The sequence below is a fragment of the Paenibacillus sp. AK002 genome (genome assembly GCF_053903045.1).
In genome coordinates this window covers 3,588,766-3,704,108 of record NZ_CP096377.1, presented here as the reverse complement: position 1 = coordinate 3,704,108, position 115,343 = coordinate 3,588,766, and the positions used below count along the sequence as shown (strand labels likewise).

Genomic DNA, 115,343 nt, shown 5'->3' with positions numbered 1-115,343 from the left:
CGAATATCGCGATCGCCGTGCTGACTCTTCATCAGGATTTTGAATACATCCAGGAAGCGCTTCGACTGGGTGCCATTGATTACATTGCCAAGGTAGAGCTTGAAAAAGAACAGTTCGAAGAAGTGTTTCAGCGCATTCACTCCCGCATTGTGGAAGTGAAGCAGAAGCACAAGAATGAGTCGGATTCGATAGTAGCGGCTTGTTCTTGCGATACGGCCTATGCGCTATTGACGTACCCGGATGAGCCATTAACAAGCAGAATGGTAGCGGATTGCGTTTCATTGGGCTGGATAGCCGAAGCGGATGGATCCGTTCTGATGTGGCTGACGGATCTTTCCAAGGAGGTTCAGTCTCATGGCAATGACGATGAAGACCCGTTGCCGCCGATTCCAGACGGAACGCGCAGCACCGGATGGCATATGGTACGACTACGGCATACAGCCGATTTATCTCCATCCGAGCTGCTTCAACGAATACGGGCCTACAGGAGCAGAGATTTTTTCTACGACTGTGACGGCAATGAGCCCTATCCGATCGAGAAGTCTGTCATGGAGCTGACGGCGGAACTTCCTGAACCGGGAGAAGAAGAGACCGCCACTGTGAAGGAATTACTGCACGCCTTCACCTGGGTCCATGACGATGAAGCCTTTGATAAGCTTTGTAGTCGATTGAAAAAACTGCGTATACCCGTCTCCAAGCTAATGCAATGGATCTATGGCTGTATGGTTGACTGGAACCGGCTTTATAGAGCGATACAACCTGATGATATCAAGATGCCTGATACATTTACGTGCTGGCGGGAGGTTGCGGACTGGCTGAAACAATTCAGGGAAAATGGGATAACGCTGTCAGGCAGCCTGCAGTTGAGCCCCGAAGTGAGCGGCAGCATTATGACGGCGGTCAAAATCGTGCACGACGAACTTGAGTTTCCGTTATTCGCTATCGATGTCGCGAAGCGGGTCAATCTGAGCCGAAGCTACTTCTATCAATGTTTCAAAGAAATCGTTGGCTATTCCTTCAATGAATATCTGCGCAAGGTACGGATCGATAAGGCGAGGGAATACCTGGAACAGACGGCCAGGCCAATTGTCTGGATTGCCAAGCAAACCGGATACGAGGATGAGAAATATTTCAGCAGAACTTTTCGAGAGCAGACAGGCATGCTGCCGAGCGAATATAGACAGCGGTATAAGGCGAGGTAGGCACTAGTTAAACTCCTGAAATACTAAAATTATTTTGTTACAAACAATAACTGTGATAAAATGTAATTATCAATAAATGGAAGGGATTGATATTATGAACTTATCAATCTTAGCTTTTATTTTTGTTGGGATCATCACTATCTATGCTATTGCATTTACAATGATAATTAAGCTACTTGGCCGGAAATTTAAAGACAAATCCAATATGTATTTTCTATATGCATCGATTATCTTGGTTATCCAATCATATCTTATAATTAAGGATTTTTTAGGAAAACAGCCTCTAAGTTCAGTCAATACTTTATTCTTCTTAATGGCGTTCATGCTGATTTTCCAAGGAATAAAAAGAAAAAAATCAAATATGTAGCAAGATCAATAAGCCACTTGGAAAGGAACCAGGTGGCTTATCTATGTCGTGTACAATTTTATCAAATATGATAAATATAATAGCCCCCCATTTTTACAAACGCTACAGCGATATCTTTGAAGGGGGAAGGGAATTCGTTGAAGGTTACTCCGGCAAAGGCTTCAGCAATGTTGAGGAAGGATTAGTAATCTATCGGATCAACATACACCCCAGCCTAGGAGAATATATAGGCTGGGCTTTTTATTTGCACTAGAGATTTTGAGGGATAGTTTATATAATATGTAATATATTAACATTCCATGTGTTAGAAAGGCGAAGCAGGTCCTAGATTTGCGAGAATGATAAAGAGATAAATTATTGAGCTGAAAGGTGGAAAAAGGTGATACTAAAAAAAAGAAGAGACCGGATGTTCTTTGTATTTATCAGTGTATTGTTTATCCTCATTACTGCAGGATGTTTTGCATCACAGGAGGCTCATCAGCTTGAGCAAGTGAAAGAGCAAGTGAAAGAGCAAGTGAAAGAGCAAGTGAAAGAGCAGAAGCAGGGGCAGGAGTACGACCAAGGAAGTGGAATGAAATTTTCCAGCCTTTCTGAACAGAAGATCGAGGATATCGCTAAGCTCAGTAAGGTATGGGGATTGGTGAAATATTACCATCCTAAGGTTGTATCTGGGGAAATAAATTGGGATTATGAGCTTTTTCGTGTGATGCCTTCTATTATAGATGAAAATTCGGATGTGAACTCAATCCTCTATGAGTGGGTTCATACGTTAGGTAATGAGAGCATTTCCGGGGATCTTGAACAGCAATACCAGTTTTCCGATGATTCCATACAAATCAGTCCAACCACAGATTGGTCCAAGGATGAGGAATATCTTGGAACAGATCTGAGTCTTGAATTATCAAAAATTTTAGATTCTAACATTTCAGAACGAAAAAATGCATACGTTAGCTTTAATGATGAATCACCCTTAGGGATTATGCATAATGAAAACGCTTATACTAATATGAAATTTGATGACACGGGCTACAGGTTGCTTGGTTTATTCCGCTATTGGAATATTATCGAATACTATTTTCCTTATAAAGATGTCATCGAAGAGGATTGGGATCAAGTGCTTATAGATTTTATTCCTAAAATGATAGATGGATCTGATTATCATTCCTATTTCATGACATTAGCAGAACTAACAACTAGAGTACACGATTCTCATGTTTATTTGAGTGGCAAAAATAGAGAGTCCATTACTGAGTATTTTGGAACGTATCGGCTTCCCGTAAACTTTGTTGAAATTAACAATCAGATTGTTATAAGTACAGTCCATAACAAATGTGGACTTGAGGTCGGAGACATTGTACTAAAAGTAGGTGATAATAATATTGATGAATTATTAGAAGATAGAAGAAAATACATCTCACAATCACGAGAAGACACGTCAGGACATGTCTATAATGCAATATTCCGAACTCATCAAAAGAATATGGACGTTACTGTCATTCGACAGGGAAAAACAATGAACATAAGTGCGACGAGCAGCCTAGAAGAGAATAATTACTTTGTTTATACGAAATCACAAGCAATGGAGAACGGAGAGATCTACTATATTAATGCCGGTCTGTTGGAAGATGGCGAGATTGATAGCATCATGAAAAAATGGTGGGACACTAAAGGTCTGATTGTTGATCTTAGAAACTACCCTTCTAGCTCAGTTGACTATAAATTGGCCCAATATCTGATCCCTTCTGAGGAAGAGTTTGCCAAAGTATCACTTCCTAATCGTGCAGTACCAGGTGAATATTATTTTGAACCTCTTACCTCAGGGAAGCCTCAACGGACAGATGACGAGGTTTTTAAAGGGAAAATTGTGATTCTAATCAATGAACATACGATTAGTAACGGTGAGTTTACAACGATGTTGCTTAGAAAAACAGAAAATTCAATAGTTCTTGGGAGGCCAACTGCTGGAGCGGATGGCAATGTATTTAATATTACTCTTCCAGGAAATATAAAAACTGGCATAAGTGGAATTGGTGTATTTTATCCAGATAAAAAACCAACGCAAAGAATAGGAGTGCAGCCTGATATTCGTCTTGATCCAACCATTGAAGGAATGATGGAAGGTGGGGACGAGTATGTTGAGAAAGCCGTAGAAATAATTAAAGATGGTGATTAAACTAAGGCGAGGCAAATGGCTACATGCATGGAGCCTAAAGGTAATGATTCATCCACGCAAACAGCGTGTACCGATAGGTACACGCTGTTTAGGCTAATCTCTAGCATCGATTTTCAGCTGTCCAATTGTTGATTTAAGATATTCAGCAGGTCCGCAGCCTGGAGCAGCAATGCCTCTTTGGCTGCCGGAACGATATAGGCATTCATTTTCGGATCCGCAAGATCTCGGGTGAATTTCTCAAGATGGTGGATGGCCTGAGTCGTGTGTTTTTTGAGCAATTGATGTTCGGTCTGCTTCAGGCTGTTCGCCAATTGATTCGCGAGCGGCTTAAGAATCTCGCCCGAAGCCAGTCGAAGATTGAATTCCTGTTGAAGTTTCTCTGATAATTGTTCCGCAGTTGCATTGACTTCAACCACTACCAAGTTGGAGAGCACGGTGATACCGTTCAAAACAACCGTGGCCTGTAGTTCTGCCCTCCCGGCACCGACAGCTTGTATGGTACCAGAATCGGAAACGGTGATGATGCCTTCGTCAGAGCTCTTGTAGTTGATCGAAGCTTGGGCCAAGTCTGCGGATTTTCCATTAAACAGGGTTCCGCTCAGCATAAGCTGTGCCTGATCTCCAACAGTGAGTAACGATTCATCCAAATTCAATGCGACTTCTTTTAAGGCAATTGGCAGCTTCTTGAGATGGGAGCCTTCCGCATAATAAATTCCGCCATCTTCTGCCAAGGTCATGAGGTTGACGCTGTCCGCTATTTTTTTGGAATCCATTGTTTCCGGATTGATCACCGTTAGAGTACGACCGACCGTGGTGTAGAGCAGACCATCGTCGCCAAAACGGAGAAAATAAGGTCTCCATGTACTTCCGGACGGGGTATTCGGATATAACAGCCTGCTCTTTTTGATCACCTGTGTTACTGCGTCCATGGCGAAGACCGAATATACGGTGGTTCCTGAAGCTGTTTTCCCCCAAGTCACACCCCATAAAAGCCCGTCTGGCCCTTCCTTCAGGTCACCGATCAGCTGGTGGGATGTCATGCCGGGGATCGCAGGAGAGAACTCCTTGACTTTGCTTTTGGTTTTGGGATCAAAAATAAACATTTTGGCTTCCGAAGCTGCGGGGGTCGAGCCTCCGCCACCATGGATCGTTGTTCCTCCATAGACCAGACCGTCTTTATAGGCAACGGACATCACGCTTTGATTCTCCACAATATCCGGAATGGTGGTCCAAGTATCGGTTGGTTCATCATACATGGTCAATGCCCCTTTAACGAGACCATAATCGGCGATCGTTCCGATGAACAGCTGATCGTCGCCTGATGCGAAAGCGAACGGCCTGCTCTGACCATCCTCAATATTGAATGCGAGCGAAGGATTGACGTCTTTCTTGTATGGCTGAGAGGGATCATATCTATAGATGACAGCGCCCCCATAAGTGCCGAAATATACTTTGTCGTTTAAAAAGCCGATCCCTTCGATTTGAGGAAAGACACGTTCCTGTAGTTCATACGCATTGGAAACTGGATTAAAGATGGATAAGGCTGTATGGAAGCCTCCCATATACAGTTTCCCTTCCGGCCCCATCTCCATGCTCTGAATATCAATGCCTTCCGCTTCAATTTCAGGCATAATGGTTTCGACAGACCGATCTTCAGGATCAAATAATACGTATTCCAGCTTTTCTGTTACCATGGCCAGCAAGGTTTTGCCGGCTTTATGCCCGGTTTGAGGAGTAACCCAATCATAGGCCCGCACCGTTGAATTTGGCAGAACGACACCCTCTAAAGGGATGATTTCATTGGTTGCCGTATTATAGGTGACTAGTTCACTGTTAACTACATTCCGGAAATACACCAGATCTCTGTCCAGTGGGGAAGGAGGGGAGATCATACTGTCAAAACGGGTTGGAGAAGGCCAAGGGAGAGATTGAAGCACTTCTTCGGTTTCTTCATCCAAAATAAACAGGGTAGTAGCACCGGACCGTACGAACAGCTTTCCATTATACGACCAGATGTCGGCGATCATGTCATTGGCTCCTGAGTTCGGGAGCTTGACTTCAGATTGTTCACCTGTATGACGATCAATCTTGTATAAATAAGCAGGGTTTCCCACCCCGACATAGATATACTGCTCGGTCACACCGATTCCTCGAGCGTACATGACGTCCTCACGAACACTTCCGAGATCACGGAATTGATTGGAGGCAATATCATACTCGAAGATTTTGGAGTTTGGGTACGTGGCTCCGTAAATTTTGCCGTCCGAGGTGGCTGCCAAATCCCAGACCAGCTTTTCAGATGGATTGACGCCTACAGACTCCAATGTTTTTGCGGCAGGGGAATAACGATACAGCATTCCGTTCTCCACGCCGGATATGTAAACATTGCCGTCGGAACCGGCTGCTACACCGTATACCGTGTTCACGCCATGGACCGGAGAGGAATAGATGACTTCGCCGGTTGCGGCATCCAGAGCATAGAAGGTCGAAGGCGTTCCATTCGTTGCAAAGTAAACCTCGCCATTCGCCATGGCGGCCCCGCTGGTTTTGACCGTTTTCGTCGCTGCCCCCAGATCAATCGGATCCCCGAAGGCAACGGGGATATCTGCTGCAGTGGATGCGGACACGGTCATATGGTCGAAATAGGCGGTACTGTAGCCGGCAGTACCGGAGTACAGCATAATCTTGGCTGTAACGGCACCGGCTGGCGCGACGCTTTCATGCGAAAAATCCAACCAATCGCTGCTTACGGAGGAGAGGGAGGAGCGGCTGTTGCTGATTTCCTTATTATCGGCATCGTAGTAATATACAATCATCGCCACCGAGCCCTGTTCCAGCCAGGTTTTCACGGAGGTGACATAACGGCTTCCTTCCGTGACCGGAAAAGAAGAACTGATTAACCCCAGTGACTTTGGCCCTCCATCGACCATCTTTAAAGCGTAGTTTCCCTCATAGCTTTTGGAATCTGTGATCGAGATGGAATATTCATCAGTCAGCGGTGACCAATAATAGGTCCAGCCCGGTATTTCAGTACCACTTCCCAAGGTTTCAAAGCCCGCGTTGTTAATGACGGGAGAGGAATTGGAGACCATCATGGTGGAGCTCTGGGCAGATCCAGAAGCGAGAGGTACAAGTGAACTTAAAGTTAAGGAATAAGTGAACAGGATGGCCGTTTTTTTAATCCAGGAATTCATGAATTTCCTCCTTTTATGTGGTGAATTTCGATAAGCTATTTGATTTTGTTGTTTGCTTTCTCCTTTCTGGTTCAATAGTGGTAAAAATGTAAATAGATTATATGAGGGGCCATATATAATGTCAATGTCTTTAAATTCTCTATAAATATGCTGTCCCTATACTCTCCCAACAGGGAGTGGCGGCTAAACACATCTGGATAAACTTCGTAAATGCGTAAAAAAAACGGGCTGAAAATGCAGGATTCAGCCCGTTTTCTGTTCGATTTGTATCAAAGTATGAGATCAGTTTATTTATCGGTTAAGCTCCTTCAATCATATCCCGTTTGCGATATCCCACAAAGCCCAAAACCATGAAGGCAATACCGATTGCTGTGATTGCAATAAACGTTGCAGCATCAAACGGATCTACCGGCATCCGTGGAATCCAGCTTTGAACGGCTGTTTTCGAGAACCATTCCGGCAACTCCAAAATGCCGCCAAAGTAGTTTAGAGCAAAGGAATAGCCGAGGTAAGCATATACGCCTTTGCCTAGTCTTGGTGTCCAACCTAAAGCCAAAGCGGCAAGTCCCGTAAAAAACAACACGGAGGGCAGGAAGTTATAACCAGCGACGAGAAAATCCCCCATATTCATGGGCGAGCCGTCACCCATGGCAGCAATGGCTGTCCCGCCAAGACCGCTTGAAGCGAGCAAAATACCCACGATTCCAGCAACGTTGGCCAATATGACAGTAATCCAATAGAGCTGAGCTCGCGTCACTTTTGTAGCATAAAGCTGGCTTAAATGCCGCCGCGTTTCTTCCGTGAATAATTTGTTTACGATCGCAATCGGCAAAATGGAAACCAATCCCATCATGACCATGATTATGGTCCCGGTAAAGGCTGCTTCTATGGAAACGCCGGATATAGCAAACATTTGATTCATGATTTCATTGCTTTCAAGGAATGTTCGCATATCTCCATAAATCGAACCATAGGCTGCTCCCATGATGACGAAAGCAATCAACCAGCTGATCATTACGCCTCTATTCAACTTCGTAAACAGGCCGGATACGGACAGCAACGATTTTTTTGCCGATTCCCGTCCTTCACGTTCGGGCAAATAACCGGCTCCCATATCTCGGCGGCCTTCAAGGGCAAAAGCGATGATCACGACTATGACGCTGAAGACTATCGCCACAATCAGGGGGAGCCAATGGTTTTCCGTAAAAGGATAGGTTAGATACGTCCAACCCATCGGATTGATCATGGAGAGATCAGGATTCGACACATCCGTACCGGCGCGAAAAATATAAAGCAAGCCTATAATTCCGAGTGATGAACCGGTTGCACCGGATGAAGTCGGCATTATTTGTGCCATGACTAAGGCAATCACGGCGCCCAAGATCCCGGCCATCCCGATGGATGCGCCAAACAAAAAGGCTCCTTCGGCCGAAATCGTATCTGCTCCATAGCTAGTCATCATTCCGCCAATCACAAGCGCTAATATCATATTGATCACTAGAACTTCGGCAATTACCGCAAGCGAGTTGGCTTGACGGCCCACTTGGAAGGAACGGACGAGTTCAGTAAGCCCAAGATCTTCTTCTTTGCGAGTATGGCTTACTACATGCAATGCAGCGATAATCATCGCAAACAAACCGCAGAATAACAACATTTCGTGCGCATACATCGCGCCCAAGGTATAATCTGCTGATATCTCAACCGGTGTCGGACCAACCATGGAAATCATGGCAGGATTTTGCAAGGTTTCATACATTCCTTGCAAACCTTGCCCCTTGCCGATTTCTTCAAAAGCAGGAACAAATCCGGCTGAAAACAAGCCTAAACCTAAAATCCAGATGATGATTTTTTTCCAATCACGTTTCAGAAATTGGACGAATAGTACATGCGATCGCGCAAATTTTTCTTGCATTATAATTTCCTCCGTTTCCGCCCTTAGACTTCATAATGACGCATGAATAAGTCTTCCAGCGTAGGCGGCACGGACTCAAACTTCTTGACGCCCAACTTTGCCGCTTCGGACAAAATTTCATTGATACATTCGTTATCCGCGGAAAATGTCGCTTGATTGCCGGATTGCTTGAAATCATGGACACCGTTAACGGATGCCATTATAGCCACATTGTCTTGCGTTACCATCGTTACCGTCGAACGGGTTAAGTGACGCAACTCATCCAATGTCCCGGTTTCAACCACTTTGCCTTGGCGAATGATGACCACTTTATCGGCCAACCGTTCCACTTCGCTCAAAATATGAGAGGACAGTAAGATGGCTTTTCCCGCAAGCTTGATTTTTTCGACCTCATCCTGGAAGACGGCTTCCATCAGCGGATCAAGACCGGAAGTCGGTTCGTCGAAAATATACAAATCGGAGTCAACGGCCAAAGCCGCAATCAGGCCGACTTTTTGCCGATTTCCCTTGGAATAGCCCTTGGCTTTCTTCTTCGGATCCAATTCAAACCGTTTAATCAAATAGTCGCGTTTATTTTTGTCTCCGCCGCCATGCAATTTCATAAATAAATCAATGATTTCGCCGCCAGTTAAGCTGCCCCAAAGCGCCACATCCCCAGGAACATAAGAAATTCGTTTATGAATCTCAAGGCTGTCTTTCCATACATCCTTGCCAAAGATCTTCGCTTCCCCGGCATCCCGACGGATAATCCCAAGTAACGTACGAATTGTTGTGGATTTCCCCGCGCCGTTCGGCCCGATAAATCCGACAACTTCCCCGGCATTTACCGTAAATGATACGTCTTGCAACGCTTTGAACTTCCCGAAGCTTTTTTGCAAGCCTTGCACCTTTACAATGTTTGTCATAGCACTAAAACTCCTTCTTAACCAGTTTTAGTAACGTGCTTTCCAGTTTAAAGCAAAGCTTCATCTTGATAAATAACGAACTAAATATTTAGATAAAGTTCATATATTCGCTGAAAATGCTTTGTTTTAAACCAAAGTTCATTTACAACTTCAGTTATACACCCGATTATGGTCATAGTCAACGCAAATAAAGCTAAATTTAGAACTCTGATACGTTTGATAATTCATAATTTCGATATATAATAAATAGGAAGGGAAAATACGAACTAAATTCCTCTTTAAAAATTTTTTTTAGTCATAATAGCCAGAAAGCAGGAATGAGGAATGAATGGTTTTGAAAAGCGGACGCAAGCGAAGAAAAATCAAGTCTTTGAGGCAACTTTTAACTTGTTGAATACCGAAGCCGGCATAGAAAATGTAACAGTGGATGAGATAGCTAGACATGCCAATGTCGGTAAAACGACGATATTTAAATATTTTGGGAGCAAGGAAAACCTGATCCATGAGGTGTTTAAATATTTTTTAACTCAAATGGGGGAAAATGCCCGAAAAATCATGGCCGATAATAAACCCTTCGAAGAAACGATCATTGCCATGAGTCAGATCAAAATTCATTTTCTGGAGAAGATCAACAAGCAGTTTTATTTCGATTTAATGGATTATTTTACGAAGAAGGACGATAACGGATTATCACTGATGATGCAGGAGTACGTCAACGAAAGCTACAGTCTTATGTTGGATTTATTTCATCGTGGGCGCAAAGAAGGCAAGGTTGATCTGAAATATTCGGATGAATTTCTTCTGATATATTTCCAGGCCCTGGTTGAAGGGATATCCAGCCCGCATATCTACCAAAGGATACTCCCTTATACCGCCCAGTGGACGGAATTGCTGGTAAAAGGGATTGCGCCAAGCAAATAAAGGTAGAAGAATGAGAGAGTAAGGGCAGGATCGTTTGAGATCATTAACGGTGGACCGTACCATCGATCGTGATAGAGCAAAGAATCGACCTGCAGGTCGATTCTCTGCTGCTATATTCACTACTGAAACATTGAATCCAGCTTCGGCAGATGCTGGTTTAAAAACGACCGATCACAATAAATACAGTTAACACAAAGAAGACAACGTTTACGCCTATTTCTCGATGCTCCTTGCGTGCAACATGGTATAAGGCGCCAAGAAGAACGATTGTGGCAAGACCTGCAGCGGCAATAGGCGTCAATATGGGCGCGATATACATCGCTAGTGGCAGAATGAGTCCGAAAGCTCCTACCAATTCTGCTACCCCAATAAAGACGACGAACGCTTTGGGAACGTCTTTCACCCATCCCCAAGACGCGTTGGCTTTTTCAAACTGAAACGCCTTTAACCATCCTGAGTAAACAAACCCCAGCGCAGCAAGCCCTTGAATGATCCATAATGCGATATTCATGAATGGTGCTAACCTCCTTATTACTTATTTGCGTTCTCTGAGGTTATAATAGTCTAGTAATTGGGTTCAATGAAGTAGGCACTTTATCTAAACATAGTGAATAAAAAGTTACCTAAGGTACAGGGAAGCGGGGAGTTCAATGAAAGAGTATTGCAAATTTGAATCAGCGCTTGATATTTTGGTGGGGAAATGGAAGCCCGTCATTTTACTTCAACTGATTTCCAACGGTACCATGAGATTCAGCGAGCTTCAAAAATCGATACCGGGTATAAACAAAAAAATGCTTACCCAACAGTTAAGAGAGCTTGAGTATAACGATATTGTACATCGAGAGGTTTATAACCAGGTCCCTCCAAAAGTAGAGTATTCAATTTCCGAGTATGGCAAAGGTTTAAGCACGGTGCTAAAGGCATTGAACAATTGGGGAGCGGCTCATATGGAGCATATGAATACGCTCTATGGAGTAGATCGTTTCAGGTATGAAACCGGGTCAACCGATTATAAATGAGGCGATGCAAGTCTTCTTATAATATTCCTATTTCCCGCTCCACCGGAAAAACCGTGTAGCAAGCACAACAGATACAATGGCAATGCCAATCAAAACAGCAGCTTCAAAGCCATACTCCGTAATTGGCGCTTCTGTCCACGTCCCCCGCAGCAACTGAATGACGTAATAGAGCGGTAGTATTTTCGCTGCATATTGAAGAACCGTCGGCATCATTTCCAGCGGGAATGTCGCTCCTGACAGGAACAGCATCAGGTTTAGAAATAATGAACTGATTGCGGAAGCAGCCTGAGTGTTTTTTGCTAATGAGGTCAAGAATAAAGCAAATGGGAAAAAGGCGAGGATGCTAATAAGCAATGAAAGCAGGGTGCTTCCGATGTAGGCCGGCAGGGTCAAATCGTAGAGCAGCATGCCAAAGACCATCAGGAGCATGGCGGATATAGCAAAGATGACGGTTCCTTGAAAGGTATGGGCGGCGAGGATTTTCCATGGCTGGAGCGGTGTTGATTGATATCTTCTTAATACGCCCGTTTCCCGGTAATTGGTTAAAACAGTTCCCAGTGTAAAAAAGGAAGTGGTTACGATATTGACGCCAATCCACGAAGGAACAAAATATTCCGCAAAAGCCCTTTTGCTCATGTTATCTCCAACAAACATGGATCCAAACAGTCCAATCATCACAACGGGAAAGAGGAATGTCCAAAACATGCTTAAACGGTCTCTAAAGAACATTTTCGTTTCTAAACTGGCGAGTTTTACGATTGCCTTCATCCGATTTTCTCCTTTTCCAGGTACTGGATAAATAAATCATCGAGAGAGCCTTTCTCAAACCTGAAGCTGGACAATGGGATGCCTTTTTCCTGACAGTAACTGAAAATGTGATAAGCCGTTGTCTGCTGGTCATCACAAAACACTTTGAATTCGTCTTGATTCTTTTCAACGCGCTCCACGCCGGGAAGCGAGCTTAGATATTCGGGGGCGAGTCCTTCACTGATAAAGGTAAGACAATTAGCAGCACCTTCGTTTAATAATTCACGAGGGGAGTTTAAAGCTTTTAATTGGCCGCTGTATATCATCGCGACCCTGTCGCACAGCTGCTCAGCTTCTTCCATATAGTGCGTGGTCACCACAATCGTACTTCCACGGTCCCGTAACAGCCGGATCAAAGACCACATTTCCCGCCTTGCCGATGGATCAAGACCCATGCTCGGCTCATCAAGAAATAAGATTTCAGGCTCATGGAGAGTGGCTAAAGCAAGAGTTACCCGCTGTTTCCATCCGCCGGATAAGTCATCAAATTTTACGTTCAGCTTTTCGTTTAAGCCAAGCAATTCTATGAAATGATCTTTCTGCGTAGCGTTATCGTAAAATGAAGAAAAGAGATCCAGCGCTTCTTTTACTTTCATTTTCTTCTGGATCGAAGTGGCTTGAAACTGGACACCAATTCTCTTATTTAACTCCCGAAGCTGCTTATTGGGGACAAGTCCAAGGACTTCAACCGCTCCCTCGCTTGGATCGGAGATTCCTTCCAGGATTTCGAGGGTGGTCGTTTTCCCTGCGCCGTTCGGTCCGATAATCCCGAAGATTTCACCTTTGTAAACATCAAAGGAAAGATTCTTTACTGCCTTGGTCACGCCAAAGTTTTTCGATAAATTGTGAACTGTAATGACACTCTCCATGCGTATCCTCCTTTTATTCAATGCTTTCTAAGATCGTTATTCAGCTTTTTTGATTCATTTTTAAAATAAAGATAAAACCCAATCCATCCGATGGCATAAACGAAAATAGAGATTGCCAGGTATATCAAAAAATTCTTTACATCAAACGGAATCCAGCCAACCCATAGGCTTAATATAAAGTAGAGTATGGTGACTGTTAGAAAGTGCAGAGCGGTCTGCATGGGCAGGGCAAGTGAGCGGATTTCAAAGTAGAGGGGGGTGACAGTAAACAGCCAGCCGCAGAATATATAACCCAATGCATTTTTAATAAAATGCATTCCGTCTATTGTCGATTGTCCGCCAAAATAAATAAGCGCACTTGTAGTCATTACAGCAATAAAGGCCCCGAAGAATATACCGATCATGCTTCTGAAAAAAAATGCATTCATTTCGTTTCCCCCCTGTTCATTCTTAAAACTTCTTTAATTCGGCCAATGTAATGTCGCGAAACATATTCTTTTTCACCTGATTTAAAGTGAACACAAAGGGTCCCGTTAAATGATGGTTCGAAATGGCTCATTGCATAGAGGTTTGCAATGACGGACTTTGAGATCCTGATAAACCGGTGGGAGGGAAGGGAGTTCTCGAGCTCATATAATTTTTCTTTTACTTTAAAGATTCCTTCTGAGGTGGCGGCTGTGACCACATCGCCTTCTGTACGAAAGTAGTGTATTTCCTCGTGCTTAATTAAGTGCTGGTTCTCTCCATCTTTTCCGACGATCAAATCCGTGTCATTCTTATTGAGGTACTCGAGGATCTCCTGGATGGCTGGGGTCAATTCTTTGCAGTGAATCGTCACCGTGGTTTCTTCGTTGCGCGGGTCGATGTCGAGTGAAATTTTCATGTATAGACGGCTCCTCCATTCCATACGCTTTATAGGTTTAGTATAGATGGCGATTTTTCAATTGTCATTAAAACAAAGGCGACACGCAGGACGCGGGCAGTAAGATGCATGTATCGGCGTCCGACCTGCAGCGAAGCAGATAAAATACTACACGAAAATGGCTTATACCTTCTAAAATGAGTTATCGAAATGAGTTCATCGGGCGTACAGAACACTTACCAAAGAGGATATTATCGGGGGTGTTACACAGATTTTATTTAAATGCTTGGAAAGTTAATGTTTGGGCAATTTCTCAAGAGAAGTTGGATAAAAAAGAAGGCAGCTGATCAGAGCGATCAGCTGCCTCTTATGTTAACGGACATATTAGTTTAATATGATACCGCATTATACTCGATTCATCCTAAATCATGTTAATGCTGCAATTTTCGGAAGACCCAATAGCTTCTTTGAGCGCATTCGGAGATGGCAATGGGGTGGAAGCCACTGACATCGGCATACAACGTATCGTTTAGCGGCGAGATCCACTTCTCAGGAAGTGCCGCCGCTCCAAGCGATGCGCCAAGAATGGAGCCGACGGTGGCGCCATTGCAATCGGTGTCCCAGCCTCCAAGCACGGCTGTCGTAATGCCTTTTTCAAAATCGCCTCCGGAATGAATGAGCGCAGCCGCGCATAATGCAGCATTATTGTTCGTATGAACCGGGTGATAGTGCTTAAACGCTTCCCATATTTTACTCACCAATTCTAATGTGTCTTCCGTTTCCTCAGCAATGTTGACCGCTAATGCGATATCTTCTGCAAGTCGGCTGCGTTTCGGAATTTCACTCAATCCGATCTCAACAATTCGCTTCATGTCACTTTCAACGAATGCGGCGGCAATCATTGCCGAGCAAAACATGGCGCCGTAAATCCCATTCTTCACGTGGGAGAAGGAAGCGTCACGCCAAGCAAGCTCAGCTGCAAGCTGGGGCTGGCCGGCAGCACCGTATGCATAGCCGTCTACACGGATTTGGGCGCCGATCCATTCGCGGTAGGGATTCAAATAAGAACGCCCCCAGAGGATATGTTTCTCCCAGTCATCTGGCCGATCGCCGCTAATATGTGAAGTGACACGAGCGAAATTAAGATAGGACTGAGCTTCTGCCGTGAATACCTGCCCGAATGACAAATGACGATGCCACAGCTTGCCTACATCCCAGGAGTTGAAATCAAATCCGCGTTCCTCAAGCATGAGCAGACCGAGAACGGTATATCGAACATCATCGTCCGTTTCCATAAAACGAATGTTATCCCGGCAGCTGGCCAAGCTGCTCCACCTTGCTATCTCGATACCGTACTCGGCTTCTGCAGTTGAATCGCCCGGTGTATAGTGGCGAATCGGCCATTGCCCTGCGCCTTCGAACCACAACTTAATATTGTGCCAGCCGGGTCTTCCGCCCGAGCCTTGCATGAATGCAGGAGCCTCGAGAGGTTTTCCGAGCGCGCAGCCAGCCGAACGGCCGAGCCACGCACCATGAAATTTATCCTGCCATTTAAGCTCATCCCAGTTTCCGGACAGGAGTCTCGGTCCATCCGGACGTTCGGCGCGAATGGCCTCCAATTCCGACGGCTCGAAATACTTGAAATCCGCATGCGGTTCAAGAGCCATTAAAGCCTGGTATACTTCCATAAGCTTTGCTTCGTTTGTGCCGGCTGCTTCCAGACGTTCGGTCATCCCCTCTACATGACAGCCTTCTTCTCCGCGCTGTTTTATTTCGTCGCGAACTATTTCCCTCAGTCCAATCCATTTCGTCATCACAGTTGCCCTCCTGAAATACATGAAATCAACATATGCCTTGATTATAACCAGCCATGCCGGCAATGACTTCTCAAATTAGGAAAGCATTATTCTCATTTTTTGCTCACTCCGTAATCCCCATAGATTGCCGATAATGGACCGGGGACAGACCGACATTCTCTTTAAATACGCGGTAAAAGGTCGGCAAGCTTTGAAAACCGCATTCGAATGCAATATCAGCAACAGCTTTGTCCGTTCCTGCCAATTCACGCTTGGCAGCCTGGACACGAAGCAAGGAAACATATTCCGAGAAACGATAACCGGTCGTTTCCAGAAATGCCCGGCTCGCGCGCGAGACGCTTAAACCAAGTTCATCAGCCAATTCCCCTAAGCTAACCGGCTCGTGGTAACGATGCTCGACCAAAGCGGCCAACGATTGCGCTTGGCGAACGGAATGTACCATATGATGACGCTCCTCATCGGTTAGCAAACCGTTGTAATGTCGAAGAAGACGGCCGCACAGCTGAATGAGCGCGCTTTTGGCCATGACCACATAACCCGGGGATTTCTCCCGCAGCTCTTCCGCTATAGCCAGCACCCAAGGCGTAAGCAGTGTGGCGAGGGGCGAGCCGCCCATAATATGATTGCAAAAATGAGTGGAGCGATAGGAGAATGGCAGCAGCAGACCGGGCTCTTCCGCTAGCAGCAGCGCGGGATCAAAGTTAATAAAAAGATAGCGGCTCGGGTCGTCGGGGGCAGATTGGGCAATATGCCGTTCTTCATTATTGACCAGAAATAAGTCGCCAGGTTTCGCTGCATATTGTTTGTTGCCAAAGTAAAAATAGCCTTTGCCTGTTAAACAGAGGCCGATCTCCAGACTTGCGTGCACATGAGGCGGCTGCCGATAAGTGGCAGGTGTCCATTCGAAAGCATTGATAGCAATGGGATGGTCATAGGCAATATGAAGTTTCATTATGATCCAACGCCTCCAGACAAACATGAATTTGTATGCTAAGTATATAGACAAGGCATGCCTTCAACCAGATACTGTTATTTACTTTCATACATACATTTTGAGGTGTTTCAATTGAAAAGTAAACGCCGCCGATGTATAAGTGAATCACGGTAATTATTTGCTTTTTGCCTGGTGTCAAGAGGTGTATACGAAAGTAAAGACTAGTATATAGAACAGCGGGGGGCTTCTTTCTATACTGGAATTATGAAAGACTGCAATACAATTTGCAGAAAACTAAACGAAATGTACCGGAGGGGTAAAATTTGAAGAGCAAAAAGGCACTTGCAATGATCTCCTTGACGCTTGCATTGGCGATTACAGGCTGCGGCTTCAAAACGTCGTCTGAGCCAAACCAACCACCTGGAAATTCCAAGGAACCAATCCAAACGCCAGGCACAGGAAACAGCAATGATATCGTTGAGGTTTCAACGGTTTCGCCAAGCGATCCTTACTTGAAATTTGACGAAGGTGAAGACTTCGACAAAAACTCAGTTTATGACGTTTATGAAAAAGATATCGGTGTCAAAATTACAAACAAGTGGATTGCCGATGTAAGCCAATTTAAAGAGAGAGTAAAAATTGCGATCGCATCCAACGATCTTCCGGATTTCTTGCTTGTAAACGCCGCACAGCTTAAAGAGCTTACTGAAGCGGATATGATTATGGATTTGACAGAGATTTATGATCAGCATGCTACGGAAGAGACGAAAAAGTTTCTGACCATGGACGGCGGCATGCAGATGAAAACTGCGATGATCGACGGGAAAATGATGGGGATTCCAAGCTCATACAACCCGTTCAACTATCAATACTTGTTCGTTCGTACAGACTGGCTGAAAGAACTTGGCTTGCCTGAGCCTAAAACAATGGATGATTTCATAAAAATCGCCGAAGCGTTCAAAACCAAGAATCCTGGCGGCACAAAACAAGCTTACGGTATTGCGGTCAGCAAAAATCCATTTAGTATCGAGACAGGCGTTACCGGTCTGAGAGCGTTCTTGAACGGCTATCACGCTTATGAAAACATTTGGATGGAAGATGGGAACGGCGGTTTGATGAACAGTGATATCCAGCCCGAGATGAAGCAGGCGCTTGCAGCGCTGCAAGACATGTTCAAAAAAGGGTTGATCGATCCTGAGTTTGCGGTTAAAGATACGGAAAAAGCCGCTGAGCTCATCTACGACGGCAGCATCGGCATGGTATTTGGTGCTTCCTGGACACCGGCGCAGCTTGTGCAGGGCGCTGTGAAAGACGGGAAGGTTGTTCAAGAATGGGGAGTGTTCCCTATCCCTTCCGTAGACAACAAGCCTACATTGAATCAAATTGGTCTTGGTGTTGACGAGTACTATGTGATCTCTAAACAAGCCAAGCATCCTGAAGGCGTTATCAAATTGCTGAACCAATGGATCGTCGTTGATAATACGATGAATCCGACAGATGAGCAAAAAATCTATCTGTATGGTAAAGACAAACAAGAAAAAGGCAACAACTACTGGCTGCTGAACCCGCTTCGCGTAGGCAAACAGATGGATAACAACGGCGAAATTCTGCCGAAAGCGATCGAAACGAAAGATCCTAGCATTCTTCAAACTGCAGACCAGAAGGGTCGTTATGAACGTGCGATGAAATTTATCGATGGTAGCGATATCAATATGTGGTGGGAAGTGCTGATTTCGGGGCCGAACGGAGCGGTATCGCATAACCCAAAAATCCAGCAAAACAAAGAATACCTGCAAAACAAATTCTACGGCGCACCTACGCCGACGATGGCAGACCGTCAAGAAATTTTAACGAAGAAACGTGATGAAATATTCATCAAAATCATAATGAACCAAGTATCCGTAGACGAATTCGATACATTCGTTGAAGAGTGGAAGAAGCTTGGCGGCGATGAAATCACGAAAGAAGTTAACGAGTGGTATCAATCGATGAAATAGGATCTGTAGCGCAAAGGAGGGATTGAATCTATGCAATCCCTCCTTTTTTCAAGAACAATCAGGTTCTTGAGCAAGGAATGCGCACAACATGAAAAGTGAATCAGCGAGGTGAAGATATGAATAGTCTGACGCGCATGTGGAAGAAGGAATGGCCGCTTCATTTGATGTTGCTGCCGGGTTTAGCTATGATTGTTATTTTTAGTTACATTCCTATGACAGGAATCATGATGGCTTTTCAAAAATATGTGCCGAATAAAGGGTTGTTCGGCTCCCCGATTATCGGATGGAGGAACTTCCAGCTGTTAATGGATTATCCGGATATCGGCCGCATCTTCTTTAATACGGTATACATTGCTGTAATGAAAATCGTTGCCGGTTTGTTCGTGCCAATCACGATAGCAATTTTGCTTAATGAATTGCGTAGAGAATGGATGAAAAGAACGTTCCAAACCCTGGTCTATCTGCCCCATTTCTTATCCTGGGTGCTGCTGAGCGGGATTTTGGTCGATATTTTGTCTCCTTCCTCCGGCATATTGAACCAGCTGCTTGGATGGTTCGGCATGAAGCCGATTTTCTTTCTTGGCGACAATAACTGGTTCCCTTATGTCATGGTCATCTCCGATGTATGGAAAGAATTTGGATTTGGTACCATTGTTTATTTGGCAGCACTGACAGGAATTAATCCTACGCTTTATGAAGCCGCTCAAATCGATGGTGCGGGCCGCTGGAAACAAACGCTTCACGTGACGCTGCCGGGCATGATGCCGATCATCGTTCTTATGCTGACGCTTAATATCGGCAATGTGCTGAATGCGGGATTTGATCAAATCTTTAACCTGTACAGCGCGCCGGTTTATGAAAGTGCCGATATCATTGATACTTTTGTCTACCGTATGGGGATCCAGCAAGCCCAGTTCGGATTTGCCACAGCTGTCGGCTTATTGAAATCCGTCGTATCCTTTATTTTCATTTCCGTATCCTACGTACTCGCATACCGACTAGCGAATTACCGTATTTTCTAATAGATGAAAAGTCGGTGATTCAGAAAGGAGACTGACCGTGGTTATTAAACCGTCATTCGGAAGAAGGGCTTTTCTAGTTTGCAACCTAGTCTTTCTAGCGTTTATATCTTTTTTATGCTTAATGCCGATCCTTCATATTTTGGCGATTTCGTTTAGCTCGGGTTCGGCGGCGGCAGCCGGCAAGGTTGCGCTGTGGCCTGTAGAGTTTACAACGGCGGCTTATGATAATGTGTTCGGCAAGCCTGAGTATGTAAGAGCCTTTGGCATTTCGATTCAACGGGTTGTTGTCGGGACGGTATTAAGTATGTTGTTAACGATTATTACAGCTTATCCTTTATCCAAGGATCGCAATACGTTTCGTCTAAGAACCGTCTATGCATGGATATTTGTTTTCACGATTTTGTTCAACGGCGGACTCATTCCTACCTATTTGACAATTAAAAGCTTGGGACTTATTGATACTCTCGGAGCGTTGGTGCTACCTATGGCAATTAACGTGTTCAACGTCATCCTGCTATTGAACTTTTACCGCAATCTGCCCAGGGAGCTTGAGGATGCTTCACGGATTGACGGAGCCGGGCATTTTGCAACGCTTTGGAAAATATATGTTCCGCTATCGTTGCCCGCACTGGCAACAACGGGGCTGTTTACGATGGTAGGGCATTGGAATAGCTGGTTCGATGGCATGCTTTATATGAATCATCCGGAAAATTACCCGCTGCAAACCTTCTTGCAAACCGTTATTATTAAGATGGATTTCCGATTTCTTAAATCAGAAAATGTGGAACTCATGCTGCAGCTGTCTGACCGTACAAGCAGGGCGGCACAAATCTTTGTTGCGGCTTTCCCGATTCTTATTGTCTATCCATTCTTGCAGCGGTTTTTCATCAAGGGCATTGTGATGGGAAGTGTAAAAGAATAGACAAGGAAAGTCGTAGATCTCGGGCACAGGAGAACAAACGATGAAAAGTATATTCTTATTACAGGATTCCTCCATATTCAAAAAAATAATGGCTGCCTTTTTGGCAGCCTTACTGCCGCTTATGGCAATTACCTGGATGATGAATGAGCAAGGGGCCGATCATATCCGCAGTGAAATATCCGATTCGATTTTGAATACGACAAGGTTTTATTTAGAATCCCTGGATCAGGAAGCAGACCGGATCAGCCGATATTTGCCTAACTACGTCATGGACAGGGATTTGATGGAAGTGGCGGCGACAGGCGAGCAGATGAACTCCTATGAGCGGTCGTATAAAATATTGGATATTCAGCACCGCCTGGATTTAATGAAAAATTCCAGTCCGTTCATTCGCGAGGCGAAGGCGTACATTCCGCTAATCGAGCGCACTGTGCTGAGCAACAGCTTTGAAACAAAGCTGAATGCGGAAGAATATGAAGCGATGCAGCCGGACAAGAAGCTTTATACGGAGCCCTTTATTTACTGGCAGGACCGACTGTTTATTACGATGCAGTACCCTGCAAGCAAAAAAAACCCGCTCTATGTGGTAGGCGTAGAGCTCTCAACCGGCAAAATTAAAGAAACCTTAGCGCAAATCGGCAATAGCAGGGGAGGCCAGACCGTATTGTTTAATCTGGAGCGCGGCTGGGAAATCAATAGCGGCTCCGACCTTGAATTACATGATCTGATGAAGCAGCTGGCTTTTGAGAAGCAGGCAGCGAAAATAGATGAAGGCTATGATACGGTTCATTATAAAAACAAGCGCTTTCTAACCGTATTCAAGTATTCCAGTCTCTGGAATTCATACACGGTAACTTGCATACCGGAAGAGATGATTCTCGGTTCATTGCAGGTATATAGGGCATTGTTTTGGTGGGCTTGCGCGCTTGCTGTTTGTATTTTTTTATTTTTTACCTATTTTATCATCCGATTAATATACCGTCCGTTGTTAAAGCTGGTGCGTTCCTTCCGCCGCATGCAGCAAAACGAGCTGGAGCCGATCTTGATCGACCGCAGGCAGGATGAGTTCGGCTATTTATACCAGGCTTTTAACGATACCGTGAAATCTTTGAAAACACTGATTGAGGAAAATTATGAGCAGCAAATTCGCAATCAGCGTTCGGAGCTGAAGCGATTGCAATCGCAAATAAATCCTCATTTTTTATATAATTGCTTTTTCGTGCTTTGCCGCTTGATTAAATCCGATACCCAGAAGGAAAAAGCCTACCAGTTCTGTTTGTACATCGGGCAATATTTTCAGTTCATTACTCGCCATCATGATGACGACATTCTGCTGGAGATGGAGCTTGAGCATTCCCGCACTTATGTGGAGATGCAGTCGATTTGTTACGGAGATCGAATCCAAGTGCTGTTTGAAGCCGAAGCCCAGCCGATTGAAGTCCCCCGATTGATTTTGCAGCCGATTATTGAAAATGCTTATAAGTACGCCCTCGGCAATATGCGCGGCAAGGGCGAGCTATGGGTGCACAGCAAGCTGGGAAATGATGCTTTGTACATTTATGTAGAGGATAACGGCGAGTTCATTACGGACGAGGAGATCGAAGCGCTGGGCAAGAGGCTGCGTTATTCAACGAACCAGATGGAGGAGACAACCGGCCTGTTTAATGTTCATCGCAGAATTCAGCTTCGTTATGGAGAAGAGTATGGGATTACCGTATCACGTTCTGAGCTTGGCGGGCTTCAAGCTATTATTAAACTGAGTTTGAGCTAAGGAGGAATCGCCATGTACAGGCTATTAATCGTGGATGATCTGCCGATTATTGTAGATGGTCTTCTGGAGTTGTTCGAGAAGACGGAGCATTTGGAGCTTGAGGTCATGAAAGCCTATTCCGGCGAAGAGGCCCTTGAGGTGCTGTCCCATCATCGGATGGACATTGTGATTTCGGACATTAAGATGTCCGGCATAGAGGGCATCGAGCTGCTGCAGGAAATCAAATCGCAGTGGCCGGCGTGCAAAGTTATTTTATTGACCGGGTTCAATGATTTTCACTATGCGAAGAACGCCCTAACATTCGGCGCCTTTGATTATTTGCTGAAAGTGGAAAGCGACGAGAAGATCATTCATACCGTTGAACGGGCGATAGAGGAAATAGAAGAGGAACAGGGTCAGGCTCAAATGATCTTGCGGGCCCAGTCCAAAATGAGAATAGCGATGCCTTCCCTGCAGAAGGAATATATCTGGGGTTTATTACAAGGCAAGACGATGACGGGGCAGCAGCTTCGGGACGCTTTTGCGGAAATGGACATTCCGCTCGACGCATCGCTGCCCGTCTATTTACTGATTGGCCGGATCGATGCCTGGAAGGAAATGTTCACGGCGCCGGACAAGGCTTTGCTCGCTTACGCCCTTCAAAATATCGGCGATGAGTATTTATCCGCCCATGTGCGCTGCTTCTCCGTCGTATTTGATATGAACAAAATGGTATGGATCTTTCAGCCTAAAGCCAGTCCGGAGATAACGGCGGATACCCGTACGATGGAATGGACCCGGGCATACCGCTATGTGAGCGGCAATTTGGAGACGATCCAGGCGACCAGCAAAAGGCTGCTGAACCTCTCCGTATCTTTTCTTATTGGCAGCGAGGCTGTCCCATGGAATCGGCTGTCGGATCGTTTTCATGCGATGAAATACGGTCTTATGCAAGGCCATGGCTTGTTCCATGAGGTCATCATGACCGATCAAGATCTTCAGAAGTCCGAAGAAAAAGAGAAGGCGAAAAGCTATCATGACAGCTTTTTTCACGCTCGCGTACAGCTGCTGATGAGCTGTCTTGAAAATAATCACCGCGAGCAGTTTAATCATCTGTTTGTTGAATTGACAGATATCTGGAACGATCCGGATACTCCTTATGAGCGCAAGGTTGAGTTGTACCATTTCCTATCTGCGGTATTTCTGGCACATTTGCACAAAAATAAAGATATGCGAGACTATATGAACACCCAGATTAATTTGGATCTGCTGTTCCGCCAGGAGGAGACCGCTTCATGGACGGAACTGATTCCATACTATTGGCAAATTGCGGACAGCTTTTTTGAATGGAATGCGCTTCGAGGGACGGAACTGCCGGCGGAGGTCGTCAATAAGGTGCATCGTTATATAGAGGAGCATATTGCGGATGATATTTCCCTAACCGCGATCGGGGATTATGTCAGCTTGAATCCATCCTATCTCTCAAGGCTATACAAACAGATCACGGGAATTGGTCTTTCTAAATACGTAAATGATTACCGCAATGTCATTGCAAAAGATATGCTGCTCAATACATCCATGAAGGTCAATGAAATCGCCGCCAAGCTCGGTTACAATTCAGCGCTTGCCTTTATCCGCTTCTTTAAGAAGCAAAATGATATGACGCCGCAGGATTTTCGGACGGCCCGTACCGAAACGATGCAGCAAGGTCAATAAATGTATATGGAATGTAAGCAATGATCTATTTTGATGCGCGGAGTCACCCCTTACAATGAAATTATAATGCAATTGTACATGCAAGGGGGACTAACATTGAGAACATTAACGGCTGTACTATTAGGCGCAGGCAGTAGAGGAAGATACATCTATGGACCGTATGCGGAAAAATTTCCGAATGAGCTGAAATTTGTTGCTGTAGCCGAGCCGGATGATGAACGCAGACAGCGTTTTGCAGAGATTCATCAAATCGCCGAAGAGCATGTTTATCATTCATGGGAACAAGCATTCGAGCAGGGAAAAATAGCCGACGTGATGATCATCTGCACGCTTGATCGGATGCATTATATACCGACAATGAAAGCGTTGGAGCTTGGCTACCATGTCATGCTGGAGAAGCCGATGTCACCGAATGCACGGGAATGCATCGAACTGGAGCAAGCGTCCCTTAAGTTTAAGCGTTTGCTGGTGGTCACGCATGTGCTTCGCTATTCCCCGTTCTGGTCGGGCATCAAGAAATGCATCGAGGATGGGGAGCTGGGTGCAATAGGCACCATTCAGCTGACAGAGAACGTAGGCTATCACCATATGGTTCATAGCTACGTACGCGGCAATTGGCGCAATTCCGAGGAAACAAGCCCGATGATTCTGGCCAAATCCTGCCATGACCTGGATCTCATCTCCTGGCTGATGGATGAACCGTGCACAGCGGTCAGCTCCTTTGGCTCATTGCTTCATTTTAAAGCCGAGAACGCGCCGGAGGGTGCAACAGACCGCTGCATCGATGGTTGCGAGGCGGAGAGGGAATGTGCCTTTTCAGCGATTAAAATGTATTTGGAGCAGCCTGCCGATCATTGGGCGCGCTATATGACGCATGATTTATCACAGGAAGGCATTATCCGGGCGCTCAAGGAAGGACCGTTCGGCCGCTGCGTCTATCGCTGCGATAACAATGTGGTCGATCATCAGGTCGTCAATATGGAATTTGTCAGCGGCGCTAATGCTAACTTTATTATGTCGGGATTAACCCAAAGCGGTACTCGCCGTGTGCAGATTATGGGCACGCAGGGAGAGATCATTGGCGACATGGATAAGGGCTCATTTACGCTGTACCGCTATGCGACGGGCGAAGAGATTGAAATTAAATGCAGCGTGCAGGGCGACGGCCACGGCGGAGGCGATGAGCGCATGGTGAGCTCTTTCCTCAAAAATGTACATAAGTTCGACCCCAACCCGTCTCAAGGCCTTACATCGGCTACCGCTTCCTTACAAAGCCATTTGATTGCCTTCGCTTCCGAACGATCCCGTTTGCAGCAAGGCAGAAGCATCAAGCTGACCGAGATGTATCAGAAGGAGGAAGCGGGCGTTTAATTGTACACAACTGCAAAACGATGCGGGATTGGCAATATGAAACGGAATCACTTGCTGCGCGGTAATTATGGCGGACATCCGCGGCGTTCGGGCTTGGGAAGTGCGTACCCCGGATGCCGTACAAGTCTGCGAACAAAGAAGGAAATGAGGAATGAGAAATCTTTGTTTGTGAAAGCGGTTCCAACGATGGCGTTTGCCGAATTTCGTGAAAGGGGGGATCCATTTAAGTATCCATCACAAAGCGGGTAAAGATTTCAGGCATTTCTACACTTGAGATTAAAAAGGAGCTGACCTAATGACTATGAACAAGAAATGGGGATCCGTCCTGCTGACAGCAGTATTGCTGATTTCCTCGATTTCTGCGGTGCAGGCTAAATCGCCTGCTCCGGGAGTGGAGGATACGCAATTCCGCAATCTTGCGGCCGGCCTCCCATATGAATGGTCTGAGGAGCCAGAAGCGTCGCATCCTGACGGCGATTACAAACTTACGGATGGAAAATATGGCACGTTGGATATGAATGACCCGGCATGGGTAGGGCATCTGCGTGGAAAAACGCGGGAAGTCGTCTTTGATCTCGGTGAGGAAAAGTCAATCGGAAAGATTACCGCTCACTTCTTCCAAGATTATCCTACCAACTCAATCCTCGTGCCTTTGACCGTATCGATGTATGTCTCCGACGATAAAGAACATTGGGGCCTGCTGTCCCATAACGCCACCCAGCTGCTCTGGGGGGAAGGACCGCCAAGGCAGGAGAACTTTGAATGGGACGGCAGCCGGGATGGAATCAAAGGCGGGAATACGGACGGCAAGCTGGCTTATGCGCGTTATGTTAAAGTAACCTTTACGATGCATCCTTCGCATTGGGAATACATTGACGAAATCGAAATTATAGGTACGGATGGCAAGGCTCAGGGGGCGATAAAGGTTCCTGCCGAACAGCCACGTTTTTTGGAGCCGGGGGAAGCTACAGCCGGTATCCGGAACCTGAATCTGCTGTATAACGGACAATATGCAGATGGGTTGGGCGATTGGAACAAGGAACGGATCATCCCTAACATCAGTTACGTAAATCAAGACGGCGAGCCTGTCGACTGGCTTTTTGATGGGATATTATATCTCGGACTGGCTTCGCCTGCCGGCCGCGACTTCGGTGTCGGACAGACGATCCTGGAGGACTGGAACTGGTATTTGGATAAAACCTTCGCAGCCGCGGGGGATATGCAGCAGTTGAATGAGGCTACAGTGGAAGTCGGAGCCAAGCTGAACCAGCCTGATCATAAAATGAAGGTTGTGCTCATGATTCCGAACCCGGGGGAATACGTAAACGACTTTGGCGACGTTGACGGTGACGGGGTATCCGAAAGCTTTAACGACTCGGTTGTCGGCAAAGAGAAAGCGCTCGAAAACCGGATAAAAGTGATGCAGTGGTGGCTGGATCAGGTTCGCCAAAGATGGCAGGAGGCGAACTATTCCAATCTGGAGCTTGTCGGCATGTACTGGCTGGAAGAACAAATCAGCACAAGCGATACAGGCCCGGATTTGCTCAAAGCTGTAAGCGGCAAAGTTCATGACATGAACTTGAAATTTTTCTGGATTCCTCACTCTTTGGCTTATAAAAGCTTTATGTGGAAAGAGGTAGGGTTTGATGCCGTGGCGCTTCAGCCTAACTATTTCTTCGGCGGAATGGATTCCGACCGCTTGGAGGATGCCGCGAATCTGGCCAAGCAATATGGGATGTCGATCGAGCTTGAGTTCGATGACCGGATGCTGACGGAGGGCGTATTCCGCGATCGTTATATCGAATACTTGAACAGCGGTGTTGACACCGGCTTGATGCAGAATGGATTTAGGGCGTATTACCAAGGTAATAATGCCGTTTATAACTTAGGGGTAAGCAAGGACCCAAGCTTGCGTTTAATGTATGACTGGCTGTACCAGTTCTTGAATGGAACGTACACGATTGACAGCAGCCCGACGCCGGAGACAATGGAAGAGCTTGTACGCAGTTACGTCGCGTCGAACGAAATCAATTCGGTTTTTGGCAATGAGTTATTGTACCGTTTGCAAAACATCAAGCTGCTTCTGGAGCAAAACAAGCCGAAGGACGCCGTAACGTATATGCAGGATTTCCTCGCACACATTCACGACCCGGCCGTGCAAGCACAAGGGTTGATTTCGGCACCGATAGCAACGGTGCTTGATACCTATGCCCAAGTTCTCATGGGAATTTGGTCAGACGACTGGGGCCTCGGCAATTTGGCTCAAGGACTAAGCTATACCATTTCACGACCGCCGAACAGCAGCTATCCCGATTCTGGGAATGAACTGACGAACGGCCTATTCGGCGGAACGGATTTCAGCAACGAGCAGTGGCAGGGCCATGCGGGAAGCACCTACCCTGAAGAACGAAGCCGCACCATCACATTGGATTTGGGCCGCAACAAATCGATCGGATCAATCAGAGCCCATTTTCTTCAGGATCAAGGACCCGGCATCTATTTCCCTCAGAACGTTGATTTTTCCGTTTCAACGAACGGCCAAACCTGGAGCACGCTGGCAACCGTTTCAACACCACCGGCACTTGATGCTGCCTCTGCCGAATTCGTGAGATGGAGCGGGTCAGCAGACGGCGTGCCGGGGAAAGCGGGAGCCGATAAAGTATACGCCCGCTACGTCAAGATCGAATTCCCGGTCAACGTCTGGGTCTTCCTTGATGAAATCGAAGTTCTCGGCATTGACGGCAAGGCGAATGGAGCCGTCGTTTTGCCGCCGACGCCGTAAATACCGGGCATCCGGTAACGGCAGGGAATTCCATGACAAAATTCTGTCGCGCCATAATGCATGGTGCCTTATGATTCCTAATAAATAGCCATGGGCGCATCGTTATTTTTCACGCTGTGACCCATGGCTTTTGCTTTTGAATCGGTCCTGAATGCCCCATGGGGATGGAAAAAAATGGACTGCAACTTTTATAGGTTATAAGCGTCATTACCATAAGACACCAGTAGAAGAGGGGATAGGAACGAAATGAATAAGGTTTTATCAGGGCTTGTATTCGTTTTGGTAATGATGCTCAGCTTACCGGGACAGGCATCTATGGAGCAGGCTTCCTTGGAAGTAAGTTTTCAGGATGAGCAGTTGGAGCAAGCAATAAAAGAAATTATAAAAAAGGATGAAAATGCGGCTGTTACACAGAAAGATATGGAATCATTAACATTACTTGATCTTTCAAGACGAGAAATTAAAAGCATTCAAGGCTTGCAATCTGCTTCGAATTTGAAATATCTTGACTTGTCCAATAATGAAATTGACGATATTACGCCACTCAAGTCATTGACTAAGCTTCGCGAACTTGATATTGCGGACAATCAGATCGCTTCAATTCAGGAGTTGTCCGCCATGACGGATTTGGAAATGTTGATCGTAAACCGGAACCAAATTTCGTCGATTGATGTGATCAAGCAGCTTGGGCGTCTGCATTCATTCGAAGCGAACGATAATCAAATCTCGAACATTACGGCATTATCAATGGCCACAGAATTAACATGGTTACAACTGAACGGGAACCAGATCGCGAAAATTCAGCCCTTGAGCCGTTTAACCAAGCTAAAGAATTTGGAACTAGCGAGCAATCGATTCTCGGACCTGAGTCCACTTAAGCCGCTCTCCAAAAGTTTAATGAGCCTTAACATCGGAAACAATCGAATTTCGGATCTCCGTGCGCTTGAAGGAATGACGCTAATGAGGGTTCTTTCCGCGGACAACAATCAGATCAAGAAACTAGACCCACTGAAAAAAATGTCTAGCCTGTCTTCCTTGAGTCTAAACTCTAATTTGGTTTACAACCTTGAGCCTTTGAAATCCCTAAAGGAACTTCAATATTTATATCTAAAGGATAACCGTGTATGGAGTTTGGATCCCATTCGAAATCATTCGTTCGATACTCATTATGACACGGGAGCGCTAAGATACGCGTTGCAATTAAGCGGTAACTATTTGGATTTAAGAAGTACGACTAAAACGTATCAGCTTCTCAATAAGCTCGGTGGAGATGGATCCGTCTATTCCCAACTGAAAGCCCAGCGATTAGTGATCGGGAGTAGAACTGCTTACGTAGGAGAGAGTTCTTTTAAGTTAAGCGAAGCCCCGTTTATTGCATCGAGCCGCACCTATGTCCCGATTCGATTTGTATCCGAGCGATTGGGTTCTAAGGTAGGGTGGAACCAAAGCAAACAAGAGGTAACGATCAGCAAAGACAACACAACGATCCGTTGGAAAGTGAATGAAAAGAAAGCAAACGTGAATGGAAAAACCGTTTTATTTGATACGCCTTTACTGTTGAAGAAGAATAGTTCATTTGTACCCGTACGCTTCGTGTCCGAACTGTTAGGATCTCCCGTAGAATACATGGCGAATCCCAAAACGGTAATCATATTTGAGCAAAAATAGCTACATTACGTACTGCCTGATCCCTCCGGCGTAAATTGCTGGAGGGGTTTGTTTTAAAAAAGCAAGGATTGAGTTAAGGTCAAGGAAATAATCGAACCGTGGGAGGAGTTATCTATGAAAAAAACAATACTCGCACTAACACTTTCTTTAGTGTGTACATTACTGATCGGTAATCCAGCGATAAGCTTCGCTAATAATTTATCGAACACGATTGACAATGGAAAAATCGAAAATGGACGAATGCTGATTCCATTACGTGCTGTTTCAGAGAAATTCAATTCAGAAGTAACTTGGAACCAGGCAAAAAAAAGCATTACGATTATTCGTGGCAAACGAGAGCTATTGCTGCGTGTTGATTCTCGCACAGCTTTATTAAATAACGCTGCTTTCAGTCTTGATGTGCCAGCAAAAATCTATAAAGGAACGACTTATGTGCCCGCACGTGTTTTTGCTGAAGCTTTTGGCGGAACCGCGCTGTGGTCCAAACAAGAACGAAAAACAACCATTACGATCGGTCTGCAACAGGTCTTTATCCATACCGAGCCGCAGAAGTCTTGGAGAATGAGTCAAGAGAGAATAAACGTACTTAATGAAAAGATAAATGAAGCCACCGATCTCTCAAGCTTTTCCCAAATCCGAACACATTTCAGACCTTATTTCACGGGCTCATTTATAAACAAGATCATTCACAGTAATGGCATTAAAAATAACGCTATACTAACAAAAAAGGCCGATATTACCTACAGTGGTACCACAGCGGCGAGAATGCACCAATCGGCTTACTTTGAAAGCGGTCCTATCAATCTTGAGCTCGTTGATCGCTTTGTATTCTATAAATTTGAAGATAACCAATGGAAGGTAGACGATGTGAACGTGGGCAGACAAATTATAGAGCCATAATACGGACGAGAGCAGGATTAGCGCCAGAAGAATTAAGATGTCGTTGCATGATATTTTTACAGAAGGTTTAAAAAAACAGCCGATCCACGTGGATCGGCTGTTTGTGTTTGAGCTAACGAGCTACCGATGGACTAATACTGCATACACCGATCAATGCGAAAGATTTTTGTGAGCTGAATATCTTAAGGTTTGCAGCCAAAAATAGGTCAGCATGCCCAGAAGCGTAATCATTCCACCTACGAATTGAAATGCGGAGATCGTTTCTCCCAAAAACAGATAAGCCAGCATAATGGCCAAAACGGGTTCGCCGATAATGCCTACGGATACCGTTGTAGCACCAATGGACTTAAGCAGCACGTTGAAAACATATTGGCCAAAGATCGTGGGAATGATCGCAAGCAGAAGGAAGTATGTCCAATCCGAAGCGTTGTAATGGGTCAAAGAATGGTGATTCCACAAACTGTAGACGAGCAGGACACTCCCCCCAGTAAAGAAGACGACAACACTGTATAGATTTGCATTGATTTTTTGGCTCACTTTCTGTCCGACCAGCATATAAGCCGACACCAGTATGGTTCCTATCAGTGACAAACCGTCCCCGATCAATGCCTCTCTTGAAACACCAATATCTCCCCAAGCGATAATAAGCGAGCCAAACAAGGCGGCAACCAAGCAGAGAACGGTCAACACACTCGCTCGTTCCCTAAACATATAGTACGAACCGATCATCACAAACAAAGGCTGTAGCGCCAGGATTACCATGGAACTCGCCACGGAGGTATATACCAACGACTCCATCCAAAACAGGAAATGCAGTCCCAGAAGCAGGCCGGCTAATACAACGTTTCCCCAATCCTTTGAGTCCAGTTTCAAGGAGCGGAGTGTTTTCCAGGGGACAAACGGAAGCATTATGATTGCCGATAGATAAAGTCTGTACATACCGGCTACAGCGGTTGGTGTATCCGAAGATTTGATCATGATCGAAGATACGGATACCGACAGAATAGCGATAAATAGCAGTATATAAGGATGTAGCGGTAGCGATGATTTATTTGTTTTCAACTATAACCCTCCAAGAGGGCCTATCCGATCGTCTGTGCACAGGCTAGTGATAAGCCAAATTCATGATATAATAATATCATCGTATTATATTTAATTGTGCAAATATATCTTTCATTAATATAGATATATCGTCATAGAAAGGAGCTCCTTGGAATGACTAAGCCGCTGCATGAGACTATTTTGTATCCCGACGATGCGTTTCCTTATATCATGTACACGCATACGATTCATAAAAGTATTCCCGAAGGAAGAGGATTCAACGATCTGCATTGGCACGAAGAGCTGCAGATCACGTTGGTGACGAAAGGAAAACTGAGTATTCAAGTAAATGGGACGGATCATGAGCTGGAAACCGGTCAGGCGATTCTGATCAATAAGGGAGTTCTTCATGTGGCGAATCAGCTAACGCATGACGGTCAATATGTGAGTTTCAATTTTCCTGAAAAACTGCTCGCCTTTCACGCGGACAGTGCCATGGAAAAAAATTATGTGTTCCCTTTTACCAATTCTTCTTTCGTTTCGCTTGTGATCATAGGAGACTCGGAGTGGGAGAAGCAGGTATTGGACATGCTTTGGGAAATGAGAAAGAAGTTTAATATAAGAAAAAACTGGGGATGGGAGTATGAAATTTCGATTCAAACCGTACAGCTGTGGTACATCTTGATCTCCAATATATCCGTCTCTCCCATGGAAGCACCGAAACACGTGAAGCGGCAACAGGAGAGACTGCAATTCATGCTTAGCTTCATACATCAAAACTACTCGTTTCCTGTAACGCTTCAAGAAATTGCCGATGTTGCGCATCTGAGCATCTCGGAGTGTACCCGATGTTTTAAAAAAACGGTTCATATGACCCCCTACGAGTACTTGATCAAATACCGGATAAAGAAAAGCAGCGAATTATTAATATCAACGGACGACACCATAACCGAGATAGCCCGCAGGGTAGGGTTCAATCATGTCAATCATTTTATTCAGTCTTTTAAAAAGTACCACGAAAGAACACCCAGAGATTTTCGAAAGCTTAGAGCTGAAATGAAACAGTCCAAAGTTTAACGTATATCCATTCAGTTTCATACTTTAACAGAGAAAACGATAGAGAAATCGGCAATCTATCGTGAGGTCATGTGTATGTCGGTTCTGAAAAAACGTAAGTGGATTTTATGGTTGTCAGCTTTAGTCCTGATCGCTGCAGTTCCAATAACAATTTTCATGCAAATCATCATTCATTCAAATATACCAGAACTTGCGGAAGGCAGCATTGAGCAGCGGTATGCGCAGAAAGGAAGCTATCATGTAAAGGTAGAAGAAGTTAAGAGAATGAGTGGGGAGGCTTTATTTAGAGTATACTACCCGGCATTTCAAGAAGACGAATCCTATCCTATTATTTCATGGGGGAATGGAACAGATGCCACGCCAGATCGTTATGATGAGCTCTTAACTCATCTAGCTAGCTGGGGATTCATAGTAATAGATTCGTATAGCAAGACAACAGGAACTGGCAAAGAAATTGTGGAGGCTATTGATTATTTGAAAAATGAAAACGAACAGGCAAACAGCTTGTTTTATCAAAAAATACAAATGGAACATATTGGTGTGGCTGGACATTCTCAAGGGGCTACAGGGGTTATTAATGCACATACCAACTATAAAAGTGGTTCGTTGATTAAGACGGTTGTTTCCATCGCTCTCCCGGATTTGAAGCATTGTGATCCAGAAGATGTGTACGATACAGCACGTATTACCGCCCCTTTTCTCATTATGGGAGGTACACGAGATTTTCTAATCTCACCGGTATCAACGAATCAATTAGCCTTACATAATACTCATCCGAACACGCCTGTTATGATGGGGATGGCAAAAGGTGCCGCTCATACAGCGATTGAAGGTAATGGTGGCAATCATAGGGGGTACTTGACGGCTTGGATGAGATATCGGCTGTCTGATGATCAGGAAGCGATGAAGGCATTTCATGGGGATTCTTCCGAGATGATGCATAATGCAAATTGGGTGGACGTTGAACAAGCTAATATGGATGATCATAAATTCGTGAATCCATAACAATCAATCATGTTTCGTTATATCCCCTCGTGGGATTATGATCGTGGGATTTATAGGACTTTCTCTCTGGCAGAGTGCTTTTTTGATTGTATAGACGAAAAGAATCATTTTTCCGGGAAGTTTGATGAAATGGGTATACGACCTCTGTTGAATATAATACGATCAGTCTTATTACGTAACGTGTTCGAATTTACGACAACGGAGGGAAACGCTTTGAAGTACATTAGGACGATTATGATGATAGTAGGCGGCATCTGCTTGTTGGGCATTGGCTGTACAGTTCAGAAACAAGAATCGGAGATTACCCTAAGCGAACTCAAACAATCCGATAACAATATTCGCGTACCACATAATGAGCGACTACATATGTCTACTGATCAGAGGTGGGTTGAGGAAGAGGGGCATCAGTCTGATCTGATTCGCCTTCAATGGACGGCGGAAAGGGCTAAACCTGCCATCGTGTGGCTCGACGAGAAGGGAATGAACAAAACGGCGATCATATCGCATGACAAGGCTAACAATCCGGAGCAGCACGACCATAAGCATATCTCATTCGAAACCACGATGTCGCCAACGGGTGAATATCCGAACCAACTGTTTACCCGGTTTGAAATTCCTTACGATACTGACGTTAGCGAGATTCGTACGCATTCTTCCAACTTCAATGTAATGAGCGGCATATTGCGAGTCGCAGGGGAAAAAGGGACTAACCGGGATATCCAGTTCAGTGTAGCCGGCAAGGAAAATGAGACGATAACGAGATGGGCCCTTCGGGCAGATAGTTCCGAAGAACCGGGGGACAATTCCGGAGCCGACATGCAATTCGTTCGTTATGACGATGACGGCAACGTCATTGATTCCCCGCTAACCATAAAGCGCAGCAGTGGTAATGTCGGTATAGGTACGAATGACCCCGATACCAAATTAGATGTAAACGGGGATATGCTTCGAATCCGGGACAAATTTACGCCTGCCTCATCCACAGATGCCTGTAGTCAGGGTCAGATAGCATGGGACGACGATTATGTATATGTTTGCGTTACCGAAAACAAGTGGAAAAGAACAGAGCTCTCGTCGTGGTAACATTGGATAGGGGATAGGCGAAAAGGGGCAAGTACGGAAAAGAGTTCTTGTCCTTTAACTGTATATGTTCATGGAATGTCGCGGCACAAGAAAAGCGGATAAAAAACCATAGTGGGAGTTACGGCATAGCAAGCATCATCGATGCGGGTAGTTCAACAATCAAAGAAGAACTCCTGCAAAATGTGTTATCCATATTTAATTTTGTCGTGTATAGCATCCCATTCACTCTTTCTTTTTTTTGAAGAAATCGAACTTGATCACATAATCAAAGAGAAAGGTGATTGCAACAGCCCCAAGTGGAATCATTGCGTATGCCCAAGGCGGATTATTTGGAGCTTCACCAGGGGGTGCATCAATTAAAATCTCAAAAAGAACAACACAGTAAATTACGGCGAATACAATACCTGTTACGTTCCTACCTTTTTTACGCAAGGCTATTTTTCACCTCCCTTAACATGAACAACCACTGAATATAAATCCTCTTATTGAAAACGTTGAGAAGCGGGTCTTCCGGAGCTTGAAGGTCTGGATAAGCTAAAGTGAACTGTCGAAGTAGGGGAGTCGGAAAGTCATGTCCAGCATCATTTTCCTGATGAGAAATCTGATGACAGCAGTAGTAGATTAACCCGACGTTACGTAACAACCGGCTTTACAATATAACAAAATGATCTTTACGTTAGAAAAGGGGACCGGGGAATCCGTTCAGACGTGCGATGACGCCGATTTGACCGACATGGTACGACTCATGCTCGAAAACATGATGGAAGATCCATCGCAGTGTCGGCGCCGAAGGCGGTTCCCAACCGTCTGAAAAACGAGGGAGCTGTATGGCTGGTTCATATTCATCGTAAACCATGGAATTGAGCTTGAGCTCCGTTTGGTTCCGAATGTCGATATAGGCCTGTAAAATTTGCTGCGAGTGATCCAAAGACTGCGGAAGTTGACATTTTCCCTTAGAACTAATCACGTTAATCCATTCGTCTTCGCTGCGCGCGATGTGCTCAACGATCCAGGCGATAGAGTTGGGATGGTCGGGATGCGTTGCATACCACTGTTCTTCCGTCAATTGGTTTAAATAAGGGATCAGGACTTTCCTTACATCATTTCGATAAGGAAAAAAAGCAACTAGTTTCATGATTCCTCCGGTAAGAAAATAGAATAAGAAGTTGAATTTCGATCATCGTAGAGGTTCATTATAACTTAATATATGAACGGGAACAATGGAATCTCAAGTGAATGGGAGGAAACCTGAACTAATGGGAAACGATAGTTGAGGAGAACAGATGGAGCAGTATGCCGGTCGGCAGCTGCTTCGTTTTCATTGCTCATAGTTTAATTATAATTGTTTTCTCAATCCTGTTTATACGTTGAAACTGTTAAACTGTAATTAAATTGAACGAATTGGGGAATTAGAGATGAGCAAAGGGAAAATCGTGTTTTTGAACGGAGTAACCAGTTCAGGAAAAACATCTATTGTAGACGCTATTCAATTAAAATCGGACGAGTTTTATTATGTTGTTGCAAACGATCTTTTTGAAAATACAATTGGCGACCACTATCTTCGAGAAGACTATTGGAAATATTTAAGTGATGCCATTATTATGATGTATCATACCGCCAAACTATTTTCTGACCATGGTAAAAATGTGCTTATCGATGGCATCTTGGTAGAAAGACCTGAGTTAAAGCCGCATTATGAAAAAGTTAAGGACATATTTGCTGGGTACCCCTTTTATATGGTTGAAGTGTTTTGTCCCTTGGAAATTTGCCGCCAAAGAAATATTGAACGTGGAGATAGAGCTGAAGATCAATCAGACTTGCAAAACAAAATGATGGCAAAAGATATACAGTACGACTGTACTGTCAACACACACGTAAATTCTTCAGAAGAATGTGCAGATTCGATTCTAAAATGTTTGCATGGTAGGTCTGAGGATTAATTAAGTTACGCTCACGGGAAACGATAGCTCAATGACAACAAGAAGGCAGCCGACCAATGTGATCGGCTGCTTTTTATTCAACTGACGTGCTGAGTATTCTGTAGATAGGAATTTAAATATAATAGCAAACCGTATAGCGCCTTGTATACGAGTTCTCGATAATGCGAGCTAAAAGATGTTTTTCTGACTTAGAACAAAAACTTAAAGCTTTCTCAACTCATGCAGAATGTCTTCCGGATCCAATCGCTGCATAAAATCCGGATTGACATAGGCGGAACGGATAATTCCAGATTCATCGATCATGAAGGTGGAAGGGATCGGCAGGACCCAGCGGTTCATCGCATTGTATTCCGTTAGGTCCATGCCTATTTGTTTCATAATGTCCTGGATGTAGTCCGGAACGTCGTAAAGAATATTATAGAAAGCGGCCACGAGACCGTTTGTGTCGCTGAGCACTTGGAAGGACAGCTCTTCTTTCTCTTGCTGGGAAAGCGTGTTGTCCGGACTTTGTGGGCTGACTGCGATGAGCTGACCCCCAAGGGCTTCAATATCCGGAAGCAGCTTCTGATAGCTCTTAAGCTGAGTGTTGCAGAACGGGCACCATCCGCCCCGGTAGAAAGTTAGGACAACAGGTCCTTTGGACAGTTCATCATAGAGGTTAACCGATTCTCCCAAAGCATTTTTGAGTGTGAAATCCTTGGCCTTCTGCCCCTCCTGTCGACCGTAAGCTATGCCGGACTCCTGTTGCTCCTGGATCTGTCGGAACATCTCCGCTTGGATCTCCAAAGGGGTATGCGCTATAAATTCCTGTTTTACAGTGGCTAATGCTTGAGTTAATGACATGTTTTGCTCCTTCTCTTTAGTTAATTAGCCTCTCGGTTTTAGCCTTGATTCATTATCTTCCTGCTCACATCTTAAGCAGACATCTCGGTTGACGAGTCGAAAGTATCCAGTCTGTTTTGCTTGCGCAAATGGATGATTTGTGCTGTCAAACCAACGATAAAAATGACGAGGAGAGTGGCTTGAGCACCAAGTAAGACTGGCGAACTTAGATCGGTGACTAAGGGGTTGCCGTCTGGAACACGGGTCAGGATTTCAGTAACAGTCGGCAACAACAACAGAAACGCCGTCAGGCTGAGGAAGATTGTCTCAAGGTACTTGCCGGAACGCCCAAAGCTTGTAATACGCCCGACGCCGTATCCGCCGAGCAGCAGCAGGATCGTTGCTGTGCTAATGACATAGCTTACCGACTGATGAGCGATGGGGAATACCGTGATGGCGCCGATCATCATCGAAATGAAGTAGACGACACCAAGCCTTGACCTAGGGACAATCCGTCCGTAGCGAGCAAACATATATGTAGCCAGCGGAATGGCGGGCAAGCTGCTGAGCGTATGCACCCAGCCGAGTGGTGAAATTCCAAACATAACTGACTCCTTTCAGTCCTTAAGGACAAGGGTGACTTGTTTTGTTCTGTCGATAGATTTACGCGAGCCAATACTAGCGGATGACATCATCTCTGGACAACTAGATGACCTATATCGGCTCTTAGCGGATATGACGCGATTCGTTCGTCAATAGCGAGCATATCCTCAACAGTATGTAGCCTCCTCTCTAGATGACTTAAAGTAAGGGGTTGAGTTAATCTCTTGTCATCTCGATAATGGTTAAAATTTTCGCCACTGGACCAATCACAATGGAAGTGCGAGTCGCTCCAATAGCGGGTCTGTCACGAAGCTGAACATATTCGGATCGCCATAGGCCCGCGCCGAAAGCATAGCTCCGTGAACCGTAGCCATGAATGCTTCGGCCTCGGCATGGGGGGTACTTCTAAGTTGAAGTTGCCCAAGCCGCGATCCGCGATCCAGCACGGATGTCAACCACGTTGACAGATAGCGGAAATGCTCCCTGACCTCCATGGCAACCTCCTCGGGCAGGACGGGGAGCTGGCTTGCCAACAACGCGCAGACACAAATCGGAGCACTAGCGTCTGCGATGCAGGCTTTCCAATAGCTAACGTAAAACCGAAGCTGTTCAAGAGCATCGGGTACATGGAGTTCAATATTCTCCATCCCCGCTTCAGCTTCTTCCCGATACCTTGCAACCAGTGTTCGAACCAGATCGACCTTGCTTGGAAAATGGTGATGGATGCTCGCCTTACGAATCCCAACCACGTCAGCGATGTCGGCATAACTAAAACCGTTGTAGCCGCCATCGATGATCAAAGAACGAGCACAAATCAGGATGTCATCAGAAGTAGTAGGTGAATTTTTCATATCATTAGTCTACCTACTAGTAGGTAGACTGTCAAGTGACTTTCGAAAGCATTTAAAAACTAATAGAGGTATGTCCATGGAAAAGTGAACATTAGCAATCCATGAGAAACTGTGCCTGTTATTGGATGATAAAATGTAGACATAAGGAGGCTGCATATGGGACGTATAATTCTGATGATGAATGTGACACTGGACGGCTGCTGTGACCACACGCAGGTGATTGCGAATGAGGAACTCCACAAGTATACGATGGACCTGATGGACGAGTCTGATGGTCTGCTTTTTGGACGTGAAATCTACCAGTTGATGGAAAGTGCGTGGCCAGCCATTGCCAGTAGCGGTGACGGACCTCAGTTCTTGGTCGACTACGCACGCATGCTCGATCGGAAACCCAAGTATGTCTTCTCGCGGACGCTGAATCACTTGTCGTGGCAGAACTCTTACCTGTTGAAGGGGCCTGTTTCAGAGGAGGTGCCACAGCTTATGGCAGAAGGGAAGAACCTAGTCGTTAACGGCGGTCCCGGCCTTGGTTCCACCCTGGCACAACTAGGCTTAGTGGATGAGTATCACTTCCTGGTACAGCCCATCGTTGCCGGACGTGGCCCCCAATTATTGGGGGGAGTTCATGATCGACTGAATCTAAAGCTGATCGAGACCCAACCCTTCAGCTCCGGCGTCGTGGTGCACCGCTACACGTCCGTTCGTTAACTGCCTGGCTGATCACCACGCCTGGCGTAGCCAAACGAATATTAATGAGCATAAGATGCAGCCGACAAACATCTGTCGGCTGCTTCGACCTGGACTTTTTCTTGCTGAACTAACGAGCAAAGATACAAGTCATACAGAGGTATAAATTGACATTTTACAGATTAATGAATACAATTGAATAGAACAATTGTTCGCATAATTCTGAGTAGGAGGAACAAGTTCAATGGATTTGATTATTGAAAAAACTAGAGATCTTAATGCAAGTAAGAAAGCTGTTTGGAAGGTATTGACTGATCCTGATTACATTAGAGATTGGTTAGGTGTACATATTGAAACGGATTGGAGAGAAGAGAGTCCGATCACATTTTCATTCTCATGGGACGGACAAAACCTTACCGATAAGGGACATATATTGAAATTCAAGGAACCGGACACTTTCTCTTATGATTATTGGAGTGGTTTTTCGGGAACTCCAGACACTCCAGAAAATTACTCAATTATTACGTTCCAATTATTAGGTAATCACGATAGTACAACACTTGTTTTAACGCACCGTAACTTTTCAACACCAACGATGTATGAGCACTCGGATAAAAACTGGGAAGAGACTTTAGACAAAATAAAGCTATTAGCAGAAAAGTGATATGATAGATTCAATTAACTTTTCGGGGGGGACAAGAGCATAATCCCATTGAAAGTCGCTAATTTAGCGGCTTTTTTGTTTTATCGGTACAAGTTCTTGTCCCGAGCCATGGATAAGTGATATTAAAAGATTCACAGAAGCTACTCCTCATAAGCAACCACTCGGCTTGACAAGCCAACAAAAATCAGCGAGCAGCTCCGGGCATATTACGGAACTGCTTTCTTTGAGTTTGCGAGACCAAAATAATAAGACAATGAAAGCTGTTTATTTAAAAATGACAACGCTTTCTTAAGAATGTTAGCTTACGGCGGTAAGATCCGGGAGGATACACTAGATGTAAAGGAGGAGCACAGATATGGAACTGAATAGACAGCTTACGAGCCCCACCGCAGGAGTAGGTCGGCGATCGCAATTATGGAAGCGGTTCAAAAAGCAAAAAGTACTTCATGTATTTGTCGGGCTAGGCATGATTTTTCTGATGATTTTCTCGTACACGCCGATGTTCGGTATTCTCATGGCGTTTAAGGACTACAGCATTTCAAATGGCATTAAGGGAATCTTCACTAGTGAGTGGGTCGGGCTGCGATATTTCGATGAATTCATCAACGATTATCAGTTTGCCACGTTAGTCCGCAATACGCTGGTCTTAAGCTTTCTGAAGGTCATCTTCGCTTTTCCAGCTCCAATTCTGCTTGCAATCCTGTTGAACGAAGTGAAAAACATGGCGTTCAAGCGATTCGTGCAGACCATCAGTTACTTGCCGCATTTTATTTCATGGGTTGTTGTTGTTGGGGTATCTTACGCCTTCCTATCCGCGGATGTTGGGATGGTAAATAGAGCACTGACAGAAGCCGGTTTCATTGATAAACCGCTTCATATTTTGACGAGTCCCAATTATTTCTGGGGACTTGCTGTCGGAAGTGCAATTTGGAAGGAAATGGGCTGGTGGACGATCATCTTCTTGGCTGCCATAGCGGGAATAAATCCTTCGCTTTATGAAGCTGCTGAGATTGACGGTGCCGGCAGGCTGGCACGGATTCGTTATATTACACTTCCAGGTATGAGAGGGACGGTTGTTGTTGTGCTGGTTCTGACGATCGGCAGCATACTCGGAGGCGGTCTGGTCGGTTCAAACTTCGAGCAGGCATATCTGTTTGGCAACAGCATCAATAATCCGACATCGGAGATTGTCCAGACCTACGCTTTCAAAGTCGGCCTGAGTGACGGGCGTTTTTCATATGCGGCGGCGATTGATCTTATTCAGTCCGTCATCTCGGTAGTCTTGATTTTTTCCAGCAACTTCATCGCTAAACGTGTGTCGGGGTCAAGCTTATTCTAAAAAGGAGGGTTGGTGGTGCTGAAGAGCCAAAGACAGAAGGATATTCTCTTTGATAGCTTTATTTATATTGTGTTGTTTATGATGGCGCTCATCTTGCTGTACCCGTTCTATTATGTATTCATTGCCTCGTTTAACAAAGGCTCCGATACACTCTTGGGAGGCATATATCTATGGCCCCGAAGCGTCACTCTGGAGAACTACAAAATTTTCCTGGAAGATCCAAAGTGGTATGGTGCCTTTTTGATCACGGTTGCCCGTACAGTTTCTGGCACGGCTTTGGGGTTGCTGCTGACAAGCCTGGTCGCTTATGCCCTTTCACAACGTGATTTGTTGTTCAGCAAAACGTATTTTACAGTCATCATTTTCGCGATGTATTTTTCGGGCGGATTAATACCCTATTATGTCGTGCTGCGCTCGATCGGACTGCTAAATTCATTTGCGGTTTATATCGTGCCGTCCATGCTCAACACGTTCTTTCTGCTCATTGCCATCTCGTTCTTCCGCGAAATTCCCGGCGAACTGAAGGAGTCAGCCCATATAGACGGCGCTGGTGAACTCAAGATTTTTTTTCGGATCATTCTGCCTGTATCGACGCCGGTACTCGCCACGATGGCTTTATTCATGGGTGTCGGTCAATGGAATTCTTGGCTGGATTCTGCTTATTTCGTTCAATCCGAGAACTTGAGAACGCTTACTTTTCGGATGATGGAAGTGATCAACAAGAGCAACTCGCCTATGGATTCTCTTGCCGTTGCAAACAGCGCTTCGGCCTCGGCCGGAGTGACGAGCTTCTCGCTGCAGGTGACGGCGATGGTCATTTCCATCGTTCCGATCATATGCGTATACCCCTTTTTGCAAAAATACTTTGTGCATGGAATTATGCTAGGCTCAGTGAAAGGGTAAATCGTTGTTTCTATATTTAACCGCTTACATTAAAATACCAATATATTATATGGAGGGGTTCACTTGAAAATATCTAAGAAGAGCTATAAACTGCTCGCTGCGGCACTATCGGCGGTGCTTGCGTGTACGCTGCTCTCCGCCTGTGGGAGCAGCGGCGGTGGAGTTTCGACCGCGAAGCAGGATGGTGATTCTTCGACAACAGCAGGCGGTGTGAAGGAAATGTCGCTGTTCATCGATGCGCCATGGTATCCGGTTAAGGAGTGGAAAGGCCCGGTAGCAGAGAAAATTACAGAGGAGACGGGTGTCAAGCTGAATGTAACTGTCGCAACCGACGATAAGCAGCTGCCGCTGATGATTGCCTCCGGAGATTTGCCGGACCTCGTCTTCACGTATGCTAACATTGATCGGATGTCGGATTCGAAGCTGTCCTACCCCTGGAATGAGCTGATCGAGAAATATGCGCCGGGTTTCAAAATCGATAAAACGAGAATAGCGATCCATACGATGGACGACGGCAACTTCTATACGGTTCGAAATGCTTTTGCGACGCAGGAAGAAATGGCTCAAAGTAAATATTCCATTGGCAGCGATGGCAATCCAGGGATTGCCGTTCGGGAAGATATTCTGAAGGAACTCGGCAATCCACCGATTCAATCGCTGGACGATTTCGTAAAGGTTTTAGGCATGGTCAAGGAGAAGCATTCCGATTTGGTCCCGCTAGTCCTGGATAAAGAATGGATCGAGCAGTACTTTATGCAGCAGTTCGGCACAGAGGCTCTCATCGACGGCTGGTATGAGAGAGACGGATTAGTCGATTATGCGATCAGACAACCGAAGATGCTGGAGTATTTCAAGTTCATGAACAGCTTATATCGCAATGAATACATTCTCGCGGAAAATTTTGCTTTTGCAAATGATCAGATTGATGATCAATACGTGACAAGCGGCAAAGCCTTCGCCCACGGTTATACCGTTTCCGCTGCGGAGGCGGACAACAATAAAATCAAGAGTAACGGGGACTCGTTTACGTTAAAAATGCTTCCGAGCGTTTTGTCGAAGGATGCTAAAGCCGTGAGTACGGGTTTGGGATTTGCTGGTACTTTTATCACGAAGAAAAATAAGGATCCGGAAGCATCCATCAAATTTATTGAGTACTTGGCGAGCGACGAAGGCAAAAAACTGACCATGTTTGGAGTCGAAGGCGAACATTGGACATGGAATGAAGCGGGTTATCCCAACCTCAAATACGACCCTTCCGATGCCGACTTCGTTAACGGCAACGGGATAAAATGGTGGTACCTATACAACGATGGAGTCACCGAAGGCATGCTGTCCTATGTTCCGGGATCGCAGAAGACACAGGCTTTAATGGAAACTAAGGCCGTAACTACCTACAAGCCGGCGATCGGTCTTATTCAAACGCAGCCGGATTCCCAAGAAAAGACGCTCAAGACAAAGATCGACGAGATGATTAAAAATGAGAAGGTGAAAATTTATTTGGCCAAATCCGAGGAAGAGGCGGTTGCGAATTATGAAAATATGGTGAAGACTGCCGAGAATATGGGCTTGCAGGAGCTTGTCGATTGGGCAAACGAAACATACCAGAAGAAGAAAGATTTATTCGAGTAATTGGATGTCACAAAGCCGGTAGGGACGTAAAATCTCTACCGGATTTTGCTTGCCCATGATACGGTTAGTAGAAATCAATCGGCAGCGGGGGGATTCCTGACCGTGAGTATCATACGTAAAATCATTATCGGATATGTCTTCCTTGTCTTTATCCCGGTCGTTACGTTTGGATATTACTATTAAGTTCAAATTTACGGCAATCTGACCCAACAATTCATGGAAAGTAGGCAAAAGATACTGGAACAAGCCAGGGCAAATATGAAGGCGGATCTGACCCGGATCGAATCCATCCACCGCTTGCTGCAATATAATCCGTATGTGACGGACTATCTGAGCGGAGCTTATGAATCTGATTCCGAAAGCATCTACGCATACAACCGTTATATCAGCCCGATCATGACACAGTCGCTGTTTGCCAATCCGGAAATCGAGTCGCTTCGAATTTATAAGACCAAGGCACAGGTGCTTCGAATCACCGACCGGTTTCTCGAGATATCGTCCCTTGATTCGAAGAACAAGGAGTTAGTAAGTTTGCTGAAACCCGGTCAAGGAGCATGGATTGTCCCCGATCCTGGAGCTCAGGAACCGCGGCTTGTTTTTTATCAGTACATATATAACCCGGAGTTTACCGAGATCGTCGGACTTCTTGAGCTGCGCATCGGCAGGGGTCTCATGCAGAAATTTTACAAGGCCATCGGCATGGAAGGAGACTGGGAAGCGATTCTGTTACCGTTTGGTGCGGCGATAATTGAGGATACGACTGCCCGAATGGATGAGGAAACCCGGAAACTGCTTGGAGCAAGCGACACGGAGCCCTATTATATTAATCGGAAAACGATCGTGAATCATCTCTCCATTGAGGAGCTTGGGGTCCGACTCTTCGTTGTCGGAAAGGTAGACGTCGTGTTTCATACGATTAAACGCAAGGAAATCATTCTGATTTCAACCGTTGTTGTTTTTTTGGCGGCACTGTCGCTAGCGTATTATGTACTTGCATCCACGATCACAAAGCGCATTCTTCGCCTGGCTAGACACATGCGTAACCTGAACGACAACAATATGAGACCGTACATCAGCAAGCACGATAATCCGAACCGCCAGGATGAAATCGGGTTTCTGATCACGACTTACAATTCGATGATTCAGCGGATGGACGAATTGATTAACAATGTCCACCGAGCCGAGTTGCGAAACAAAGAAGCTGCATATAAAGTGCTTCAAGCCCAAATCAAACCGCATTTTCTATATAATACGCTTGAAACCATCAGAATGCTGGCCGAGTCAAATAACGATAAGGAAATAGCTGATATTTCCTTCTGGTTCGGGAGGCTGATGCGTTACAGCTTGTCTTCCAAGGAGGATCAAACGGTTCTCGCCAAGGAAATCGAGACGGTCATCTTCTATCTTAATATACATAAGATGCGGCTCCGAAACAGACTTAGCTACATGATTGACATCGACGTTGACGCGGATCAAATCGCTTGTCCCCGGTTTATACTTCAGCCCTTGATTGAGAACAGCATCATCCATGGGGCTGCAGCAACGCTTCGCCCCGTTCATATCAGCCTTCATGCTTCAGAAACCGCCGATGAAATTCGGATCTGCATTTCGGACAATGGAATAGGGATTCCGGAAGACAAGCTGTCAAGACTTCGTTCAATGCTAACGGAAGGAGACGATATCCATCCCAGCAAAGAGAACGAGGGGGGCGGGGTTGGCCTGATTAACGTGAGCGAGAGGGTCAAATCCTTTTTTGGCGGTGCTTCACGACTGGTTCTTGATAGTGAGCAAAGCCAGGGAACACGTCTCACGATCATCATAACGAAAGGGGCGGCGGTCAACGATGAAACTATTAATTGTAGATGATGAGCCGATTATTCTTGAGGGATTAGTCAAGGTCATCAAGGACGCGGCTCCGCTCGGTACGGAGGTGCGCGAGGCAGGCGACGCTTTTGAAGCACTTGAAGTCATGACGGGGTTTATGCCGGATGTTACGGTTACGGATCTTCATATGCCGGAAAAAAGCGGATTCGAGTTGATGGAGGAGGCGAAAGGAAACGGACTTTGTACGCGGTTTATTATTCTGACAGGCTATGACGAATTTGAATACGTTAGAAGAGCACTGCGCAGCGGCGTGGTGGATTATTTACTTAAACCGCTGGACAAAGACGAAATTGCAAAACTGCTAGCACGTATCGATGATGAACTGCCTTCCGAAGCTGATTCGGACTGTGAAAGGCACACGAAACGCATTCTTGCTTATACGCAAACGAATTTTATGAACGATCTTTCCTTGGATCACCTTGCCGATTTGATGAACCTTCATCCGAATTACATCAGCAGCCTGTTCAAGAAGGTGACAGGGGACACGTTTGTGAATTATTTGAACGCATTTCGTATCAAGGAAGCGCAGAAATTGCTGAGGACGCATCGGCATCTTTCCGTAAGCGAGGTCGGTCGGCGGGCCGGGTTTGAAAATAAACATTATTTCACCAAAGTCTTCAAAAAGTATACAGGGATCACACCAGGTGCCCACCGTGAAAAAGATGATATGGAAAGTATAGAGATGGATTCAAAAGAAAGATGTTAATCGACGAGGTGTTAGAATGAATGGAACGGAGGAAAAGGCATGATTAACAAAAACGGTATAGCTGGCGTAGAACAAAAGCAGCGATTATGGTATCTCCAGCCTGCCACAGATTGGAACGAGGCTTTGCCTATTGGGAACGGCCGGTTGGGTGCCATGATCTTTGGGGGAATAGCCGAGGAAAAGCTTCAGCTCAATGAAGATTCCGTATGGTATGGAGGTCCGCGTGATCGCAATAACGAAGACGCCCTGCCGCATTTACCGGTAATCCGCGAGCTGGTTATGAATGGGCGTCTGCATGAGGCGGAGGCACTGGCGGGAATGGCAATGGCCGGACTGCCCGAATCGCAGCGGCACTACTTGCCGCTCGGCGATCTTCTGATTTCGTTCGATCGTCATGAAATGGCCAAGGATTATGAGCGGGAACTGGATTTGGAGCACGGCGTATCCCGGGCCAGTTACCGGATTGGAGAGATCCGATATACCCGTGAGTTGTTTGCCAGTTACCCGGATCAGGCGATCATCATGCGGATTTCGGCTGACAAACCGGGGGCGGTATCTTTAAAGGCAAGGTTTAATCGTCGAAATTGGAGATACATGGAGAAGACAGATAAATGGGACCAGCAGGGACTTGTGATGCAAGGGGAATGCGGCGGCAAAGGAGGCAGCTCGTTTTGCGCCATCGTGAAGGCGCTTTCAGAAGGCGGAGTATGCAAGACTATAGGTGAATATCTTTTGGTTGAAAATGCTGATGCGGTAACGCTGCTGCTTACCGCGGGTACGACCTTCCGGCATCCTGATCCAGAGCTTTACGGCAAACGACGGTTGGAGGAATTGAGCCAAGTTTCCTATACTGAGCTGCTGGTCCGACATATTAAAGATTACACTGAACTGTTCGGGCGGGTGACCCTAAGTCTGTCGGAAAGCCCGGGAAAAAACACGCTGCCGACCGATGACAGGCTGAATCGGTTCCAACATGGCGAGGAAGACCACGGCCTGATCGCGACCTATTTTCAATTCGGCCGATACTTGCTTATTTCCTCCAGCCGGCCGGGTTCTTTGCCTGCGAACCTTCAAGGCATCTGGAACGATAGCTATACTCCGCCATGGGATAGTAAATTCACGATCAATATTAACACGCAAATGAACTACTGGCCGGCAGAAAACTGCAATCTGTCCGAATGCCATGAGCCATTATTCGATTTGATCGAAAGGATGCGTGAGCCCGGGCGGGTCACGGCCAGCGTCATGTATGGCTGCCAGGGATTCACGGCGCATCACAATACGGACATATGGGCGGATACAGCGCCGCAGGACACTTATCTTCCGGCTTCATTCTGGCCGCTCGGCGCCGCCTGGCTGTGCCTGCATTTGTGGGAGCATTACCGTTTCAGCCAGGACCGTTATTTTCTGGGACAAGCCTATGAAACGATGAGAGAAGCGGCAGTCTTTCTGCTCGATTATTTAATCGAGGATAACGAAGGTGGTCTGGTGACTTGTCCGTCCGTCTCCCCCGAGAACAGCTACAGGCTGCCCAATGGCGAAACAGGTGTTCTCTGTGCCGGGGCCACGATGGATTTTCAGATTATCGAAGCGCTGTTTGAGGCTTGCATCCGCAGCGGAGAAATCATCGAGAAGGATGAGGCGTTCCGCGAGGAGCTCGCTGCCGCCTTGAAGCGGCTGCCCAAACCGCAGATCGGCAAATATGGGCAAATTCAGGAGTGGATGGAGGATTACGAGGAAGTGGAACCGGGACATCGCCACATCTCCCATCTGTTCGCGCTTTATCCGGGCGAAGGTATTAACGTGGATTCCACGCCGGAGCTCGCCGCAGCGGCTCGGACGACTTTGGAACGAAGGTTGGCTAACGGCGGCGGACACACCGGCTGGAGCCGGGCGTGGATCATCAACTTCTGGGCACGACTGTTGGATGCCGACAAAGCTTACGAAAACGTTAGAGCGATGCTTCACTACTCAACGCTGCCTAACCTTTTCGACAACCATCCGCCGTTTCAAATCGATGGTAATTTCGGCGGCACAGCGGGCATTGCCGAGATGCTGCTGCAAAGCCACGATGGTTTGATCCGTCTGCTACCCGCTTTGCCTAACAGCTGGAGCGATGGGGAAGTCAGAGGGCTGCGGGCACGAGGCGGCTTCACCTTGAATTTCACCTGGACGAAGGGACAGGTTACTGAAGTGGTCGTGTCCTGCGCAGTCTCCGGTCCATGCCGTATAAAAGCACCTGGACTTGACCCTGTTTCGTTTACAGGGGAAGCCGGCCGCTCCTACACGTTCACCAAGAAAAGGGATGAGTGAGCATCAATTAACTTTATTGCTCGAGATACGCATTCTTAATGAGGTTACGGATCCGGCTCATCATCTAATGACTGCAGCTGGACTCAGTTTCTGTATTCACTGGGCGCCATCCCGGTCCACCGCTTGAATTGGCGGCTAAAATGCGCATTGGTCTTATACCCCAGCATCATCGCAATATGGTCAATGCTTAGGTCGGTTTGCTTCAACAGTCGCTGGGCTTCGTTCAGGAGGGTTTCGGATAAAAACTTGCGCGGTGCTCTGCCGTGAACCTCCCGAAAGATCCGATTGACTTGCGACGGACTAAGGTTCAGCGACTTGGCGATGTCTTGGATCCAGGTTCGCTCGCTCTCCTGAATTTCACTGTGAAGATGGATATATCTTACGGAGTCCTCGATTTGCTCCGCGATCTGACGGGCGATGGTTTCTTTTCGGGATAGGGCGACGGATGGGGTCTGAGACAGCTGTCCGACCAACGAGCCGAGCAATTCGAATACGGCGGCATGGATCTTCATCTGTTTGGAGGCCGGCAGCGGGCTGGATAAATGCTCTGTTGCCAGATTATACAATGTAGACAGCGAAGAGGACAGTCCCTGGGTTAAAGCCGAATCAGCCGGATAATAAATGTCCTTGCAGCGGTTGAGTTCTCTGCAAAAGGATGTATCGTGGACGCTGAAATGGACGGAAAAGTAAGTGAAACCTTGCGGACCGGCGCCGGTGCAGGAATGGGTCATACCGGGGCGGATGAACAACAAGTCTCCAACGGACTGCCTGTGCAGCTGTCCGTTTACCACCATGTTCATCTCGCCGTCCAGCATCCAGTGAATTTCGTACATGGAATGTTCGTGGGACGGATAGGTCCAGCGGGAATCCACTTTTCTTGCATGCAGTCCCAGTAATTGAAACGACATGCGAACATCGGGCAGACGACCTAAATATGCGGCTTCTGAAAACATGGTCACAGAAAACCTCCTCGGTATGTCTATATTCCGTTATTCATAGACTCATCATAACAGAAATATCATGCGTGAAAAGGGTAAATCGTCGTAGAGATTAGCGCATCGTCATGAACCATCGGTGGTGCTATGGTAGTAATATCAACCCGATGGGGAAGAAATGGGGCAAGCTTGAATGCGAATTATTCGATTTCTAGACGGACAACAGAAGCGGCTGGCAGCCGTTACGGATGATGAAAGAGCCTATCGTCTGCCGCAGCCGGATTTTATGACGTTGATCCATCAAGCCAGGGAGCGCGGGATTTCACCTGTCCAACTTGTTGAAAGCGCTGTTACACCGGCAAACGAGCTGGCTGGCGATTGGACTTCGCTGCACCTTATCACGCCAGTGGAAGCACCCGAAGTATGGGCGGCCGGCGTTACGTACCAACGAAGCCGGGAAGCACGAAATTATGAAGCCACGGATGGAAAGCTGGATGCATTGACATTCTACGATAAAGTTTATGACGCAAAGAGGCCGGAGATCTTTTTCAAATCCACGGCCGCCAGGACCGTCGGACCGAATGAGACTGTTACGCTGCGCAGCGATTCCACATGGCAGATCCCAGAGCCTGAGCTTGGATTGGTGCTTGACGCAGATGGCAGCATTACGGGCTACATCGTCGGCAATGACATGAGCTGCCGCGATATCGAAGGGGAGAACCCGCTGTATTTGCCGCAAGCAAAGATATGGCGCAAATCCTGCTCCATCGGACCGGCCATCCGGCTTGCGGAAACGGTGCAGAATCCATATGCATTCAGCATCGTCTGCGAGATTTACCGCAAGGGGCGTATGGTCGTTAAGAGCGAGGGCAGTACGAGTGAATTAAACCGAAAGCTGGATGAGCTGGTCTCCTTTCTGGCAAAGGACAATGACTTGTTCGCGGGTACGGTGCTTTTGACAGGCACCAGCATTGTGCCGCCTAATGATTTTACGCTTGAGCCCGGGGACCGGATTGAAATAACCATTGGCGGCATCGGTACGCTGGTGAATCCTGTCATTTCAAACTAGTTAAATATAAGGAGGATAAATACCATGACCGCATTTCAGGTTGAGCAGATATACAGGAACTATATCAACGGAGAATGGATGAAGGCGGCGTCCGGAGAAACCGAACCCAGCATCAATCCGGCGAATCGGAATGAGGTAGTCGGTTATGTACCGGTTTCCGGTATAGAGGATCTGAACCGTGCTGTCGCAGCGGCCAAAACAGCTGGCCGAGCCTGGCGGAGATTAACCGGCGCGGAACGCGGCAATGTTCTGTTCAAAGCGGCGAATGTGCTGGAACGCCGGGCCGAGGAAGTTGCCGAGGCGATGACGAGGGAAATGGGCAAGACGCTAGCCGAAGCCAAGGGAGAGACGATGCGCGGCGTCGCGATCCTAAGATATTACGCCGGTGAAGGGATGCGAAAAGTCGGCGATGTCATTCCTTCGACGGACAGCGAAGCACTGATGTTTACGACTCGGGTACCGCTTGGTGTTGTGGGCGTGATTGCTCCATGGAATTTTCCCGTAGCGATTCCGATTTGGAAGACGGCCCCGGCTTTGATTTACGGCAATACGGTTGTATTAAAACCGGCACAGGAAACGGCGGTCACAGCGGCTAAAATCATGGAATGCTTTGAGGAAGCGGGAATTCCGGCAGGGGTTCTCAATCTTGTATGCGGCAGAGGATCGGTGATCGGATCTGCGCTTGCCGAGCATCCGGATGTCAATGGGATTACGTTCACCGGTTCCAACGAAGTCGGAAAACGGGTCGGCGCCGCCGCATTGGGCCGAGGGGCCAAATATCAGCTTGAAATGGGCGGCAAAAATCCGATCATCATTGCAGCGGATGCCGACCTGGACTTGGCAGTCGAGGCCACCATCAGCGGCGGCTTGAAATCCACCGGCCAAAAATGCACCGCCACCAGCCGGGTCATCGTTGAACGAAAAGTATATGAAGCCTTTAAAGAAAAGCTCCTTTCGCAAATCCAAGAGATCCAGCTGGGCGACGGCATGTCTTCCGAAAGCTGGATGGGCCCGTGCGCGAACGAAGGACAGCTCGAAACGGTGCTGAATTATATTCAAAAAGGACAGGATGAAGGTGCCGTACTGCTGACCGGCGGAAAAAGAGCGGACGCTCCAGGGCTTAAAGAGGGATTCTATGTCCAGCCGACCGTATTTGAGCGAGTCGAACCGCATATGTCCATAGCCCGGGAAGAAATCTTCGGCCCTGTGCTTACGTTGATCGCGGCGGATTCCCTGGAGGAAGCCATAGAGACTGCCAATGACAGCGACTTTGGCTTGAGTGCCTCCATCTATACGCAAAACGTCGGCGCAATGCTGTCATTCATCCGGGATATGGATGCCGGATTGGTCAGGATCAATGCGGAAACGGCCGGCGTAGAGCTGCAGGCGCCGTTCGGCGGGATGAAGATGTCAAGCTCGCATTCCAGGGAACAGGGTCAAGCAGCGATCGAGTTTTTCACTTCCATCAAAACGGTCTTCGTGAAGTCATAAGTTGCGGGAGGGTGCCATGCACGAACAGATTATGTCGATTATGGGGGAGAAAGATTCAAGCGGTTACGATATTATAACGCATGCTCCCGGGGCGGCGGGACGTCTGCCTTTAACGGATGATTTGCTGCGTCACGCTCCGAGCGGCGACTTGTTCGGCATGTCCCAGAATGTCGGAATGGGCTGGAAGCCCGGGGAATTGAACGGAAAACAGTTTCTGATCCTGAGCACGCAGGGCGGAATTCGCAATGAGGACGGCAGTCCTGCAGCCCTCGGTTATCATACGGGCCATTGGGAGGTCGGCCTGCTGATGAAGGCTGCGGCGGAAGAGATATCAAGCCGCGGAGGGATCCCGTTTGCCGGATATGTCAGCGATCCTTGCGACGGCAGATCACAGGGAACGACAGGTATGTTCGACTCGCTGCCGTACCGAAACGATGCCGCTCTCGTGTTCCGCAGACTGATTCGCTCCCTGCCGACGCGCAAAGGGGTGATCGGCGTCGCCACCTGCGACAAAGGTCTGCCGGCGATGATGTTAGCGCTTGCGGGCATGCCGCAGCTGCCGGGAGTAATCGTTCCCGGGGGCGTCACCCTTCCGCCTGTCGATGGAGAGGACGCCGGCAAAATTCAGACGATCGGCGCACGATACGTCATCGGCGAGCTCTCCCTGGAAGCGGCGTCGGAGCTCGGCTGCCGGGCATGCGCCACCCCGGGAGGAGGCTGCCAGTTTCTAGGTACGGCGGCAACGGCCCAGGTCGTCGCCGAAGCGATGGGCATGACGGTGCCGCATGCCGCGCTTGCGCCTTCCGGGCAGCCGATCTGGATCGAAATGGCTCGGCAATCCTCACGCGCACTGATGGTCATGGAGTCCGAAGGGCTGAGAATGGCGGATATTGTCACGGATGCGGCGATTCGCAATGCGATGGCCGTCCATGCCGCGTTCGGCGGATCTACCAATCTGCTGCTCCACATACCCGCCATTGCCCATGCAGCCGGTTTGACCATGCCTGCGGTGCAGGACTGGATCCAGGTTAACAAACATGTGCCGAGACTGGTCAGTGCCTTGCCTAATGGCCCAATCTTCCACCCGACCATACGGGTTTTTCAGGCCGGAGGCGTGCCCGAAGTGATGCTCCACCTCAGGCAGCTGGGCGTGCTGGATGAGTCCGTGCTTACCGTAACAGGTACGACGCTGGGCCAGGTGCTCGACTGGTGGGAATCGTCGGAACGCCGTCATCTGCTGCGGAAGCAGCTGAAAGAGAAGGACGGGGTTGACCCGGACGGTGTCATTATGAGCGTGGAGCATTCGCAGCGTCTTGGCATTACTTCTACCGTGACGTTTCCAACCGGGAATATCGCTCCGGAAGGCTCTGTGATCAAATCCACATCGATCGACCCTTCGGTACTGGATGACCATGGCGTGTATCGTCACAAGGGCAGGGCAAAGGTGTTTACAACCGAACGCGAAGCGATCCATGCGATCAAGACCGGCGGCGTTCTGGCCGGCGACGTCGTCGTACTTCTCGGGCGGGGTCCGTCAGGGACCGGGATGGAGGAGACTTACCAGCTGACGTCTGCGCTAAAGCATCTGTCTTTCGGCAAATACGTGTCGCTCATTACCGACGCCCGGTTTTCCGGTGTTTCCACCGGGGCATGCATTGGCCATGTTGGTCCCGAAGCGCTGGCAGGCGGGCCGATCGGCAAGCTTCGGAACGGTGACTTGATCAATATCGTCGTGGATCGCAACTCGCTGGAAGGCAGCATTAACTTTGTCGGTGCGGGGGAAATCGAGGTTTCGCCGGAGGAAGGCGCTCTCATCCTGGCACAAAGGCCCTTCCATCCGGATATGCGCCCTGACGAAGCTCTGCCGGATGATACCAGGCTGTGGGCAGCGCTGCAGTCCGTCAGCGGAGGGACATGGAGAGGGAATGTGTACGATGTGGAGCGGATCATAACCGCTCTGGAAGCCGGTAAAAAAGCACTGGGCTGGTCCTGAAATTATCATTTTTTGTACAATTATCATTATCATGCCGGAGGTTGCTTAAATGAATATGATCACGAACCCCATTCTTCGCGGTTTTCACCCCGATCCCTCCATATGCCGGGCGGAGGAAGATTATTATATCGCCACGTCCACCTTTGAATGGTTCCCGGGCGTACGGATTCACCATTCCCGGGACCTGGTTCATTGGAAGCCGATAGAAGCTCCGCTGACCCGGATATCGCAGCTGCATATGGAAGGCAACGTCAACTCCGGAGGAGTATGGGCTCCCTGCCTTAGCTATGACAACGGCGTGTTTTATCTGATCTACACGGATGTCAAAAGCCGGGTCGGCGCTTTTAAGGATACCCATAATTACCTTGTGACGGCGACGAATATCGAAGGCCCGTGGTCCGAGCCGGTGTATCTAAACAGCAGCGGGTTCGATCCTTCCTTATTTCATGATGAGGACGGACGCAAGTGGTTGGTCAATATGATCTGGGATCACCGTAAGGGAAAGAACCGGTTCTCGGGCATCGTACTCCAGGAGTATTCCGTTCAGGAACAAAAACTGATCGGGCCCTCCGTGAACATATTCAAAGGCACGGCATTAGGGCTGACGGAAGCGCCTCATCTGTATAAATACAAGGATTTATATTATTTAATAACGGCTGAAGGAGGAACCGGTTACGAGCATGCAGTGACGGTAGCGCGCTCCCGCACGTTACAAGGACCTTATGAGGTCGATCCTGCCAATCCGATCCTTACTTCATATGGCAGGCCGGATATAAAGCTGCAGAAGGCCGGCCATGGCAGCCTCGTCGAGACACATACCGGCGAATGGTACATGGCCCACCTGGTCGGCAGGCCCGTCAATGGGCAGTTTTGCACACTTGGCCGTGAGACGGCTCTTCAGCTGTGCATTTGGAGCGAGGACGGCTGGCTGCGGCTTGCGAGCGGTGAACGATATCCCGAGGTTCGGGTGCCTGCACCGAAAATCAAGCCACATCCTTTTGAACAGGCACCGAAAATGGACCACTTTGATCAAGCCATACTCCGGAGCGATTGGAATACGCTTCGTATTCCGCCGGACTCAACGTGGCTGAGCCTTGCAGAACGTCCCGGGTACTTGCGCCTGCGCGGAATGGAATCGATGAGCTCAACGCATAGGCAAAGCATGGTCGCCCGAAGATTGCAGGCTTTTGCGTGCGAAGCCGAAACTTGTCTGGAGTTTGCACCGGACCATCCGCAGCAAATGGCAGGGCTGATTCTGTATTACGATACGAAAGACTATCTTTATTTACGGGTAACTTATCACGAAGAGAAAGGACTGTGCCTGGGAATCATTCAGTCCAGATACGGGGTTTACGATGAGCTGCTGGAGGATATCCCGCTGAAATCGGTGAACGGGATCCGGTTAAAGGTTGTGGTCGATCATGACCGTGCCTGCTTTTACTATGCGTTACAGGATGATCCGTCCTGGCATCGGGCAGGCGGATGGTTCGATATCACGAATCTGTCCGATGAATCTCCTGAATATATCCGGTTTACGGGAACCTACATCGGCCTTTGCGTCCAGGATCTTGGCGGGACCCGGAAACATGCTGATTTTGATTACTTTGTATACAAAGAGACGAACAGCACAACGGTCTAAGCCGATACTGATATCATCCCCAGTAAATAAGTTCCTCGCCTCTTGTCTAGCAGTTTTGACAAGAAGGCGAGGAAGGTTTGTCCGTTCGACCTACTTATGTGAAGTATAAGTTGTTCCGAAAAGCAATTCTTTGCGGCTGGGCTCGTGGTATTCCGTTTTTTTTGACGATGTCGAAGCCGACAATAGCCATATGTTCGCCTGGGACAGGCCCTTGCTGTTGTAGCCCTTTAATTTATCCGAAGGCCACAATGTCATTGTGGCAGAAGCAGGCCGTAGGTTTGTCTTGCAGCTCTAGCACCATGGAGATCGTCTGTCCCACCTTCGCGATTGGGAAGCGAAGGGATTAGAATCCCAACGTTTATACGAATTCGAAGCGCCCGGCGTCAAGAATTTGATATATAACATGCATTAAGACAATACGATTTCAGCAACGCAGCAGGCAGGAAGGTGCATATCCATACGGTTGTCCTTAATGGGAATAACCGGCATCGTTCTTATTTCGACTTGTGGGGGATGTCCGAACGCGTTGTGGCTCGTCATGGTCCCAGATATGTAACGAACTTCGGCAGAGGAAAACGCTTGACCATCTAACACGCAAAGGAGCTGCTGGGACTCATCTGCGGACAAGTTCACCACTGTGGCGTGAACGCGGCCGTCCGCCCGTTTCGATGCGCTGACGTGCAGAGCCGGCACCTCGGCTTCGGTTGTCCCCGTCAGCTGCGGTTGTATATAGCTTTCGATCAGTGTCGAATCTTGATGCCCTTTATAGAGATCGAATACATGGTACGTCGGTGTGAGCACCATATCCTCGCCTTCCGTCAGGATGACCGATTGGAGAACATTGACCAGCTGCGCCAGATTGGCCATTTGAACCCGATCGCTGTGGGCGTTAAATATATTCAGGGACACTCCGGCGACAATGGCGTCTCGCATCGCATTTTGCTGGAACAAGAATGCCGGGTGAGTCCCAGGCTCCACCTCATGCCAGGTTCCCCACTCGTCGATAATGATCGACACCTTCCCTTTGGGGTCGTTGCGATCCATGACATGTTTATGCCGGGTAATTAATTCATCCATATACAACGCTCGGCGCAGGGTGCGATAATAGGTCGGTTTGTCGAACTCCAGAGCTGGACCTTTGCGCTCCTCGGGATATTCGTCAGATTTGTAATATCCCGGCATGGTGTAATAATGCAGAGACAATCCATTCATATTGGTGCCCGCTTCGCGCATCAAGGTTTCCGTCCAGGCATAATCGTTGCCGTCGGCACCGCAAGCAACCCTGAAAATCCGATGATTGCCGTAATTGCGAACATAAGTGTTGAATTGCTTGTACACATCGGCATAATATTCCGGCCGCATTTGCCCGCCGCAACCCCAATTCTCATTTCCGATGCCGACATATTCAACCTTCCACGGTTCGTGCCTGCCGTTCTGGCGCCTCCAGTTGGCCATTGGCGAGTCTCCGTCAAAGGTCATGTATTCAATCCATTCGCTCACTTCTCTAGGGGTACCGGAGCCGACGTTGGCGGCGATATAAGCCGAGCAGCCGATCTGCTCGCATAGATCCAAAAACTCGTGGGTGCCGAATGAATTGTCCTCCACGACGCCGCCCCAGCCTGCATTCACGATGCGCTTGCGCTCAGCACCTACGCCGTCTTTCCAATTGTAATATTCAGCGAAGCATCCGCCTGGCCAGCGCAGCACCGGCACCCGGATATGCCGCAATGCCTCAACAACGTCGGTGCGTATCCCGCGGATATTGGGAATTGGGCTGTTTTCGTCGACAAAAATGCTGCCATAAATACCTCGTCCCAAATGCTCTGAAAAATGCCCGTAAACATTCTTGTTGATTTTTCCGTACTTCCGCCCTGAATCGATGAACAGTAACGCCATAGCCTTCCTCTCCATTCGGAAAAATATATGTTGCTAGACCTGTGAACTTCCTTGCGATGATCCATTATAGCGCTTTCATTTTAGCGGTTCAACCCGATTTCATGCTCCCGAACGAGGTCGTAAAGAAATGATAAACTTGTTGAAAACTGCGAGCATGGGGAGAGACAAAAGCGTAAACAAATGTTAGAAATGTAACAGCTCGCCTGTATTCATACCTAAATTTCAGGGTTAAAATGAAACGTGATTCAAAGCAAAAACGATTTCAAGGGGGTTATGAGCATGAAACGAAGGGTTTATCCGAAAGTCGTCCTCATCTTAGCGACAATACTTTTAACAGGAGTGATCACCGCATGTAGTTCCGACTCAAACAATCAACAGTCAACCAATCCGTCAGGAAGCAGTTCAGGCCAATCATCTGAAGGGGGAGCCACCGCAGCGGAAGGACCGTTCGGCAAATATGAAGAACCGCTCACGATTCGATTTGCCCGCGATGTAGACAACGATATGCAGGATAACATCATACCCAAAACACCTGGCGAAACAGTGGAAGACAACCGATGGTTGAAAGCGTTCTCGGAAAAACTGGGAATCAACGTAAAATACGATTGGACGGTCAGCGGCGGGGATGCTTATACCCAAAAGGTTAACGTAACGTTGACATCTGGGGATATTCCGGACATGATCCGCGTCACAGCCGCACAAATGAAACAGATGGCTGAAGCAGATATGATCGAGGATCTCACACCGTACTGGAACGAATATGCTTCTGACCAAATGAAGGAGCTGTACGCGGTGCAAGGGCCTGCGGTCCTCCAGGCCGCTACGGTTGATGGTAAGATGGTGGGCCTTGGTCCGCCGGAGGGATACGGAGACGGCGTATTTATCTGGCTTCGTGCCGACTGGTTAGAGAAGCTTGGGCTTTCAGAGCCCAAAACGATGGATGATGTGATTGCAATCAGTAAAGCGTTTACCACGCAGGACCCGGACGGGAACGGGGTCAATGACACCTACGGTCTAGCAATTACGAAGGATCTGTACGGTGGAGCCATGGGGCTGGAAGGTTTTTTTGCCGGCTACCACGCGTACCCGAACATGTGGATCGATGATGGATCGGGAAATCTGGTTTGGGGCAGTACGCTTCCTGAAGTAAAGGAGGGATTGAAAGCGCTGTCTTCAATGTATAAGGCTGGTGAAATCGATAAGGAATTCGGAGTTAAGGACGGCGGCAAGGTGGCTGAGACGATAGCCGCCGGCAAGGTGGGCATGGAGTTCGGGCAACAATGGAATCCGATGTACCCGCTCATCAGCAACTATCAGAACGATCCGGGTGCAGATTGGAAAGGCTACGCCTTGGTTTCGGTGGACGGGGAACCGGTGCTGTCACCGCAGAAATTTGCCGCATCGGAGTTCTGGGTCGTCAGAAAAGGATTTTCCAATCCGGAAGCCCTGGTGAAAATGTTTAATTTGCACATTGAGTTGAACTGGGGAGAAAGCGGAGATTTCGATTATTATTATATGCCTTCCGCCAATGACAGCGTTGGCGTGTGGAAATATTCGCCGGTACAACCCTATCCACCATTTAAAAACGTGAATGCGTTCCAGGAAATCGAGGAGGCACGTAAGAATAAAACCTTGGATCAGCTAACCGGTGAGGCACTGTCGATTCAGAAAAATATGGAAGCCTTTAACAATGGAGAAACCACTTTATGGGGATGGCCTAAAATTTATGGGGAAGACGGCGTGTTCCAGCATAGCGTGAAGTACCTCGAGAACGACCATTTCATGCTTGAGGCGTTTGCCGGACCGCCTACCCAAACTATGGCGGAAAAGCAGTCCACACTAAAAGCACTGGAAACCGAGGTATTTGTCAAAATCATTATGGGTGCCACTTCGATTGATGAGTTCGACAAGTTCGTAGAGAATTGGAATACGCTTGGGGGAGCCGATATGACCAAAGAAGTCAATGAGTGGTACGCATCTGTAAAATAAGTACCTAGGACCATGGAAAGGATGCTGCATTGATCAAGAGCATCCTTTCCCTTCCTCATTCTCATCTTAAGAAACGGGTGATTTATGATGCAAAAAAGAAGCTGGAAAAGGGAATTGCCTCTGCATGTTATGATTTTGCCGGGTTTTCTTTTTTTGCTGGTATTCAATTACCTTCCCATTGGCGGAATCATTATTGCGTTCCAAAAGTTTATACCGGCGAAAGGTTTGTTCGGCGATCAGGACTGGATTGGTCTGCGCAACTTCGAATATGTGATGAACCTGCCGAGCTTCGATAACATCATGTGGAATACGTTTTATATCGCGATGATGAAAGTGATTCTTGGACTGCTTGTGCCCATTGTGATTGCGATTCTTTTAAACGAGGTCCGGCATATGGCATTGAAGAGAGGAGTGCAGACCGCGATTTACTTGCCCCATTTTTTATCCTGGGTAGTATTGGGCGGAATCTTTATCGAAATTCTGTCACCGAATGACGGCTTGGTCAACCGGGCACTTCAATCGTTCGGGATTGAACCGATCTTTTTCCTTGGTGACAATCGTTGGTTCCCAAACACCATGATTCTGACGGACGTATGGAAAGAGTTTGGATACGGGACCATCATCTATCTGGCTGCGCTTACAAGCATCAATCCGAATCTGTACGAAGCGGCACAGATTGACGGAGCGAACCGCTGGAGGCAAACGCTACACGTGACGCTGCCTGGGATGCAGATGGTTATCGTATTGCTTATGGTTCTTAATTTGGGGAATTTGCTGAATGCCGGATTTGACCAAATTTTTAACATGTACAGCCCGATGGTATATGAAAGCGGGGATATTCTCGATACCTTCGTATACCGCATCGGTCTGCTGGATGCGCAATTCGGCGTTGCAACCGCAGTGGGATTATTTAAGTCCGTTATCGCACTTGTTCTCGTGTCCGTCTCCTATTACATCGCGTATAAAGTTGCGGACTACAGGATTTTCTAAGGAGGGACTGATATGCCTGTAAAAAAGAGGCTGGATTGGTTTGTTGTGTGCAATAGTATATTCTTGATCGCAGTCGGAATGCTGTGTCTGATTCCGATGATACACATCCTGGCCGTGTCATTAAGCTCCAGCGCTGTCGCTGCAACAGGAACCGTAACCCTGTGGCCGAAGGAATTTACGTTGAAATCCTATGAATTTGTCGCACATCGTTCAGCCTTTTGGCAATCGATGCTCGTTTCCCTGGAGCGCATCGCATTGGGAGGGACGCTGAATCTCGTATTGATCGCTACAGTCGCATATCCGCTTTCGAAAGAAAAGGGAGAATTCCGGCTGCGCACCTTTTATTCATGGGCCTTTTTTATTACAATGATATTTGGGGCTGGATTAATTCCGACGTATATGGTTGTCAAACAGCTCGGGTTGATCGACACGATCTGGGCGCTGGTCTTCCCAACTGCGATTCCTGTATTCAGTGTCATTTTGCTGTTGAATTTTTTTCGAGCAGTGCCAAAGGAACTGAGTGAGGCCGCGTTTATCGATGGTGCCGGACATTGGCGAACGCTGTGGCAGATTTACGTTCCGGTATCCTTACCGGCTCTTGCGACCATTCTGCTATTTTCACTGGTCACGCACTGGAACAGCTGGTTCGATGGGTTAATCTATATGAACGATCCCAGCCATTACCCGATCCAGAGCTACATTCAGACGATCGTCGTTCAGCGCTCGTTAGCCACGATGACGCCGGAAGAGGCCAAGCTTATGGCGGACATTTCGGATAAGACGCTGCGTTCGGCCCAGATTTTCCTTGGAGCTCTGCCGATCATCTGTGTGTATCCGTTCCTGCAGCGTTTCTTTGTCAAAGGAATTGTACTCGGGAGCGTGAAGGGATAAACACGAAAGGCATTACCTCGTTTCCCGCAATAATAATCGTGAATAAGGGAGGGAGGACAGATCAAGAACAGCATTTTCACACGATTGATCGCGTCCTTCTTATTGGCGATCGTCCTAATTATTTTCTTGGGCATCTATATGTACAATTGGAGCCTGAACACCGTAAAAAATGAAATTATTAATTCTTCGACTGCACAGGTTTCGTTTTACCTTACAAGCCTGGAGGAGGAGATCGAACGCATTAAAATTTTGCAGCACGAAAGCTTGACTGATGAATACCTGGGCAAACTCGCGGTACGGTATTCCATCATGGACGAGTATGAAATCATGGAAAGCATGCGAAAGCTCCATCAGCGTCTCGTCACTATTCATAACAGCAGTTCCTACACCTCGAATGTAAGCGCACACATCTTGCCGATTCAAAAAACCATTTCCTCCACCGCTACCGTAAGCCCGATCGATATGGACAAATTGGATCAGATTCGCGTTCCGGCGGGGGAAACTGGCGCGCAGCTGGTGCAATACAAGAATAATCTTTACATAACCACTCTTCATGCCGGTAATGCCGGCTTGCCTCAAAAGTATATGATCGAGATTGAACTGGATATGGCTGCGTTTCAAGAGGCGTTGGGCCAGTTTCATACCTACGACAACAGCGGATCCTTTTTAATTGATCTCACACACGATATCGTCATTAGCGGCAAAGGCAACGATGCAAATGTACGCTTACAAGATTTGGTGGGAAACTACCATGAACTTAAGAGCGGGAACGTCACATACAGCAACATAAACGGTCAGAAAATGTATGTGGTGTCTGTCAAATCGGATTATTTGAATATCCTCTTACTGCGTTATATTCCTCAAGAGCTCATCTTTGTGCCGCTGCGGGATTTTTATATCTGGCTGTGGGTATTCACCGGTGCAGGCGCATTGATTATGTTGTTTTACTCCATCTACACCTATAACTTAATTCACAAGCCCATGCGTAAGCTTGTCGGATCGTTCCGACACGTCGAGAGCGGAAATTTTAACGTCTCGATCCACGTAAACAGCAAAAACGAGTTCGGTTATCTTTATCAAGGCTTTAATTCGATGGTACAGAACGTATCTGCTTTAATAGAGCAGGTATACAAGCAGAAAATTCTAAACCAGAGAGCGGAGCTAAAGCAGTTGCAATCGCAAATTAGTCCGCATTTTTTATATAACAGTTTGTTTTTGATTAACACGATGGCTAAACTAGGGGACGATAATTTAATCCCCTTTACTAAGCTGCTAGGTGATTATTTTCAGTTTATTACAAGAAATGCTTCGGATTTTTTGCCGCTGCGTGAGGAAATGGAGCACGCACGGACCTATAGCGAGATTCAGTTCATGCGATTTCCAAGCCGGTTGACGATCCAATTTGAAGATCTTCCGGATGAGGTTAAGGAAATACAGGTGCCTAGATTGATTCTTCAACCGATTCTTGAAAATGCATTCAAATATGCTGTGGAGCAAACCAAGGTCAAAGGCTTGATCACAATCCGCTTTCAGCAGGACGACCGCGGATTGCGTATTATCGTAGAGGACAACGGAACGGATCTGTCGGAGTCCAAATTATCCGCACTCCAAAAGCTCCTTTACGATACGTCCAATATCGAGACCTCAGGACTGATTAACATTCATCGCCGGATTCGGTTGATATATGGTGACGAACACGGCCTGATTTTGGAACGAAGCGCGATGGGCGGCTTGAAGGTGACGCTGCAACTTGACCCGAAAGCGAGTGTGTAAGAAATGTACAGACTGCTGATTGTCGATAACGAAGAGATCATAGTGAATCATCTTTATGAAATTTTTCGAGGATTTGATCATTTGGATCTCGATGTCTATAAAGCCTACGGTGGAGAAGAAGCCATCGAGTGGCTCAACCGCACAAGAATTGATATCGTGTTGACCGATATCGATATGCCCCATATCGACGGTCTGCAGCTCATGGAGGAGATTTATCGAAGCTGGCCTCAGTGCAGAGTAATTTTTTTAACAGGGCACAGTGAATTCAGATATGTATACAAAGCGATTCAGTATCAGGATGTCAGCTATATCTTAAAGACCGAAAATATCGACAAAGTGATTCAAGTGGTTGAAGAGACCGTATCAAAAATCCGCCAGGAAATCAAAACGGAAGATCTGATCCGGGAGGCCAAAGAGCAAATTAACATCGCGCTTAATTTGTTTCAAGAAGATTATCTTCTAGACATGTTAAAAGGTAATCGTGGAATACTGGCCAATCAAGCACAGTTTGAAGAAATGTCGATCCCGCTGAATGTTCAGTGGCCGGTTGCCCTGGTCGTGGGCAAGATAGATAAATTCTCTGACTCAACCGGTTATATGCAGAAGATGCAGCAAATCTATGCCGTACGTCAAATCATGCAGAGGTATTTAGCCACCCGTGTGAATTTTATGATTGTGCTCGATGACAGCCACAGATTTGTGATTTTTATTCAGCCTAAGGAGTCGTTGTCCGCTACCGGTACTGTGAATGAGGAAACGATCCAGCAGACGTTCAATAAAACAGTATCGTTTCTTAAAGGAATATTGGAGGTCATCCAGTCAGCATGCCAAGAAAATATCGGAATTCCGATCAGCTTTACGATCGGCAGCCAAGCGGATGGGTGGGAATCGGTTTCCAATAAGTATCACTCGCTCCACCACTTGCTCAATTACCGGATCGGACTCGAAAATACAGTTCTTCTTATCGATGATGTGGTTCATGATGAATCCGATGAGGCAGGCAATGTTCAGGGTTTGAAGGAAGAGGATCCCGAAGGAGCAAGGCTTGCGCGGGTGCTTAAGTCCAACGATCTTTCGCTTATCGAGCAATATCTGGAGGCAGGACAAAGGAGCAAGTATTTTGAAGCTTTGGAGCTGCTTCTTGGTCCTATCAGAGACGTTCGCACGAAAAATAATGCCTTTGCCCAGGAAATTTATTACACCGTGTCCCTGTATTTGATGTCCTATATCAATCGATGGGCACTTAATGAGAAGATTGAAGCTCAGGTGGGTCAAAACAGACTGATGCGGATCGATTTTTTTGACACCTGGAGCGAAGCTTCCTTATTTTTGACGGAGTTATCGTCTGTGTTGTTCGACATGCAAAAAGTAGAACAGAAAAAACGAGCGGATCATATCATCGATTTTTTACAGGAATACATTCGCAATCATTTGGATGAAGACCTGTCGTTGGTACGATTGGCCGAACAAGTATATTTGAATCCGTCATATTTATCCCGCATCTACAAACAGGAAACCGGAAACAATTTGACGGAGTTTATTGACTTCACCCGTCTGATGCAGGCCAAGCATTTACTTAAAAACGAGAATCTCCGAATCGGTGAAGTTGCCCGCCGTGTGGGCTACGAAACCGCATCCTCCTTTACTCGTTTCTTTAAAAAGGCTACCGGCTGTTCACCGCAGGAGTACAAGGAAAAACATATGATCCAAAAGCCATAGCCGGCATGCCGTCGGGGTGGGTAGAGCTGACTTTAGGAATATCCCAAATTAAGATGTGAAATTTTGAGATGATATCAGTGGGAATAGAAAGTTAGCATACCCGACAACCAAGAGAAATTGCTATTTTGTCGAGGGACAAGATTAGCTCCCATTGAAAGTCGCTATCTTAGCGGCTTTTTTGTTTTATCGGTACAAGTTCTTGTCCCGAGCCGAGGACAAGAACTTGTACCCATTGCCGTAAAGGACAAGAACATAGTCCGGTTACCGATTAGATAAGCATCTAACTACGTACGTTTCCATGCAATTTCATTAAGCTAACGGGCAGGAAAGCGCGTCGTCATGCCGAATACCTAGTTTTAAGTTGATTTACCTGTTTATTACTGGTGAATCAACACAAAGGTGCGATAGGCTGTGTTTATTAAAGTTTATGATTACCGATTCACTTTGACAAAATTGAGGAGTACTTGGATATTCAGGTTAACCAATGATCAAATAGATTCAGGACAAAAACCAGCATATTAAATAGGAGCGTTCATATGGAAGATAAACTGAACTGGGCCGGGAATTATCGCTATCGTTCGATGGAGTTGCTTGAGCCTAAAAGTCTAGAAGAAGTTAAGGACCTAGTAGTTAGCCGCACAAGCATACGCGTGCTTGGCTCGTGTCACTCTTTTAACGGGATTGCCGATACCGGGGGCAGCCATCTTTCGCTTCGAAAGATGAATCGGGTAATCGATCTCGACCGTGTACAGAGTACCGTAACCGTCGAGGGTGGTATTCGGTATGGCGATCTGTGCCGCTATCTAAATGATCATGGCTATGCGCTGCATAATTTAGCATCGCTGCCGCACATAAGCGTGGCTGGCGCCGTGGCAACAGCCACGCACGGCTCGGGCGATCTGAATGCAAGCCTGGCGTCTTCTGTACGTGCTATCGAGCTAATGAAATCGGACGGAGAAGTTACGGTGCTCACGCGCGGGACAGACCCCGAGTTCGATGGGGCGGTTGTCGGACTCGGCGGACTGGGAGTCGTCACAAAGCTTAAATTGGATTTAGTACCTTCGTTTCAGGTAAGTCAGACCGTATATGATCGTCTTCCTTTTTCTGCACTGGATCATGGCATAGACGAAATCTTATCTTCCGCATACAGTGTCAGCTTGTTTACGGACTGGGCAGAGCCCATATTCAATCAAGTGTGGGTAAAACGAAAGGTGGGAATAAACGGGGAAGATGAGACATCTCCCGATTTCTTCGGGGCTTTACCAGCTCCGGAAAAACGGCATATGGTACTTGGCCAATCTGTGGTGAACTGCAGCGAGCAGATGGGCGATCCTGGACCATGGTATGAACGGTTGCCTCATTTCCGCATGGAATTTACCCCCAGCGCGGGCAACGAACTGCAAAGTGAATATTTTGTTCCGAGGCGGCATGCGGTCGAGGCAATGCGTGCGCTAGGCAAACTGCGTGATAGAATTGCGCCTCTGCTCTTTATCTCCGAGGTTCGAACAATTGCATCGGATACCTTCTGGATGAGCCCATGCTACCGGCAAGACAGTGTTGGGTTGCATTTTACATGGAAGCCGGATTGGGAGCGCGTGCGCCAATTACTTCCGCTTATAGAACGTGAACTCGAACCGTTTGCAGCACGCCCGCATTGGGCGAAGCTGTTTACGATGGAGTCGGAAATGATACAAGCTCGGTATGAGCGGTTAGCGGATTTCCGTCAGCTGCTACTTCGATACGATCCAATAGGGAAGTTTCGAAATACGTTTCTGGATCATTACATTATGCATTGATGTTAAGGATTAATCACCATTTTAGAAAAGTGATCTAATGGAATGAAACACAATGTTAATTCGTTGCATTCGTTAAGACCTCCACCACTTGCAATAAGGGTTGGAGGTTTTTGGTTAGCAACAGAATATATATTCCTATACGAATGAAACATTTTATCAATGACTAAGTTAAACCACATTGTTGATAACTTAGACAAAATAAAGCTATTAGCAGAAAAGTGATATGATCGTTCAATTAACTTGTCGGGGGACATGAACATAATCCCATTGAAAGTCGCTAATTTAGTGGCTTTTTTGTTTTATTGGCTCAAGCTCTTATCCCGATTGCCGAAAAGGACAAGAACATGTTCCGATTACCGATTAGATAAAAATCAACTACTTTTCTCTGCTCTAATTCATTAAGTTAACCGGCAGGTTAAGTTATTCATAAGCATTCTTGATCACCATAAAAAAACACCCTTGATCAATTATGTAATAAAAGTGAAAAAAACTGGGGGTTATATTATACTTTCTGAAGAAACAAGGGGGGATGTATGGAGAGTTCCAGGATCGTAGAAGTCACAATGATGACAACGAACCACTCAAGGTATATATGTTAAGGAGCGTGAATAATTGATGACCTATGAAGAAATCATGCAGGCATTGGCTGGAATGGGCAGTGAGCAGACGAAAAACACTTATAATCGCCATGGTGCGAAAGAGCCGTTCTTTGGCGTCAAAATCGGGGACATGAAGAAGCTCGTTAAGCATGTGAAAAAAGACCAAGCTCTCGCTTTGCAGCTGTATGAATCCGGCAACTACGATGCGATGTATCTAGCGGGACTTAGCGTCAATCCGAAGACGATTACCAAAGAACAATTGCAGCATTGGGTGGCGGGAGCCAATTGGCATTCGCCTGCCGAGTATACGGTAGCGAGAGTAGCGGCAGAAAGTCCTTTTGCGCATGACCTGGCGTTGGAGTGGATAGATTCGCTGGAGGAACTAATCGCTGTAAGCGGATGGAGCACATATGCCAATTATGTATCGATTGCGCCAGACGAAGTGCTCGACATGGAGGAGATACGCAGTTTTCTCACAAGAGTGCGCGACACCATCCACGGCGAGCGCAACTGGGTCCGATATGTAATGAATACTTTCCTTATTTCGGTCGGCGCATACGTTGAGGCGTTAACGCAGGAAGCGAAGGCAGTCGCAGAGTCGGTCGGCAAAGTGCATGTGGATGTCGGCAATACTGCATGCAAAGTGCCGCTTGCAACGGAATATATCGGCAAGATCGAGGCGATGGGCCGAATCGGCAGCAAGAAAAAGACCTGCATTTGTTAACCGTAATAGCGGAGGCGGATATGCGATCTAGGCTGTATAATTTCCTCAGGGCTGCCATAAAGCTCAAGGCAGGCAGCTAACGATCAGGGAAAGCTCGGAACAAGGAGTGTATTTGTCTTATCGCTTCCTACTATTGAATAGAGGGGATTGTTACAGGCATTAGACCCGGTTCGTTTTCCGGTAAGCGGAAGGACTGACTTTCATCAGCTTCGTGAACACGCGGCTGAGGTAGAACCCATTGTTGAAGCCGCAAGCTAATGCGATCTGCTCTAAATTCAGATGGGTATCGACGAGCAAGGACTTTGCTTGCTCCAGCCTAATATGGCTTAAATAGCGTGAAGGAGTCATCCCCACACTTCGGTTGAATCTGCGGGTGAGCTGAACGGGACTGATGCCCAGCTCGTCCGCAAGCATTAGTAAGCTCATGTCCTTATAGGCGTTCTGCTGGATATAGAGCCGTGCTTGTTCCATCAGAGGATCGGCAGGTTTTTTGTCTTCGCCAACCACACCGACCGCTATCGACTGCAAACAAAAGAGCCAAATATCGTTCAGCGCATGGTTTTGCCAATAGCTCCGCTGATCGATCTCCGCGGCAGCTTCGTCCTGCCTCTTGAAATATCTCAAATTATCGGCAAACCTCTCCTTATGCGCGACGGCGGGCTTGTAGGCAGAAGCCGCTAAACGATGGTGGACGTCCTGCACTGCCTCTTGCCCTTCAACCGCCTCTCCCGATATAAAGCCTAACGAAAATCCGATGAAATGAAAGGACGGCGCATGGATAACGTCGCGATGAAAATCGATGCCCGGCGGACAAACGATGACGTCGCCCATCTGCGCCGTACCTTCGCTATCGCCGATCCCATAACGGAAGCTGCCGCCCTCCACCGCAAATAGAACCCAATGTCCGTAGGTGTCCACGCTGTATTGAAATTGCTTCTTATGATTCCAAAAGACATGATGCATTAGACTAGGATATAGGATGGGGCTTCGATTTAACATCATCACGGCAATCCGCCTCCTGAATGAAATAAAGTATATGCCAATATGATAGCGCAGTGCATGTTAAATAACGACCCCCTCGATTAAGATGATAGTAATTCTAAGCATGGGGGGATTCGATTGAAGTTTGAATTAGTAAAATCCGACATTACCGTTATTGGCGGAGGCCTGGCCGGCGTATGCGCTGCCGTTGCAGCGGCACGTCTTGGCCAAACCGTGTCGCTCGTGAACAACAGACCCGTACTCGGAGGCAATTCTAGCAGCGAGGTACGGGTGTGGGTATGCGGTGCTACGGCGCATGGTACGCAGCGTTACGCGAGAGAAACCGGCATCATGGGAGAAATGTTCGTCGAGAATCAATTCCGGAACCCGGATGGAAATCCGTATTTATGGGATCTCGTCGTACTCGAGACGGTCCGAGCAGAGCCGAACATTGCCTTGTTTCTCAATACGGATGTGCACGAGGTCGAAGCGGAGGGCACGGAGGAGGAGCGCATCATGAAGTCGGTCACGGGCTGGATGATGGGCTCCGAGCGGAAAATCCGGTTTGAAAGCGATATGTACATAGATTGTACAGGAGATGGCCTTGCGGGTTTTCTGGCAGGCGCTAAATATCGGATCGGCCGCGAGGCCGCAGAGGAATACAACGAGGACTGGGCACCTGAGACGGCGGACGATATTACGCTTGGCAGCACGCTCCTGTTCTATACGAAGGAAGCCGATCGGCCGGTCAAGTACATTCCGCCGAGCTTTGCGAAGGACATTACGCAAACGGCGATCCCGATGAAGCGGGTCATTCGCAGCGGCGACTCAGGCTGCCACTATTGGTGGATCGAATGGGGCGGCGAGCTGGATACGGTGCATGATAATGAACGAATACGCGATGAGCTCTGGTCGGTCATTTACGGGGTATGGGATTATATCAAAAACTCCGGCAATTTCGATGCCGATTGCATGACGCTGGAATGGGTCGGGTCGCTCCCTGGCAAACGGGAGTATCGCCGATTCACAGGAGATTATATGTTGAACCAAAACGATATTATCGAGCAGGTGCCCTTCACCGATCGCATCGCCTTCGGAGGCTGGTCGATAGATCTTCATCCGCCGCAAGGCATGTATTCGACAGAGAGCGGTTCAAAGCATTTATTTTCGGACGGCATCTATCATATTCCATTTCGATGTCTGTACTCCAGCAACGTCACCAATCTGATGTTCGCAGGCCGCGATATCAGCGCAACTCACGTCGCATTCGGTACGACGAGGGTAATGGCAACCTGTGCCGTCATCGGCGAAGCAGCCGGAAGCGGTGCCGCACTGTGCGTGCAGAAAGGGATATCGCCGAGTGTGTTGCACCGTGAACATATGAACGACCTGCAGCAGACGATGCTCAGGCAGGATGCTTCGATTATCGGGATCGCGGCAGACGACCCTTACGATCTCGCCAAATCGGCCCGAATTACGGCATCCAGCACAATGACCAAAGTGTCGCTGACGGACTCAACCTATACACACCCGTTGGACAAAGAACTGGGCATCCTGTTTCCCGTGAATCCCTCGCTTGAATCAGTGGCGCTGCTGATCGATGCGGCAAAGGCTGCTACTCTTGAAGTGGAGCTGTGGCATACGGAAAAAGGTGAAAATTACGTGCCAAAGCAGATGGTGGCTGAAGCATCGGTGTCAGTAGCCGAAGGTACCAGGCAGTGGGCTAAGCTGGACTTAGTTTGGCAGCCCAATGCACCCTGCAATGCATTCCTTATTATTAAAGCAAACGAAGCGATTCATCTTCACGGATCGGATTCTCCGATGACCGGCGTGCTGTGCTTTGAGAAAGGGCCAAAGCCGATCGTCTCGACTCTTTTAGAGGATCGTCAGCCGGATCAGCCGGTCGTACAGTGGAGCATGCGCCGTTGGAACCGCAAGCCGCTATGTCTGCAGGTTACGCCAAATACGGAAGCGTACGCTGCCGCAGCGGTGACGGACGGGTATATTCGGCCGTTCGCCGGTCCGCATTTATGGATGTCCGAGCCGATGTCTCCAGGCAAACCGGAATGGCTGCAGCTGGAGTGGGCTGAAGTGCAATCGATCGCCGAGATCCACGTCACCTTTAACGACGATGTTAATGAAGACTTAATAAATTTGCACCATCACCGCACCGCTTTCGAAGCGATTCCCGAGCTCGTCCGAGCTTATCGGATAGAAGCGCTCATCGGTGAGGAATGGGTCACACTGGCTGAAGAGAAGCACAACCATAAGCGCAAAAAAGTGCATAAGCTCAGCCGTTCCATCTCGTCGCATACGATTAGACTATGGATCGACGAAACGAACGGAGGACCACGCGCGGAGGTTGCCGAAATAAGAGTCTATGCTCTATAATGGAATAAACAAAATGACAGCGCTTTCATTTTGAGCTAAAGGAGAGGATATCATGGTCATAAAGCCGCTTGGCGTATTGATCGTCGAAGATGAAATTCCTCTGCGCCAAGAGCTTCGGATCTTTCCATGGGAGGCGTGCGGAGCCGAATGGATAGGGGAAGCGAGCAACGGGTCGGAAGCGATGCAGCTATGTGCTGAGCGCACGCCAGATGTCGTGATAACGGATATTACGATGCCGGTTATGGACGGCATTGCTCTCATACGTGAACTCCGGAAGCGGCACCCGAACGTTCAGATCATATTGTTAACCTGTCACAGCGATTTTCATTACGTACAAGAAGCGCTCCGTCTTGGAGCGCTTGAGTATATCTTGAAGGTGTCATTGGAGGAAGAAGAGCTTAAACAGGCGATGGACAAAGCGAGAGCTGCGGTCGTCAAGGAGCGCATGGTGCACGAGCATGCGAGAAGGGAACAGAGGCAGCTGCAAGCCGCCTTATTCGGCAAGCTTCTTCACGGGCAAGAGCCAACCGGCTCCGATTGGCAATCGATGACGCTAAGCGTAGATCGTCCAATTCGACTGGTACGACTTCAGCTAGACATTCCTCCATTAGGCTATTTGCCTGTGAAGGACACGGTTCAACAGAGGCTGACCGAGGAGGAAAAAAGGGATCCAAACTGGCTGACTTGGCTGACGGTACGGGAGCGGGAATATTTTGTTCTGCTTGAAGGCAGAACTCCTACCGATGCTGTTCTTGAGTCACTCCGCACGTTCGTTCAACACTTGACGGAGCTATTGAATCGGAAAGAGACCAAGCAGGAGCACTGCGCGACAGTATCTGCCCTATTTAGCCAACCGCTCACATCGAAGGAAGAAATTGCATCGGCGCTCGCCTATTCAAACGAGTGGAAAGTTGCGCTGTTTTACGACCGATGTCCCGAGGAAAGCGCTGTGTACGCGCAGCATTCGTTGCCTCTAACGGATCTGACGGAAAAGAAAACGAAGGAATTAAACGAGATGCTTAGAAAAGCATCATTGTCTCCTGCGAGCTTAAAGGAATGCTTGCTTGGCGAGTTCAGGGATTGGTGCATCGCAGAGCGAGTGAAGCCAAGTCAACTGAAGGAACGGATACTCCATTGGCAGGTTGATTGGCACAGGCAGCAAGAGGGCGCTGAGTTAAGCGCAGCCCGAATGGGGATTTTAATGGACGCAGGAACGTTAGCTGAGATGATCGCCAATATTGTTGAGGATATGGAAGCTGCCGAGCTAGGGAAGTCGCGTTCGCGCTTTGAGATTCGTTTGGCCGTGCAATGGATCAAAGACCATCTCAAGGAGCCGATTTCGCTGCCCATTATCGCAGAGCAGGTAGGGCTGAGCCCACATTATATCAGCAAATTGTTTCGCGAGGAAACGGGGAGTACGGTCAATCAGTATATAACCCGTCTTCGTATGGAGAAGGCGATTGAGCTTCTTAGGCATTCGAATAAGAAGGTATATGAGGTCGCGGAAGAGGTCGGCATTCCGAGCTACCGCTATTTTACCGTTACGTTTCGAAATTGGACCGGGGTATCGCCGACGGACTATAAACGGAATGGCTGATAGCACGGGAGCGTGAGAACGGGCGCGAAAGAAGGGGGATAATGACGAAACTGTTTCATTGGTATGCCAGCCTTGGTCTCGCTACCAAGCAGTTTATTTATTTGTTCATCGTGACGCTGCTGCTCGTTCAAGTGCTTGCATGGCGAAACCTCAACGAGGCTGAAAGTCTGCTTCAGAATCAAGTCATTCGCGATGCAGAGCTGCTCGTCAGCCGGACGAATCAATATATCGATGCAAGTTTGGACAATGTGGAAAATATGCTGCTGCTACTCTCGACCCGCGCCGATTTGCTGGAGGAAGGGAATGAGGTGGCAGCCGTCGAGACGCTTCGCAAGTTTGCGGGAATTAACAACTCCATCGCCAGAACTTTGTACATGATTCGAGCTGACGGCCAAGTATTTGCAAGCTCACAGGTCGTTTATGACATCATCGGCAATCCAAATCTGAATCAACTCTATGAGCTGGCGCTTATTAACTACGGGGCCATTAACGTGAGCGAACCTTATGATTCGCCAATGTCGGGGCGAACGCTTGCTTACGTACTGCCTATTGCGGATGCTGGCAAAAAGGTGAAGGGTGTCGTAGTCGCCGAACTTAATCTCGATTTGCTCACGGAGCGTATTGCGCCGATGATCTATCAATCTTATATACTGTTCACGAAGGAAGGCAGCGTCATTAATCGGCTGGATTCCCGCGATAAGCTGCTCCCCTTCCAAGCCGCCTCGTATCCGCCGAAGCTGGAGGAGAGCTTTCGCGGGCAGCTCGCCTTGCTCAAAGTCGGCGTAAGCGGCATAGAAGGGGATGGGGATTCCTTGAATCCGCTCGTTGCCGTGAAGTCGACCAAAAACCGTCTAGGTTGGTCGCTTGCGGCGTTCATCGAAGAGGATTATTTCTATCAGGACCTTCAGAGGCTGAACAACAACTACCGGACCGCGAGTATCGTATGGATCATTATGCTTCTGATCAGTGCGTATCTGCTCAGCCGATCGTTCACACATCCGATTCGCCGATTTGTCGAGAAGATGGACCGTCTTAACAACTTTGAGGTTGTGGCGAAGCTGCCTGTTACGAGAATGGACGAAATCGGCAGGCTAACGCAGAGCTACAATGCCATGCTCGAGAGGATTCAGAGCCTGCTCCAAAAGACGAAACATGCGGAGGAGCAGAAGAAGGAATACGAGCTGAAGATGCTGCGAAGCCAGATTGCGCCCCATTTTCTGTATAATACCCTTGCCTGCATAAGCAGCTTGGCAAAGCAGCAGCGCATCGACGAGCTGCGCGATACGATTCGTTCACTGGTCAAGCTGTTAAGCTTCAGCTTCGACAAGCAATCAGAATACGTATCCCTTGAGGAGGAGCTGGAAGGGCTGCGAATGTACATGCATATTCAGCAGGTGCGCTTTGGGGAACAATATCAGTTTAGGATTGATATCAATCCTGACCTTCTGCAGTATCGCATACTTAAGCTTACGCTGCAGCCGCTCGTAGAAAATGCACTCTTCCATGGACTAACGCCGAATCACGGCGGGCTTATCGTCGTGAATGGCGGGCTGAGGAAGGGGATTCTGAGACTCTATGTGCGCGATAACGGGATAGGCATCAGGCAGGAGAAGCGGAGGAGGCTGCTGTTGGAAAATCAGGACGGTGGGCAGGGCTCCATGTACCGGTTTACGGGCATCGGGCTGCGGAACGTACATGAGCGGATTCGGATCCATCACGGTGAGTCGTACGGCTTGCGGATCGGAAGCGCGGAAGGGGCAGGTACTGTTGTCCGCGTCGATATGCCCGTCCTGACGGAAAGCGACGAACGATTAGGTATTTGGCGTTAACCAATAACGATACCAAGGCTGTCACGTGGTTTCTTCAGACCATTCGTGACAGCCTTTACTCATTTATCGTTGATATTGATGCAGATGGATCCATATTCGATGTTAATGATGATGAAGGAAATGCTTACATTTTTTACGTTTTTGTGTATATCGAGGAGACGCCAGGACCTTTATACTTACCTTAATTGGAAGCGCATTCAAACTAGGGAGGGATACGATGGAAGCCAATCATAGCCTAACGCCAGCCCCTCGGATACGGTTATCTCCGCGGACAAGGCTGCTCATGTTTTTAAAGTTAGCCTGGCGGTTTAAAGCCTTTTACGTCATGCTGCTGCCCGGCATTATTTATTTTGTCATATTTCGGTACTTCCCGATGTACGGAGTCATTATCGCTTTCAAAGATTTTGCGATCCTGGACGGCATAACGGGCAGCTCGTGGGTTGATCCGTGGTATAAGCATTTTCAGAGCTTTTACGAGTCGCCTTACTTCAGCCAGCTGCTAACCAATACGCTGTTGATCAGCCTCTACAAGCTGTTATGGGGGACGCTGCCGCCGATCATGCTGGCCATACTGCTGAACGAATGCCGCGTTCGCTGGCTGAAGTCAATTGTACAAACGCTGACCTACATGCCGCACTTCTTGTCTTGGGTCATTATTTTCGGTATTCTTTTGACGCTCTTCTCCCAGAACGGTGGTCTCATCAACCGCTGGATTGTGGAAGCGGGGGGAAGCTCGATCCCGTTTCTGACCTCGACGGAATATTTCCGCAGCATACTGGTTGGATCGGAGGTATGGCAAAATCTCGGCTGGGGTGCGATTATCTATTTAGCCGCGATGGCGGGCATCGATCCGACGCTTTACGAGGCGGCGAAGGTGGATGGTGCGAGCCGAATGCGAATGATCTGGCATATTACGCTTCCTGGCATTAGAAGCATTATCGTCCTGCTGTTCGTTCTGAAGCTTGGCCATCTGCTTGACGCAGGCTTTGATCAAATTTACATTCTGTACAATATTCAGGTATACCCGGTTGCGGACATCATCGACACATGGGTTTACCGAACCGGTCTGCAGCAGCTTAATTTCAGTTTGGCGTCGGCAGTCGGATTGTTCAAATCGGTCATCGGACTCATCCTTGTGCTAGGTGCCAACCGTGTGGCGAAGAAATGGGGTGAGGGCATATGGTAAGAGGCCTCGATGATAAAATTTTTAACGCTATCATATACGTCATTCTCGGAATATGCGGACTTGTCGCCATTCTGCCGATCCTTTATGTCGTATCCGTATCCATCACTCCGTTCGGAGAAGTACTGCGCAACGGCGGATTCATATTGTTCCCGAAAGAAATTACGTTTTCCGCTTACCGCACGCTGCTGACGGAGTCCAATATTCCGAAGGCGTTCCAAATAACCGTCCTCATTACGGTGATCGGAACAGCGGTCAATCTCGTCTTGACCGGACTGATGGCGTACCCGCTCAGCCGCCGGAATTTGCCGGGAAGAAACTTTTTTCTGCTCATGATCGTGTTCACCTTGTTGTTCAGTGGAGGACTTATTCCGACCTATCTGGTCGTTAAGTCAATGGGGCTGCTCGATTCTATCTGGGCGATGATTTTGCCAAATGCAGTCTGGAGCTTTAACGTTCTTATTATGAAAAGCTTTTTTGAAGGGCTGCCGGAGGAGCTGTTCGAGTCGGCCCGAATGGATGGAGCGAAAGAGTTCCGCATCCTGCTGCAAATCGTTACGCCGCTTTCCCTTCCTGTATTGCTGACGGTTGGATTGTTTTACCTGGTCGGCCATTGGAACGAGTTTTTTCAAGCGATTTTTTATGTGACCGATCGCACGCTGTATCCGCTGCAGGTCGTCGTCCGTGAAATTCTGATGCAAAGCCAGCAGCCGCTGGAGAACGCGGAAAATATGATGCCGACGCAGACGATGCAGATGGCATCCGTCATGATTGCGAGCTTGCCGGTCATCGTGATCTATCCGTTTCTTCAAAAGCATTTTACAAAAGGGATGCTGCTTGGTTCGATTAAAGGTTAACCGATGAAACCATTCAGAGAGGGGTTAAGATCATGAAGAAATTAGGGACTTTGCTAGTAGCCGTTTCATTAGTGGGGGCCATGCTTACGGCTTGTTCGGGGGGGAACAGCAGCGATAATCCGGGGAACCAAACGGGCGCTACAGCCAAGCCCGGAGCGGAAACGACGGAACAGCCTAGCGGCAAACCGGTTAAGCTCGACATTATCGAGACGGGGAACAATCTTCCGTCGCCCGATAAAGACATGATTAAGCAGGAATTGGATAAGGCGCTGAATATCGACCTGAACTTGACCGTGTATCCAGCAGCGGACGATTACAACAATCAACTAAACGTTCGGATGTCCTCGGGGAACTTTCCCGACCTGTTCATGGTCGACCGGCAGCAGCTAATTCAATTTTCCAAGCAAGGGCTGCTGCTCGATCTGACGCCGTATATGGATAAATTGGAGCAAACGGTAGCATTCATTGGGGAGGACAGCGTCAAGAAGGGGATGGTCGACGGGAAAGTATATGGCATCTCCAAATCTCCGCAAATCCCTTACAACACCTTATGGATCCGCAAGGATTGGCTCGACAAGCTGAAGCTGGAAGTGCCGACCACCGTGGAACAGTTGGCTTCCGTAGCGGAAGCGTTCACGAAGAACGATCCGGATGGAAATGGCAAGCCGGACACCTTCGGTCTAACGGGGGGCAAGTTGAGCGCATTCTCGACCGTTTTCGGAGCCTTCGGCGTCGGAATGCCAGGCAACTTCTACGAGAAGGATGGCAAAGTCGTCAATTCGCTGCATGAACCGGCAATGAAGGATGCTTTGGCCTTTATTAAGGACATGATTGGATCCGGATCGGTTGATCCGGAGCTGCTCGCCAATAGCGGATTGCAGCATCAAGAGAAGGCGATCAAAGGGCAGGCAGGCATCGTCTATATCGATTGGCCGAACATGACGAAGGAGCAGTTCGTGGAACAGATCAAAACCGTTAATCCGAATGCGGAATGGCTGCAAATCGCCGCTCCTTCGGGTACAGGAGGACAATTCGACGGTTCATGGGATATCGGCGCGGCGCCTGGGAGGTATGCCATTCCGAAAGCGCTTGAGAAAGACCCGGAGAAGCTGCAGCGGGTGTTCGATCTGCTCAACTATATTTCGAATCCGGACGGAGGCTCGCTGCTCGTGCAGTTCGGGGTGAAGGATACGCACTTCACACTTGAGGACGGCAAGCCGTTGATGACGGACAAAGCGGGCGAGGTTGGCCATTCTTGGCTGTACCAATTCACCGGCAGACCGGAAATGGAGTATTTGCAAGCGAAGTTCGCCGCACAATCGGCTGCAATCGAATTCGCGAACGATCAACCCCGTATTGAAGCGTTGAACGGATTTATCGACAATCCGGAAGGGTATAACCCAGCCGATGCGAACCGGTACATGGAAGAGGAGATCGCGAAGTTCATCTACGATAAACGTCCATTGACCGAATACGATGACTTTATCAAGACGCTGGAAACGTCTATGAACTACAAAGCGTTAGTGGACAGCGCAATGGAACAGCTCAAGGCGCTCGGTTACGGGGGCTAAATAACCGGAACGAAAGGCCGACCTCATTCGATGCAGGTCGGCCTGTTCATCATACGCTATGTGTTTTTCGGTACGACGAAGGATTGACGCCGCACAGTTTTTTGAAGCTTTTGCTTAAATGATGTTCGTCGGTAAATCCGCAGTGCTCAGCGATTTGGGCAAGGGTAAGCGAAGAGTAAACAAGGAGCTGCTTCACCTTGTCCATTCTAAGATTAGTCGCGTAGGCGCTTGGCGTTATGCGGAACTCGCGTGTAAACAGTCTTGTCAGCTGAACCTGGGTTAGACCAAGCTCCACAGCGACCGACTTCAACGATAGGCCGAATTCTGCTTGCTGCTGAAGCAGATGCAGGGCTCGCCCAAGGGTCGGATCCTCGCTGAACAAGGTCATCGTATGCTGCTCGGATTGCTCGATCTGAAGCAAATAGAGCAGATCCCTGAGAAGATGTTTCTTGTACGTATGACCAATCCCTGCATGCAAGTATTGGGCTTCGCGAAATTGAGAGAGGGTGGATTGGAAGCGTTTGTTGTTCAATAGCCGAAGTTTGCCGAAAGTCGGAAAGTCCGCCGCTCGCGGCGGCTCCTCTAGGGAATTGATCCATTGAAACCCCATGAGATGGAACGATAAACCATCCGTTTGCCGGTAGAAGGTTAGATCGGGCGGGCATAACACGATGTCATCCTTGACCGCCCTTCCGCTTTGGCTGCCCATTCTGTAATTGAAAGCGCCTTCTTCGACGATGAACAACGCCCAATGATCATACGTATCATGCGTTTTCTGAAATTGAGGGGTATCCTTCACGTAGACATGGTATTGCAGATCGGGATCCAGAAATCGGCTGAACTCCATTGCATGACAACACCTTTTCAAAAGATTGAAATTTTATACAAGGAAAATCAATTTTTCTTACATTATAACATGATGGTTCCCCAAATATAATTAAATTAAATACAAGTAGGAGGTATAAAGGATGAAGACAGCCCATTTGGAAATAACGAAATTAATGGAGCAATTTCATGAACAGGGGTATTTGGTTATACCAGATATTTTGTCGCAGGAACAGGTGAGCCGGCTGAATGCCGCGATCGACGAAATTGTCTTGATGGAACCAGAAGCGCTTTCACATAATATTTATAACAGCGTAGAACGCCATGCCGAGATCGCTGCATTAATCGATCAGCCTGCCATTCTTCCATTAATCGTTAATTTGCTTGGCCACAACATTCAGCTTCACATCTCCCACCTCACGATCAGACAACCGAATCCAAGCGAAGCCCAAACGGCCACGCACAGCTTTATCGATTGGCATCAAGACGGTCCGCATCCGCAGTTTCCTGTCATTAACGGCTTGACAGCAACCTATTATATTAAGGTTTGCTATATTTTGAGCGATATGTCGGAGCCGGATCGCGGCAATACGAAAGTGATTCCGGGCAGTCACAAGCAGCCGTACAACCCGAATCACAAGGATGTGCGCCAGCAGCTTGACGGGGAGGTACAAGTGTGCGGAAAACCAGGTGACGTCTTCGTGTTCGCCCAAAACTTGTGGCATGCTGGTTCGCCGAATCGTTCCGCATTCACAAGAAGGCAGCTGTTCCTCGGCTACAGCCCGATCTGGATGCGTCCAATCGACTATCATTCGGCGTCTGAGAGCCTGCTGAAGGACGCCGATCCGATACGCCGCCAGCTGCTTGGGCAGATCAGCGACAATAAATTCAATTATTACGTTCCGCAGGATTCGATGGTGCCTCTCAAATCCATGCTGATCCATCCATCCACCCAGTAGCTATCACGATCCATTCGAATGGGAAGGATCCAAGATCCGTTCGTCATTACCGATACCTCGACAGGCAATTATTACTTGTACGAAGGCTGAAGCCCGCGCTTGTTTATTTCAGATTGTATTGAGCTGATCAGTCCTAGGCCCGTTATTGATTGGCAATCATCTTAGTGCTCATCCGCAGAGAAATCACACAAGATTACGGAAAAGCTTGATTTCATTTCGGAGAACATAAAGACATAAAAAGCCGCATAAATGGTATTATCCCCTTTTAGTAGACAAGAGAAAAAAGACATCTGTTAAGATGGACTTAATCTTGCCTAACGAAGGGGATTTTTTCATGGCTAAAAAAGGACAAACTTACCAACGGTACTCCTTGGAATTAAAATTGGAGGCGGCCCGACTGGTCAATGAAGAACATATGAGTATTCGTGAAGTAGCAAAACGTTTAGGTATTCAAAATAAATCTCAAGTACAAGTATGGGCGGCGAAAACGAAACGTGGAATGAGCCTAGAACCTGCCACATCCAAACGGGGACGCCCCAGAACGAAGTTTTCCAGTATGGAAGAAGAGATGGCATACTTGCGAGCGGAGATTGAATATTTAAAAAAGCAGTATCCAAATCTACACAAGGAGTGACGAGTAAAGCTGCTAGATTTCAGATCATAGAGGACTTGCGAGTACGCCATCGTCTTGTTTGGCTCTTGAAGTTAGCCGCGGTTTCCCGTTCAGGCTATTACAAGTGGAGAAAGAGCTTGCAAGCGGCAAAAGAACGTAGACAAAAGCAGCATGAATTGGAATCCCATCTGCTTGCCATCCATCGCATTCATCCCTACTTTGGTTATCTTCGAATGACGGTAGCTTTACGGAGGGAAGGCATTAGGGTCAACCACAAAAAGGTGTATCGATTAATGAAACAATTAGAAATCTGTTCTGTCATTCGGAAGAAGCGTCGATTCTTTGGAAAACAAGCTTCCGTGGTGAATCCGAATCGGCTTCAACGCCAGTTTAAGGCGGATACGCCACGAACTAAACTGGTCACAGATATTACCTATATTCGTGCTGGAGAACAATTTGTGTACCTGTCTGTGATTCAGGATTTATACAATAACGAGATTGTAGCTTGGCATTTATCGGAACGAAATGACCTCGCTTTGGTTCATGAAACGCTGGATAGACTCCGTCAGCACGTGGATGTGAGTGGGGTAATCCTACACTCAGATCAAGGATTTCAATACACGTCAAAACCATTTAACCGTAAACTGAAACAACTCGGCATGCTAGGCAGTCACTCTAGGCGAGGAAATTGCCTGGACAATGCCTGTATCGAGTCTTTCTTCTCTCATTTGAAGAGCGAGAAAATATACTTGAATGAGGCAGCAAACAAAGCTGAGGTTGAACAGCAAGTGAGTGAATACATTCTGTTCTATAACCAGAACCGATTCCAGAAAAAATTAAACGACCGTTCCCCGGTAGAATACCGGGAAACGGCCGCAGCTTAAATCTTGTCTTTTTTGTACTGTCTACTTGACAGGGTTATGACCAAAATTGCGGCTTTTTATTATTACGGGCAGGTTAACTTAATGTAACAGCAGAAAGCGTAACACCTTCTTATTTTTGCGGAAGACTTCTTCAACGCAAACCACGTCAGATTTCCCTCGACAAAACTTACATCAGCAGCCGATCTGCACAATTTCCTCAGTTCGTAAATAGGATCTTCAATTAGTTTATCCTACAAATCAAATTTATCCATGTAAACTTCCTTATTGGCAAAGGGACGACAAAGCGTACTTTTTTCTAAATTACCAACCAACCTTACCGTAAAGTAAGGTAACTGTAAGATAAACCATTGGTTTGTTTTTATCTTATTCAATATGATATTTACAACCATGGAACTGCAATTCCCTTCTGAAGGCGCATTACATTCAAAAATTAATCGTTTGCTTCATAGTAAATTGCATGTACAAAGCAAGCCAATAACATTAAGAAGGGATCAATTATGACGAATAACCAATATATTAAAGCTTTTACGACAATATCATTTATATTCTTGTTTGCTTTTATCAGCCTTTATATCATTGTTCCTCCAAGTCCAGATAAGAAGACGGATATCTCGAAAAATTTCTCCGCGGATCGAGCTGTCCAACACTTAAATCACTTAGCAAAGACTGCTCATCCAAGCGGATCAGTAGAAAATGAAAAAGTAAGAAATTATCTTGTAAAACAACTAAAATTAATGGGACTACAACCAGAAATAGAGCATTCCAATCATGCTTCTCTGTACCCCAAAATGTTAACTGGCGGAGATATGTACAACGTCCTTGTTAAACTTGAAGGTACTGGAAGTGATCATGCAATGATGATGTCTGCACACTATGACTCCGTTCAACAAGGACCAGGAGCTAGTGATGATGGAAGCGGAGTAGCCGCTTTATTAGAAACCATACGTGTATTAAAATCAGCTCCTCCTTTAAAGAATGATATCTATTTTGTGTTTACGGATGGTGAAGAGCAAGGACTAATGGGAGCAAAGGAATTTTGGACGAAATCAAAGCATAAACAAAAAATGGATCTCATCATTAATTTCGAGGCAAGAGGAACAAGTGGTCCGTCGATCATGTTCCAAACCAGTGATGAAAACGGTTGGATGGTAAAAGAATTTGCCAAAGCAGCCCCACGTCCCGTTACCTCATCCTTACTAGGAAATCTATTTGAAATCATGCCAAACGACTCGGACCTAACGGTTTCCAATGAAAATAAAATACCCGGACTGAATTTTGCGTATGGTGATGGATGGACCGAATACCATACACCAATTGATGATGTCAAACACCTAGATATACGTTCGTTAGAGCACCAAGGGCGAAACGCCTTAGCAATGGCTAGGCACTTCGGTCAATTGGATTTACATGATATTAAGAAAGAGAATGCAGTGTATTTTAACTTTTTTGGCGTCGTCATTTCCTACTCCTATTATTGGGTCTATCCCCTTACAGGACTGATTCTGCTTTTATATGCAATGGTTACGATCCTTGCAGTCAAGAAAAAGTGCGCCACTTACAAAGGGTTAGGAATAAGTTTGCTAGCAATCCTGTTAGCTGTCATTTCTTCGATCCTCGCAACGGTACTGATTTGGAGGGGGGTAAACGCTTTTTGGGCTGAAAAAATGACCTTATTTAGTGGCGCAATATATGACAGCTCTTTTTATCAGTGGGTATTTCTATTAATCACTGCTTCAATCTGTCTCCTGATCTGGAGGAAATTTCGTTCGGTAAATGAATGGGAAATGACTTTGTCCGCAATCTTTCTTGGTGTCCTATTTCTCATCTTGTTAACACAATTTCTACCAGGTGCTAGCTATCTGTTTACTTGGCCATTACTTGTATCCCTATTGATGCTTGGGTGGGGAGTATGGAAGAATAAAATGGATACAATAAGCACCAATACATGGATGTTATCCCTTACATCCTTCTTACCAGTAGTACTGTTCGTCCCACTGCTTAAGTTACTGTTTACCTTTTTTCCGGTTAGTTTTGTACCTTTTCTCATGTTACTTTTGGTTTGGCTCTTAGCTTTGTTATTCATGCAAAGTAAACAGCTAATCCAATTAGGACAATGGGTGCCTTATACCCTGTTAGGAATCGCGGTAATCATATTATCGATTAGTTTTTTCAGGGCTAACCCAAGCGCAGATCTACCTATAGATAGTAACTTATTCTATGTCGTGGATCAGGATAAAAAACAAGCACAGTGGGTTACAACCCAGCCACCAGATGATTGGACGAAGAAATATATAGCTTCAACGAATATATCCAATATTAAATCTATCTTACCGTTTAATTATGATAAAAAAGCATGGGTAGGAATTGCACCTGTACGAAACTATCAAATGCCACAAATAAAGCTAGTAAATAGAGAGACAAAACAAGGAAATAAAATCATTCATTTTCGATTTACAGGTGGAACCGATGTGCAAAACATGTATCTGTCCATACCTGGTGGTCGCGTTCAAAAAATAAAAGTTGGTGAAGAAACCTTTACCATAGCTAAATCAATGGAAACTTTTTATTACAAACAAGCAGGTATTCCAAAACAAGGTTTGGATGTCTTTGTAGAAATTAAAGGGAATCAGCCTGTAGAGTTTACATTTGGTTCTGAACAACATCCGGATCCAGAAATTCGTTCCAAACGTCCGCCACATCTAATTACAAGTGGACTGTTTGACGAAAGTATTTTTGTGATTAAACGTGTAACTTATTAATCCTTAAGCAAAGAAGATGTTATCCTGATTCAAAAATTTTACCTTAGGAGAGTGACATTATGAATGATACCTGGAACCCCGAATCGCCAGGCGTGCTGCGCCTTCCTTCAGGTCGACTTGTCCGCGGCCGAGCACTAAGGCATCCTCTTCCCCAAGGTCTTGAGCCCACTTTTGCACTCTATCTGCTCGGGCGACCACCAGCGCCGGTTGCCTGGGATAGCCGCTGGATTCCTTGGCCGGACTTCTGGCTGCCAAAAAACAAGCTTGCAGCCGCCGACGCGCTTCGCGAAGCATGGACTCGCTCTGAAGTTGAACGGGTTGAAATCGCCTGCGGGGGAGGGATTGGACGAACGGGTACTGCATTAGCCTGTCTCGCTGTGATTGATGGCTTACCAAATCATAAAGCTGTCGATTATATTCGCAAGCACTACACACCGCGTGCTGTTGAGACGCCTTGGCAACTCCGCTTTGTCTCTCGTTTCTAAGGTCCTGCATGGTTTATCCTACATAATAGAGAGATATAAGGGGGGATTCTCAAGTAAAGTGATCGAACTATATAATCGTAGAATACTAATATCAATTTGATGTTAGGCAGACGGATAAGGGAAATCATACGTATTCGGCACGTTCATGGAGAACATCTCGAAACAATCGGAAAGAGTCTTGAATAATGGAGTGTATGCTATGAATGGAACTATAAAAATATTGGTTATCGAAGATGATAATGAAATTAACCAGTTATTATGCGAAATCATAACCAATAGCGGATACGTACCGCAGCCGGTTTTTTCCGGCACAGAAGCATTGTTGTATTTGGCCAATGATCGGGAGTGGAGCATGGTATTGCTCGATCTGATGCTTCCCGGTCTTGCCGGGGAAGAAATCCTTCGGAAGTTGGGTCCGGATCGCCGCCTGCCGGTTATCATTATATCGGCCAAAAACGAGCAGCAGTCCAAAGTCGCCGTGCTAAGAATGGGAGCGGACGACTACATTACTAAGCCATTTGATGTGGAAGAGGTAGCGGCCAGACTCGACATCCATCTCCGCAGATATAGACGTGCAGCAGAACCCGATCTGATCCGTCAATTGACGTACAAGGACATTCATTTGGATAGCGATACGAAGGCGGTCACGGTTAACGGTTCCGGTGTGGTGCTGACTGCGAGGGAATTTACGGTGCTGGAACTCCTCATGTCTTATCCGAAGAAAGTATTTACAAAGCAGAATCTATTTGAAGCGGTGTGGGGAGACGCCTACTTGGGTGATGACAACACAATTACGGTACATATGAGCAACTTGAGAAAGAAGCTAGCGCAGGCAAACCCGGAGGCCGAGTATATTGAGACTATATGGGGTATGGGATATCGGTTGAGAGGATGAATTAATGATTTCTTAAGATGTTGGTTAATATCCTATTAGGATCTGATGTTTAGAATGAAAGAACATCATATCGTATAGGAGAATGTGCAATGAAAAAGATTTTAATCGCAATAATAGCAACAATAACGCTTTTGGCCCCGTTTCTGTATTTTCCTCCGTCAACCCATGCCGCGTCTGTTCTCGACAAGGGCGCAGTGGACGACTATGTTGAACGTTATTTGAATCGAAACGGGCTGCCAGGCGCCTCGATTGTTATCGTCAAGGATGGCGGGATCGTCCATGCGCAAGGCTATGGGCATGATTCCGAAGGAAAACCCCTGACGGAGCATTCCTTACTAAGAATCGGTTCCGTCTCCAAATCATTTACCGCCTTTGCCGTACTGCAGCTCATAGATGAAGGAGCTTTCGGACTGGACGATCCGATCGTCCGGCATTTGCCCGACCTGAAGATGAACGACCAAAGAGTCGGTCAAGTCACCATCCGCCATCTGCTTAGCCATACTTCCGGAATATCCAACCCGACCATCGTGTCCAAGGCGGATACCTTGGAAAAAGGCGTCAAGCGTGTGCACCAGTGGCAGCTACAGTCCGATCCCGGTGAGGGGTACTCCTATAGCAATGCGAACTATTGGATCCTGGCATGGCTGGTGGAGAACGTAAGCGGCATGGAGTTCGCTGCGTATCTAGACACGAAGGTGTTCTCTCCGCTCGGCATGGACGATTCCCTCTCGCCCGTGAACTCTGGCGATTCGGTTCCCGGGCTGCCGCACGGGTATGTCACGGCCTTCGGAACGGCAATTTCCATATCCGAGATGGAACGAATGTTCACCGGTTCGGGGGGAATCGTAACGACAGCGGCGGATATGGGAGAATGGCTTGCGATGCACACCCGTAACGGCGTAAGCGCATCCGGAGAAAGATTATTATCCGAATCCTTGCTGGGGGATTCCTATTCCCCGCAACCCGGAAGCGAGCATTATGGACTAGGCTGGTCGCTCAGCGCTTCGGATATCGCGCCGAAACGCGTGCAGCATAGCGGAGCCTTATCCAGCTATCAGGCTCAACAAACCATCGTACCAGAGAGCGGCTATGCAGTAGCGGTCATGCTTAATAGCTTCACCACCACTTTCGAGCATGCGTATGCGATAAGCGACGGCATTATCCGACTCACCGAAGGACAAGCGCCCACAGTGAAGACACCAATACCGACAATTATTGATTTCTCCGTTGGATTGCTGACGTTGCTGTATGCTGGTTTGGGAATCAGAGGGATCCTGTTCGGCAAGAAGTGGTCCGATCGACGCCGACACTATTCAGCTCTACGCTATTATCTGCGGTTAATCCCGCAAATCATTCCGATCGCGGGGATCGGTTGGTTACTGTTTATCGTCCCGGAATTGCAGGATAACAGTACGACGATCCTGGATGTATTCCGCCTGTGGCCGGCCTTGGCGATTCTATTGTTCGTCATCTTCCTATGTGCCGTGTCCATCACCGGGACACGAATGTATCATCGGATCAGAGGGGGTATCTCCCAGTGAAGGAATCTGTTTTGACAACGATCGACTTGACAAAGAAATACAAAGAACAGACTGCCCTTGATCGTGTTAACATGGTTATCGAAAAAGGTGATATATACGGTTTTATCGGGCAGAACGGGGCAGGCAAAAGTACGTTGCTGCGCATGGTGACCGCGCTGGCCCGGCCAACGAGCGGAACCGTAAGCTTGTTCGGGGAAAGCAATGAAGCGGGGTTGATTGAAGCCCGAAAGCGCGTAGGAGCGATCATTGAAAGCCCGGCATTACATCCCGATATGTCGGCCCACGATAATCTGGAAGTCCATCGATTGCTCCGGGGGATCCCTGGCAAGGCGTGCATAGCGAAGACGCTTGCGCTCGTCGGACTGCAGGATACGGGGAAGAAGAAGGTAAAGAACTTTTCACTCGGCATGAAGCAGCGATTGGGGTTGGCTATCGCCTTGCTGGGTGACCCGGAGCTGCTTATACTCGATGAACCGACGAATGGCCTTGACCCAGGAGGCATCGTGGAGCTTAGAGAGCTGGTCAAGAGGCTGAATCGCGAGATGGGACTAACGATTCTGATTTCCAGCCATATCTTGAGCGAGCTTCATCAGATGGCAACGAAGTACGGCATTATTCATAGAGGCAGACTGTTAGAGCAATTGACCCATGAAGATTTAAATGAGAAGTGCAGACAGCATCTTCGTATCCGGGTCGATGATCCAAGCAAGGCAGCAACGGTTCTCGAAATGGAACTGGGCACACCCGATTATGAAGTTTTGCAGGATGGCACGATCAAGCTTTACAGCCTCGATCACGATGTCAGAAGGGTATCAATGGCTTTGACAAGCAGCGGTCTGGTCATCGAATATTTTGCGCCAGGCGGGGATGACTTGGAAAGTTATTTTACCAAACGGGTCGGGGGAGAGCTTCATGATTAATTTATTACGTGCGGAGCTGTTCAAACTCAGCAAGAATAAAGTATTCTGGACACTGACCATCACGGTAACCGTTGTTTTTGCCCTCATGCACTATTTAATCACCATCGGATGGTGGAAGATGAATAACTTGTTCATGGATGCGGGACTGGAGCAGTTCTCATCCCTTGCGCTGGCTACAACCCCGTTCTACTTCATGTTATTCTTGTGCACATTGGCCGGATTTTTTGTTGCGAATGACTTTACAATAGGGGTCGTCAAGAACATGGTCATGAGCGGGAATCGCAGAAGTCATATCTTTTTAGCTAAGCTCGTCATATTGGCACTCGGTTCCGTGATTCTGGCTGTGGTGTGCCCGTTAATTGTAATCATGGGCGGAAAGCTATTGTTTGGATTTGGCGAAATGACAAACCCGTCGGCATTGGGCTACTTGGCAAGAGCACTGGGTTTGTTCCTCATTCATTTGATGGCCCTCGTTGCCTTGTTGATGCTGATCGCGCTGCTTGTGGAAGATAGCGGGAAAACCATTATAATCTCCGTCGTAATCGCATTATTCATTTCCGTAGCAGAAGTTCTGAGACCGCTACCGGGGATCTTGGAAACATTGTATCATTATTCGATATTCCATCATCTTATTGATTCCTTCCGAATCAGGACGTCCGACGCTGATATTATCCAGTCTTTGTCGGTTGGAATAAGCACCCTTCTAGTTCTGATGTTGTGCGGGAATTTGGTGTTTAACAGGAAAGAGATTAAATAAAGGCCGTGAGGTGGAGAAAAATGATCTATGTAACGATCACTGCAGTTCTGCTAATGTTCATTTTTCTCCTTCGTCTTGCGTGGATCAAGAAAGAAATGAGACGTTTATCGGTCCAGGTCGAACGCTTTCATCAAGGCTTGAGCGGGAAGAAGGTCGATATTGCTTTACTGGACAAAGATATCGAAGAGCTCGCTGGAAATATCAATCAATTAATCGATCTGGCGGTCCAGTCGAACAGGGATCGAATACGCAGTGATCGCGAATTGAGACAAGCGATCGCTAATATGTCCCATGATTTGAGAACACCGCTAACGGCTATTATCGGATATACCAAATTATTGGAAGTCAGTTCTGTCACGGACGAGAAACGACAGGAATATATGTCTATTATCAGAGCCACTGCTGATCGATTACATACCTTACTGCATGAGTTTTTCGAGTTGTCTCTTGTGCAATCTACAGAGTATCACCTTAAGCTTGAACCGGTACAAATAAATGCATTGTTGTGGGATGTGTTGACCGGTTTCTATGATCAATTTATTGAGAACCAAATAGTACCGGACCTTCAAATAACGGATGAACCGCTCATTGCCGACGTGGATCAGTCAGCAGTCGAACGTGTATTCGAAAATTTAATCAGTAATGTGATCCGTCATACGACAGGCAATGTAGCGATTAGTTTGAAGGAGAATGAGGGGAATATTCTGCTTATCATCAGGAATCAAGCGGACAACTTAAGCGAGAAAGACATAGACAAACTGTTTGATCGCTTCTACACAGCGGATCGGTCAAGATCGAGCCGCAGAACTGGTTTGGGGTTATCCATTGCTTATAGTCTCATGTTAAAGATGAACGGGCGATTGACTGCTAGGCTCCAAGATGGATGCTTGGAGATGAGATGCGAGTGGAAGCGAAGCTGATTCGTATTTACAGGAATTCTAACGGGCAGGATTGCGTGACTCAAGGGCGAATAGAATAAGCAAAAAAATTTATCTAAAACAGAAATGGAAGGATGAGCTGAGCGGTATGAGCCTATCGGCAACAATCAGCAATTTGGAAAACGGCAAACATCAGCACATCGTCGTTTATGGAACGAGTCTAACCGAAGGCGGCGCTTGGGTCAGCGGATTAAAGGAAATTCTGGATCGCCGGTTTCCGGGACAAGTTAAGTTGACCAACAGCGCCAAAGCTGCACAATGGTCGGGCTGGGGACTTGAACATTTGGAGGAACGTGTAATCGCTTTCGCTCCCGACGCCGTTTTTCTGGAATTCGCTATAAATGACTCGTATTTGCCTTATCAGACGAGCATTACGAAATGCGGTGAAAACCTGAATGCTCTTATTGATCGATTACGTGCTGCCAACAAGAATTGCGAAATTCTGTTGATGACCATGAATCCGCCGGTTCGGGAACACCTAGAAATTCGTCCTCTGATTGAGCAATATTATCAGGTGTACAGAGATACGGCTCGCTTGCGCGGACTTTTGCTCATCGATCATTACCCGGTTTGGCGGAGAATGTTAGACGAGAACCCCGCCGAATTCGACCGGCTTATTCCGGATGGAATTCACCCTTCGGACGAGGGCTCGACTACAATAACGCTTGCCGAAATCGAGAAGACCTGGTTGTAGCAACATGAGGTATTAATCATTGGGAATAGAAATCATTACGGTAACCGGTAACGGTAGCTTAATAAAACCATTAAAGCAGCTGGCCAAACGTGATCAGCTGCTTTTGTTCAACTAACGGTCAGGCTAGTTTAGTTTTAAAAGTACTTTCCAAAAAAGTGTGTGGTAAAATGTTCGAAGCTCACCACACATGAGGGGGGATTGAAGAAACTATGGAAAACTCTGTAGTTAGACTAGCAGAACGAATTGCAAGCGATTTTCTTCTGGAACAAGTAAAATCTTCATATCAGATCTTAGGCAAGGGCATCACAAATCAGGTTTGCGTAGTTGAAACGGAGAGTCGCAAAGTTGTTGTCCGCATGAACGATAAAGATACATTTCCAAGCTATATTAAAGAAAAATGGTGTATCGAGCAAGCAGCCGCAGTTGGCGTTCCTGGACCTGAGGTATTGTTCATTGGTATAGTTGATGAAACCGCTTATATGATCCAAGCATTTATTGAAGGGGACAACGGGCTAGACAATACTGTTCCCACGTCCGATGTTTGGAGGAAACTGGGCGAATATGCCAAGCTTATTCATTCGATCCAAGTGAAGGGATACGGAGGTAATCTGATTGATCCACTCCAGGGTGATTTTCAATCACCTTCTCATGCCGGATCAGACGGCAGTTGGCAAGGGTATGTGCAGTATAATATCAATAGTTTGACAGAGGATGACCCCTTGATTGAGCTTGGAGTAATCACTCAGATGGAATCGCAGAAAGTAAGAAAACTGTTTGAAAATTTGAAGAGTGAACCGTTCCACTTCGGTTTAAACCATGGGGATATCTCTTTAAAGAATACGATTGTCAATCAGTCGAGCCAAGTTATATTGCTGGATTGGAATGCAGAAGTTAACGTGGTACCGCATGCAACTGTTGCACAATTAATGCATTACCAAATCCTGGGATTAGAAGAAAGCGCAAGTGTTGAGGAATTCAAAGCGTTCATGGACGGGTACGGAATAAGTGAAAAAGACCTTTCTGAAACGAGGCATTTGCTGCTATTAAGGGCTTTCGATAATCTCAGGTGGGCTATTGATCGGAGTCCTGATCTGATCGAACCCTATGCTGCTTTTGCGAAACAAGTCATTGACATGATTATGGATTAGCAGAAAAATAGTTAATATTTTTTTAACTTTATGTTTCAGTAATCAAATGTGCACCGTATTCTCTATGCCCTCCTCCAATCAAACTCCATAAGATCTGCAGTTTTGACAGCTCTATTTACGCCCAGTAATTTCTCTACAACATACAACGAAGCATCGATGCCAGCGGATACTCCGGCGGATAATACAATTTTCCCATTATCAACAAAGCGATTTTCTTCAAATATTTCAGTAGTAGCAGGTACAATCTTTCGCAATTCATCAATAGCCAATCGGTTTAACCCCAACCTCCAGGAACCACCAATACATCAGGTTTAGGGCAGGTATATATAGTATAGGTTGGATTGATGCTTAGACCTCCTTATGCCGTAATCGGACTTGCTTTTTCCGCCACAGTGTAAACATTGAAGTCTTGCCCCCTGTTACTTCCTGAAATAAATACCTCGAATGGTCCTGAAAAATCCAAAGCTTGCTGAAGCATGACACCACGCAAGGGCTTTATGACGCCAAGGTTAGTTTATAGCGAAAACAGCTTGAACGGTGTGGATATTCCGATCTATGCCGAGAAAGACCCCGGAAAGCTCCCGTGGAAATAAGAACGAACTTAGATCATTGCTATCGAGTATAAACAAAAGAAGAGCTCATTAAGCTAACGGGCAGGTTAGCTTAATGAATAATTTACTTAACTGAAAGACAAGAAGATGGTACCTAATCCTTCAATCATGTCAAAAGCTTTTTGGATCAGATATCCCCGGAACCCCAGTTTCACGGATTGTCTTTGCTGCTATTACTTGAGATCAGATGTTCTGACCACCCGAGACTTCGATTCTCTGCGCATTAACCCAGCGATTGTCGGATCCTAGTAGGTTGGCCACTACAGGACCAATGTCCTCGGGTACGCCGACTCGACCAAGGGCAGTCATCGAGGCAAACGTGTCATTGTAAGCAGGTATGTCACGTACAGAACCTCCCAGAAAATCGGTTTCGATTGCTCCAGGTGCAATGGTATTAGCGGTAATACCTCGGTGACCCAGTTCTTTGGCCAAATAGATGGTTAGAATCTCGACCGCGCCCTTTGCGGCAGAATAGGCGGAGAATCCAGGAAAAGAGACGCGAGTGAGTCCCGATGAGAAGTTCACAATACGACCACCATCTGCAAGAAGCGGCAGAAGAGCCTGAGTCAAGAAAAATACGCCTTTGACATGCACATTGAACAGGCCGTCGAACTGAGCTTCTGTAGTTTCGGCATAGTCTATCATTTCTCCGTGGCCAGCATTATTCACCAGATGATGGAAAGTGGCACTATCCCAAGTAGACCGCAGGGTCGAACGAACTGTCTCAACAAAGGCCGTAAAGCTGGCAATATTACCAACATCAAGTTGTAATGCCACTGCTTTGCGACCCAAAGATTCGATCTCAGCAACAACAGACATTGCTTCTTCTGCTTGGCTACGATAGGTCAAGATGACATCACCGCCATGACGCGCAATACTGATGGCAGTATTGCGACCAAGTCCACGGCTACCACCGGTGACGATTGAGATATTATTCATTGTAACTTCATCCTTTCAGGGCTCATTTCTAATTACATTGTTATCATAGATTATAAAGTTCACTTTAAGTCAAGACTTTTCCACTGAGAAAAAAGTGTATAATTAAACCGTGGAATATTTGATTTACTCCCATCTTCCTCATCTTTTATAGCGAAAATATTGGATTTTTTATTTGATATTCCAAAAAAACAATTAAAGTTCACTTTAATAGGAGGCGATGATTTTATTTTGTTGACTATAAGGGAAGTTACTGAATTGACAGGGATGGCGGCTCCCACACTTCGATACTACGAGAAGGAGGGGCTGCTTCCACATGTGAAGAGAAATGAAAATGGGAAGCGGTTATATGACGAAGATGATATAAGCTGGATTCACTTCGTTACTGCGCTTAGAGCTACAGGAATGCCGATTGCTCAAATTCAGAAGTATGTATATTTGTATAAGGAAGGGGATTCGACGATTTCGGAACGAAAAATGATGATGCTTCATCATAAAAAAGAAATTGAGAAAAGCATAAAGGAACTTTATATTAACTTGGATAAAATAAACTATAAACTTGCTCTATATGATGTAATAGAATCTCAGATTGAACGAACCAACATCAAAATTTGATTATGTCCAAATACAAAGTCGCTAATGTAGCGACTTTGTATTTTTATATAAGGCTCAAACATACAATTTCCAAATAGCCATACCTAGAGAGATCAAGGAAAGGGCCATGCCGTAAAAAGGATGGCCCTAAAACATGCATTTACACTGCGTTATAGACATATTTAACTCTTATTATTCCATTAAGCTAAAGGGCAACAAGGAATAGGTGCTTGGGAGTTTATATTAAGTTTATTTACGTGTGCTAGAGTAAGAACGATCAATTTAGGAGGGGTGAAGAGCAGTTGAGAAAAATACTAAGTCCCATCACCGACTGGGTATCAACCAAGCGGGGGATGTGGATTACCATTGTGGTCTGGCTGGTAGCCATGATCGGCTTAAGCGCAGGCCCAAGGCTGAGTGAATACAAGGTGACTAACTTTCAGTCACTCCCTGATGAGGCACAATCCATCATAGCGGAGAACAAATTGGAGGAAAATTTCCCCAATCAGCAGGGAGCGCCAGGCATTCTCGTATTTCATAACGAGTCAGGCGCCATCCATGTCAATGAAGTTAAACAGATCTTGAAAGGCATTATTTCGGCAGATATCGAAGGGGTCGATTCCATTGTCGATATCAGCGCACTGCCGCCACAGGCACTGGCAGGCTTCACATCGGAAGACGAATCCACCATAATAGTCCCGATGAGTCTTGAGGCTGGACTTGGCAACAGCGAATACTCCGAAATTAATGATAAGGCCTCAGAGATCGGCAATGAAATTGCGAAGGATCTCGACACCATATTTTATATTACGGGACCCGCCGGAATTGCTGGTGATACGGTCAAGCTGTTCGAGCAGGCTGACGTTGTCCTGCTGTTGGCCACGATTGGCATCATCCTGATATTGTTGATTGTCATTTACCGTTCCCCGCTGCTGGCGATTATTCCGCTGCTGGCCACCGTCATTGTATATCAGGTGGTGAATCAATCTGTAGCTTTGATGGGCGCAGCCGGACTCGAGATTAATAACTCGACGACCTCTATAATGAGCATCCTGCTCTTTGCGGCTGTAATCGACTACTCGCTGTTCGTATTTTCGCGCTACCGTGAGGAACTGAACAAACATGAAAGCAAATATACCGCTATGCAGTACGCCATGCGTGCAACCGGAGAGCCTGTGTTTTTTGCCGGCGGTACCGTGCTGGCAGCCATGCTTATTTTATTTTTCACAGACTTCCGTGATTATCAGAACTTTGCACCGGTGTTCGGGCTGGCCATGTTTATTATTATGCTGGCTTCTGTGACCTTGGTTCCAGCCTTGTTTACTCTGTTTGGTCGTAAGGCATTCTGGCCTAAGGTACCTAAATACGGCCAGGAGCATGAGATCAAACACAGGATATGGGGGCCAATCGCCAAATTTGTAGTGAACAAGCCGCTTTTAACAGGCGGAATCGTTGTTGTCTTTATGATTATTACGGCGCTGAATGTGTTCAACCTGAAATATGAGTTTGACACCGTTAAAAAGTTTCCTGAGGATTTACCTTCCCGCGTCGGTTACGAGATTGTGGAATCCAAATATAACAAGGGAGAGCTTGCACCTTCCACTGTCCTTCTGGAATCCGAGACGGCACTGTCCGAAGATCAGATCGGCCAATTTATAGAGAAGCTGAACAGCCACGAGGAAATCAGCTCGGTACGTTCGTCCGGCATCAAGGAGGATTATACTGCGGCCAAGTTCAGCGTCGCGCTGACCATGAATCCGTATTCTACCGAGGCCATTGATTTTGTCGAAGAGCTTCGGTACCAGTCCGATGCCATACTAAACGAATTGTCCTTACAGGGAGATGTTTACTACGGCGGCGTGACAGCCAAACTAGTTGATGAGCGAGCTGTTAACAATAGTGATATTATCAAGGTGGTTATTTTAGAAACGATTCTGATTCTGGTACTGCTTATCGCACTCACCCGTTCATTAAAAATGTCGATTTACATGATGGCGACCATCCTGATATCTTACGTATCCGCTCTGGGGCTCGGCCTGTTCCTGGTGGATGCTCTGTTCGGATACGAATCCATCAGCACCCGGGTTCCGGTGTACGCGTTTATTTTCCTGGTGGCGCTCGGCATTGACTATAACATCATTATGATTTCCCGTTTCCTCGAAGAGCGAAAAACGAAGAATGTAAAGGAAGCTCTTGAAGTTGCTATTCGTAATACAGGCGGCGTCATTTCCTCGGCAGGTGTCATATTAGCCGCTACATTCGCGGCTCTGACAACGATGCCGATTGCGGATCTTTTCGTGTTCGGGTTTATGGTGGCGATCGGTATACTCATAGATACATTCCTCGTCAGAGGGATGCTGCTTCCATCCTTAATTTTGTTCTTTGAAAAAGATAAGGATCCGCAAACACGTTCATCTTAAGCGCATAAGGTAAGGAGGGGATTTTCATGAAAATTTTAGTGGTGGATGACGATTATGATATCCTGCAGCTCGTGACGATTCATCTGACCCGCGAAGGCTATGAGGTTTTACAGGCCCAAAACGGCCAATATGCCCTTAAGCTTCTAGAGGAGACTGAGGTGAACCTCGCCATTGTGGATGTCATGATGCCCGGGATGGACGGTTTCTCCTTAACTAAAATTTTAACCAAAGAGCTGGAAATCCCCGTCATTCTGTTGACTGCAAAAGGGCAGCTGTCCGATAAGGAGCAGGGATTCAGATCAGGCTCCGAAGACTACCTTGTGAAGCCGTTTGAGCCGAAGGAATTGCTGTTTCGGGTGGCCGTGGTTCTGCGCCGCTATGGACGTGCTCTGGAGAGCGTCTTAAAAGTTGGTAACGTCAAAATCAACCGGAATGACTTTGAGGTCATCATTAATGATGAAACGATCCTCTTTCCTTTAAAAGAATTTGAGCTTCTCACAATGCTCGCAACCCGGGTAAACAAGGTCACACCTCGGTCGCTGCTGCTCGAACAGGCATGGGGCGAAAATTATGAGGGGCATGAGATGACGTTAAATACGCATATGAACCGGATCCGCGAACGGTTGAAGCGATACGGCGCGGCAGTCGAAATCCAAACGATCAGGGGCATCGGCTATAGATTAGAGGCTGTTGAATGAGGACATTATACCGTGAGTTTATTTCAGCCATTCTGCTCATTTTAGGAATCAGCATGCTGATCGGCTTTGTCCTGGCTAACGTGGTTTACGTCGTATTTACCAAGGACGAGATGACCCAGCAAAATCTAGAGGTGGCCGAGCAAATTGTTCATGTTCTAGAGAACATGCATATGGTCGATCATGCTGTTCAACCTTTTTTGCAGTCCATCGGACAATTAGGGTACCAGATTTATTTCGTTGATCCATCCGGAGGAGGGACTACCTTTGGACAGTCTTTTGAACAGAGCAGTCTCCCTCGCCAGACGCTGGAGCGGGTGCTGCAAGGAGACCGCTACATGGGCAAAGAGGGGACATGGGATCAGTTCTGGATGATGGGTCATTTCTCCAATGATATAAGAAATACAATCGGTCTGCCCGTTCGGATCGACAATGAACCCCACGCTTTATTTGTAAAACCGGACAGCCAAATTTTGTTCTCTGATATTCATATGATGCTGGCGGGATTCATCGTTGCCATTGCCCTTGTAAGCGTACTGGGGGTTATCATGATGGCTAAACGGCTGACTCACCCGATATCCGAATTGTCCGAGGCGACCAAAGCGATAACCAATGAAGATTTTACGTACGCCTTGAATATCAGTCGGCAGGATGAGATTGGCCAGCTGGCCGGCAATTTCTTGAACATGCAGCAGCAGCTTATGCATAATGATATCGCCAGGAAGTCCTTTATCAACAATGTATCTCACGATTTTCAATCACCCTTGATGAATATTCAGGGCTACGCGGATCTGCTCCTCAGCACGGGCCTGAATGAGAAGGAACGGCTCCAATACGCTGGCATTGTCAATGATGAAGCCCGAAGATTATCGAATTTAACGAAGCAGCTTCTGCTGATTACCTCTTTGGACCAATCCGGGTATCCCGTAAAAAAGAGCCCTGTTCGTCTGGATCTGCAAATTAAGGAATCCATCAAGAAACACCAGTGGAGCCTGCAGGACAGGAATCTGACCATTTCATACAAACTGGATGAGGCAGTATTGTTCTCGGACCGCGAGCTGCTTGCCATCGTGTGGGATAATCTCATTACTAACGCTATTAAGTATAATCAGCCAAACGGCCATGTCTTTATTACCTGCAGCATAGAGTCGGATATGATCCGGCTAGCGTTTCAGGATACCGGCGTTGGCTTGTCTGAAGAATCAGCTGAACAGGTGTTTGAACGCTTCTACCGGGTGGATACTACTCGCAAAAAAGACGGGACAGGCCTCGGCTTGTCCATTGTAAAAGAAGTCGTTACATTATTAAACGGAACCATATCGCTCAAGAGCGAACTCGGAAAAGGAACCACCTTTACCGTCATGTTTCCTCAGGAAGGAAATGATAATTAGATGGAACAGACCTGGAGTATACGACTCATACGCTTTGCGGCGCTCTTCGGCATTCTCGGGACCTTTATCGGGTCCCAAATGTCCGGCAATATGGATTATTCCATGCGGCCGATTCATGCACATATTTTGCTGGTAGGATGGCTGTCGGTGTTTGCCTGGGGGATCTTTTACAAGGTAAACAAGGTGAGATATAAAAAGCTGGTGGCCATCCACGGCTGGCTGGCCATGCTGGGCGCATTCGGCTTGACGTTTGGCATGTGGATGTACAATTTAAACCCGTTCCAATGGGATGAGACCTTTGTGATGATCTTCTTTATTGTGGGCGGTTCGCTCTTATTATTAGCCTTCTTGCTGTTCGCCATTATTACATTCTTAACAGAAAAAGAGTAGATAGATACGTAAGCCCCTTCTCCAGCGGAGAGGGGGGATTTTAGTATTGGGCTCAGCAAAATGAAAACTGTTGCTCGTATAAAGGAAATGCCGAAAGAATACCTAATAGATAAGAACAGACTCCCATTGAAAGTCGCTAATTTAGCGGGATTTTGTTTTATCGGTACTCCCGTTATTTAGGTACTCGTCCATTTTTTTCGATATTGATGCGGCGTGATTCCCATTTGCGTTTTAAACCATTTGCAAAAATAAGAGCTATTTGTTAATCCGATCTCCTCCACAATAAGCGAGATCGGTTTCTTTGTAGTCGCTAGGAGTTGTATGGATTGATGAAATACTTCATCGGAAGAGCAGGTAAAGATTATTTTACGGACAAAGCGCCGGCTGCGAGCAGGCGGAGGTGCTCCACAGCAAAGTCGGAAATTATCATTCGGCGAACTGATTCTCGACTGCTTGAATCGAAACGAGAACGCCATGTCCCATGCACACGCTTTTATGGCGGCAGAATGGTGTCTGAAAGCGCAGCAGAAAGCTATGCGGATAACGTAGTGATTCAAGAATGCATATAGAATAGATAATCGAATAATCATAAACTTCCGGTTGTGATTGCGCCTGCACGCTCGTAATTCACGACAATAACGCCATTCGGGGCGACTTTGCTTTCCGTCACCTTAAATGCCGCCGGGGTAGTGCCTCCAGCAAACAACCGCTTTCCACTGCCCAACGTTATTGGATATATCATCAGCCAGAACACATCGACCAAATCATGCTTGATAAGCGTCTGAACGAGATCACCGCTTCCCCAAACATGCAAATCTGGCCCTTGCTGTTGCTTGATTTGAGTGATTTTCCCCACAATATCTCCACTTAAAAATACGGACGGCTGCCATTCGCCAGATGTCATGGTGTTCGAGACGACGTACTTGTTAGCCTGGTTGGCCCTCGGCCATACGTCCGCATGTTGCGGCCAATACGGTGCCCAAATTTCATAGGTTTTGCGCCCTAACAACAGATCGAACGGCATGTTCATCTGCCTTCTCAGTAGCGTTCCAACGATCTCGTTAGAATATGGCGCTGACCACCCGCCATATGCGAAACCGTCGCTGACATCTTCGTCTGGCTCTCCTGGGGCTTGTATGACGCCATCAAGGGAGACATGTTCAAGCACAATAATTTTTCTCATAATTGAGTTCCTCCTACATCTGGATTACAGACTATTTTAGCAATTTTTTTATTTTATCGGTACAGGTTCTTGTCCTTGACTCGGGACAAGAACTTTACCGGTTGTCGAAAAGGACAAGAACATGAGCCGATTACCGATGAGATAAGTATCTAACTACTTATCTCTGATGGGGTAGTAATGGCCGTTATTAAGTATCACACCTTTACTTCTAGGGCCTCGATCAAAATTGAGGACCTAAAGGAGGGCTTATCCCCAACCTTCGTTAAACTAATGGGACACGTTAGTTTAACGAAGACAAGAAGGCAGCCGATCAAAGATATCAGTTGCCTTTTTTAAGCTAACGGGCAGGGGTTAATCAACCGCCTTTGTACGTTTTTGATTATTTATATGATGCAGTAACAAACGTGCATTGGAGGGTTAGGCGCTGCGGTGATACATATTTTGCCGGTAACCACATACAGATAACCTTTGCCGTAACATCGCACTCAGAAGAATACAACGTGAATTAGGAAATAAATAAAGGAATTATATGGAAATGATAAATCAAGTTGACCTATAATATATGCCTTGAAAGAGATGATTCTATTTAATTATGTCGGGAGACATAAGCCAACGCGCAGTTTAGACGGGTCTCATTTTTAACGAACGTTAAAATTGTCTTAAATGGAAACCATATTTTAGATTGTGTTAATCTGTCTAATAGAGAACCCCGAGTAGAGAGAGGGATGTTAATTGAAAAGAAGCGTGTTATATATTGAAGATAACGAGAAAATAGGCAGTTGGGTAAAGGAAGAATTGGAGCAGCGAGGGTTTTCAGTTCAGTGGCTGCTAACTGGTGAAGGAGCCGAAAAAGAAGTCAATCAGCACGAAATCGTTATTTTGGATATCATGTTACCCGGTTTAGACGGATTTACTGTGGGAAGACGATTAAAGAAGACAGCTCCTGCTATTCCTATTTTGCTGTTAACTGCTCGAACATCGATAGATGATAAAGTAGATGGTTTGCAATTTGCTGATGACTACTTAACGAAACCATTCCACACGGATGAATTAGTTGCAAGAATAGAAGTATTAATCCGTCGTAATGGTGGAACAAAACCCGATCGCATTTCATTAGGAAATCAGATTGAAGTAGATCCAGAAGGTCAAATGATATTTGATAAACACACAGGAGAAGAAATAATATTAACAGGGAAACAGCATCAAATCTTAATGTACTTCTTACGCCACCCTAATCAAGTTTTAACAAAAGAACAAATTTATGAAGCTATTTGGGAAGAAGCTTATATAACAGGCGATAAAACACTAATGGTGCATATCCACCGACTGCGTCAAAAGCTGGAACGCCATCCCGATTCCCCGGAGATTATTGAAACGTTGAAGGGAATTGGCTATAGGGTGAAATTATGAAGCAAAATAGATCATTATTTCGTCGTTTTCTAAAAGTACATTTTCTATTTATCTTTTTTCCTCCGATTATGATTATTTTCATCAGTGCGTTTTTTGGGGTTTCAGATATCCATGATAAAAATGTAAATGCGTTAAATCTGTTTTACGTTACCGTACTAGTGTTTGGTTTTATTATTGTCGCATTCGTGATCTTATCCTGGCGGTTCTTCTTGAAACTTCAAAAACGTCTCGCCCGCTTACAAGAAGTCATGTCATTATCAGCTAAAAACAACTCATTTCCTAAAACCATATCTGTTCAAAGTGATCATATGGATGAGATAGACCAGTTAGGAAGTTCTTTTAATTGGATGATTCAGCAGCTTGAAGACAGTCGCAAGCGAGAATATGAAGAGGAGTTATTACGACATCGACTCATTGCGAATTTATCTCACGACTTACGAACGCCGCTTACCATTTTGAGAGGACATGTCACCCGCTTAAATAAAGAACCCATGAGTTTAGAAGGACAAAACTCGTTAACAGAGATCAACCATACGATTACAAGAGTCGGAGATCTAATGGATGATTTACTGTCCTATACATTGCTTACCTCAGGAAAACATCCTTTTGTGCCCGTTTCAACAGATATTGGACGTCTAGTAAGAGCATCTGTTGCTGCGTGGTATCCTGTATTTGAAGAAAAAGAAATTCAGCTTGATGTTGATTTACCGGGAGAGGAGACTTTTTATTGGGAAGCAGATCCTAATTGGATGAAACGGGTTTTGGATAATTTATTTCAAAATATTCTACGCCATGCAGCAGAAGGGAAATATGCAAATATTGTGGTTGATATAGAAAAAGAACAGATCATTATTGCAGACAGAGGTCCAGGCTTGGATAACTCTTCCTATGAGCATGGGGCAGGGATTGGTTTATCGACTTCAAATTACATGTTGAAAAAAATGAAGCTGAAAGCTGACTTTACATCAAATGAAAATGGCACAAGAGTAGTTATTGGTAGAGCGTAACCCAAAGGTAACCCAGAAGTAAACGCCATGATAACCGCGATGTAACTTTGCTTCTTTATAATGAGAGCCATAACAGAAAGGGAGTGTTATGGTTGCTTACCATTAATAACGTAGTCAAACATCGCGGAACTCAAGAAATCTTATCAGGTATCAGTTTTAAAGCGAGACCTGGCAGAGTGACTGGTTTTTTAGGTCCGAATGGGGCAGGTAAAAGTTCTACACTTCGCATCCTGCTTGGATTAGATCGTGCCACATCAGGGAGTGCACTCATAAATGGCAAGCCATTCTCAGAGTTACATAATCCTCTAGCGACAGTAGGTGCTGCACTTGATGGATCTGGGGCCCATCGTATGCGAACAGGGCGGGCACACTTGCGCTGGATTGCTTGTGCCGCAGGATTGTCTCGCTCACGTGTCGAGGAAGTTTTGGAAATCGTAGGTCTTACTAATGCAGCTGACAAAAGAGTTGGAAATTATTCGCTTGGTATGGGGAGAAGACTTGGAATGGCCGCTGCACTACTGGGTGATCCCCCAATATTGGTACTAGATGAACCCGTAAATGGGCTCGACCCGGAAGGAATTCGTTGGATCCGGACATTCTTGCGTAAACGGGCCGAGTCTGGCAACACGGTGTTACTATCCAGTCATCTTATAGGAGAGCTTGCAGAGACAGTCGATGATGTGGTCATTATTAAGCAAGGAACAATCGTTGCAGATGGAACATTGGATGAAGTAATAGGTAACCATTCCACGCTGGAAAAAGCTTTTTTTGCCCGGACATCTGAACATGCAGGTGGTGTTGTATGAGAGCATTCAACGCGGAACTATCTAAATTGTTCTCCCTGCCGGGCATTTGGCTTGCCTTTCTTGTTGGAGCATTTTCTCCTGCGGTCATAGCCGCCTTAGACAGTATAGCGCAAAAAGAGGAGATTATAGCTGGAGTTAGCACACGGCTATTGGAAGTTGGCTATATTGGATTAGCCCTTGGTGTACAAGGTGTCATCATCCTTGGTGTGCTTGCTGTCAGCAGCGAGTATTTAACAGAGAGCAGTGAATCTGGCGGAGGACAACAGATTACAACAAGTTTAACGGTTGTTTCGTCAAGACTTCATTTTTTGCTGGCAAAAGCAGGTGCTGTGACAGTAATCAGTATACTGCTTTGTATCGTTGCTATAATGACAACTGTGTCAGCTACGCATCTTGTTCTTGGTGAGCATACCCCTGCATTAGAATGGTCGAAGCTGCTCGGTGCAGTTTGTTACTGGACATTCACTGCTCTATTAGCATTCGGGATTACTGTACTGACTAAGAATGGCACGATTCCGCTTGCTGTGCTCATCATAAATACATCCGTTGTTTCATTTAGTTTCCTGCTTTCTAAGGTTACAAAGTTAGCGTTATACTTACCGGATCGGGCTGGCCTTGAAATGTTTATGTTTCTGAGCGACAGATTTCTCACTCCGTTCACAGGCGGTATAGTCATGTCAGCCTGGGTAGTCGTTCTTTTCATTGCTGCAGCTATTGTATTCCATAGGAGGGACGTTGCAGCATGAGTGTCCCTTCTATTAGAAAAAAAACACAAATCCTTCGTGCTGAACTGGATAAATTAGTTACATTACCATTGATATGGCTCACTCTTATGGGTACATTCATTCTTAATTTAGGATTAGCCGCAGCTTTTACGTCTATTGGTCTACAAGGGGCAATAGGATCGCAAAGTATACTGAATATTGGGTTTGCTTCGATGGAATATCTTCAAGCAGGATTCATTATACTTGGGATCTTAGCTACTTGCTCAGAGTATACCGGTGGACAGATTCGAACTACGTTAGCTGCGATCCCTTGTCGTGGGATCCAACTATCCATGAAGCATTTGGCATTGGCAATCATAACCGTTCCCGCGGCCTTTATTATCGCTGCATCCGGTGTACTATATACTTATATGATGATGAGAGACACAGCAGCAGTGATTGGTTTAGATACCATGGTAGAAGCATTGGCAGGTGCAGCAGGCTATCTAACATTAACCACACTTCTCAGTGCAGCTATAGGTGCTTTATTAAGACGAACCACCCCTGCTTTAGTGGTACTGCTTGGTTATTATTTCATTGTCAGTCCATTATCGAGAGATTTTCTACCTAGTATTACAATGTATTTTCCGGATACGGCAGGATATTATATGTATATGCCGCCGTCCTCTGATGAAAGAAATGTCCTTTCACCAATGCAAGGGACAGGGATTTCAATGATATGGACACTGAATTTTATTATAGCAGCTATTGTATTTTACCGTAAACGTGATGCCTGAGTATAAGGTTCATCTATTCAAAAATATAACGGTAGTGATTTTTTGAAAAATTTCTGAAAAAGTACGATGGTCTGATATGATTGATGTGACAGAGTACAAGGACAAAGTCTCATTGAAAGTTGTCGATGGACAAGAACCTAGACCTCTAGAAAGTCGCTAATTTAGCGGCTTTTTTATTTTATCGGGACAAGTTCTTGTTAAAACACAATGACAAGAACTTGATAACATTCCCGACTGATGACAAGAACATGGTTACATTCCCGATATCACGTAGGCAGACGCCCTCTATTTAACGAACGGGCAGATTATATTAGCAATCTGTAAGAAACAATCCGAACTGAAATGTACTATATTGTAGTTTATATAGCCCCCCCAAAGTCTAAAAGAATAAACGACAGACGCACACAAAGGAGTGAAGTTATGAAATTATTACTCACATCTGCAGGCATTAATAACAAAAGCATACACAACGCGCTAGTTGACATGCTGGGCAAGCCGATCGCCGATTGCAACGCTCTGTGCATTCCCACCGCGATGTACGGACACCCCTGGGTAGGCCCCGGCGTCAAAGCATGGCAGTTCATCAGCGGGAATTCCGAGAATCCAATGGTCGACCTAGGCTGGAAGTCCGTCGGCGTGCTGGAACTCACAGCGCTGCCAAGCATCGACAAAGACCGCTGGGTACCGCTAGTAAGGGAGACGGACGTCCTTCTGGTTGCGGGCGGCGACGCCCTCTACCTGTGCCACTGGATGCGGCAGTCCGGACTGGCAGACCTCTTGCCGTCTCTGCAGACAGTTTATGTGGGACTGAGCGCCGGGAGTATGGTGATGGCACCTAACATCGGGGAATTCTTCGTTGGCTGGACTCCACCCACTGGCGGCGATGAAACGCTGAGTTTCGTTGATTTTGCAATATTTCCGCATCTGGACCATGAAATGCTGCCGAGAAACACCATGGCTGATGCAGAGAGATGGGCCGCCGGGATGCAAGGGCCAGCGTATGCGATCGATGATCAGACCGCCATCAAAGTGATCGACGGAGTGGTTGAAGTTGTCTCCGAAGGGAATTGGAAACATTTTTCGCACCTCCTATAAGAAAGAGTGGAGATGAGCACAATGGAGAAGAGATTTCCGCATTGTCCTCTAGTATTTCACCAAGCTACACCAGAGGAAATCATCGCATATAACCGTGGTTTGATATAAAGCTAGAATAAGCTAAGGAATTTTACGAGGACGATCTTTGTATCTGAAAGGATGTAAAGGGATGATAAGCTATGCAGGCAAATGAGGAGTTCAAAATGGAAGAAGGGCTGGAAGGCATTACGGGAATTACTTGTATTTACGTACCAGTAAATGATGTTTACGAGTCTATTAAATGGTATCAAAAGAATTTAGGGTACCAACCTGCAACCAACGATCGTGTTGAGCCTGGGATGGTGATGGCTGTTTTGAATTTGCTGACCCTGACGGTAACATATGGGAAGTTTGGCAGCCTTAATCGATTAATCAGATCAATTTCGCTAACGTGAGCTGAATAAAGAAGAGGAGGCAGCTGGTCAGAGCGATCGGTTGTCTTTTTTAAATGTCGAGGGACAAGAATATGGTCCATTGAAGTCGCTATTTTAGCGGCTTTTTTATTTTATCGGTATAAGTTTATTGTACATGGCTGGGGACAAGAACTTGTACCGATTAGATAGACATTTTTAAACGATCGGTCGTTAAATTATTGACAATACATTATGATAATCCTTATAATGGCATTAATTCAGATGAAGGGAGCCTGAAGGTTATCAAGAAAAGAGAGATTACATCAAGTCATATCGTCCAAGCAGCATATGAGCTGTTTGCAGAGCATGGGATAGAGAGAACGAGTTTGGGCTTGATTTCTAAAAAAGTAGGCATAACCAAATCCTCTATATACTACCATTTTGCAACAAAGGAAGAGTTGATCAGCCGAACATTTGACTATATTTTTAGGGATCATTATTTTGCTGCTTACTTTGATGCTGAATCCGTTAATAAAGACAATTTTGTAGAGACGATGATTCGGGGCGGTTTAAATATGCTGCCAAGCGATGATGAAGAGTATCGTTCAACATTAAGAGTGCTTAGTGAGTTCACCATGCTAGCCGAGCGTGATGAGCAATTTAGGGCTCCCTTATTGAAAGTTCAACAAGATTTTATCAATGGTTTCTATAATTTATTATCAAAAGGCAGTGATCTGGGTCTAATTGAACCTACAAAAATCGAAGTCAGTGCTAAAATTCTTGCCCTTCTTATTGATAATTTGTCTAGATGTAAGATGATGAAGATGGATTTGGAGTATCAGATGATTTGGGAAGAGACTGTTAATAGAATCATTATTCGAGAAAATACATAGTTAACTTATAGGGAGGGATCCGGTTGAAACATATATTGATTACAGGTACATCAAGAGGTATTGGTGAATCGTTGGCTAATCAATTAATCGATAAGAACCATCACCTTATATGCATTTCTAGAACTTCGAACCAACGGATTATCGATCTAGCCAAGGAGAGGGACTGCAGAATTGATTATTATAATTTTGATTTAACAAACATTGGCGAGATTGATCAACTGTTCGAAGACATCTTCCGTCAAATTGAGCTTTATTCCAACGATGATGCGATCTATCTTATCAATAATGCTGCCATGTTGACTCCTGTGAGCCAAATTGAACGGATAGAAACGGATCAAATAATTGAAAACATCCATTTAAATCTATTAGCACCAATGATAATAACAGCTAACTATCTTAAACGTACCAAAGATATGAATGTGGACAAAAGAATTCTAAATATATCCTCAGCATCCGCAAAATATTTATTACCCTCACAAAGCTGTTACAGTACTGCAAAAGCCGGCCTTGACTCATTTACGAAGAGTATAGACATTGAGCAAAAGCTCGTGACATATCCAGCAAAAGTAGTCGCTGTATATCCAGGTATGATCGATACCAATTTACAATCGGAAATTCGATCCGTAAGCAATGATCTTTTCCCTTATGTTAATGAATTCATTCGACTTTCTGAGGAAGGGAAGCTACAAACGCCTGAATACACTGCGCACAAATTAATAGAGATTCTGCTGAGCGAAGATTTTGGTAAGGCTGTTGTTATAGAAAGCATGGATCAATAAACGCGAGAGGAAGAACGCCTGCGACGCTTATGGGTGTGATTTGATAAAAGAAGGAGGAGAGGCATTCCAGCGCTTCTCCTTTTCTAATTTATGCTTCAGTTATCAAAACAACATAAAGTTAAAGCGTTTTGGATTTCGAGAGGCTTATTTAAAGAGATTACTATTTCAATTTCTTGAAAAAACTCCTTTTGTGATTAGCAATCCGTAAGAAACAACCCAAGCTGAAATGTCCTATAATGTAGTTAATGTAGATATCCCTCATGAACAAAGGAGAACTGGAAATGAGAAAACTTGTTCTATTCTTGCACGCATCGCTTGACGGTTTTGTAGAAGGGCCGAACGGTGAAATGGACATTGGCTGGGTTGCTTACGATGCTGATTTGGAGAAGCACGCAAAAGAAATTCTGAGTACTGCCGACACTGTCATTTGGGGACGTGGAACTTATCAGATGATGCACAGTTACTGGCCATCTGTGCCCTCGAACCCATCAGCTTCGCAGCATGAACTTAATCATGCCGAGTGGATCGAAAAGACAGCCAAAATTATTTTTTCCACGACGCTGGAGAAAGTCGAATGGAACAATTCCAGACTGGTGAAAGAAGATGTCGAGGAAGAGATCAAAAACCTCAAACAGCAGCCAGGCAAGGATATGGTCATCCTCGGCAGTCCTAGGTTCGCACACTACCTTATGCAGCTTGATTTAATAGATGAGTATAAAATTACGGTTTCTCCCGTCCTGATCGGCAGCGGGTTGCCGTTTTTCCAAGGTCTCAGGGAGAAGATCAATCTTAAACTTATCGAAAACAAGACATTTGATTCTGGAGCCATAGGCCTCGTTTACCAGACGATTAGATGACTCTGACTTTAAAAGTAGATTACGTTAACGGGACATGATATATCTCAATGAAGACATTGAAGGTAGCCGACTCCAAAGCCGGCTACCTTTTTCGATATCTATTGCCACAGCTGTGATGAATAGGGAGAAGCCGGCTTGTTATTTAGGGAAAGCCGCTGGATTCCTTGGCCGGACTTCTCGGCCAGTAAACTAAAGTCGAATATATATGGATAGAGCTAGAGAGTACGGTTTTCTGGAAACCGTACTCTTATGTTCTATTGTATATCTTATTAGGGTTTGACTTTCCCCTGCACGGGAGACTGTATACTCACATTATGATATGGATTGGAGATGATACTTTGTTCAAAATCAGTGCATTTTCCAGGCTAAGCAAGCTCTCCCTAAAAACACTGCGTTATTACGACCAGATTGGCATACTTAAGCCGAGAAAGGTAGACCACGATACGGGTTACCGGTACTATTCTGCAGATCAGCTTCTTGAGCTCAATCGAATTTTAATTTATAAGGAATTGGGTTTTACATTGCCCCAAATCACACAGCTGCTCGAGGAAGATATTACATTAGAGAATATTCAAGGCATGTTTAAGCTGAAAAGAAGCGAAATTCAGCAAAAAATCGATTCGGAACAAGCCAAACTTGTCAGGATTGAGGAGCGTATGCAGCTTATAGAAAGAGAGGGGCAATTCGAAACTGGCCAAGATATACGAATCAAATCCGAAGGTGCACAAACATTTCTTTTTCAAAAAGCATACGGAAGAGAAGAAGACATACCAGGGTTATTTCATCAATTGGATCTGTTATTAACAACGGAAATTCGCCAGTTGATCCAAGGCCCTCAAGTTGTTTTGTGGAAAAACATAGACGGAAAAGAGGAAGAGTTTGAGTTTGATGTCGGTTATTTCTTAACCTGTGAGCTCCAATCATCTCTAGAGCCTTGGCACTAGCCGTTTTTTTGATTGGAACCATTGAATATATTATTACAGGAATCATTGAGATGATTGCTGTGGACTTGGGAGTATCAACTTCCGAAACTGGGTTACTGGTGACTGTGTTTGCTCTTGCCGCGGCCATTGTCGCTCCGATTTTGATTGCAGTGACGATCAATGCAGATCGGAAGAAGCTGCTGATAGCCACCCTAAGTGTATTTATTGCCAGCAATGGATTTATGTTTGTAGATCTTCCTTATGAAATAGTACTATGGGTACGAATTATACAAGGAGCTAGCGGAGGAATCGCAACCGTAGTGGCCATGGCAGTAGCGACACGACTCGTTGAAAAAGAAAAAGAAGGCAATGCTATCGGTATTATTTTGATGGGACTTAGCAGCTCGCTGGTGCTTGGTGTTCCCATGGGCACATTTTTTAGTGAGATGTTTGGCTGGAGAGTTCTATTTATCTTAATTGGTTTATTAAGTGTTTTTCCATTACTTATCATCTATAAAAAGGTTCCGGCAATCAAAGAAGAAGAAAAGGTTACCCTCAGAATGCAGGTCTCCATTTTAAGGAATTCATCCATTCTGACCGCCTTGGTTATTACTTTATTGTACATCGGCGGCTATTCTACACTGTTCACTTATATTACGCCTTTCTTGCAGGCTACATCTTCTCTTTCCATAGCCCAAATTAGCGGTGTTTTATTCCTGGCGGGAGTTTGCAGCTTTGTCGGCTCAAGAGTGGGTGGACAATTGGCAGATGCAAAGGGATCGAAGTTTACCATATGTCTCGGGCTCCTGTTACAAGGGGCGACTCTTCTTTTATTCGCTCTAGCCGGTGTCCATCTCTTGGTATTAATTTTGAATTTAATGATTTTTATGTTAGCAACGTGGAGTATTTCCCCTGCCCAGCAACTATATTTGGTTACTCTAGCGCCTCGAAATCCAGACATCGCCCTTAGCGTAAATACCTCGTTCATCCAATTTGGTTTTGCATTGGGATCTGGATTAGGCGGGGTTGTCATCAGTCGCACATATGTCCTGTATTTAAATTGGCTGGGTTTGGCCGCTGTAAGCATAGCTTTACTTCTTTCCATCTTGTTATTTAAAAAAATGAGCAATAGGATTAAAACTCCTATGGCTACTTAATAAAAAATGGACTGGACTCCGATTGAGTCAATCCAGGAGACGGTGCGCAGTTTCGTCGGCTTGAAGCACCGAATTCGGCGGGTGGCAACCGTGGGCGACGTGCAGTATTGCAACAATACCAAAGCCGGTTCACACCCTAGGCAGTCTAGATTTCCTTCATTATTGGGCAGCAGAGAACTTGCGGGAGATTTCCCGATATGTTGTTGGTGACATGCCTTTTTTAGCCGAAAATTGTTTTATGAAGTAAGTGTCATACTCAAATCCGGTAGCACGTGCAATTTCATTTAAGCTCATATCTGTATGAGTCAGCAGATTCCCCGCAACCTTCAAGCGGTGCGACAGTAAGTAACCCATCGCTGTGCACCCGCATCTTTCCTGAAACATCTTATTAAGCGAAACGCGGTTCAAGTACGCGCATTTTGTTAAATCTTCCAGGATGATTTTATCCGAATAATGGGTGTGTATATATTCCAGAACTAAATCTACAGGTGATTGCTCGCTGTGACGGTTTAAATCTTCAAGAACCCCCAATATTTGTATAAAATATTTTTTTATTCTACATGCCCAGAGTGCATCGCTTTGGGCATACACTTCTGTGCCAAGCACAAAGAACCACTCAAATAATTGTGGATATGCCTTCTCGGTTATGCGAGGTATCCCAGTTCGTTCAGGAGACTTACGAAACAGCGAAAGACCTGTTTGTATTTTCAAATCGGACGGAAAGTAATCTTCTGTTTCAGAATGGGGAGTCGAGTTAAGAAAATCCGGATGAAAACAAAATGATGATGCTGAAGCGTTGTGTTTTTCTATAACTTGTATCGTATCCTCTGCAGACAAACAAAGAATCGCTGGTGCTGAAATAGTGACCGGGCGTTCGTTAAATATCCCTTTTATACTTCCATTCGTAACAAAAACGAGAGTAAACCGCTCCGGGTAGGGAATATGTGCAAAATCCTCGGCAGCTACAAATTCGATATTTACCGTTCTGTTTTTATGGCGGTCAATTTGTGGCATGATTCTCACCTGACAGATAGTATAGTTAAATGCTTCACTTATGACAGTGTATCACAAAAATTCAAGGGATATAATTTGGATACTGACAGAAAGGTGGTTATGATGATGGCAATTAACATCGCAATTAACGGTTTTGGCAGAATTGGCAGACTTGCATTTCGGCAGCTTTTTGATACTGAAGGATATAGAGTTGCAGCCATTAATGATCTTACAAGTCCGCAGATGCTTGCGCACTTGCTGCAGCATGACACCACGCAAGGGCGTTATGATGCCAAGATTTGCTATAGCGATAACAGCTTGAACGTGAACGGTGTAGATATTCCGATCTATGCCGAAAAAGACCCCGGAAAGCTCCCGTGGAAAGAACTGCAAATAGACGTTGTTCTGGAATGCACGGGCTTCTTCGCATCAAAAAAAGCGTCAGCAGCACATATTGAAGCAGGTGCCAAAAAGGTGCTTATCTCCACCACCGCCGGGAACGATGTTCCCACTATTGTTTTCGGTATCAATGAACATACGTTGTCTAAGGACGATACCATTGTTTCGGCTGCTTCCTGTACGACGAACTGCCTTGCGCCAATGGCGTATTTCTTGAACGAGCTTGCACCACTCAAAAAGGGATTTATGACGACCATTCACGCTTACACAAACGACCAGAATACCTTGGATGGACCCCATCCCAAAGTTGACCTGCGGCGGGCGCGTTCTGCGGCGGGCAATATCATCCCGACCTCAACCGGTGCAGCAAAGGCAATCGGGCTAGTGATCCCGTCCTTGGATGGCAAGCTGGATGGAACATCGCAAAGGGTGCCGGTCATGGCGGGCTCACTGACAGAATTAACCGCAGTGGTAGGCGGCTCCGTGACAGCAGAGCAGGTCAATACGAAGATGGAACAGTCCCAATCGAAGGAATATGGGTATACAGATGAACAGCTTGTTTCGTCTGATATTATCGGCATGACTTACGGCAGTTTGTTTGACGCAACACAGACAAAGGTAACAGAGCTAGGAACAGATACATTGGTGAAAATTGCTGCGTGGTATGATAACGAGAACTCCTTTACCACCCAGTTAATACGCACTGCAAAATACTTAGCCCAATTATAATGTTTAGCGGGCTAAAGGATACTAAGAATGAGCGAATAACCACAAGCGCTGCCATAAGCAGTGAAACAGGACATATCACACACGGGAAAAGGGCTGTACCCAAATTGTTCGAATGACGTGGGAACATAACTTCTAAAACATAAATAAGGATCTCAAATTCACTGTATTGTGAGGACGCGACTAACCCCATAACGTGAGAGAAATTAAAAACACCTTCAAGAATGCCATCATATCGTAAGATATGGAGACTACTTGGAGGTGTTTTGTATAACAGACCATAAGTAACGGCAAGTTTTTCGGAATCGTCAACATGCTCATCCATCCGTTGCTTGCGAGCATAGCTCCTGAAGATGGCGGCTGACGATCTGCTCAACGGTCTCCAGTGTGTATAGCTCCGGGCGGAGCAATGCGAGTATCGTCAAACCTTCGACAATCGCGGCCAATCTTAAGGTTTCGAGTTGAATGTCTACCGAAGAGGGGAGAAGTTTCGCCTCATCTAGAATTTCGAGGACGGCTTTAGTCAGGTAGTGGAGTCCGTCCGTGAGCTCGTCTTTTTTAGCTTGTAATGCCAAACTCGTGAGGGATCGGATGGCGAAGATCCACCAGACGCCGCTGGCAGTTCGTTTTTCCGCATCTAAAGGGAGCAGTTGTAACAGAATTTCCCTCGCTGCATTCATCGGAATAGGGCTTATTTCCAGGCGCTCTTCTGCTCTGGCAACTCCTCTTGTCAAATAATAATCCACGATAAATAACAACAGCTCATCCTGTGTTGAAAAATAATGCCGCAATGCGCCCGGTGACAACCCTGCCGCACCTGCAACGGCACGGATTGACGCATGTTCGACACCTTTTTCTTTAATAATATTCCATGCAGATTCTGCGATCAGTTTTCTCTTTTGTTCATGGTCCACGACTTTCGGCAACGGTAAACGCCCCCTTGTTTTATTTAGCACAATGAATTAAAATAAATAACACACTGTGTTATTTAGAATTTATTTAGTTATATCGTGTTGCAGTTATCATGTCAATAATCTGGACTTTGTCGTGATTGACGGGAGGGGATGCAATGCAAGAGCAAAGCGATGGGTTTTTTCGTCTTCATTGCACCTGTTATAGTTGCAGAAGAGAGTTTTATGTCATTGAGGGGACTCAAGATTACGACCGTGTGAAACGAAATTCTAAAGGAATGCATGT

The 115,343-nt window shown here is 46.4% G+C and carries 97 protein-coding genes and 2 pseudogenes (1 of these 99 running past the window's edge); 72 read left to right on the top strand and 27 right to left on the bottom strand.

The features are described from left to right. Nucleotides 1–1,202, top strand: the 3' portion of a protein-coding gene (locus tag M1D70_RS16245; protein ID WP_009590474.1) for a response regulator transcription factor. Its footprint begins 223 nt before the window's first position; 1,202 of the gene's 1,425 nt are visible here — the last part of the coding sequence; its start codon lies off the left edge, out of view; it ends in the stop codon at nt 1,200–1,202. 746 nt (nt 1,203–1,948) lie between these two features. Next, on the top strand, nt 1,949–3,742 hold the full coding sequence (locus M1D70_RS16240; RefSeq protein WP_456287313.1) for a S41 family peptidase: 1,794 nt from the start codon (nt 1,949–1,951) through the stop codon (nt 3,740–3,742). A 113-nt stretch (nt 3,743–3,855) separates the two neighbouring features. Here M1D70_RS16240 and M1D70_RS16235 read toward each other — a convergent pair whose 3' ends face one another. The 3 genes from M1D70_RS16235 to M1D70_RS16225 form a co-directional block, all read right to left on the bottom strand. After that, the gene (locus M1D70_RS16235; protein ID WP_456287312.1) at nt 3,856–6,936 is read right to left on the bottom strand and encodes an FIMAH domain-containing protein; all 3,081 of its coding nucleotides are present in this window, start codon (nt 6,934–6,936) and stop codon (nt 3,856–3,858) included. Nucleotides 6,937–7,234: 298 nt separating this feature from the next. After that, nucleotides 7,235–8,848 carry an ABC transporter permease gene (locus M1D70_RS16230; protein WP_456287311.1) on the bottom strand — a complete coding sequence of 538 codons (1,614 nt, stop codon included), beginning with the start codon at nt 8,846–8,848 and terminating at the stop codon, nt 7,235–7,237. A 23-nt stretch (nt 8,849–8,871) separates the two neighbouring features. Next, nucleotides 8,872–9,753 carry an ABC transporter ATP-binding protein gene (locus tag M1D70_RS16225; RefSeq protein ID WP_009590089.1) on the bottom strand — a complete coding sequence of 294 codons (882 nt, stop codon included), beginning with the start codon at nt 9,751–9,753 and terminating at the stop codon, nt 8,872–8,874. A 324-nt stretch (nt 9,754–10,077) separates the two neighbouring features. Here M1D70_RS16225 and M1D70_RS16220 point away from each other — a divergent pair, with 324 nt between their 5' ends. Beyond that, complete coding sequence (locus M1D70_RS16220; protein WP_456287310.1) at nt 10,078–10,674, top strand: TetR/AcrR family transcriptional regulator; 597 nt, start codon at nt 10,078–10,080, stop codon at nt 10,672–10,674. A gap of 157 nt (nt 10,675–10,831) precedes the next feature. On the opposite strand, the gene M1D70_RS16215 is transcribed toward M1D70_RS16220, so the two are convergent. Beyond that, complete coding sequence (locus M1D70_RS16215) at nt 10,832–11,185, bottom strand: DoxX family protein (protein ID WP_036660610.1); 354 nt, start codon at nt 11,183–11,185, stop codon at nt 10,832–10,834. A gap of 139 nt (nt 11,186–11,324) precedes the next feature. Here M1D70_RS16215 and M1D70_RS16210 point away from each other — a divergent pair, with 139 nt between their 5' ends. Beyond that, entirely contained in the window at nt 11,325–11,693 is a 369-nt protein-coding gene (locus M1D70_RS16210; RefSeq protein ID WP_096773888.1) for a winged helix-turn-helix transcriptional regulator, read from the top strand. Between the two features lie 27 nt (nt 11,694–11,720). Here M1D70_RS16210 and M1D70_RS16205 read toward each other — a convergent pair whose 3' ends face one another. The 6 genes from M1D70_RS16205 to M1D70_RS16180 all read right to left on the bottom strand — a co-directional run bounded on the left by M1D70_RS16205 (nt 11,721) and on the right by M1D70_RS16180 (nt 17,000). Then, nucleotides 11,721–12,461 (bottom strand): ABC transporter permease, encoded by a 741-nt coding sequence (locus tag M1D70_RS16205; RefSeq protein WP_009590096.1) that lies wholly within the window; start codon nt 12,459–12,461, stop codon nt 11,721–11,723. Beyond that, nucleotides 12,458–13,369 (bottom strand): ATP-binding cassette domain-containing protein, encoded by a 912-nt coding sequence (locus tag M1D70_RS16200; protein WP_456287309.1) that lies wholly within the window; start codon nt 13,367–13,369, stop codon nt 12,458–12,460. The genes M1D70_RS16205 and M1D70_RS16200 overlap by 4 nt, the downstream gene beginning before the upstream one ends. 17 nt (nt 13,370–13,386) lie before the next feature. Further along, nucleotides 13,387–13,797: a DUF3021 domain-containing protein gene (locus M1D70_RS16195; RefSeq protein WP_009590093.1), complete on the bottom strand. Its 411-nt coding sequence runs from the start codon at nt 13,795–13,797 to the stop codon at nt 13,387–13,389. After that, the gene (locus M1D70_RS16190) at nt 13,794–14,252 is read right to left on the bottom strand and encodes a LytTR family DNA-binding domain-containing protein (RefSeq protein ID WP_009590087.1); all 459 of its coding nucleotides are present in this window, start codon (nt 14,250–14,252) and stop codon (nt 13,794–13,796) included. The genes M1D70_RS16195 and M1D70_RS16190 overlap by 4 nt, the downstream gene beginning before the upstream one ends. 410 nt (nt 14,253–14,662) lie before the next feature. Further along, nucleotides 14,663–16,045: an ADP-ribosylglycohydrolase family protein gene (locus M1D70_RS16185; protein WP_456287308.1), complete on the bottom strand. Its 1,383-nt coding sequence runs from the start codon at nt 16,043–16,045 to the stop codon at nt 14,663–14,665. A gap of 106 nt (nt 16,046–16,151) precedes the next feature. After that, nucleotides 16,152–17,000: a helix-turn-helix transcriptional regulator gene (locus M1D70_RS16180; RefSeq protein ID WP_009590105.1), complete on the bottom strand. Its 849-nt coding sequence runs from the start codon at nt 16,998–17,000 to the stop codon at nt 16,152–16,154. Nucleotides 17,001–17,305: 305 nt separating this feature from the next. Here M1D70_RS16180 and M1D70_RS16175 point away from each other — a divergent pair, with 305 nt between their 5' ends. The 9 genes from M1D70_RS16175 to M1D70_RS16135 all read left to right on the top strand — a co-directional run bounded on the left by M1D70_RS16175 (nt 17,306) and on the right by M1D70_RS16135 (nt 31,110). Further along, entirely contained in the window at nt 17,306–18,979 is a 1,674-nt protein-coding gene (locus M1D70_RS16175) for an extracellular solute-binding protein (protein WP_009590103.1), read from the top strand. A gap of 116 nt (nt 18,980–19,095) precedes the next feature. Then, the gene (locus M1D70_RS16170) at nt 19,096–20,001 is read left to right on the top strand and encodes an ABC transporter permease (RefSeq protein ID WP_456287307.1); all 906 of its coding nucleotides are present in this window, start codon (nt 19,096–19,098) and stop codon (nt 19,999–20,001) included. A 37-nt stretch (nt 20,002–20,038) separates the two neighbouring features. Then, complete coding sequence (locus M1D70_RS16165) at nt 20,039–20,923, top strand: carbohydrate ABC transporter permease (RefSeq protein ID WP_176502408.1); 885 nt, start codon at nt 20,039–20,041, stop codon at nt 20,921–20,923. Between the two features lie 40 nt (nt 20,924–20,963). After that, on the top strand, nt 20,964–22,694 hold the full coding sequence (locus M1D70_RS16160) for a sensor histidine kinase (RefSeq protein WP_456287306.1): 1,731 nt from the start codon (nt 20,964–20,966) through the stop codon (nt 22,692–22,694). A 12-nt stretch (nt 22,695–22,706) separates the two neighbouring features. After that, nucleotides 22,707–24,389 (top strand): response regulator transcription factor, encoded by a 1,683-nt coding sequence (locus M1D70_RS16155; protein ID WP_456287305.1) that lies wholly within the window; start codon nt 22,707–22,709, stop codon nt 24,387–24,389. A 96-nt stretch (nt 24,390–24,485) separates the two neighbouring features. Next, nucleotides 24,486–25,760, top strand: a complete 1,275-nt coding sequence (locus M1D70_RS16150; protein WP_456287303.1) for a Gfo/Idh/MocA family protein — start codon at nt 24,486–24,488, stop codon at nt 25,758–25,760. A 295-nt stretch (nt 25,761–26,055) separates the two neighbouring features. Further along, nucleotides 26,056–28,542: a DUF4855 domain-containing protein gene (locus M1D70_RS16145; RefSeq protein ID WP_456287302.1), complete on the top strand. Its 2,487-nt coding sequence runs from the start codon at nt 26,056–26,058 to the stop codon at nt 28,540–28,542. A 246-nt stretch (nt 28,543–28,788) separates the two neighbouring features. Next, nucleotides 28,789–30,210 carry a stalk domain-containing protein gene (locus tag M1D70_RS16140; RefSeq protein WP_456287301.1) on the top strand — a complete coding sequence of 474 codons (1,422 nt, stop codon included), beginning with the start codon at nt 28,789–28,791 and terminating at the stop codon, nt 30,208–30,210. Nucleotides 30,211–30,324: 114 nt separating this feature from the next. Beyond that, complete coding sequence (locus tag M1D70_RS16135) at nt 30,325–31,110, top strand: stalk domain-containing protein (RefSeq protein ID WP_456287300.1); 786 nt, start codon at nt 30,325–30,327, stop codon at nt 31,108–31,110. A gap of 150 nt (nt 31,111–31,260) precedes the next feature. Here the strand turns inward: M1D70_RS16135 and M1D70_RS16130 are convergent, their stop codons facing one another. Beyond that, on the bottom strand, nt 31,261–32,172 hold the full coding sequence (locus tag M1D70_RS16130) for a DMT family transporter (protein ID WP_456287299.1): 912 nt from the start codon (nt 32,170–32,172) through the stop codon (nt 31,261–31,263). A gap of 153 nt (nt 32,173–32,325) precedes the next feature. Here M1D70_RS16130 and M1D70_RS16125 point away from each other — a divergent pair, with 153 nt between their 5' ends. From M1D70_RS16125 to M1D70_RS16115, 3 genes are all read left to right on the top strand, one after another. Further along, on the top strand, nt 32,326–33,228 hold the full coding sequence (locus M1D70_RS16125) for an AraC family transcriptional regulator (protein ID WP_456287298.1): 903 nt from the start codon (nt 32,326–32,328) through the stop codon (nt 33,226–33,228). A gap of 75 nt (nt 33,229–33,303) precedes the next feature. Then, nucleotides 33,304–34,233 carry a poly(ethylene terephthalate) hydrolase family protein gene (locus M1D70_RS16120; RefSeq protein WP_456287297.1) on the top strand — a complete coding sequence of 310 codons (930 nt, stop codon included), beginning with the start codon at nt 33,304–33,306 and terminating at the stop codon, nt 34,231–34,233. 366 nt (nt 34,234–34,599) lie between these two features. Further along, nucleotides 34,600–35,316, top strand: coding sequence for a hypothetical protein (locus tag M1D70_RS16115; protein WP_456287296.1), 717 nt, complete (start codon nt 34,600–34,602; stop codon nt 35,314–35,316). A gap of 222 nt (nt 35,317–35,538) precedes the next feature. On the opposite strand, the gene M1D70_RS16110 is transcribed toward M1D70_RS16115, so the two are convergent. Together M1D70_RS16110 and M1D70_RS16105 are read right to left on the bottom strand one after the other, a co-directional pair. After that, nucleotides 35,539–35,748, bottom strand: a complete 210-nt coding sequence (locus M1D70_RS16110; RefSeq protein WP_456287295.1) for a hypothetical protein — start codon at nt 35,746–35,748, stop codon at nt 35,539–35,541. 244 nt (nt 35,749–35,992) lie between these two features. Continuing rightward, the gene (locus M1D70_RS16105; RefSeq protein WP_456287294.1) at nt 35,993–36,382 is read right to left on the bottom strand and encodes a DinB family protein; all 390 of its coding nucleotides are present in this window, start codon (nt 36,380–36,382) and stop codon (nt 35,993–35,995) included. Between the two features lie 349 nt (nt 36,383–36,731). Between M1D70_RS16105 and M1D70_RS16100 the strand changes: the two genes are divergently transcribed. Then, on the top strand, nt 36,732–37,256 hold the full coding sequence (locus tag M1D70_RS16100) for a phosphotransferase-like protein (RefSeq protein ID WP_009595920.1): 525 nt from the start codon (nt 36,732–36,734) through the stop codon (nt 37,254–37,256). Nucleotides 37,257–37,457: 201 nt separating this feature from the next. Here M1D70_RS16100 and M1D70_RS16095 read toward each other — a convergent pair whose 3' ends face one another. The 3 genes from M1D70_RS16095 to M1D70_RS16085 form a co-directional block, all read right to left on the bottom strand. Continuing rightward, a complete protein-coding gene (locus M1D70_RS16095) occupies nt 37,458–38,099 on the bottom strand; it encodes a peroxiredoxin-like family protein (protein ID WP_009595923.1) in 642 nt (213 codons plus the stop codon). Nucleotides 38,100–38,170: 71 nt separating this feature from the next. Continuing rightward, nucleotides 38,171–38,683, bottom strand: coding sequence for a hypothetical protein (locus M1D70_RS16090; RefSeq protein ID WP_009595910.1), 513 nt, complete (start codon nt 38,681–38,683; stop codon nt 38,171–38,173). A gap of 264 nt (nt 38,684–38,947) precedes the next feature. Then, entirely contained in the window at nt 38,948–39,532 is a 585-nt protein-coding gene (locus tag M1D70_RS16085) for a TetR/AcrR family transcriptional regulator (RefSeq protein WP_456287293.1), read from the bottom strand. A gap of 156 nt (nt 39,533–39,688) precedes the next feature. Here M1D70_RS16085 and M1D70_RS16080 point away from each other — a divergent pair, with 156 nt between their 5' ends. The 8 genes from M1D70_RS16080 to M1D70_RS16045 all read left to right on the top strand — a co-directional run bounded on the left by M1D70_RS16080 (nt 39,689) and on the right by M1D70_RS16045 (nt 49,657). Then, nucleotides 39,689–40,240 (top strand): dihydrofolate reductase family protein, encoded by a 552-nt coding sequence (locus M1D70_RS16080; RefSeq protein WP_456287292.1) that lies wholly within the window; start codon nt 39,689–39,691, stop codon nt 40,238–40,240. A 223-nt stretch (nt 40,241–40,463) separates the two neighbouring features. After that, nucleotides 40,464–40,883 carry an SRPBCC family protein gene (locus tag M1D70_RS16075; protein WP_456287291.1) on the top strand — a complete coding sequence of 140 codons (420 nt, stop codon included), beginning with the start codon at nt 40,464–40,466 and terminating at the stop codon, nt 40,881–40,883. 355 nt (nt 40,884–41,238) lie between these two features. Then, entirely contained in the window at nt 41,239–42,222 is a 984-nt protein-coding gene (locus M1D70_RS16070; protein ID WP_456287290.1) for an ABC transporter permease, read from the top strand. 15 nt (nt 42,223–42,237) lie between these two features. After that, nucleotides 42,238–43,125: a carbohydrate ABC transporter permease gene (locus M1D70_RS16065; RefSeq protein WP_456287289.1), complete on the top strand. Its 888-nt coding sequence runs from the start codon at nt 42,238–42,240 to the stop codon at nt 43,123–43,125. 63 nt (nt 43,126–43,188) lie between these two features. Next, nucleotides 43,189–44,754, top strand: coding sequence for an extracellular solute-binding protein (locus tag M1D70_RS16060; protein ID WP_456287288.1), 1,566 nt, complete (start codon nt 43,189–43,191; stop codon nt 44,752–44,754). Between the two features lie 258 nt (nt 44,755–45,012). Next, nucleotides 45,013–46,620: a sensor histidine kinase gene (locus M1D70_RS16055; RefSeq protein WP_456287287.1), complete on the top strand. Its 1,608-nt coding sequence runs from the start codon at nt 45,013–45,015 to the stop codon at nt 46,618–46,620. Next, on the top strand, nt 46,598–47,344 hold the full coding sequence (locus tag M1D70_RS16050; protein WP_456287286.1) for a response regulator transcription factor: 747 nt from the start codon (nt 46,598–46,600) through the stop codon (nt 47,342–47,344). The genes M1D70_RS16055 and M1D70_RS16050 overlap by 23 nt, the downstream gene beginning before the upstream one ends. Nucleotides 47,345–47,383: 39 nt before the next feature. Further along, nucleotides 47,384–49,657, top strand: coding sequence for a glycoside hydrolase family 95 protein (locus M1D70_RS16045; protein ID WP_456287285.1), 2,274 nt, complete (start codon nt 47,384–47,386; stop codon nt 49,655–49,657). An 83-nt stretch (nt 49,658–49,740) separates the two neighbouring features. On the opposite strand, the gene M1D70_RS16040 is transcribed toward M1D70_RS16045, so the two are convergent. Continuing rightward, nucleotides 49,741–50,616, bottom strand: coding sequence for a helix-turn-helix domain-containing protein (locus tag M1D70_RS16040; protein ID WP_456287284.1), 876 nt, complete (start codon nt 50,614–50,616; stop codon nt 49,741–49,743). Between the two features lie 169 nt (nt 50,617–50,785). On the opposite strand from M1D70_RS16040, the gene M1D70_RS16035 reads away from it, so the two are divergent. The 4 genes from M1D70_RS16035 to M1D70_RS16020 are packed head-to-tail and all read left to right on the top strand — an operon-like array spanning nt 50,786 to nt 56,784. After that, nucleotides 50,786–51,661, top strand: a complete 876-nt coding sequence (locus M1D70_RS16035; protein WP_456287283.1) for a fumarylacetoacetate hydrolase family protein — start codon at nt 50,786–50,788, stop codon at nt 51,659–51,661. Nucleotides 51,662–51,685: 24 nt separating this feature from the next. Next, complete coding sequence (gucD, locus tag M1D70_RS16030; protein WP_456287282.1) at nt 51,686–53,152, top strand: alpha-ketoglutaric semialdehyde dehydrogenase GucD; 1,467 nt, start codon at nt 51,686–51,688, stop codon at nt 53,150–53,152. A 16-nt stretch (nt 53,153–53,168) separates the two neighbouring features. Next, complete coding sequence (locus M1D70_RS16025) at nt 53,169–55,145, top strand: YjhG/YagF family D-xylonate dehydratase (protein ID WP_456287281.1); 1,977 nt, start codon at nt 53,169–53,171, stop codon at nt 55,143–55,145. Between the two features lie 49 nt (nt 55,146–55,194). Further along, nucleotides 55,195–56,784 (top strand): glycoside hydrolase family 43 protein, encoded by a 1,590-nt coding sequence (locus M1D70_RS16020; RefSeq protein ID WP_456287280.1) that lies wholly within the window; start codon nt 55,195–55,197, stop codon nt 56,782–56,784. A gap of 408 nt (nt 56,785–57,192) precedes the next feature. Here the strand turns inward: M1D70_RS16020 and M1D70_RS16015 are convergent, their stop codons facing one another. Beyond that, nucleotides 57,193–58,680, bottom strand: a complete 1,488-nt coding sequence (locus M1D70_RS16015) for an alpha-N-arabinofuranosidase (protein WP_456287279.1) — start codon at nt 58,678–58,680, stop codon at nt 57,193–57,195. 279 nt (nt 58,681–58,959) lie between these two features. Between M1D70_RS16015 and M1D70_RS16010 the strand changes: the two genes are divergently transcribed. The 7 genes from M1D70_RS16010 to M1D70_RS15980 all read left to right on the top strand — a co-directional run bounded on the left by M1D70_RS16010 (nt 58,960) and on the right by M1D70_RS15980 (nt 69,161). Continuing rightward, nucleotides 58,960–60,669 (top strand): extracellular solute-binding protein, encoded by a 1,710-nt coding sequence (locus M1D70_RS16010; RefSeq protein ID WP_456287278.1) that lies wholly within the window; start codon nt 58,960–58,962, stop codon nt 60,667–60,669. A gap of 87 nt (nt 60,670–60,756) precedes the next feature. After that, nucleotides 60,757–61,659, top strand: a complete 903-nt coding sequence (locus tag M1D70_RS16005) for an ABC transporter permease (protein WP_036672661.1) — start codon at nt 60,757–60,759, stop codon at nt 61,657–61,659. Between the two features lie 12 nt (nt 61,660–61,671). Then, nucleotides 61,672–62,550 (top strand): carbohydrate ABC transporter permease, encoded by an 879-nt coding sequence (locus tag M1D70_RS16000; RefSeq protein ID WP_015735497.1) that lies wholly within the window; start codon nt 61,672–61,674, stop codon nt 62,548–62,550. A 264-nt stretch (nt 62,551–62,814) separates the two neighbouring features. Then, the gene (locus M1D70_RS15995; RefSeq protein ID WP_456287277.1) at nt 62,815–64,323 is read left to right on the top strand and encodes a sensor histidine kinase; all 1,509 of its coding nucleotides are present in this window, start codon (nt 62,815–62,817) and stop codon (nt 64,321–64,323) included. A gap of 3 nt (nt 64,324–64,326) precedes the next feature. Further along, a complete protein-coding gene (locus tag M1D70_RS15990) occupies nt 64,327–66,042 on the top strand; it encodes a response regulator transcription factor (RefSeq protein ID WP_456287276.1) in 1,716 nt (571 codons plus the stop codon). A 536-nt stretch (nt 66,043–66,578) separates the two neighbouring features. Beyond that, nucleotides 66,579–67,838 carry an FAD-binding protein gene (locus M1D70_RS15985; RefSeq protein ID WP_456287275.1) on the top strand — a complete coding sequence of 420 codons (1,260 nt, stop codon included), beginning with the start codon at nt 66,579–66,581 and terminating at the stop codon, nt 67,836–67,838. A gap of 615 nt (nt 67,839–68,453) precedes the next feature. Then, complete coding sequence (locus tag M1D70_RS15980) at nt 68,454–69,161, top strand: DNA alkylation repair protein (protein ID WP_456287274.1); 708 nt, start codon at nt 68,454–68,456, stop codon at nt 69,159–69,161. Between the two features lie 159 nt (nt 69,162–69,320). On the opposite strand, the gene M1D70_RS15975 is transcribed toward M1D70_RS15980, so the two are convergent. Continuing rightward, nucleotides 69,321–70,163, bottom strand: a complete 843-nt coding sequence (locus tag M1D70_RS15975) for a helix-turn-helix domain-containing protein (protein ID WP_456290452.1) — start codon at nt 70,161–70,163, stop codon at nt 69,321–69,323. A 117-nt stretch (nt 70,164–70,280) separates the two neighbouring features. Here M1D70_RS15975 and M1D70_RS15970 point away from each other — a divergent pair, with 117 nt between their 5' ends. The 6 genes from M1D70_RS15970 (at nt 70,281) to M1D70_RS15945 (ending at nt 79,570) form a co-directional block, all read left to right on the top strand. Next, nucleotides 70,281–72,533 (top strand): FAD-dependent oxidoreductase, encoded by a 2,253-nt coding sequence (locus tag M1D70_RS15970; protein ID WP_456287273.1) that lies wholly within the window; start codon nt 70,281–70,283, stop codon nt 72,531–72,533. Between the two features lie 52 nt (nt 72,534–72,585). Continuing rightward, complete coding sequence (locus M1D70_RS15965; protein ID WP_456287272.1) at nt 72,586–74,130, top strand: response regulator transcription factor; 1,545 nt, start codon at nt 72,586–72,588, stop codon at nt 74,128–74,130. 41 nt (nt 74,131–74,171) lie between these two features. After that, a complete protein-coding gene (locus M1D70_RS15960) occupies nt 74,172–75,959 on the top strand; it encodes a cache domain-containing sensor histidine kinase (RefSeq protein ID WP_456287271.1) in 1,788 nt (595 codons plus the stop codon). A 283-nt stretch (nt 75,960–76,242) separates the two neighbouring features. After that, nucleotides 76,243–77,145 carry an ABC transporter permease gene (locus M1D70_RS15955; RefSeq protein WP_009592417.1) on the top strand — a complete coding sequence of 301 codons (903 nt, stop codon included), beginning with the start codon at nt 76,243–76,245 and terminating at the stop codon, nt 77,143–77,145. Beyond that, the gene (locus tag M1D70_RS15950; RefSeq protein ID WP_009592420.1) at nt 77,139–77,999 is read left to right on the top strand and encodes a carbohydrate ABC transporter permease; all 861 of its coding nucleotides are present in this window, start codon (nt 77,139–77,141) and stop codon (nt 77,997–77,999) included. Before M1D70_RS15955 ends, M1D70_RS15950 begins: the two co-directional genes overlap by 7 nt. 32 nt (nt 78,000–78,031) lie before the next feature. Beyond that, the gene (locus M1D70_RS15945) at nt 78,032–79,570 is read left to right on the top strand and encodes an extracellular solute-binding protein (protein WP_456287270.1); all 1,539 of its coding nucleotides are present in this window, start codon (nt 78,032–78,034) and stop codon (nt 79,568–79,570) included. A 49-nt stretch (nt 79,571–79,619) separates the two neighbouring features. Here M1D70_RS15945 and M1D70_RS15940 read toward each other — a convergent pair whose 3' ends face one another. Then, a complete protein-coding gene (locus M1D70_RS15940) occupies nt 79,620–80,417 on the bottom strand; it encodes an AraC family transcriptional regulator (protein ID WP_326113627.1) in 798 nt (265 codons plus the stop codon). A 121-nt stretch (nt 80,418–80,538) separates the two neighbouring features. Between M1D70_RS15940 and M1D70_RS15935 the strand changes: the two genes are divergently transcribed. From M1D70_RS15935 to M1D70_RS15925, 3 genes are all read left to right on the top strand, one after another. Then, nucleotides 80,539–81,354, top strand: a complete 816-nt coding sequence (locus M1D70_RS15935) for a phytanoyl-CoA dioxygenase family protein (RefSeq protein WP_456287269.1) — start codon at nt 80,539–80,541, stop codon at nt 81,352–81,354. A gap of 334 nt (nt 81,355–81,688) precedes the next feature. Further along, nucleotides 81,689–82,851, top strand: a protein-coding gene (locus tag M1D70_RS15930) for an IS3 family transposase (protein ID WP_456287268.1) whose coding sequence is annotated in 2 segments (ribosomal slippage) — nt 81,689–81,953 and nt 81,953–82,851 — 1,164 coding nt in all. Because the reading frame shifts where the segments join, the coding sequence is not laid out codon by codon here. Nucleotides 82,852–83,348: 497 nt separating this feature from the next. Further along, the gene (locus M1D70_RS15925; protein ID WP_456287267.1) at nt 83,349–85,610 is read left to right on the top strand and encodes a M20/M25/M40 family metallo-hydrolase; all 2,262 of its coding nucleotides are present in this window, start codon (nt 83,349–83,351) and stop codon (nt 85,608–85,610) included. Between the two features lie 57 nt (nt 85,611–85,667). Here the strand turns inward: M1D70_RS15925 and M1D70_RS15920 are convergent, their stop codons facing one another. Next, entirely contained in the window at nt 85,668–85,973 is a 306-nt protein-coding gene (locus M1D70_RS15920; RefSeq protein ID WP_456290521.1) for a hypothetical protein, read from the bottom strand. On the opposite strand from M1D70_RS15920, the gene M1D70_RS15915 reads away from it, so the two are divergent. The 8 genes from M1D70_RS15915 (at nt 85,859) to M1D70_RS15880 (ending at nt 92,988) form a co-directional block, all read left to right on the top strand. Then, nucleotides 85,859–86,095: a protein-tyrosine phosphatase family protein gene (locus M1D70_RS15915; protein WP_456290451.1), complete on the top strand. Its 237-nt coding sequence runs from the start codon at nt 85,859–85,861 to the stop codon at nt 86,093–86,095. The two genes, M1D70_RS15920 and M1D70_RS15915, sit on opposite strands and share 115 nt — an antisense overlap. 199 nt (nt 86,096–86,294) lie before the next feature. Beyond that, nucleotides 86,295–86,990: a response regulator transcription factor gene (locus tag M1D70_RS15910; protein WP_009593457.1), complete on the top strand. Its 696-nt coding sequence runs from the start codon at nt 86,295–86,297 to the stop codon at nt 86,988–86,990. Nucleotides 86,991–87,079: 89 nt separating this feature from the next. Further along, entirely contained in the window at nt 87,080–88,531 is a 1,452-nt protein-coding gene (locus M1D70_RS15905; protein WP_456287266.1) for a serine hydrolase domain-containing protein, read from the top strand. Further along, entirely contained in the window at nt 88,528–89,451 is a 924-nt protein-coding gene (locus M1D70_RS15900; RefSeq protein WP_456287265.1) for an ABC transporter ATP-binding protein, read from the top strand. The genes M1D70_RS15905 and M1D70_RS15900 overlap by 4 nt, the downstream gene beginning before the upstream one ends. After that, complete coding sequence (locus tag M1D70_RS15895) at nt 89,444–90,208, top strand: ABC transporter permease (protein ID WP_456287264.1); 765 nt, start codon at nt 89,444–89,446, stop codon at nt 90,206–90,208. Before M1D70_RS15900 ends, M1D70_RS15895 begins: the two co-directional genes overlap by 8 nt. Before the next feature lie 20 nt (nt 90,209–90,228). Continuing rightward, nucleotides 90,229–91,128, top strand: a complete 900-nt coding sequence (locus M1D70_RS15890) for a sensor histidine kinase (RefSeq protein ID WP_456287263.1) — start codon at nt 90,229–90,231, stop codon at nt 91,126–91,128. 106 nt (nt 91,129–91,234) lie between these two features. Beyond that, complete coding sequence (locus M1D70_RS15885) at nt 91,235–91,840, top strand: SGNH/GDSL hydrolase family protein (protein ID WP_009593444.1); 606 nt, start codon at nt 91,235–91,237, stop codon at nt 91,838–91,840. Between the two features lie 209 nt (nt 91,841–92,049). After that, complete coding sequence (locus tag M1D70_RS15880; protein ID WP_009593458.1) at nt 92,050–92,988, top strand: phosphotransferase family protein; 939 nt, start codon at nt 92,050–92,052, stop codon at nt 92,986–92,988. A 62-nt stretch (nt 92,989–93,050) separates the two neighbouring features. Here the strand turns inward: M1D70_RS15880 and M1D70_RS15875 are convergent, their stop codons facing one another. After that, nucleotides 93,051–93,257, bottom strand: a complete 207-nt coding sequence (locus M1D70_RS15875; protein ID WP_254664075.1) for a type 1 glutamine amidotransferase family protein — start codon at nt 93,255–93,257, stop codon at nt 93,051–93,053. A gap of 525 nt (nt 93,258–93,782) precedes the next feature. Further along, the gene (locus tag M1D70_RS15870) at nt 93,783–94,538 is read right to left on the bottom strand and encodes an SDR family NAD(P)-dependent oxidoreductase (RefSeq protein ID WP_009593445.1); all 756 of its coding nucleotides are present in this window, start codon (nt 94,536–94,538) and stop codon (nt 93,783–93,785) included. A gap of 159 nt (nt 94,539–94,697) precedes the next feature. Between M1D70_RS15870 and M1D70_RS15865 the strand changes: the two genes are divergently transcribed. The 5 genes from M1D70_RS15865 to M1D70_RS15845 all read left to right on the top strand — a co-directional run bounded on the left by M1D70_RS15865 (nt 94,698) and on the right by M1D70_RS15845 (nt 100,025). Further along, on the top strand, nt 94,698–95,150 hold the full coding sequence (locus M1D70_RS15865; protein WP_456287262.1) for a MerR family transcriptional regulator: 453 nt from the start codon (nt 94,698–94,700) through the stop codon (nt 95,148–95,150). Between the two features lie 281 nt (nt 95,151–95,431). Continuing rightward, nucleotides 95,432–97,549: an MMPL family transporter gene (locus M1D70_RS15860; RefSeq protein ID WP_456287261.1), complete on the top strand. Its 2,118-nt coding sequence runs from the start codon at nt 95,432–95,434 to the stop codon at nt 97,547–97,549. A gap of 26 nt (nt 97,550–97,575) precedes the next feature. Beyond that, nucleotides 97,576–98,247, top strand: a complete 672-nt coding sequence (locus M1D70_RS15855; protein WP_009593476.1) for a response regulator transcription factor — start codon at nt 97,576–97,578, stop codon at nt 98,245–98,247. Beyond that, nucleotides 98,244–99,635 (top strand): HAMP domain-containing sensor histidine kinase, encoded by a 1,392-nt coding sequence (locus M1D70_RS15850; RefSeq protein WP_456287260.1) that lies wholly within the window; start codon nt 98,244–98,246, stop codon nt 99,633–99,635. Before M1D70_RS15855 ends, M1D70_RS15850 begins: the two co-directional genes overlap by 4 nt. Continuing rightward, nucleotides 99,636–100,025 (top strand): hypothetical protein, encoded by a 390-nt coding sequence (locus M1D70_RS15845; protein WP_009593475.1) that lies wholly within the window; start codon nt 99,636–99,638, stop codon nt 100,023–100,025. Between the two features lie 176 nt (nt 100,026–100,201). Here M1D70_RS15845 and M1D70_RS15840 read toward each other — a convergent pair whose 3' ends face one another. Beyond that, nucleotides 100,202–100,501 carry a helix-turn-helix domain-containing protein gene (locus M1D70_RS15840; RefSeq protein WP_456290450.1) on the bottom strand — a complete coding sequence of 100 codons (300 nt, stop codon included), beginning with the start codon at nt 100,499–100,501 and terminating at the stop codon, nt 100,202–100,204. Between M1D70_RS15840 and M1D70_RS15835 the strand changes: the two are divergent. Next, a pseudogene (locus M1D70_RS15835) lies at nt 100,455–100,574 on the top strand (Gfo/Idh/MocA family protein); the annotation flags it as partial. The gene M1D70_RS15840 and the pseudogene M1D70_RS15835 overlap by 47 nt on opposite strands. A 37-nt stretch (nt 100,575–100,611) precedes the next feature. On the opposite strand, the gene M1D70_RS15830 reads toward M1D70_RS15835, so the two are convergent. Next, nucleotides 100,612–101,208: a dihydrofolate reductase family protein gene (locus M1D70_RS15830; RefSeq protein WP_456287259.1), complete on the bottom strand. Its 597-nt coding sequence runs from the start codon at nt 101,206–101,208 to the stop codon at nt 100,612–100,614. Between the two features lie 732 nt (nt 101,209–101,940). Here M1D70_RS15830 and M1D70_RS15825 point away from each other — a divergent pair. From M1D70_RS15825 to M1D70_RS15770, 12 genes and pseudogenes are all read left to right on the top strand, one after another. Beyond that, a complete protein-coding gene (locus tag M1D70_RS15825; RefSeq protein WP_009593465.1) occupies nt 101,941–102,618 on the top strand; it encodes a response regulator transcription factor in 678 nt (225 codons plus the stop codon). Continuing rightward, nucleotides 102,615–103,625 carry a HAMP domain-containing sensor histidine kinase gene (locus M1D70_RS15820; protein WP_456287258.1) on the top strand — a complete coding sequence of 337 codons (1,011 nt, stop codon included), beginning with the start codon at nt 102,615–102,617 and terminating at the stop codon, nt 103,623–103,625. Before M1D70_RS15825 ends, M1D70_RS15820 begins: the two co-directional genes overlap by 4 nt. Before the next feature lie 92 nt (nt 103,626–103,717). After that, complete coding sequence (locus M1D70_RS15815) at nt 103,718–104,431, top strand: ABC transporter ATP-binding protein (RefSeq protein ID WP_456287257.1); 714 nt, start codon at nt 103,718–103,720, stop codon at nt 104,429–104,431. Then, complete coding sequence (locus M1D70_RS15810; RefSeq protein WP_456287256.1) at nt 104,428–105,177, top strand: ABC transporter permease; 750 nt, start codon at nt 104,428–104,430, stop codon at nt 105,175–105,177. The genes M1D70_RS15815 and M1D70_RS15810 overlap by 4 nt, the downstream gene beginning before the upstream one ends. Then, nucleotides 105,174–105,932, top strand: coding sequence for an ABC transporter permease (locus tag M1D70_RS15805; RefSeq protein ID WP_456287255.1), 759 nt, complete (start codon nt 105,174–105,176; stop codon nt 105,930–105,932). Before M1D70_RS15810 ends, M1D70_RS15805 begins: the two co-directional genes overlap by 4 nt. A 420-nt stretch (nt 105,933–106,352) precedes the next feature. Then, nucleotides 106,353–107,027: a Type 1 glutamine amidotransferase-like domain-containing protein gene (locus tag M1D70_RS15800; protein ID WP_009593454.1), complete on the top strand. Its 675-nt coding sequence runs from the start codon at nt 106,353–106,355 to the stop codon at nt 107,025–107,027. A gap of 179 nt (nt 107,028–107,206) precedes the next feature. Then, a complete protein-coding gene (locus M1D70_RS15795; protein ID WP_456287254.1) occupies nt 107,207–107,461 on the top strand; it encodes a hypothetical protein in 255 nt (84 codons plus the stop codon). A gap of 197 nt (nt 107,462–107,658) precedes the next feature. Then, nucleotides 107,659–108,312 carry a TetR/AcrR family transcriptional regulator gene (locus M1D70_RS15790; RefSeq protein ID WP_456287253.1) on the top strand — a complete coding sequence of 218 codons (654 nt, stop codon included), beginning with the start codon at nt 107,659–107,661 and terminating at the stop codon, nt 108,310–108,312. 23 nt (nt 108,313–108,335) lie between these two features. Further along, nucleotides 108,336–109,091: a (S)-benzoin forming benzil reductase gene (locus M1D70_RS15785; protein ID WP_456287252.1), complete on the top strand. Its 756-nt coding sequence runs from the start codon at nt 108,336–108,338 to the stop codon at nt 109,089–109,091. A gap of 281 nt (nt 109,092–109,372) precedes the next feature. Continuing rightward, the gene (locus M1D70_RS15780; protein WP_456287251.1) at nt 109,373–109,948 is read left to right on the top strand and encodes a dihydrofolate reductase family protein; all 576 of its coding nucleotides are present in this window, start codon (nt 109,373–109,375) and stop codon (nt 109,946–109,948) included. Between the two features lie 338 nt (nt 109,949–110,286). Further along, nucleotides 110,287–110,886, top strand: a pseudogene (locus M1D70_RS15775) (MerR family transcriptional regulator); the annotation flags it as partial. 56 nt (nt 110,887–110,942) lie between these two features. Then, the gene (locus M1D70_RS15770) at nt 110,943–112,028 is read left to right on the top strand and encodes an MFS transporter (protein ID WP_456290449.1); all 1,086 of its coding nucleotides are present in this window, start codon (nt 110,943–110,945) and stop codon (nt 112,026–112,028) included. 159 nt (nt 112,029–112,187) lie between these two features. Here M1D70_RS15770 and M1D70_RS15765 read toward each other — a convergent pair whose 3' ends face one another. Further along, nucleotides 112,188–113,042 carry a helix-turn-helix domain-containing protein gene (locus tag M1D70_RS15765; protein ID WP_456287249.1) on the bottom strand — a complete coding sequence of 285 codons (855 nt, stop codon included), beginning with the start codon at nt 113,040–113,042 and terminating at the stop codon, nt 112,188–112,190. A 105-nt stretch (nt 113,043–113,147) separates the two neighbouring features. On the opposite strand from M1D70_RS15765, the gene gap reads away from it, so the two are divergent. Then, nucleotides 113,148–114,149 carry a type I glyceraldehyde-3-phosphate dehydrogenase gene (gap, locus tag M1D70_RS15760; protein WP_456287248.1) on the top strand — a complete coding sequence of 334 codons (1,002 nt, stop codon included), beginning with the start codon at nt 113,148–113,150 and terminating at the stop codon, nt 114,147–114,149. Nucleotides 114,150–114,463: 314 nt separating this feature from the next. On the opposite strand, the gene M1D70_RS15755 is transcribed toward gap, so the two are convergent. Continuing rightward, a complete protein-coding gene (locus tag M1D70_RS15755; RefSeq protein ID WP_456287247.1) occupies nt 114,464–115,072 on the bottom strand; it encodes a TetR/AcrR family transcriptional regulator in 609 nt (202 codons plus the stop codon). Between the last annotated feature and the right edge of the window lie 271 nt (nt 115,073–115,343).

Bases quoted from the DNA above. Each gene is read 5' to 3' on its own strand.
- M1D70_RS16235 (WP_456287312.1), bottom strand. From the start codon at position 6,936: ATGAATTCCTGGATTAAAAAAACGGCCATCCTGTTCACTTATTCCTTA.
- M1D70_RS16230 (WP_456287311.1), bottom strand. From the start codon at position 8,848: ATGCAAGAAAAATTTGCGCGATCGCATGTACTATTCGTCCAATTTCTG.
- M1D70_RS16225 (WP_009590089.1), bottom strand. From the start codon at position 9,753: ATGACAAACATTGTAAAGGTGCAAGGCTTGCAAAAAAGCTTCGGGAAG.
- M1D70_RS16220 (WP_456287310.1), top strand. From the start codon at position 10,078: ATGAATGGTTTTGAAAAGCGGACGCAAGCGAAGAAAAATCAAGTCTTT.
- M1D70_RS16215 (WP_036660610.1), bottom strand. From the start codon at position 11,185: ATGAATATCGCATTATGGATCATTCAAGGGCTTGCTGCGCTGGGGTTT.
- M1D70_RS16210 (WP_096773888.1), top strand. From the start codon at position 11,325: ATGAAAGAGTATTGCAAATTTGAATCAGCGCTTGATATTTTGGTGGGG.
- M1D70_RS16205 (WP_009590096.1), bottom strand. From the start codon at position 12,461: ATGAAGGCAATCGTAAAACTCGCCAGTTTAGAAACGAAAATGTTCTTT.
- M1D70_RS16200 (WP_456287309.1), bottom strand. From the start codon at position 13,369: ATGGAGAGTGTCATTACAGTTCACAATTTATCGAAAAACTTTGGCGTG.
- M1D70_RS16195 (WP_009590093.1), bottom strand. From the start codon at position 13,797: ATGAATGCATTTTTTTTCAGAAGCATGATCGGTATATTCTTCGGGGCC.
- M1D70_RS16190 (WP_009590087.1), bottom strand. From the start codon at position 14,252: ATGAAAATTTCACTCGACATCGACCCGCGCAACGAAGAAACCACGGTG.
- M1D70_RS16185 (WP_456287308.1), bottom strand. From the start codon at position 16,045: ATGACGAAATGGATTGGACTGAGGGAAATAGTTCGCGACGAAATAAAA.
- M1D70_RS16180 (WP_009590105.1), bottom strand. From the start codon at position 17,000: ATGAAACTTCATATTGCCTATGACCATCCCATTGCTATCAATGCTTTC.
- M1D70_RS16170 (WP_456287307.1), top strand. From the start codon at position 19,096: ATGAATAGTCTGACGCGCATGTGGAAGAAGGAATGGCCGCTTCATTTG.
- M1D70_RS16160 (WP_456287306.1), top strand. From the start codon at position 20,964: ATGAAAAGTATATTCTTATTACAGGATTCCTCCATATTCAAAAAAATA.
- M1D70_RS16155 (WP_456287305.1), top strand. From the start codon at position 22,707: ATGTACAGGCTATTAATCGTGGATGATCTGCCGATTATTGTAGATGGT.
- M1D70_RS16145 (WP_456287302.1), top strand. From the start codon at position 26,056: ATGACTATGAACAAGAAATGGGGATCCGTCCTGCTGACAGCAGTATTG.
- M1D70_RS16140 (WP_456287301.1), top strand. From the start codon at position 28,789: ATGAATAAGGTTTTATCAGGGCTTGTATTCGTTTTGGTAATGATGCTC.
- M1D70_RS16135 (WP_456287300.1), top strand. From the start codon at position 30,325: ATGAAAAAAACAATACTCGCACTAACACTTTCTTTAGTGTGTACATTA.
- M1D70_RS16125 (WP_456287298.1), top strand. From the start codon at position 32,326: ATGACTAAGCCGCTGCATGAGACTATTTTGTATCCCGACGATGCGTTT.
- M1D70_RS16120 (WP_456287297.1), top strand. From the start codon at position 33,304: ATGTCGGTTCTGAAAAAACGTAAGTGGATTTTATGGTTGTCAGCTTTA.
- M1D70_RS16115 (WP_456287296.1), top strand. From the start codon at position 34,600: ATGTCTACTGATCAGAGGTGGGTTGAGGAAGAGGGGCATCAGTCTGAT.
- M1D70_RS16100 (WP_009595920.1), top strand. From the start codon at position 36,732: ATGAGCAAAGGGAAAATCGTGTTTTTGAACGGAGTAACCAGTTCAGGA.
- M1D70_RS16095 (WP_009595923.1), bottom strand. From the start codon at position 38,099: ATGTCATTAACTCAAGCATTAGCCACTGTAAAACAGGAATTTATAGCG.
- M1D70_RS16090 (WP_009595910.1), bottom strand. From the start codon at position 38,683: ATGTTTGGAATTTCACCACTCGGCTGGGTGCATACGCTCAGCAGCTTG.
- M1D70_RS16085 (WP_456287293.1), bottom strand. From the start codon at position 39,532: ATGAAAAATTCACCTACTACTTCTGATGACATCCTGATTTGTGCTCGT.
- M1D70_RS16080 (WP_456287292.1), top strand. From the start codon at position 39,689: ATGGGACGTATAATTCTGATGATGAATGTGACACTGGACGGCTGCTGT.
- M1D70_RS16075 (WP_456287291.1), top strand. From the start codon at position 40,464: ATGGATTTGATTATTGAAAAAACTAGAGATCTTAATGCAAGTAAGAAA.
- M1D70_RS16070 (WP_456287290.1), top strand. From the start codon at position 41,239: ATGGAACTGAATAGACAGCTTACGAGCCCCACCGCAGGAGTAGGTCGG.
- M1D70_RS16055 (WP_456287287.1), top strand. From the start codon at position 45,013: ATGAAGGCGGATCTGACCCGGATCGAATCCATCCACCGCTTGCTGCAA.
- M1D70_RS16050 (WP_456287286.1), top strand. From the start codon at position 46,598: ATGAAACTATTAATTGTAGATGATGAGCCGATTATTCTTGAGGGATTA.
- M1D70_RS16045 (WP_456287285.1), top strand. From the start codon at position 47,384: ATGATTAACAAAAACGGTATAGCTGGCGTAGAACAAAAGCAGCGATTA.
- M1D70_RS16035 (WP_456287283.1), top strand. From the start codon at position 50,786: ATGCGAATTATTCGATTTCTAGACGGACAACAGAAGCGGCTGGCAGCC.
- gucD (WP_456287282.1), top strand. From the start codon at position 51,686: ATGACCGCATTTCAGGTTGAGCAGATATACAGGAACTATATCAACGGA.
- M1D70_RS16025 (WP_456287281.1), top strand. From the start codon at position 53,169: ATGCACGAACAGATTATGTCGATTATGGGGGAGAAAGATTCAAGCGGT.
- M1D70_RS16020 (WP_456287280.1), top strand. From the start codon at position 55,195: ATGAATATGATCACGAACCCCATTCTTCGCGGTTTTCACCCCGATCCC.
- M1D70_RS16015 (WP_456287279.1), bottom strand. From the start codon at position 58,680: ATGGCGTTACTGTTCATCGATTCAGGGCGGAAGTACGGAAAAATCAAC.
- M1D70_RS16010 (WP_456287278.1), top strand. From the start codon at position 58,960: ATGAAACGAAGGGTTTATCCGAAAGTCGTCCTCATCTTAGCGACAATA.
- M1D70_RS16005 (WP_036672661.1), top strand. From the start codon at position 60,757: ATGCAAAAAAGAAGCTGGAAAAGGGAATTGCCTCTGCATGTTATGATT.
- M1D70_RS16000 (WP_015735497.1), top strand. From the start codon at position 61,672: ATGCCTGTAAAAAAGAGGCTGGATTGGTTTGTTGTGTGCAATAGTATA.
- M1D70_RS15990 (WP_456287276.1), top strand. From the start codon at position 64,327: ATGTACAGACTGCTGATTGTCGATAACGAAGAGATCATAGTGAATCAT.
- M1D70_RS15985 (WP_456287275.1), top strand. From the start codon at position 66,579: ATGGAAGATAAACTGAACTGGGCCGGGAATTATCGCTATCGTTCGATG.
- M1D70_RS15980 (WP_456287274.1), top strand. From the start codon at position 68,454: ATGACCTATGAAGAAATCATGCAGGCATTGGCTGGAATGGGCAGTGAG.
- M1D70_RS15975 (WP_456290452.1), bottom strand. From the start codon at position 70,163: ATGATGTTAAATCGAAGCCCCATCCTATATCCTAGTCTAATGCATCAT.
- M1D70_RS15965 (WP_456287272.1), top strand. From the start codon at position 72,586: ATGGTCATAAAGCCGCTTGGCGTATTGATCGTCGAAGATGAAATTCCT.
- M1D70_RS15960 (WP_456287271.1), top strand. From the start codon at position 74,172: ATGACGAAACTGTTTCATTGGTATGCCAGCCTTGGTCTCGCTACCAAG.
- M1D70_RS15955 (WP_009592417.1), top strand. From the start codon at position 76,243: ATGTTTTTAAAGTTAGCCTGGCGGTTTAAAGCCTTTTACGTCATGCTG.
- M1D70_RS15950 (WP_009592420.1), top strand. From the start codon at position 77,139: ATGGTAAGAGGCCTCGATGATAAAATTTTTAACGCTATCATATACGTC.
- M1D70_RS15945 (WP_456287270.1), top strand. From the start codon at position 78,032: ATGAAGAAATTAGGGACTTTGCTAGTAGCCGTTTCATTAGTGGGGGCC.
- M1D70_RS15940 (WP_326113627.1), bottom strand. From the start codon at position 80,417: ATGGAGTTCAGCCGATTTCTGGATCCCGATCTGCAATACCATGTCTAC.
- M1D70_RS15935 (WP_456287269.1), top strand. From the start codon at position 80,539: ATGAAGACAGCCCATTTGGAAATAACGAAATTAATGGAGCAATTTCAT.
- M1D70_RS15925 (WP_456287267.1), top strand. From the start codon at position 83,349: ATGACGAATAACCAATATATTAAAGCTTTTACGACAATATCATTTATA.
- M1D70_RS15920 (WP_456290521.1), bottom strand. From the start codon at position 85,973: ATGCAGTACCCGTTCGTCCAATCCCTCCCCCGCAGGCGATTTCAACCC.
- M1D70_RS15910 (WP_009593457.1), top strand. From the start codon at position 86,295: ATGAATGGAACTATAAAAATATTGGTTATCGAAGATGATAATGAAATT.
- M1D70_RS15905 (WP_456287266.1), top strand. From the start codon at position 87,080: ATGAAAAAGATTTTAATCGCAATAATAGCAACAATAACGCTTTTGGCC.
- M1D70_RS15895 (WP_456287264.1), top strand. From the start codon at position 89,444: ATGATTAATTTATTACGTGCGGAGCTGTTCAAACTCAGCAAGAATAAA.
- M1D70_RS15890 (WP_456287263.1), top strand. From the start codon at position 90,229: ATGATCTATGTAACGATCACTGCAGTTCTGCTAATGTTCATTTTTCTC.
- M1D70_RS15885 (WP_009593444.1), top strand. From the start codon at position 91,235: ATGAGCCTATCGGCAACAATCAGCAATTTGGAAAACGGCAAACATCAG.
- M1D70_RS15880 (WP_009593458.1), top strand. From the start codon at position 92,050: ATGGAAAACTCTGTAGTTAGACTAGCAGAACGAATTGCAAGCGATTTT.
- M1D70_RS15870 (WP_009593445.1), bottom strand. From the start codon at position 94,538: ATGAATAATATCTCAATCGTCACCGGTGGTAGCCGTGGACTTGGTCGC.
- M1D70_RS15855 (WP_009593476.1), top strand. From the start codon at position 97,576: ATGAAAATTTTAGTGGTGGATGACGATTATGATATCCTGCAGCTCGTG.
- M1D70_RS15850 (WP_456287260.1), top strand. From the start codon at position 98,244: ATGAGGACATTATACCGTGAGTTTATTTCAGCCATTCTGCTCATTTTA.
- M1D70_RS15845 (WP_009593475.1), top strand. From the start codon at position 99,636: ATGGAACAGACCTGGAGTATACGACTCATACGCTTTGCGGCGCTCTTC.
- M1D70_RS15840 (WP_456290450.1), bottom strand. From the start codon at position 100,501: ATGGCGTTCTCGTTTCGATTCAAGCAGTCGAGAATCAGTTCGCCGAAT.
- M1D70_RS15830 (WP_456287259.1), bottom strand. From the start codon at position 101,208: ATGAGAAAAATTATTGTGCTTGAACATGTCTCCCTTGATGGCGTCATA.
- M1D70_RS15820 (WP_456287258.1), top strand. From the start codon at position 102,615: ATGAAGCAAAATAGATCATTATTTCGTCGTTTTCTAAAAGTACATTTT.
- M1D70_RS15810 (WP_456287256.1), top strand. From the start codon at position 104,428: ATGAGAGCATTCAACGCGGAACTATCTAAATTGTTCTCCCTGCCGGGC.
- M1D70_RS15805 (WP_456287255.1), top strand. From the start codon at position 105,174: ATGAGTGTCCCTTCTATTAGAAAAAAAACACAAATCCTTCGTGCTGAA.
- M1D70_RS15800 (WP_009593454.1), top strand. From the start codon at position 106,353: ATGAAATTATTACTCACATCTGCAGGCATTAATAACAAAAGCATACAC.
- M1D70_RS15795 (WP_456287254.1), top strand. From the start codon at position 107,207: ATGCAGGCAAATGAGGAGTTCAAAATGGAAGAAGGGCTGGAAGGCATT.
- M1D70_RS15780 (WP_456287251.1), top strand. From the start codon at position 109,373: ATGAGAAAACTTGTTCTATTCTTGCACGCATCGCTTGACGGTTTTGTA.
- M1D70_RS15770 (WP_456290449.1), top strand. From the start codon at position 110,943: ATGATTGCTGTGGACTTGGGAGTATCAACTTCCGAAACTGGGTTACTG.
- M1D70_RS15765 (WP_456287249.1), bottom strand. From the start codon at position 113,042: ATGCCACAAATTGACCGCCATAAAAACAGAACGGTAAATATCGAATTT.
- gap (WP_456287248.1), top strand. From the start codon at position 113,148: ATGGCAATTAACATCGCAATTAACGGTTTTGGCAGAATTGGCAGACTT.